The 113503-nt window shown below is 61.6% G+C and carries 102 protein-coding genes and 1 pseudogene (2 of these 103 only partly in view); 51 read left to right on the top strand and 52 right to left on the bottom strand.

Going from position 1 to position 113503, the window contains the following annotated elements:
* Positions 1-1100: the 3' portion of an MFS transporter gene (locus AA098_RS17045; RefSeq protein WP_064614804.1), read on the top strand. The gene continues 235 nt to the left of window position 1, outside the view; only the last 1100 of its 1335 coding nucleotides appear in the window; the start codon falls outside the window, past its left edge; the stop codon is at positions 1098-1100.
* A gap of 124 nt (positions 1101-1224) precedes the next feature.
* On the opposite strand, the gene AA098_RS17040 is transcribed toward AA098_RS17045, so the two are convergent.
* Positions 1225-2232: a GlxA family transcriptional regulator gene (locus AA098_RS17040; protein WP_019751089.1), complete on the bottom strand. Its 1008-nt coding sequence runs from the start codon at positions 2230-2232 to the stop codon at positions 1225-1227.
* A gap of 181 nt (positions 2233-2413) precedes the next feature.
* On the opposite strand from AA098_RS17040, the gene pssA reads away from it, so the two are divergent.
* Both pssA and AA098_RS17030 read left to right on the top strand, forming a co-directional pair.
* On the top strand, positions 2414-3742 hold the full coding sequence (pssA, locus tag AA098_RS17035; RefSeq protein ID WP_004577497.1) for a CDP-diacylglycerol--serine O-phosphatidyltransferase: 1329 nt from the start codon (positions 2414-2416) through the stop codon (positions 3740-3742).
* Positions 3743-3974: 232 nt separating this feature from the next.
* Positions 3975-5120, top strand: coding sequence for a GGDEF domain-containing protein (locus AA098_RS17030; RefSeq protein WP_049586495.1), 1146 nt, complete (start codon positions 3975-3977; stop codon positions 5118-5120).
* 121 nt (positions 5121-5241) lie between these two features.
* Here AA098_RS17030 and ppnN read toward each other — a convergent pair whose 3' ends face one another.
* Positions 5242-6615 carry a nucleotide 5'-monophosphate nucleosidase PpnN gene (gene ppnN, locus AA098_RS17025; RefSeq protein ID WP_003256095.1) on the bottom strand — a complete coding sequence of 458 codons (1374 nt, stop codon included), beginning with the start codon at positions 6613-6615 and terminating at the stop codon, positions 5242-5244.
* Between the two features lie 213 nt (positions 6616-6828).
* On the bottom strand, positions 6829-7887 hold the full coding sequence (locus AA098_RS17020; protein WP_064614803.1) for a YeiH family protein: 1059 nt from the start codon (positions 7885-7887) through the stop codon (positions 6829-6831).
* Between the two features lie 112 nt (positions 7888-7999).
* On the opposite strand from AA098_RS17020, the gene AA098_RS17015 reads away from it, so the two are divergent.
* Positions 8000-8887 carry a LysR family transcriptional regulator gene (locus AA098_RS17015; protein ID WP_003256092.1) on the top strand — a complete coding sequence of 296 codons (888 nt, stop codon included), beginning with the start codon at positions 8000-8002 and terminating at the stop codon, positions 8885-8887.
* Between the two features lie 217 nt (positions 8888-9104).
* Here the strand turns inward: AA098_RS17015 and AA098_RS17010 are convergent, their stop codons facing one another.
* Positions 9105-9560 carry a MaoC family dehydratase gene (locus AA098_RS17010; RefSeq protein ID WP_004577493.1) on the bottom strand — a complete coding sequence of 152 codons (456 nt, stop codon included), beginning with the start codon at positions 9558-9560 and terminating at the stop codon, positions 9105-9107.
* A 231-nt stretch (positions 9561-9791) separates the two neighbouring features.
* Here AA098_RS17010 and AA098_RS17005 point away from each other — a divergent pair, with 231 nt between their 5' ends.
* The 4 genes from AA098_RS17005 to AA098_RS16990 all read left to right on the top strand — a co-directional run bounded on the left by AA098_RS17005 (position 9792) and on the right by AA098_RS16990 (position 14617).
* Positions 9792-10817: an AraC family transcriptional regulator gene (locus AA098_RS17005; RefSeq protein WP_003256087.1), complete on the top strand. Its 1026-nt coding sequence runs from the start codon at positions 9792-9794 to the stop codon at positions 10815-10817.
* A 266-nt stretch (positions 10818-11083) separates the two neighbouring features.
* The gene (locus AA098_RS17000; RefSeq protein WP_064614802.1) at positions 11084-12436 is read left to right on the top strand and encodes an aromatic acid/H+ symport family MFS transporter; all 1353 of its coding nucleotides are present in this window, start codon (positions 11084-11086) and stop codon (positions 12434-12436) included.
* Positions 12437-12464: 28 nt separating this feature from the next.
* Entirely contained in the window at positions 12465-13193 is a 729-nt protein-coding gene (locus AA098_RS16995) for a nitroreductase (RefSeq protein ID WP_003256082.1), read from the top strand.
* Positions 13194-13297: 104 nt separating this feature from the next.
* Complete coding sequence (locus AA098_RS16990) at positions 13298-14617, top strand: OprD family porin (protein ID WP_003256081.1); 1320 nt, start codon at positions 13298-13300, stop codon at positions 14615-14617.
* A 150-nt stretch (positions 14618-14767) separates the two neighbouring features.
* Here the strand turns inward: AA098_RS16990 and AA098_RS16985 are convergent, their stop codons facing one another.
* Both AA098_RS16985 and AA098_RS16980 read right to left on the bottom strand, forming a co-directional pair.
* Positions 14768-16180, bottom strand: a complete 1413-nt coding sequence (locus tag AA098_RS16985) for a cytosine permease (RefSeq protein WP_003256080.1) — start codon at positions 16178-16180, stop codon at positions 14768-14770.
* Positions 16181-16558: 378 nt separating this feature from the next.
* Positions 16559-17011 (bottom strand): Lrp/AsnC family transcriptional regulator, encoded by a 453-nt coding sequence (locus tag AA098_RS16980; RefSeq protein WP_012052000.1) that lies wholly within the window; start codon positions 17009-17011, stop codon positions 16559-16561.
* 111 nt (positions 17012-17122) lie between these two features.
* On the opposite strand from AA098_RS16980, the gene AA098_RS16975 reads away from it, so the two are divergent.
* Positions 17123-17737 carry a LysE family translocator gene (locus AA098_RS16975; protein WP_003256078.1) on the top strand — a complete coding sequence of 205 codons (615 nt, stop codon included), beginning with the start codon at positions 17123-17125 and terminating at the stop codon, positions 17735-17737.
* 66 nt (positions 17738-17803) lie between these two features.
* Positions 17804-18436 (top strand): LysE family translocator, encoded by a 633-nt coding sequence (locus AA098_RS16970; protein WP_003256077.1) that lies wholly within the window; start codon positions 17804-17806, stop codon positions 18434-18436.
* Positions 18437-18458: 22 nt separating this feature from the next.
* Here AA098_RS16970 and AA098_RS16965 read toward each other — a convergent pair whose 3' ends face one another.
* The 10 genes from AA098_RS16965 to AA098_RS16920 all read right to left on the bottom strand — a co-directional run bounded on the left by AA098_RS16965 (position 18459) and on the right by AA098_RS16920 (position 28121).
* The gene (locus AA098_RS16965; RefSeq protein WP_003256076.1) at positions 18459-20642 is read right to left on the bottom strand and encodes an ATP-binding protein; all 2184 of its coding nucleotides are present in this window, start codon (positions 20640-20642) and stop codon (positions 18459-18461) included.
* A 150-nt stretch (positions 20643-20792) separates the two neighbouring features.
* Entirely contained in the window at positions 20793-21356 is a 564-nt protein-coding gene (locus tag AA098_RS16960; protein ID WP_003256075.1) for an NUDIX hydrolase, read from the bottom strand.
* A gap of 2 nt (positions 21357-21358) precedes the next feature.
* Complete coding sequence (locus tag AA098_RS16955; protein ID WP_003256074.1) at positions 21359-22111, bottom strand: GntR family transcriptional regulator; 753 nt, start codon at positions 22109-22111, stop codon at positions 21359-21361.
* 88 nt (positions 22112-22199) lie between these two features.
* Entirely contained in the window at positions 22200-22589 is a 390-nt protein-coding gene (locus AA098_RS16950; protein ID WP_003256073.1) for a carboxymuconolactone decarboxylase family protein, read from the bottom strand.
* 186 nt (positions 22590-22775) lie between these two features.
* Positions 22776-23261, bottom strand: coding sequence for a flavin reductase family protein (locus AA098_RS16945; RefSeq protein ID WP_003256072.1), 486 nt, complete (start codon positions 23259-23261; stop codon positions 22776-22778).
* Between the two features lie 12 nt (positions 23262-23273).
* On the bottom strand, positions 23274-24755 hold the full coding sequence (locus tag AA098_RS16940) for an aldehyde dehydrogenase (RefSeq protein ID WP_003256071.1): 1482 nt from the start codon (positions 24753-24755) through the stop codon (positions 23274-23276).
* Complete coding sequence (locus AA098_RS16935) at positions 24752-25585, bottom strand: alpha/beta fold hydrolase (protein WP_003256070.1); 834 nt, start codon at positions 25583-25585, stop codon at positions 24752-24754. The genes AA098_RS16940 and AA098_RS16935 overlap by 4 nt, the downstream gene beginning before the upstream one ends.
* Before the next feature lie 68 nt (positions 25586-25653).
* A complete protein-coding gene (locus tag AA098_RS16930; RefSeq protein WP_003256068.1) occupies positions 25654-26250 on the bottom strand; it encodes an amino acid synthesis family protein in 597 nt (198 codons plus the stop codon).
* Between the two features lie 264 nt (positions 26251-26514).
* Positions 26515-27555: an LLM class flavin-dependent oxidoreductase gene (locus AA098_RS16925; protein ID WP_003256063.1), complete on the bottom strand. Its 1041-nt coding sequence runs from the start codon at positions 27553-27555 to the stop codon at positions 26515-26517.
* An 80-nt stretch (positions 27556-27635) separates the two neighbouring features.
* Positions 27636-28121, bottom strand: a complete 486-nt coding sequence (locus AA098_RS16920) for a flavin reductase family protein (protein ID WP_003256061.1) — start codon at positions 28119-28121, stop codon at positions 27636-27638.
* 316 nt (positions 28122-28437) lie between these two features.
* On the opposite strand from AA098_RS16920, the gene AA098_RS16915 reads away from it, so the two are divergent.
* Entirely contained in the window at positions 28438-29844 is a 1407-nt protein-coding gene (locus tag AA098_RS16915; protein ID WP_003256059.1) for a cytosine permease, read from the top strand.
* A gap of 52 nt (positions 29845-29896) precedes the next feature.
* Here the strand turns inward: AA098_RS16915 and AA098_RS16910 are convergent, their stop codons facing one another.
* Together AA098_RS16910 and AA098_RS16905 are read right to left on the bottom strand one after the other, a co-directional pair.
* On the bottom strand, positions 29897-31522 hold the full coding sequence (locus tag AA098_RS16910; RefSeq protein ID WP_064614801.1) for a methyl-accepting chemotaxis protein: 1626 nt from the start codon (positions 31520-31522) through the stop codon (positions 29897-29899).
* A gap of 230 nt (positions 31523-31752) precedes the next feature.
* On the bottom strand, positions 31753-32955 hold the full coding sequence (locus tag AA098_RS16905; RefSeq protein ID WP_064614800.1) for an NAD(P)/FAD-dependent oxidoreductase: 1203 nt from the start codon (positions 32953-32955) through the stop codon (positions 31753-31755).
* Positions 32956-33148: 193 nt separating this feature from the next.
* Here AA098_RS16905 and AA098_RS16900 point away from each other — a divergent pair, with 193 nt between their 5' ends.
* Complete coding sequence (locus AA098_RS16900; RefSeq protein WP_011805352.1) at positions 33149-33688, top strand: Rrf2 family transcriptional regulator; 540 nt, start codon at positions 33149-33151, stop codon at positions 33686-33688.
* 46 nt (positions 33689-33734) lie between these two features.
* Here the strand turns inward: AA098_RS16900 and AA098_RS16895 are convergent, their stop codons facing one another.
* Positions 33735-34646 carry an AraC family transcriptional regulator gene (locus AA098_RS16895; RefSeq protein ID WP_064614799.1) on the bottom strand — a complete coding sequence of 304 codons (912 nt, stop codon included), beginning with the start codon at positions 34644-34646 and terminating at the stop codon, positions 33735-33737.
* A gap of 102 nt (positions 34647-34748) precedes the next feature.
* Here AA098_RS16895 and AA098_RS16890 point away from each other — a divergent pair, with 102 nt between their 5' ends.
* The 5 genes from AA098_RS16890 to AA098_RS16870 all read left to right on the top strand — a co-directional run bounded on the left by AA098_RS16890 (position 34749) and on the right by AA098_RS16870 (position 39241).
* Positions 34749-35309: a carboxymuconolactone decarboxylase family protein gene (locus AA098_RS16890; protein WP_003256052.1), complete on the top strand. Its 561-nt coding sequence runs from the start codon at positions 34749-34751 to the stop codon at positions 35307-35309.
* 99 nt (positions 35310-35408) lie between these two features.
* Entirely contained in the window at positions 35409-36473 is a 1065-nt protein-coding gene (locus AA098_RS16885) for an acyl-CoA dehydrogenase family protein (RefSeq protein WP_003256051.1), read from the top strand.
* Entirely contained in the window at positions 36470-37291 is an 822-nt protein-coding gene (locus AA098_RS16880) for an ABC transporter ATP-binding protein (protein WP_064614798.1), read from the top strand. The genes AA098_RS16885 and AA098_RS16880 overlap by 4 nt, the downstream gene beginning before the upstream one ends.
* Complete coding sequence (locus AA098_RS16875; RefSeq protein WP_064614797.1) at positions 37278-38486, top strand: ABC transporter substrate-binding protein; 1209 nt, start codon at positions 37278-37280, stop codon at positions 38484-38486. The genes AA098_RS16880 and AA098_RS16875 overlap by 14 nt, the downstream gene beginning before the upstream one ends.
* Positions 38486-39241: an ABC transporter permease gene (locus tag AA098_RS16870; RefSeq protein ID WP_003256045.1), complete on the top strand. Its 756-nt coding sequence runs from the start codon at positions 38486-38488 to the stop codon at positions 39239-39241. Before AA098_RS16875 ends, AA098_RS16870 begins: the two co-directional genes overlap by 1 nt.
* A gap of 111 nt (positions 39242-39352) precedes the next feature.
* Here AA098_RS16870 and AA098_RS16865 read toward each other — a convergent pair whose 3' ends face one another.
* Together AA098_RS16865 and argC are read right to left on the bottom strand one after the other, a co-directional pair.
* Positions 39353-40039 (bottom strand): GNAT family N-acetyltransferase, encoded by a 687-nt coding sequence (locus AA098_RS16865; RefSeq protein WP_003256043.1) that lies wholly within the window; start codon positions 40037-40039, stop codon positions 39353-39355.
* 75 nt (positions 40040-40114) lie between these two features.
* Positions 40115-41056 (bottom strand): N-acetyl-gamma-glutamyl-phosphate reductase, encoded by a 942-nt coding sequence (gene argC / locus AA098_RS16860; RefSeq protein ID WP_064614796.1) that lies wholly within the window; start codon positions 41054-41056, stop codon positions 40115-40117.
* A gap of 156 nt (positions 41057-41212) precedes the next feature.
* Here argC and AA098_RS16855 point away from each other — a divergent pair, with 156 nt between their 5' ends.
* The gene (locus tag AA098_RS16855) at positions 41213-42091 is read left to right on the top strand and encodes a LysR family transcriptional regulator (RefSeq protein ID WP_003256039.1); all 879 of its coding nucleotides are present in this window, start codon (positions 41213-41215) and stop codon (positions 42089-42091) included.
* A 66-nt stretch (positions 42092-42157) separates the two neighbouring features.
* On the opposite strand, the gene AA098_RS16850 is transcribed toward AA098_RS16855, so the two are convergent.
* Positions 42158-42808 carry a TIGR04211 family SH3 domain-containing protein gene (locus tag AA098_RS16850; RefSeq protein WP_003256037.1) on the bottom strand — a complete coding sequence of 217 codons (651 nt, stop codon included), beginning with the start codon at positions 42806-42808 and terminating at the stop codon, positions 42158-42160.
* A 271-nt stretch (positions 42809-43079) separates the two neighbouring features.
* Here AA098_RS16850 and AA098_RS16845 point away from each other — a divergent pair, with 271 nt between their 5' ends.
* Both AA098_RS16845 and AA098_RS16840 read left to right on the top strand, forming a co-directional pair.
* Positions 43080-44423, top strand: a complete 1344-nt coding sequence (locus AA098_RS16845; protein WP_064614795.1) for an OprD family porin — start codon at positions 43080-43082, stop codon at positions 44421-44423.
* 185 nt (positions 44424-44608) lie between these two features.
* On the top strand, positions 44609-45088 hold the full coding sequence (locus tag AA098_RS16840) for a VOC family protein (RefSeq protein ID WP_003256035.1): 480 nt from the start codon (positions 44609-44611) through the stop codon (positions 45086-45088).
* An 80-nt stretch (positions 45089-45168) separates the two neighbouring features.
* Here AA098_RS16840 and AA098_RS16835 read toward each other — a convergent pair whose 3' ends face one another.
* Positions 45169-46914 carry a BCCT family transporter gene (locus AA098_RS16835; RefSeq protein WP_003256034.1) on the bottom strand — a complete coding sequence of 582 codons (1746 nt, stop codon included), beginning with the start codon at positions 46912-46914 and terminating at the stop codon, positions 45169-45171.
* 315 nt (positions 46915-47229) lie between these two features.
* On the opposite strand from AA098_RS16835, the gene AA098_RS16830 reads away from it, so the two are divergent.
* The 4 genes from AA098_RS16830 to AA098_RS16815 all read left to right on the top strand — a co-directional run bounded on the left by AA098_RS16830 (position 47230) and on the right by AA098_RS16815 (position 49443).
* A complete protein-coding gene (locus tag AA098_RS16830; protein ID WP_003256033.1) occupies positions 47230-47547 on the top strand; it encodes a hypothetical protein in 318 nt (105 codons plus the stop codon).
* An 8-nt stretch (positions 47548-47555) separates the two neighbouring features.
* Positions 47556-47756 (top strand): DUF1289 domain-containing protein, encoded by a 201-nt coding sequence (locus AA098_RS16825; protein ID WP_003256032.1) that lies wholly within the window; start codon positions 47556-47558, stop codon positions 47754-47756.
* 49 nt (positions 47757-47805) lie between these two features.
* Positions 47806-48447 carry a LysE family translocator gene (locus AA098_RS16820; protein WP_003256031.1) on the top strand — a complete coding sequence of 214 codons (642 nt, stop codon included), beginning with the start codon at positions 47806-47808 and terminating at the stop codon, positions 48445-48447.
* A gap of 207 nt (positions 48448-48654) precedes the next feature.
* Positions 48655-49443, top strand: a complete 789-nt coding sequence (locus tag AA098_RS16815; protein WP_003256028.1) for an ABC transporter substrate-binding protein — start codon at positions 48655-48657, stop codon at positions 49441-49443.
* A gap of 69 nt (positions 49444-49512) precedes the next feature.
* On the opposite strand, the gene AA098_RS16810 is transcribed toward AA098_RS16815, so the two are convergent.
* From AA098_RS16810 to AA098_RS16800, 3 genes are read right to left on the bottom strand one after another with little or no spacing between them, the layout of a single operon-like run.
* The gene (locus AA098_RS16810) at positions 49513-50856 is read right to left on the bottom strand and encodes a cytochrome c (protein ID WP_060546357.1); all 1344 of its coding nucleotides are present in this window, start codon (positions 50854-50856) and stop codon (positions 49513-49515) included.
* Between the two features lie 18 nt (positions 50857-50874).
* Entirely contained in the window at positions 50875-53130 is a 2256-nt protein-coding gene (locus AA098_RS16805; RefSeq protein ID WP_060538063.1) for a molybdopterin cofactor-binding domain-containing protein, read from the bottom strand.
* The gene (locus AA098_RS16800) at positions 53130-53585 is read right to left on the bottom strand and encodes a (2Fe-2S)-binding protein (RefSeq protein ID WP_003256023.1); all 456 of its coding nucleotides are present in this window, start codon (positions 53583-53585) and stop codon (positions 53130-53132) included. The genes AA098_RS16805 and AA098_RS16800 overlap by 1 nt, the downstream gene beginning before the upstream one ends.
* Positions 53586-53854: 269 nt before the next feature.
* Here AA098_RS16800 and AA098_RS16795 point away from each other — a divergent pair, with 269 nt between their 5' ends.
* Positions 53855-56041: an OsmC domain/YcaO domain-containing protein gene (locus AA098_RS16795; protein WP_003256021.1), complete on the top strand. Its 2187-nt coding sequence runs from the start codon at positions 53855-53857 to the stop codon at positions 56039-56041.
* 175 nt (positions 56042-56216) lie between these two features.
* Here the strand turns inward: AA098_RS16795 and AA098_RS16790 are convergent, their stop codons facing one another.
* The 16 genes from AA098_RS16790 to tssB form a co-directional block, all read right to left on the bottom strand.
* The gene (locus tag AA098_RS16790) at positions 56217-57131 is read right to left on the bottom strand and encodes a DUF6708 domain-containing protein (RefSeq protein WP_064614794.1); all 915 of its coding nucleotides are present in this window, start codon (positions 57129-57131) and stop codon (positions 56217-56219) included.
* Between the two features lie 2 nt (positions 57132-57133).
* Entirely contained in the window at positions 57134-57265 is a 132-nt protein-coding gene (locus tag AA098_RS29850) for a hypothetical protein (RefSeq protein WP_256238740.1), read from the bottom strand.
* Positions 57262-58152 (bottom strand): DUF6708 domain-containing protein, encoded by an 891-nt coding sequence (locus AA098_RS16785; protein ID WP_064614793.1) that lies wholly within the window; start codon positions 58150-58152, stop codon positions 57262-57264. Before AA098_RS16785 ends, AA098_RS29850 begins: the two co-directional genes overlap by 4 nt.
* Positions 58153-58154: 2 nt before the next feature.
* Positions 58155-61145: a T6SS effector BTH_I2691 family protein gene (locus AA098_RS16780; protein ID WP_064614792.1), complete on the bottom strand. Its 2991-nt coding sequence runs from the start codon at positions 61143-61145 to the stop codon at positions 58155-58157.
* Positions 61138-62061, bottom strand: coding sequence for a DUF4123 domain-containing protein (locus AA098_RS16775; RefSeq protein WP_054889727.1), 924 nt, complete (start codon positions 62059-62061; stop codon positions 61138-61140). Before AA098_RS16775 ends, AA098_RS16780 begins: the two co-directional genes overlap by 8 nt.
* Positions 62058-64226: a type VI secretion system Vgr family protein gene (locus AA098_RS16770; protein WP_060546558.1), complete on the bottom strand. Its 2169-nt coding sequence runs from the start codon at positions 64224-64226 to the stop codon at positions 62058-62060. Before AA098_RS16770 ends, AA098_RS16775 begins: the two co-directional genes overlap by 4 nt.
* Positions 64227-64300: 74 nt before the next feature.
* Positions 64301-64816: an Hcp family type VI secretion system effector gene (locus tag AA098_RS16765; RefSeq protein WP_003251355.1), complete on the bottom strand. Its 516-nt coding sequence runs from the start codon at positions 64814-64816 to the stop codon at positions 64301-64303.
* Between the two features lie 132 nt (positions 64817-64948).
* Positions 64949-65812 (bottom strand): type IVB secretion system protein IcmH/DotU, encoded by an 864-nt coding sequence (gene icmH, locus AA098_RS16760; RefSeq protein WP_060538226.1) that lies wholly within the window; start codon positions 65810-65812, stop codon positions 64949-64951.
* 1 nt (position 65813) lies between these two features.
* Positions 65814-67151 carry a type VI secretion system baseplate subunit TssK gene (gene tssK, locus AA098_RS16755; RefSeq protein WP_064614791.1) on the bottom strand — a complete coding sequence of 446 codons (1338 nt, stop codon included), beginning with the start codon at positions 67149-67151 and terminating at the stop codon, positions 65814-65816.
* A 55-nt stretch (positions 67152-67206) separates the two neighbouring features.
* Complete coding sequence (gene tssJ, locus AA098_RS16750; protein ID WP_014753483.1) at positions 67207-68004, bottom strand: type VI secretion system lipoprotein TssJ; 798 nt, start codon at positions 68002-68004, stop codon at positions 67207-67209.
* Complete coding sequence (locus tag AA098_RS16745) at positions 68001-68570, bottom strand: FHA domain-containing protein (RefSeq protein ID WP_003254171.1); 570 nt, start codon at positions 68568-68570, stop codon at positions 68001-68003. The genes tssJ and AA098_RS16745 overlap by 4 nt, the downstream gene beginning before the upstream one ends.
* The gene (gene tssG, locus AA098_RS16740) at positions 68567-69583 is read right to left on the bottom strand and encodes a type VI secretion system baseplate subunit TssG (RefSeq protein WP_060538225.1); all 1017 of its coding nucleotides are present in this window, start codon (positions 69581-69583) and stop codon (positions 68567-68569) included. The genes AA098_RS16745 and tssG overlap by 4 nt, the downstream gene beginning before the upstream one ends.
* Positions 69547-71313 carry a type VI secretion system baseplate subunit TssF gene (tssF, locus tag AA098_RS16735; protein ID WP_060538224.1) on the bottom strand — a complete coding sequence of 589 codons (1767 nt, stop codon included), beginning with the start codon at positions 71311-71313 and terminating at the stop codon, positions 69547-69549. The genes tssG and tssF overlap by 37 nt, the downstream gene beginning before the upstream one ends.
* 3 nt (positions 71314-71316) lie before the next feature.
* Positions 71317-71727, bottom strand: a complete 411-nt coding sequence (gene tssE / locus AA098_RS16730) for a type VI secretion system baseplate subunit TssE (protein ID WP_060538223.1) — start codon at positions 71725-71727, stop codon at positions 71317-71319.
* Positions 71724-73214, bottom strand: a complete 1491-nt coding sequence (tssC, locus tag AA098_RS16725; protein WP_003254167.1) for a type VI secretion system contractile sheath large subunit — start codon at positions 73212-73214, stop codon at positions 71724-71726. Before tssC ends, tssE begins: the two co-directional genes overlap by 4 nt.
* Before the next feature lie 17 nt (positions 73215-73231).
* A complete protein-coding gene (gene tssB / locus AA098_RS16720; protein ID WP_033725935.1) occupies positions 73232-73735 on the bottom strand; it encodes a type VI secretion system contractile sheath small subunit in 504 nt (167 codons plus the stop codon).
* A gap of 369 nt (positions 73736-74104) precedes the next feature.
* Here tssB and AA098_RS16715 point away from each other — a divergent pair, with 369 nt between their 5' ends.
* From AA098_RS16715 to tssM, 4 genes are read left to right on the top strand one after another with little or no spacing between them, the layout of a single operon-like run.
* Positions 74105-75133, top strand: coding sequence for an IS30-like element ISPsp7 family transposase (locus AA098_RS16715; RefSeq protein WP_011911495.1), 1029 nt, complete (start codon positions 74105-74107; stop codon positions 75131-75133).
* Positions 75134-75177: 44 nt separating this feature from the next.
* Positions 75178-75828: a type VI secretion system-associated protein VasI gene (gene vasI, locus AA098_RS16710; RefSeq protein ID WP_177331243.1), complete on the top strand. Its 651-nt coding sequence runs from the start codon at positions 75178-75180 to the stop codon at positions 75826-75828.
* A complete protein-coding gene (tssA, locus tag AA098_RS16705) occupies positions 75816-77279 on the top strand; it encodes a type VI secretion system protein TssA (protein ID WP_014859253.1) in 1464 nt (487 codons plus the stop codon). The genes vasI and tssA overlap by 13 nt, the downstream gene beginning before the upstream one ends.
* On the top strand, positions 77276-80893 hold the full coding sequence (gene tssM / locus AA098_RS16700; protein WP_054889526.1) for a type VI secretion system membrane subunit TssM: 3618 nt from the start codon (positions 77276-77278) through the stop codon (positions 80891-80893). The genes tssA and tssM overlap by 4 nt, the downstream gene beginning before the upstream one ends.
* Before the next feature lie 77 nt (positions 80894-80970).
* Here the strand turns inward: tssM and AA098_RS16695 are convergent, their stop codons facing one another.
* Positions 80971-82824: an ABC transporter ATP-binding protein gene (locus AA098_RS16695; protein WP_004574230.1), complete on the bottom strand. Its 1854-nt coding sequence runs from the start codon at positions 82822-82824 to the stop codon at positions 80971-80973.
* On the opposite strand from AA098_RS16695, the gene AA098_RS29550 reads away from it, so the two are divergent.
* The 4 genes and pseudogenes from AA098_RS29550 to dapA all read left to right on the top strand — a co-directional run bounded on the left by AA098_RS29550 (position 82823) and on the right by dapA (position 86534).
* A complete protein-coding gene (locus AA098_RS29550) occupies positions 82823-82978 on the top strand; it encodes a hypothetical protein (RefSeq protein ID WP_177342683.1) in 156 nt (51 codons plus the stop codon). The two genes, AA098_RS16695 and AA098_RS29550, sit on opposite strands and share 2 nt — an antisense overlap.
* A gap of 148 nt (positions 82979-83126) precedes the next feature.
* The gene (locus tag AA098_RS16690) at positions 83127-84590 is read left to right on the top strand and encodes a BcsE family c-di-GMP-binding protein (RefSeq protein WP_064614790.1); all 1464 of its coding nucleotides are present in this window, start codon (positions 83127-83129) and stop codon (positions 84588-84590) included.
* Positions 84539-85330 (top strand): annotated as a pseudogene (locus AA098_RS16685) (cellulose synthase subunit BcsC-related outer membrane protein); the annotation flags it as partial. The gene AA098_RS16690 and the pseudogene AA098_RS16685, both read left to right, overlap by 52 nt.
* 337 nt (positions 85331-85667) lie before the next feature.
* A complete protein-coding gene (gene dapA / locus AA098_RS16680; protein ID WP_003254155.1) occupies positions 85668-86534 on the top strand; it encodes a 4-hydroxy-tetrahydrodipicolinate synthase in 867 nt (288 codons plus the stop codon).
* 153 nt (positions 86535-86687) lie between these two features.
* On the opposite strand, the gene AA098_RS16675 is transcribed toward dapA, so the two are convergent.
* The gene (locus AA098_RS16675; RefSeq protein ID WP_004574226.1) at positions 86688-87146 is read right to left on the bottom strand and encodes a GNAT family N-acetyltransferase; all 459 of its coding nucleotides are present in this window, start codon (positions 87144-87146) and stop codon (positions 86688-86690) included.
* A 72-nt stretch (positions 87147-87218) separates the two neighbouring features.
* The gene (locus AA098_RS16670; RefSeq protein ID WP_060538218.1) at positions 87219-88985 is read right to left on the bottom strand and encodes an NAD(P)H dependent flavin oxidoreductase family protein; all 1767 of its coding nucleotides are present in this window, start codon (positions 88983-88985) and stop codon (positions 87219-87221) included.
* Here AA098_RS16670 and AA098_RS16665 point away from each other — a divergent pair, their 5' ends adjacent.
* Together AA098_RS16665 and AA098_RS16660 are read left to right on the top strand one after the other, a co-directional pair.
* Positions 88986-90482 (top strand): PLP-dependent aminotransferase family protein, encoded by a 1497-nt coding sequence (locus tag AA098_RS16665; protein ID WP_047603015.1) that lies wholly within the window; start codon positions 88986-88988, stop codon positions 90480-90482.
* Positions 90483-90752: 270 nt separating this feature from the next.
* Positions 90753-92378 (top strand): methyl-accepting chemotaxis protein, encoded by a 1626-nt coding sequence (locus AA098_RS16660; protein ID WP_012052060.1) that lies wholly within the window; start codon positions 90753-90755, stop codon positions 92376-92378.
* 322 nt (positions 92379-92700) lie between these two features.
* Here AA098_RS16660 and AA098_RS29845 read toward each other — a convergent pair whose 3' ends face one another.
* Positions 92701-92823 carry a hypothetical protein gene (locus AA098_RS29845; RefSeq protein WP_256544800.1) on the bottom strand — a complete coding sequence of 41 codons (123 nt, stop codon included), beginning with the start codon at positions 92821-92823 and terminating at the stop codon, positions 92701-92703.
* A 296-nt stretch (positions 92824-93119) separates the two neighbouring features.
* Here AA098_RS29845 and mgtA point away from each other — a divergent pair, with 296 nt between their 5' ends.
* Both mgtA and AA098_RS16650 read left to right on the top strand, forming a co-directional pair.
* On the top strand, positions 93120-95834 hold the full coding sequence (gene mgtA / locus AA098_RS16655; protein WP_064614788.1) for a magnesium-translocating P-type ATPase: 2715 nt from the start codon (positions 93120-93122) through the stop codon (positions 95832-95834).
* A 21-nt stretch (positions 95835-95855) separates the two neighbouring features.
* Positions 95856-96233: a DUF2493 domain-containing protein gene (locus tag AA098_RS16650; protein WP_003254146.1), complete on the top strand. Its 378-nt coding sequence runs from the start codon at positions 95856-95858 to the stop codon at positions 96231-96233.
* 100 nt (positions 96234-96333) lie between these two features.
* Here the strand turns inward: AA098_RS16650 and AA098_RS16645 are convergent, their stop codons facing one another.
* The 4 genes from AA098_RS16645 to AA098_RS16630 all read right to left on the bottom strand — a co-directional run bounded on the left by AA098_RS16645 (position 96334) and on the right by AA098_RS16630 (position 99903).
* Positions 96334-97560, bottom strand: a complete 1227-nt coding sequence (locus AA098_RS16645) for an MFS transporter (RefSeq protein WP_064614787.1) — start codon at positions 97558-97560, stop codon at positions 96334-96336.
* Between the two features lie 292 nt (positions 97561-97852).
* A complete protein-coding gene (locus AA098_RS16640; protein ID WP_064615238.1) occupies positions 97853-98728 on the bottom strand; it encodes a universal stress protein in 876 nt (291 codons plus the stop codon).
* 159 nt (positions 98729-98887) lie between these two features.
* On the bottom strand, positions 98888-99190 hold the full coding sequence (locus tag AA098_RS16635; RefSeq protein WP_029380584.1) for an AzlD family protein: 303 nt from the start codon (positions 99188-99190) through the stop codon (positions 98888-98890).
* Positions 99187-99903: an AzlC family ABC transporter permease gene (locus AA098_RS16630; protein ID WP_064614786.1), complete on the bottom strand. Its 717-nt coding sequence runs from the start codon at positions 99901-99903 to the stop codon at positions 99187-99189. Before AA098_RS16630 ends, AA098_RS16635 begins: the two co-directional genes overlap by 4 nt.
* 119 nt (positions 99904-100022) lie before the next feature.
* On the opposite strand from AA098_RS16630, the gene AA098_RS16625 reads away from it, so the two are divergent.
* On the top strand, positions 100023-100487 hold the full coding sequence (locus AA098_RS16625; RefSeq protein ID WP_004574219.1) for an Lrp/AsnC family transcriptional regulator: 465 nt from the start codon (positions 100023-100025) through the stop codon (positions 100485-100487).
* Between the two features lie 93 nt (positions 100488-100580).
* Here AA098_RS16625 and AA098_RS16620 read toward each other — a convergent pair whose 3' ends face one another.
* Positions 100581-101522 carry a LysR family transcriptional regulator gene (locus tag AA098_RS16620; RefSeq protein ID WP_010953569.1) on the bottom strand — a complete coding sequence of 314 codons (942 nt, stop codon included), beginning with the start codon at positions 101520-101522 and terminating at the stop codon, positions 100581-100583.
* Between the two features lie 142 nt (positions 101523-101664).
* On the opposite strand from AA098_RS16620, the gene AA098_RS16615 reads away from it, so the two are divergent.
* From AA098_RS16615 to AA098_RS16605, 3 genes are all read left to right on the top strand, one after another.
* The gene (locus tag AA098_RS16615) at positions 101665-102807 is read left to right on the top strand and encodes an iron-containing alcohol dehydrogenase (RefSeq protein WP_064614785.1); all 1143 of its coding nucleotides are present in this window, start codon (positions 101665-101667) and stop codon (positions 102805-102807) included.
* 44 nt (positions 102808-102851) lie between these two features.
* Entirely contained in the window at positions 102852-104195 is a 1344-nt protein-coding gene (locus AA098_RS16610; protein ID WP_064614784.1) for an MFS transporter, read from the top strand.
* A gap of 138 nt (positions 104196-104333) precedes the next feature.
* Positions 104334-105119 carry a 2-keto-4-pentenoate hydratase gene (locus AA098_RS16605; protein WP_054889533.1) on the top strand — a complete coding sequence of 262 codons (786 nt, stop codon included), beginning with the start codon at positions 104334-104336 and terminating at the stop codon, positions 105117-105119.
* Here AA098_RS16605 and AA098_RS16600 read toward each other — a convergent pair.
* Positions 105109-105927: a helix-turn-helix domain-containing protein gene (locus AA098_RS16600; RefSeq protein WP_060546585.1), complete on the bottom strand. Its 819-nt coding sequence runs from the start codon at positions 105925-105927 to the stop codon at positions 105109-105111. The two genes, AA098_RS16605 and AA098_RS16600, sit on opposite strands and share 11 nt — an antisense overlap.
* A gap of 106 nt (positions 105928-106033) precedes the next feature.
* Here AA098_RS16600 and AA098_RS16595 point away from each other — a divergent pair, with 106 nt between their 5' ends.
* From AA098_RS16595 to AA098_RS16550, 10 genes are all read left to right on the top strand, one after another.
* Positions 106034-106348, top strand: a complete 315-nt coding sequence (locus tag AA098_RS16595) for a hypothetical protein (protein ID WP_064614783.1) — start codon at positions 106034-106036, stop codon at positions 106346-106348.
* A complete protein-coding gene (locus tag AA098_RS16590; RefSeq protein ID WP_064614782.1) occupies positions 106345-106770 on the top strand; it encodes an MAPEG family protein in 426 nt (141 codons plus the stop codon). Before AA098_RS16595 ends, AA098_RS16590 begins: the two co-directional genes overlap by 4 nt.
* A 71-nt stretch (positions 106771-106841) precedes the next feature.
* Positions 106842-107075 (top strand): hypothetical protein, encoded by a 234-nt coding sequence (locus AA098_RS16585; RefSeq protein ID WP_014753437.1) that lies wholly within the window; start codon positions 106842-106844, stop codon positions 107073-107075.
* Positions 107076-107391: 316 nt separating this feature from the next.
* Complete coding sequence (gene pstS / locus AA098_RS16580) at positions 107392-108423, top strand: phosphate ABC transporter substrate-binding protein PstS (protein ID WP_054889538.1); 1032 nt, start codon at positions 107392-107394, stop codon at positions 108421-108423.
* 70 nt (positions 108424-108493) lie between these two features.
* Entirely contained in the window at positions 108494-109462 is a 969-nt protein-coding gene (pstC, locus tag AA098_RS16575; protein ID WP_004574212.1) for a phosphate ABC transporter permease subunit PstC, read from the top strand.
* On the top strand, positions 109459-110352 hold the full coding sequence (gene pstA, locus AA098_RS16570) for a phosphate ABC transporter permease PstA (protein ID WP_003254119.1): 894 nt from the start codon (positions 109459-109461) through the stop codon (positions 110350-110352). Before pstC ends, pstA begins: the two co-directional genes overlap by 4 nt.
* Before the next feature lie 50 nt (positions 110353-110402).
* A complete protein-coding gene (pstB, locus tag AA098_RS16565; protein WP_003254117.1) occupies positions 110403-111188 on the top strand; it encodes a phosphate ABC transporter ATP-binding protein PstB in 786 nt (261 codons plus the stop codon).
* Positions 111189-111282: 94 nt separating this feature from the next.
* A complete protein-coding gene (locus AA098_RS16560; RefSeq protein ID WP_004574211.1) occupies positions 111283-111981 on the top strand; it encodes a hypothetical protein in 699 nt (232 codons plus the stop codon).
* Positions 111981-112580 (top strand): hypothetical protein, encoded by a 600-nt coding sequence (locus AA098_RS16555; protein ID WP_003254112.1) that lies wholly within the window; start codon positions 111981-111983, stop codon positions 112578-112580. The genes AA098_RS16560 and AA098_RS16555 overlap by 1 nt, the downstream gene beginning before the upstream one ends.
* 392 nt (positions 112581-112972) lie before the next feature.
* A protein-coding gene (locus tag AA098_RS16550) for a porin (RefSeq protein WP_010953581.1) crosses the window boundary here: on the top strand, positions 112973-113503 show its beginning. It continues 657 nt past the right edge of the window; the window shows 531 of its 1188 coding nt (coding positions 1-531); it begins with the start codon at positions 112973-112975; its stop codon lies beyond the right edge, outside the window.

Genomic DNA, 113503 nt, shown 5'->3' with positions numbered 1-113503 from the left:
GCCCGCTGGGCGGCATTGTCTGGGGCCATTTCGGCGACCGACACGGTCGGCGCAACGCATTGTCCTGGTCGATCCTGATCATGTCGGTATCCACCTTCTGCATCGGCTTGTTGCCAGGCTATGCGCAGATCGGGCTGTGGGCGCCGGCCCTGCTGTTGCTGATCCGCCTGGTACAGGGGTTTTCCGCCTCGGGTGAGTACGCCGGGGCCGCTGCGTTCCTGGCCGAGTACGCGCCGCCTGGGCGGCGTGGCTTGTACACCAGCATCGTGCCGGCCAGCACGGCGGCGGGGTTGTTGTTCGGTGCGGCGTTCGTTGCGGTGCTGCATGAGCTGCTCAGCAGTGAAGCCCTGCATGAATGGGGCTGGCGCCTGCCGTTCCTGCTGGCGGCGCCGTTCGGCCTGGTAGGGCGCTATATCCGCATGAGCTTGCAGGACACGCCCAAGTTCCTGGAGATGGAGCAGCGCCTGGAAACCAAGGCCGGCATGGCCACGACGCCGCTGCGCGAACTGCTGGGCCAGCACCGGCGCAGTCTGGCGATCGGCATAGGTGTCACCTGCCTGAATGCGGTTGCGTTCTACCTGTTGCTCAGTTACATGCCGACCTACCTGTCCAGTGAAATGGGCATGAGCGAGCGGGATTCGTTCATCGCCTCGACGGTGTCGCTGGCCACCTATATCGGCTTGATCTTCCTGATGGGGCGGCTGTCCGACCAGTTTGGTCGCAAGACCATGCTGGTGGTGGCCTCGCTGTTGTTCCTGGGGTTGACCGTGCCGTTGTTTCGCCTGCTGGACGGCCAGCCGCTGCTGGTGATTCTGGCCATCCAGATCCTTTTCGGTGCGATGCTGGCGATGAACGATGGGACCTTGCCGTGCCTGCTGGCCGAAATCTTTCCGACCCGGGTGCGCTTCAGCGGGTTTGCCCTGAGCTTCAATGTGGCCAATTCGCTGTTTGGCGGGACTGCGCCGTTCATTGCCACCTGGCTGATTCAGGTGACGGGCAGCAAGCTGGCCCCGGCAGGATACCTGCTGGCGGCAGCACTGGTGGCGCTGGTGGCCATGCTGATGTGTCGGGAGACGGCGCACGGGGCCCTTGAAGATTAGTTGACCTGCACTGGCCTCTTCGCGGGCAAGCCCGCTCCTACAACGGCCTGTGGCGGACCACCGATGTGCGTGTAGGCGCGGGCTTGCCCGCGAAGAGGCCAGCAATGCCAATACCTGACCCCATTCAGTGGAGAGAGGCCTGCCGCCGCTCGCCTAAAGGCGACAGCCCGAAGAACCGGCTATAACTCTTGGAAAAATGCGCAGGCGAACTGAAGCCGCAGGCCAGCGCTACCTCACGCACTTGCACGTCGCTGCGCAGCAGTAACTCCCGCGCCCGCGACAGCCGCAGCTCCAGGTAATACTGGCTGGGCGTGCGCTGCAGGTACTTGTGGAACAGCCGCTCCAATTGGCGCACGGTCACGTCGTTGAGGCTGGCCAGTTCCTCCAGCCCCAGCGGCTCCTCCAGATTGGCCTCCATGATCGCCACCACCTGGCTCAGTTTGGGCTGGGCGCTGCCGAGCAGGGTGCGCAGCGGCACACGCTGCCGCTCACGCTCACCGCGTACGCGGTCGCACAGCAACAGCTCGGCGGCCTTGGCCGCGATGTCCTGGCCGCCCGTGTCGCGGGCCACCAGTTGCAACATCATGTCCATGGCTGCCACGCCGCCTGAGCAGGTGTAACGGTCGCGGTCCAGTTCGAACAGCTGGCTGGAGATCACGATACCGGGGAAGTGTGCCTGCAACGTCGGCAGGTCTTCCCAGTGGATGGTGCAGCGGTAACCCTTGAGCAATTCGGCCTTGGCCAGCAGGTAGCTACCGGTGCAGATACCGCCTAGCGGCAAGCGCTGGCGGGCCAGTTGGCGCAACCAGTCGATCAATGGGCGGTTGCTACGGCTTCGGTCGATCGGGTTGGCGCCAACCACCAGCAAAGCATCCAGCGCGGGGGCGTTGGTGATGTTGTAGTCGGGCAGTACGCGCATGCCGTTGCTGGCCACCACCGGCGCGTCGTCTGCGGCGATCAGCACACTGCGATACAGTGGCTTGCGCGCGGCCAGGTTGGCCATGCGCAGGGTCTCTACCGCCGACGCAAGGCCGATGGTGGTGAAATTGGGCAAAATCAGGAAGCCAAAGGTCTTTGCCGAACAATTCTTTACACTAGACGGCGATAGGTTTGCAGAAGCGGGGTGGACCATTGCGCTGTTCCTGTGCAAGCTGAGGCCTGGTTGGTCAGGGGCAGTGAGAAAGCAGAGCCTCGCGTGGTTCTTGTTGTTATGGGTCGTTGCCGGGTCGATCATACACCCCGGATGCAGCGGCCAGGAATGGCCCCGCCGGCTGGCAGGGCCGACAGTGATTGCACAGAGAAGGTGAGCGTCAGTGAACCCCGAAACCATGCTGGCGGGCTTGCCAGGCTATGCCATGGCCCCCGAAGCGATCCAGGTGCTGCCCGATGCCAGGGCTTACCGCGCCTGCCTGTTCGAGCGCATCCGTACGGCGACTCGGCGCATCGTTATTGTCGCGTTGTACCTGCAGGAGGATGAGGCTGGCCAGGAAGTGCTGGATGCCTTGTACCAGGCCAAGGCCGAGCGGCCAGGCCTGGAGATCACCATCGTGGTCGACTGGTTCCGCGCCAGGCGCGGGCTGCTGGGGGCCGGGCGTCAGCCGGGCAATGCCGCCTGGTATCAGGCCCAGCGTCAGTTGCGCGGGCTGGACATCGCGATCCATGGCGTGCCAGTGCAGACCCGCGAACTGTTCGGGGTGTTGCACCTTAAAGGCAGCATCATCGACGATTGTGTGATCTACACCGGCGCCAGTCTGAACAACGTCTACCTGCATCGTTTCGACCGCTATCGCCTGGATCGCTACCACGTGTTCCAGTCACCGGCACTGGCTGATGCCATGGTCGGCCTGGTGCAGCGTTTGCTGCACCACACCGCCACACCGCGCCTCGACCTGCCGGCGCCACCTTCCACCCGCAGCCTGCGCGGCGACATTCGGCGTTTGCGCGCAAGGCTGCGACGCATGGCCTACGAGGTACCTGCCAGCATGACGGGGCAGGGCTTGCAGGTGATCCCGCTGCTGGGTGTGGGCCGTGGCAATCCACTGAATCGGGCGCTGTGCGCCTTGCTGGCAGTGGCGCGCACGCAGATCATCATCAGTACGCCGTATTTCAACCCGCCACAGGTCGTGATGCGCGAACTTGACCATGCCCTGGCACGGGGGGTTGGGGTGGAACTGATTGTCGGTGACCGCACCGCCAACGACTTCTACATCGCCCCTGGCGAACCGTTCAGTGCCAGTGGTGCATTGCCCTATCTGTATGAGGACAACCTGCGCACCTTCGCCCGCCGCCGCCACGCCGCGATTGCCAGCGGCCAGCTGCAAATACGCATCTGGAACGATCCGGGGCATACCTTCCATGCCAAGGGCGTGTGGATCGACCAGCGTTATTCGCTGCTGACCGGCAACAACCTGAACCCGCGCGGGTTCAACCTGGACCTTGAGAACGGCCTGCTGATCGACGACCCGCAGGGGCAATGGCTGGCGCCACGGGAAGCGGAGTTGAGCGAACTGCGGCGCTTTGCGCCGAGAATCGGTTCGGCAGAGGCGCTGGGGGAGAAGGCCGAACATCCCAAGCAAGTGCGCAAGTTTCTGCGTCGGTTGCGCTATAGCCGGTTGGAACCGTTGATCAAGCGGGTGCTCTGACATCGCCTGTACTGGCCCTGTCGCCGGCAAGCCAGCGACAGGGCCAGAGTGGTGCGCACCGCGCATTGATGTCATTATGATATTGTTGCCCACGGCCCTTTGTCAGGGGCTGGATTACAATGTGCAGGCAACCGTGCAAGGCCCCTCTGAACGTGATCACGATCGCATACAGTCGGGCCTTTTCCCGTTAACCAGACAGGCCAATGCGTATATGGCGTTAGATCCACCCACGATGCTGACTATTTCAGTCGCTTTGGCCGCTGCGGCCGCCTTGTACCTGGCGATTGAATGGCGCAGTGTGCGCGAAACCTCATTGCTTTACTGGAGTGCGGGTTTCGCCACGATTACGGTTGGTAGCACCCTGGCATTGTTGCGCGGGATCGGCTTGCTGTTCATCGGTATCTGGTTCGCCAATGGCTTGCTGGTGGTGGCCCACGTTTTTTTCCTGATCGGCGTGCTGCGCTTCACCCAGGAGCGCTTGTCACGTGCCTGGTTGATGATCGTGCTGGTCTGGTTCGCCTTGCTGCTGCTGCCCGTGGGCCCGCAGTGGTCGAAGGTGATGCTGATGGTCAACTCGTTGTTGGTGGCCTCGCTGACGCTCAAGGCCAGTTTCCTGCTGCGGCCACATGGCAAATCGCTGAGTGTCGGGGCCGTGCAGTTGCGCTATGTGTTGCTGATCCATGGGCTGTTCTATGTGGCCAAGGCGGCCATCGCGATCACGCCAGGCACGCTGATTGACCTGGCGACCTTTGGCGGGCTGATCATTCAGGTTTCGCTGGTGGAAGGCGCGATGGCGATCATGCTGATTGCCTTGTCGATGACCGGCACCGTACGTTACCGGCGTGAAGAGCGGATTGCCCGGCTGGCCGCCCGTGACCCGCTGACTGCGCTGTACAACCGGCGTGCACTGGAGGTACGGGCGGGGCATTTCTTCAAGGACGTGAGCCCGGCGCAACCTGGGGCATTGCTACTGATCGACATCGACAACTTCAAACTGGTCAACGACCTGCACGGGCATATCGCCGGCGACCGTTTGCTGATTGCCTTGAGCGAGATGATTCGGACAGCGCTGCCCGAGCGCTCGCTGGCGGCGCGATTGGGCGGGGATGAATTCGTCATCTTGCTCAGTGGCGCGAGCAGTGAACGGGTCATGGAACTGGGTAGTGGGCTGCGTGAGCAGTTCCAGCAGTACGCCGACAAGACCGTGCCTACGCCTCAGGCGGTTACCTTGAGCATTGGTGCCAACGTGTTCGATCAGCCGCCGGCGAGCCTGGCGGCGTTGATCGAGCAGGGGGATGTGGCGTTGTACCAGTCCAAACGTGGGGGGCGCGACAGCATTCGGTTTTTCGAGCGGGCGGTGGTTGAACTCCGGCAGTGAGCGAGTCACCTAGGTGGGGGCGCTTTCATGTAACCCATGTGGGTGATCCGTACAGACGCTCCCGTCACCCGGCCCCCGCGTTTGACGGGCATCCATGCCCGTCCTTAGTAAAGCAGCGTGGTCAGGTTGCCACCTGATAGCACGGTACATACGCCGCGCCGCCTGGCAGCTTCATCCGGTGCTGGTCGACGAATGCCTGCAGCAGCCGGCCCAGCGGGTCCAGTACGGCGCTGTCACCGTGGATCTGATACGGCCCATGTTCCTCGATCAGGCGGATGCCTTTGTCCTTGACGTTGCCTGCGACAATCCCGGAAAACGCCCGGCGCAGGTTGGCCGCCAGTTCATGGGGCGGCAGCTCGCGACGCAAGTCCAGGTCGGCCATGGCCTGGTGGGTCGGGTCGAACGGTCGCTGGAAGCTCTCCTCGATCTTCAGCAGCCAGTTGAAGTGGAAGGCATCGTTACGCTCGCGGCGGAACTGCTTGACCGCTTTGAGGCCTTCGACCATGTGCCGGGCGACTTCCGCCGGGTCATCAATGATGATTTCGTACAGGCGATGGGCCGCTTCACCCAGCGTGGCGCCGACGAAAGCGTGCAACTGTTGCAGATAAGGCTCGGCGCTGCGCGGGCCGGTGAGCACCACCGGGAACGGCAGGTCGTGGTTGTCCGGGTGCATGAGGATGCCCAGCAGGTACAGGAACTCCTCCGCCGTGCCGGCACCGCCTGGGAAGATGATGATGCCGTGGCCGACACGCACGAAGGCCTCCAGGCGCTTCTCGATGTCTGGCAGGATCACCAGTTCGTTGACGATCGGGTTGGGCGCCTCGGCGGCGATGATGCCGGGCTCGGTGAGGCCCAGGTAGCGGCTGCCGTGCATGCGTTGCTTGGCGTGGGCGATGGTGGCGCCCTTCATCGGGCCTTTCATCACGCCCGGGCCGCAGCCGGTGCAGACATCCAGCTTGCGCAGGCCCAGTTCGTGGCCGACCTTCTTGGTGTACTGGTATTCCTCGGTGCTGATCGAGTGGCCGCCCCAACACACCACCATCTTCGGCTCCACGCCCGGGCGCAAGGTACGCGCGTTGCGCAGCAGGTGGAACACGTAGTCGGTGATGCCCTGGGAGCTTTCCAGGTCGATGCGCTGGCTGGCCAGCTCGCTTTCGGTGTAGACGATGTCGCGCAAGGCGCTGAACAGCATTTCACGGGTGCTGGCGATCATTTCGCCATCGACGAAGGCGTCGGCCGGCGCGTTCAGCAGCTCCAGGCGCACGCCACGGTCCTGTTGGTGGATACGCACCTCGAAGTCTTTATAGGCCTCAAGGATAGTCTTGGCATTGTCGACATGGGCGCCAGTGTTGAGGATTGCCAGGGCGCACTGGCGGAACAGTGTGTAAAGGCTACCGGTACCGACTTCACTCAGTTGCTGCACTTCACGTTGTGACAGCGTCTCCAGGCTGCCTTTGGGGCTGACGGATGCATTGATGACATGGCGTTGAGGCATCTAAGTCTTTCCTGTGCGGGTAAAACATCCTTCTTTGACACCACCATACCGAGAAATGTGGACGGCAACGAGGGGGGCTGTGAAAAACCTTGAGACCGGGCGGCCTGCTTCGCGAGTAAACCCGCTCCTATACAGGTACAGCGCAAGCCTTGATGGCGGTGCGGACCTGTGTAGGAGCGGGTTTACCCGCGAAGCAGCCGACTCGGTCTCCCGTCAGCCCAACAGCTTCTGCACCCCCAGGGTAATCGCCAACCCCCCGCCAACCAGCCACAGGTTGAGGATCGCCCCGGTCGCCAGCGCCCGTGGCCCGGCCTGGCGAATCTGGCTGAAGCGGGTCTCCATACCCAACGCCGTCATGGCCATGGTCAAGGCAAAGGTGTCCAGGCTGTTCACGGCCTGGGTCACGCTGCCAGGCAGCACTTGCAGCGAATTCACCAGTACCAGTGCCAGGAAGCCAAAAGCGAACCAGGGCATGGCAATGCGCCCGTTGCCCTGCGCCTGGCCGGCCTTGCGCGAACGGCTGATCCACAGGCCCACCACCAGCAGTACCGGCACCAGCAGCATGACACGGGTCATCTTGACGATGGTGGCGATATGCGTGGCTTCGGGGCTGACATTACTGGCCGCGCCTACCACCTGCGCCACTTCGTGGACTGTGCCGCCCAGCAACAGCCCGGCGCCCATGGTATCCAGATGCAGCCAGCCGGCATTGATCGCCAGCGGGTAAAGGAACATCGACAAGGTACCGAACAGCACCACGCTTCCGACTGCCATGGCGCTTTTATGGGGGGCGCTGCGCAGCGCCGATTCAAATGCCAGCACGGCGGCAGCGCCGCAGATAGCGCTGCCGGCGGCGGTCAGCAAGGCGGTATCGCGGTCGAGCTTGAACACTTTCATGCCACACCACAGGCCGATCAGCAGGGTACTGGTGACTACCAGCACCGACACGATAAGCCCCGACCAGCCGACTTCGGCAATTTCCTGCAGGCTTACCCGCAGGCCAAAAAATGCCACCGCAATGCGTAACAGGCCGCGAGCGGAAAAATTGATGCCTGCCGCCCAGCTTGCCGGTACGCCGTCACGCAGCGCGTTGCCATACAAGGCACCTGCGACGATACCCACGATCAGCGGGCTGATGCCCAGGTTGGCGATAGCGGGCAGGGCCGCCAGTTGAGTGACTGCGACCGCGAAAAGCGCGACGAAAAGAATGCCATTGAGCCGCCCTCGGGTGGAGAGGGTAGGGGCAAAGGGGTTGGACGGAACCGTGGCCATGTGAGTCCTCCGGAAAAGGTGTTTCGACAAGGCCTACGTTAATCTGGTTATAAGCTTATAAAAAATCGTAATTTAGGATGGCAAATATCCGTAAAGCTGATATTTTTCAAAAATGACCCCAGAACAGCTGATAACGTTCGCCACGGTTGCCGAACACGGCAACATCAGCCATGCGGCTCAAGCCCTGCACCTGTCGCAGCCGGCGGTGTCCGGCCAGCTCAAGCTCTTGCAAGAGGCGTTTGGCGAACCCCTTTACCAACGTGCCGGCCGCGGCGTGCGGCTGACAGCGGCCGGTGAGCAGTTGCTGGCGCATGCCGAGCGCCTGCGCGAAACCTTCCGACAGGCGCAAGCACTGCGCGAGGCCATGCGCGGGCTGGAGCGCGGCACCTTGCGCATCGGCGCCAGTACCACGCCCGCCAGTTACCTGCTGCCTTACCTGATCGCCGATTTTCACGGGCGTCATCCGGATGTGCTGGTCAGCACCTCGCATGGCAACACGGCGGAGATCGTCGCCGCCCTGGACAGTGTTGATATTGCCCTGATCGAGGGGCCGCCCGGGCAGGAGTTGCCGTTGGGTACGCAAGTGACGCCGTGGCGCGAGGACGAGATCGTGGCGATTGTGCCCCGTGGGCATCCCCTGGCAAGCAGTGACCAGCAGACACTGGCGGCGCTCGGCACCTACCCCTTGGTACTGCGTGAAAGCGGCTCGGGTGTGCGGCAGATCGTCGAGCGGGCGTTTGCCCGTGATGGCGTGGCAATGCGAGTGGCGCTGGAGATCGCTGGCGTTGAAGGGGTAAAAGAGGCGGTCCGGGCCGGGATGGGGGTTGGCTTTGTGTCGGCGATGTCCATTCGTCATGAAGATGGGGCGCTGCACCGGCTGCAGGTTGCGCCGCAGGCGCTGGTGCGGCGTTTTTCCATTCTGTTGCCGCATGGGGCTACGCCTTCGCGGGCTGCCTCGCGGTTTCTTGAATTGTGTGTTGCCATGCAAGAGGTGGGTTGACTGTGCTGGCCTCTTCGCGGGCGTGCCCGGTCCCACAGGTTACAGCACAGATGTTGAAGACTGTGCTGTACCTGGACCGCCCGCCAAAATTTGAAAGCCTGCGCGCTGCGCTTGCTCAGCCGCTTCGCGCAATTGCGACCCTCTGACGGCGGTACTTGAGAGAGATGTTTGGGGGCTTCTGAGCAATGAGGATTGGTCAAATGGATCGGCGTCGGGGTCATTTTGCTCGTGCGATTAGCACGGTCAGGTCGTAAGTCAACACCGAACCGGTGCCGGCTACCTGCACAGCAATCGCGAGCGTGACCCAGCCGCAATCGTCTCGACGAGCGTGCTGTGAGACATTCATCACCTTTGCCGTCAGGCTGAGCCTATCTCTCGGCTTCACAGGTCGATGCATGATGAAGTTTTCAATGCGGTGCCCGGCCACGACATGCGTCACCGAAAACAGCGCATCACACAGCATTCGCTGAGCCAGTGCGAAGGTATGCACGCCGCTTGCACAATGTACGCCCAGGGGGCTGGAAAGCGCCTGAACAGGATCAGTGTGCATGTATAGCGGATCGTATTGCTTTGCGAAGGCGATGATTTCGTCTTGCGCCAACGCTTCATCTCGATGGTGTGTCCACGCCTGGCCGACAGAAAACTGCTCCCAGAACATCTCGCTGGCACTCATGGAAAGGGCCTTAAACAGGTGGGGTGACTATCCTGTATGCAGGGGCGAGAATGAAGCAATGCCCGCTTACCTCAGGTGTTGTGACCTCTCTGGGCGGTAATCCAAAACGTGTTGCAATAAAAAACAAGGGGCGTTGACACCTGGCACAGTGATATTGGTACGGTAGATCTTCTACGGGTGTGTCTGCTTTGCAAGGCAGCCTTTGGTATCGAGTTAGCAACGGAGCCCCAGATGGAGTTTTCTGCCCACAAAGGCACCACGTCGATCAGCCTCGTGCGGGACGCACTTCAAGGAGCAGAACTGCGTGGCCTGGATGTTGCTACTGTGCTCAGCCACGCGCATATTGATCCACGCCTGCTGGACCAGCGCTATGCCAGGGTACCTGCTGGTACGTTCTCCAGATTGTGGATTGCGTTAGCGGATTTGCTCGACGATGAGTTTTTTGCGGCAGACAGTCACCCCCTTCGCAGAGGTAGTTTCAAGCTGATGGCGCAGTTGGCCCTCGGCTGCGACACCATTGGACAGGCGCTCAAGCGGATTCTGGCGTTTCTCAGGGCTGCCCTTGATGACATCTATGGGTCGGTGGAGTGCGATGGAGAGTATGCTGTAATTGTCATCCATGATCATGGTGAGTCGCGAAGGGCGTTTTGTTATGGTGCCTGGCTGGTCCTCGTGCACGGTCTGCTTTGTTGGCTGTGCGACAGGCGCATCCCTGTTTTGAAGTTATCGATGCGTCCTCCTCAGCCAGAGGACGACAGCGACTATCGAATGCGTTTTTGTGAGGAAATCGAGTGGCGGGCCGAGAGAACCTCCGCTGTTTTCGAGAAGAATGTTTTGGAGTACAAGGTTTGCCAAACGCTCAGCACACTGCCTTTGTTTTTGAAGGGAACGCCAAGTAACTTCCTTGTGAAATACCGTAACGACGACAGCACGAGCATTACGATCCGGCGGCGACTAAAACTGCTCTCTCCACACACGTGGCCTGAACTCGATGAACTCGCACGCGACTTGAGCATGTCCAGTTCCACCCTACAGCGAAGGCTCTACGCTGAGGGTTTCACCTACCAACGGCTCAAAGATAATCTAAGGCGGGATATTTCCATCAGTCTGCTCTGCCGGGCAGGTATGACGGTGGATGGCGTTGCGTCAGAGGTTGGCTTCATTGAGACCAGTGCGTTCCACAGGGCATTCAAAAAATGGACGGGTATCACCCCTGGTGCTTACCGACGCTCGTTGCGTAGCCCTCGAGGGGACTAGTCCTCTGCGCTTGGGCTGATCACCCGCTGATTGAAGCCATCTGGTTTTCCAAAACTGCCCGTTCCGGTCAAGCAGAATGATGCCATTGGGCATGGTTGGGCCTTGCCATTAGGCCTACGATTTTTCTCGGGCGCCTTCTAGGGTCTCTCAACTCTCCCGACTTACACGCGGAACCATGCGTACCTGTGCGTGTGGTCGAGTTGTGCCAGATCGCTATACGTATGTGGACTTCAAAAACACAACAATAAGATTGAAGGAGACACGGTATGAGTTCTTTGAATATGTACACGTTGACCGAAGAGTCGAAGTTTAACCGCTTTCATGGGATTATTCTGTTCTGGTGCGTGTTAATTCTAATTATCGATGGCTACGACTTGGCAGTGGTGGGGGCTGCCTTACCGGCCATCATGGCCGATATGCAAATTGACGCAACCAGCGCCCGGGTAATGGCTGGCTCAGCATTGTTTGGGACAATGCTGGGCGCCATTTTTTTAGGCACATTGGCAGATCGAATTGGCCGGCCGAAAATGATCGCGATCTGTGTGGCGCTGTTCAGCGTTTTCACCGCTGCGGCAGGGTTCACTGACAGCCCGCTGACCTTCAGTATCATGCGCTTTATCGCCGGCTTGGGCATCGGCGGTGTGTTGCCCATCTGTACGGCGCAGATGGGTGAGTTCTCGCCCTTGAAAGTTCGCACCCGGCTGGTGACCATCGTTTTCGCAGGCTATTCGGTGGGCGGAATTCTGGTAGCCCTGACGGGTAAACAACTGATCGAAAGCTACGGTTGGCAATATGTGTTTTACGTGGCCGTCCTGCCAGTGGTTTTGATTCCTTTCATTCTCAAGTCAATGCCCGACTCTATCGGCTTTATGTTGAAGCAGGGTCGACAAGACGAGTTGAGAATCGTCGCGCGTCGCCTTCGTCCTGACCTTGTGATCACGGATGACACGCAGTTCGTCGGCAATCCTCAGATTATCTCTGCTCAAGATAAGCCAGTACGAAGCCTTTTCCTGGAAGGCCGTGGATACAGCACGGTCATGATCTGGATGGCATTCATGACCGGGCTGTTCATGGTGTATGCGCTCAATTCGTGGCTCACCAAGTTGATGGCCATGGCGGGTTTCAGCCTCGGTTCAGCCCTGAATTTCGTCATCGTGTTCAACCTCGGTTCGATCTTCGGTGCAATTCTGGGTGGATGGCTTAGCGACAAATTCAGCATCAAACACGTCTTGGTGGTGTTCTATGTAGTGGGCGCGGTCGCACTCACGTTGCTGGGATATACCCGCTCCACCGAACTGCTCTTTGTCGTCGTGTTCATCGTGGGGGCCTCGACCCTTGGCACCCAGCTTCTGGCCTATGCATACGCCGGCGATTTCTATCCCTCCACCATCCGCTCAACTGGCGTCGGTTTTGCCTCGGGCGTCGGTCGCGTCGGGGCGATTGTCGCACCTGTTTTGATTGGTGCCTTGGTGTCGATGGCGTTGCCGCTGGAGCAGAACTTCATGGCAATCGCGCTCGCCGGCCTGGTAGGGGCTGTTGCAGTGACCATGATCAACCAATCTCGCTCGGACTCGGCTGTAGTGAGGAAGAAGGCCACGGTTGCCCACGAGCTGACCTGACCATAATTCTGCGAGACAGGTGCCAAGTATGCTTATTGATCGCTTGCGCAAATCACCGGTAGGTTCGGACGAAACTGCCCGTTTGATCGACTGGGCAATCGTCTCACGTCGGAGCATCAGGTCGTTCCTCCCAACCCCAGTTCCGCGAGAGGAAATTGAAGCGGTTCTGAACGTTGCGCGCTATAGCGCAACAGGCGTCAATCTGCAGCCCTGGAACGTGCATGTTGTTACCGGCGATATGAAGGCACGGTTGTCCGCAGCAATTACTGAGGTTGATGACCATCCGGCTGATGACCAACGCTTTTCTGATCCCTACGCGTATTACCCCAGGGAGTGGACATCTCCCTACATCGAACGGCGCAGGGAGGTAGGGTGGGGGCTCTATAGCTTGTTGGGCATCAGTCGAAGCGATAAACAAAGGATGCACGAGCAACACGGCCGGAATTATCGCTTCTTCGGGGCGCCTGTTGGCCTGTTCTTCACGATTGACCGCGTGCTTCAGGAAGGGAGCCTGCTGGACTATGGCATGTTCCTGCAAAGCCTCATGATTGCCGCACGGGGAAGAGGCTTGCACACCTGCCCGCAGGCAGCATTCCTTAAATATCACAGCATCATCACTGAAATGCTGGCAATACCGAAGAGCCAAATGCTCGTCTGTGGGATGAGCTTGGGTTATGCCGATGATGGCAGCATTGAGAACACGTTGGTTACTGGCCGTGAACCCGTGCGTGCATTCACGACCTTTCACTCAGAATAAAAAACCTGGCGTGCGCCCTGTCCAAGTTTAGCGCCGGGCAGGGTGATACTGTTTCGATCATTCCGCTAAAGCGGGCCTTCACCCATTTGTAGGATTGGCATTGCATGGGGCGCTTCGCTGCGCTCCATGTTCAAGCACACAACAAGAACAAGGTGCCTGTGATGTCTATTGCTTTAAAAAAATCGTTGGCTTGTTCAGCAGCATTGCTGGTCGCGCCTTATGCTTCTGCCGCGTTCGTGGAAGACTTCAAAGGCAGTCTCGAACTCCGTAACTTCTACTATAATCGCGATTTTCGCAATGATGGCGCCACTCAGTCCAAGCGCGATGAGTGGGCGCAAGGCTTTATTTTGAACTTGCAATCGGGTTTTACAGAAGGGCCCGTGGGCTTCGGTATTGATGCGATGGGCTTGCTGGGGGTGAAGCTTGATTCCAGCCCGGACAGAACGGGATCAGGGCTGCTGGCCTACGATTCCGACAGGCAGGTTGAGGATGAATACGGTAAGTTCGTAGCCACCGCCAAAGCAAGGATGGGTAAGACGGAGTTGAGGATAGGGGGGGTGAACCCTCTGATGCCTTTACTCTGGAGTAATAACAGCCGCCTGCTGCCTCAGGTCTTTCGCGGTGGTTCGCTGACCGTCAACGACATCGATAAATTGACGGTAACGGCTATAAGGGTCAACGCCGTGAAGCAGCGTAACTCCACCGATTTCGAATCACTCACAGCCACGGGCTATGCCCCGGTTGAGGCGGATCACTACAACTACCTGGCATTTGACTTCAAGCCCACGAAGGACATGACCTTCAGCTTGCACGCCGCCGAGCTTGAAGACCTCTACACCTCCTACTTCGCCGGCATTAAAGTCATCAAACCGTTGGGGGAAGGCAATGTGATCGCGGATGTTCGCGTGTTCGATGCCAGCGAGACAGGCTCCAAAAAACTGGGTGAGGTGGACAACAGAACGCTGAGTAGCTACTTCGCCTACAGCATCAAGGGACACACCCTCGGTGGCGGTTACCAGAAGGCTTGGGGCGACACCTCGTTTGCGTTTGTAAACGGCACGGATACCTACCTGTTCGGCGAATCGCTGGTCAGTACATTCACTGCCCCTGAGGAGCGGGTGTGGTTCGCAAGGTACGACTTTGATTTCGCTGCGTTGGGTGTACCAGGCTTGCTGTTCACCACCCGGTACATGAAAGGTGATGATGTTGATCCTGATCTGCTGAAGAGCCGCCAAGCCGCTTCACTCCGCCTTAACGGGGAGGAGGGCAAAGAATGGGAGCGGGTCACTGATATCTCTTATGTCATTCAGAGTGGGCCGGCGAAGGGTGTTTCGTTCCAATGGCGAAACTCCACGAACCGCTCGACCTACGCTGACAGCGCTAATGAAAATCGCTTGATCATGCGTTACACCTTCAACTTCTGAATAGCGAAATGGGCCGGCCTTCTGGCGCCGGCCCCTTTTTTGCCATTCATTCCCAATCGACGGGTTCGCTGTTTCCCGCCTGAATTGCACCAGGCGTTCGGACGCCTGCACCCCGCCGTTTCATCTTTTGCTGCGAAAGGCCAGTACCGATCAAGCCACTGCTGCCAGCTTGGCGCTGGTCTGCCGACGACGGTAGGCACTGTCACGGCTCGCCAGCCACCAGTACAGCGGCGAGGTGATCGCCAACCCTACCAGCCACGACAGGTCAGCCCCGTTGATATGCTCGGAAATCGGCCCGACGTACAGCGGGGTGTTCATGAACGGTATCTGCACCACGATACCCACAGCGTAGGCGATCAGGGCCTGCGGGTTGTAGCGCCCATAGATCCCACCATCGACCTGGAAGATCGACTGGATGTCGTAATCACCTTTGTGAATGGCGTAGAAGTCGATCAGGTTGATCGCCGTCCACGGCACCAGCACCACCAGCAGTACCAGCACCATGTCAACGAAGTGGCCGATGAAGTCTGCCGAAGCGAACACCGCTACCACGCAGCAGGCCGACAGCACGATCAGCGACAGCACTGCACGGCTTTTGGCGGTGGGGATCCAGCGGTAGGCGAACGTTTGCACCAGGGTGATGATCGACAGCACCGCGCCATACAGGTTGAGGGCGTTATGGCTGATCACACTGAGCAGGAACAGCACCAGCATGATCGGGCCGAGCGTGCCGGTGGCCAGCTTGACCGCGTCCATGGTGTCCATGCCGGCCGGGATCGCCAGCACGGCCACGGCGCCGAAGATGAACGACAGGCTTGAACCCAGGGCCGAGCCCAGGTAGGTGGTCCAGAAGGTCGAGCTGACTTTGACATCTGCCGGCAGGTAGCGCGAGTAGTCCGACACATAGGGCGCAAAGGCGATTTGCCACAACGCCGCCAGCGACACGGTGGCCAGCCAGCCGGCCAGGTTGAAGCCGCCGCGGGTGAGGAAATCGTCGCTCTGCACATGGGTGAAGATGTAGGCGAAGCCAACCACGATACCGATACCCAGTACCCAGGTGCCAATGCGATTGAGCACGTGGATGAAGCGGTAGCCGATGATGCCGATGATGCCTGAACCCAACGCACCGACGACGATGCCCACCGGTACCGGAACGGCGTCGACCACGCCATGCAGTGACTTGCCGGCAAGGACGATGTTGGAAGCGAAGAAACCGATGTACATGACGCCGGCGATCACCACCACCAGCAGCGCGCCGAGGGTGCCGAACTGGGCGCGGCTCTGGATCATTTGCGGAATGCCCATTTGCGGGCCCTGGGCCGAGTGCAGGGCCATCAGCACCCCGCCGACCAGGTGACCGACGAGGATGGCGACGATGCCCCATACCAGGTTCAGGTGGAACAGCTGCACACCCAGCGCGCCGGTGACGATGGGCAACGGCGCGATGTTGCCGCCGAACCAGAGTGTGAACAGATCCCTTACCTTTCCATGGCGGTCTTGCGGGGGCACGTAGCCGATCGTGTGTTTTTCTATCAGGGGTGCCGAATTGGCTGCACTGGTCATGACTGACTCCAAGGCAAGGTAGGGCATTGGGAACTGCCCGGGGGCGTGCCGGCGGTGGGCGACGCGTTCTTGTTGGAGCGATGATGAGGGGCGCGGGGGTAACGAGAAATTAGTAAATATGTGCCCATAAGCGTTAAAAAAACTAAGGCTGACAAAAGCTTAAGCGGGTGACGGTAGCAAGGAGAGTGCCAGCTGGCTGAAGGCCGTGGGGTAGAGGGGCGGCGGGTTGGCAACCCGGATCACGGTGGGCTGGGTTGGTGCGATGTGCGCGTTTTCAGGGCAGATGAAAGGTTGCCTGGGCCGGCCTTTTTGCGGGTAAACCCGCTCCTACAGCAGGCGCGGGTTTACCCGCGAAGGGGCCGGCACAAGAGGAAACAGCTACATGGGGAGCAACCGATCCTGAATCACTTCCTTCATCACCAAGGTCGAGCTCAAGCGTTTCACATTGGGAATACTGGTCAGATGCTCGTCATACAGCTTCTGAAACGCCGGCAGGTCCTTGGCGACCACATGCAGCAGGTAATCCGGGTCGCCAAACAGCCGCTGCGCTTCGACAATCTGCGGGATCTGCGCCAGTGCCGTTTCAAAGTCCGCCACCGGCTGGCGGGTCACCTCGCGTAGCGTCACGAACACCAACGCGGCAAAGTTCAGCCCAAGGGCGCTCGGTGCCAGCCGTGCGTGATAGCCCAGAATGGCGCCGGACTCTTCCAGTGCCTTCAAGCGCCGATGACAGGGTGACAGGCTGAGCCCCACGCGGTCGGCCAGCTCGGTTACCGACAGCCGCCCGTCTTTTTGCAGCTCGGCAAGGATTTTTCGATCGGCTCTATCCATTGGGAAGAATCTTCCAATTCATGAATGCAAAGGGGAAATATACGAAAGAATATCCCCGAGCGAAATCCGTAATCTTTCGACATCCCAATGCAGTAGATAAGGAAGATTCAAGTGGCTATCAGTGTGCTGACGGCGTTCTGGGCTGTGTCGATGCTGTTCGTGATTACCCCCGGTGCAGACTGGGCCTATGCCATCTCGGCCGGCATGCGTGGGCGCTGGGTGATGCCAGCGGTGGCGGGGATGTTGTCGGGGCATTTCCTGGCCACGCTGGTGGTGGCGGCCGGGGTCGGCAGTTTGCTGGCAGGTCACCCGTTGGCGCTGACCTTGCTGACCCTGGCGGGGTGCAGTTACTTGCTGTGGCTGGGCGGCAACCTGTTGCTCAGCCCGGCATTGCCGGCGGCCGGGCAGGGCGGCGCGGGGGAGTCGGGCTCACGCTGGGCGTTGAAGGGTTTTTGCGTCAGCGGCCTGAACCCCAAGGTATTCCTGCTGTTCCTGGCCCTGCTGCCGCAGTTCACCGACCCGCAGTCGAGCTGGCCTGTGCCCTTGCAGATCTTGTTGCTGGGGCTGGTCCACCTGTGCAGTTCGCTGGTGATCTACACGCTGGTCGGCTATGGCGCCAAAGCTGTGCTGAGCACTCGGCCGGGTGCGGCAAAGCTGGTCGGGCGGGTGTCGGGGATGGCGATGATTACCGTGGCCCTGGGCTTGATAGCCGGGCAAATGACCTGAATTTACCGGTTCAGCATGACTTCAGATAAACTCGCTGCAACCTAATGCACAACCAGGATGTGCCCCGTGCCCGAAACCACGCAACTGCTCACGTTCGCCTTGATTTGCCTCGGCATGGTCCTGACCCCAGGGCCGAACATGATCTACCTGATTTCCCGCTCGATCTGCCAGGGCCGCCAAGCCGGCTTGATTTCGCTTGGCGGTGTGGCTCTGGGCTTCGTCATCTACATGTTCTGCGCGGCAATGGGCATCACGGCGCTGGTGATGGCGGTACCCTTTGCCTACGACGCGCTGCGCATCGGTGGCGCGCTGTACCTGTTGTACCTGGCCTGGCAGGCGCTGCGGCCGGGTGGCCAATCGCCGTTCCAGCTCCGTGAACTGCCCGCCGACAGCCCGCGGCGGCTATTCACGATGGGGTTTGCCACCAGCCTGCTCAACCCCAAGATTGCCGTCATGTACCTGTCGCTCATGCCGCAATTCATCGAGCCGGGCCACGGCAGCGTGCTGTTGCAGTCGCTGGTGCTGGGTTCGACGCAGATTGCCATCAGCGTTACGGTCAACGCGCTGATTGCGATCATGGCCGGTTCTATCGCCGTGTTCCTGGCTGGCAGGCCGCTGTGGCAACAGGTTCAGCGTTGGTTGATGGGAACGGTGCTGGCGGGGCTGGCGGTGCGCATGCTGGCAGAAGGGCGCCGTTGATCGCCTATTGCGATGCAAGGTATCAGTGGCCGAATACTTTGCCGAGTATCTGGCACACCTGTTCTGCCGAGTAGGGTTTGGCCAGGAAGGTGAACCCTTGGTGCCCGCCTTCGGCAATCGCCTCGCTATAGCCCGAAGTCAGGATCACCGGCAACTGCGGGCGCTGGCGGCGAAGTTCGCGGGCCAGTGCCAAGCCACCCATGCCGGGCATGACCACATCGGAAAACACCGCATCAAAATCACCTGCCGGGCCAGTCAACTGCGCCAGCGCTTCTTCTGCCGACCGTGCATAGCTGATTTGGTAGCCGTGGTCCTCGAGGAGCTGAGCTGTGAAACTGCCCAGGTCGGGATTGTCTTCTACCACCAGTATTCGTCGCCGCTCGCCCTGTACCTGTGGCTGGCTGCCGGCCGAGGCGTCTTCGGGCGAGGCCGCAGTTGGTGCCTCCTGCGGCAGATACAGGGTAAAGGTGGTGCCCTGGCCGGGGATGCTGTTCACCTGTACATCGCCCCCGGATTGCTTGGCGAAACCAAACACCTGCGACAACCCGAGCCCGGTACCTTCACCTGGGGCCTTGGTGGTGAAGAACGGGTCGAAGATGCGCTCCAGCAACTCGGTGGCAATACCGACTCCGTTGTCGCTCACCGATATCGCCGCGAACGGGCCTGGCTGTGAAGGCTGACCGCGCAAGGCCGGCAGGCACTGGTCGGCCTGCAGGCGCAGCTGCAAGGCACCTTCGCCAGCCATGGCATCGCGGCCGTTGAGCATCAGGTTGATTACCGCGGTTTCCAACTGGCTGAGGTCGGCGCGGATGTGGCAGGGCGCTTGGGGTAGCTGCAGCTCGACCCGGATGCGCGCGCCAGTGACGGTGTCGAGCATGTCGGCCATGGCTTCCAGCCGTGGCCCGGCTTCGAACACCTGTGGGCTGAGGGCCTGGCGTCGGGCGAAGGCCAGTAGCTGGCCGGTCAGTTTGGCACCACGGTCGACTGTGTCGGACATGGTCTTGAGGTAGCGCTCTCGGCGCTCCTCGGCCAGGTTGGGGCGCTGCAGGAAGTGCAGCGACGAGCGGATGATGGTCAGCAGGTTATTGAAGTCGTGGGCTACCCCGCCGGTCAGCTGGCCAATGGCTTCCAGCTTTTGGGCTTGGCGCAGCACGGCCTCGGTGTGCAGCAACTGAGTGGTGCGTTCTTCGACGCGATGTTCCAAGGTGGTGTTGAGCGCTTCCAGGGCCGCCATCGCTTCGCGCACTTCGGCATGGGCCTGCGCCCGCTGTATGTGCGCCCAGCATCGCTCGGTCACTTCGCTGATCAGTGCTTGCTCGTAGTCGGTCCATACCCGGGGTACGCGGTCGTGAATCGCCATCAGCGCGGTCAGCCTGCCACCCTTGATCAGTGGCATGCAGATGGTGGCCGTAATGCCGATGGCCTGAAAAGTCGCCGCCTCGTCAGTGGCCAGTTCGCGCAGGTTGTCGTTGATCACCAAGGCCAGGCCGCTGCGCAGGCGGCTGACCGCCAGGCGGCCGAAGTCATGCAGGTGATAGTGGCCCACCAGGCGTGGTGAGCCGGGTGTCACCGCATCGCCGCAAATGGTGAAACCGTCCTCGTCGGGGTCCATCATTGCATAGGCGCAGCTGGACAAGCCAAGGTGCTCGACCAGCATGCGGGTGGTGATGGCCATGATCTGGTCCGGGTCGGTCGCCTCGGTCACGGCTCGCCCGAGGGTATCGAGAAAGTTCAGGCGCTGGTTGGTGACCACGCTGGCGGTGGTTTCGGTGACCGTGTCGAGCATGCCCAGTATCTCGCCATCATGGCCGCGAATCGGGCTGTAGCAGAAGGTAAAATAGGCCCGCTCCAGGCCGCCGTTGCGGTCGATCATCAGCGGGAAGTCTTCGATGTAAACCGCTTCGCCGGCCAACGCGCGGGCCGCCATGCTGCTGATTTCATCCCAGGCTTCGTGCCACACGTCGCGGAAGGGGATGCCCAAGGCCAGGGGCTTGCGACCGAGAATCGGGGTGAAGGCATCGTTGTACAGGGTGATCAAGTCCGGGCCCCAGAGCACGGCTTGCGGAAAGCGCGAGGCCAGGCACAGAGCCATCGTGGTTTTCAGGGCATCGGGCCAATGTTCCAGCGGGCCCAGGGGGGTGGTGGCCCAGTCGTGGTTGCGGATGCGTTCGGCCATTAGCCCGCCGCCATCTAGCCATCTAGCCATGTGCTTTGCCGGTCCTCTTTCTCAAGGCCCTTAGGGTGCACCGAGAATAGACCGTTGGCGAGGGTTTTGTGAGGGCTGTGCCACTGCACGAGCCTCTGTAACTGCGCGATCCGGGTGAGTGCAGGTTCACCCGCGAAGAGGCCGTACCGGCTAGCGCATGAAGTGCACCTTGCCGGTGTCATCATTGCCCATGTAAATGCCATACACCCCGGCCTGCCGCTCGAGGATGTAGCGCTCGAGAATTTGCCGGATGGCCGGGTAGTAGATCTCATCCCAGGGGATTTCATCCGGTTCGAAGAACTTGTACGCCAGCGTCTCAGGCCCGTACTGCCCGGTTTCTTCGGTGACGATGGCACGGAAGATGATGTACACCTCGCTGATCTTTGGCACGCTGAAGATCGAATACGGCGAGACGATGTCCGCACGTACGCCGCTTTCTTCCCATACCTCGCGCAGCGCCGCCTGCTCGGTGGTTTCGCCAGCCTCCATGAACCCCGCAGGCAAGGTCCAGGTGCCGGGGCGAGGGGGAATGGCGCGCTGGCACAGCAGGTACTTTCCATCGCGCTCGATGATGCAGCCGGCGATGATCTTGGGGTTGATGTAGTGGATGTAGCCGCAGCCGGCGCAATGCAGGCGTTCGTGGGTATCGCCTGTGGGAACGCCCCGGGCCAGTTCCGTGGTGCAGTGCGGGCAGTAGCGCGGGGCATTGGGCATGATCAGCGACCTATGCGGGGTTCCTTCAGGGCCAAGGGTTCGACAATGTCGCGCACCTTGGCGTTGTCATCCTGCTTCTGGCGCAGGTAGTCCAGTGCCACCTTGGCGGCGGCGCGGACGTGGTCGACCGAGGCCTGGTGGGCTACCAGCGGGTCACCGCCCTTGATGGCCTCGACGATCTTTTCCATTTCGCGGTTGCTGGCGCCGCGGCGGTTTTCCTGCGATACCGAGGTGGCGCGCAGGTAGCTGATGCGTGCTTGCAACTGGCGCAACTGCTGGGCCGCCACCTGGTTGCCGGAGCCTTCCAGCAGCACATCGTAGAAACCTTGTACCGAATCCAGCACCTGTTGCAGCTCACCTTCTTCCAGTGCCTCGCGGTTCACTTCCAGCGCGCGTTCCAGCGCACGGATGTCCTTGGCCTTGGCGTTGAGGGTGAACAGTTGCACGATCAGGCCTTCGAGCACACAGCGCAGCTCATAGATGTCACGTGCGTCTTCCAGGGTGATGATGGCCACCCGTGGGCCTTTGGCGTCGGCGAACTCCACCAGGCCTTCGGACTCCAGGTGACGCAGCGCTTCACGTACCGAAGTGCGGCTGACGCCGAGGCGGTCGCACAGGTCGCGTTCGACCAGGCGGTCGCCGGGCAGCAGGTGAAAGTTCATGATAGCGGCGCGCAGCTTGTCGAGCACGATTTCGCGCAGAGTAACGGGATTGCGGTTGACCTTGAAGCTGTCGTCGAGTGGCTGGCGTTTCATCAGGTGCGCTCTTTATGAGGCTGTTGCGCCAACATCGCGGAATGCCTCGAACCGAGGCTTTCCATGCAGTGGTTCGAACAGCCCGTTGTTAACGGGTTGGCTCCGCATCGGCTTCGGCAAAGGCTTCACGGGCCAGGCGGAAACTGTCCACCGCCGCGGGTACGCCGCAATAAATGCCGACCTGGAGCAGGATTTCGCGAATCTGTTCACGGCTCAGGCCATTGCGCAGGGCACCGCGAATGTGCAATTTGAGCTCGTGGGGCCTGTTGAGCGCGGAAATCATGGCCAAGTTTATCATGCTGCGCTCTTTCAGCGACAAGCCTTCACGGCCCCAGACGTGACCCCAGCAATACTCGGTGACCAACTCCTGCAACGGTTTGGTGAACTCATCTGCGTTCTGGATCGAGCGGTTGACGTAGTCCTCGCCCAGCACCTGGGTGCGGATTTTCAGACCCTTTTCGTACTTTTCATTGCTCATGTGCAGTACTCCGGCATAAAACAGGGGCCGCAACCGAGGGTGAGACGATTAGCGCGACCCCTGAAAACAGGGTCATCGGTGTTGGCTTTTTCGCGGGATTGCCCGCTCCCACGGGTTCCAGGATCTGTGCGATACCTGTGGGAGCGGGCGAGCCCGCGAAGCGGCCAACACCGACTTCAAGATGTATCAGCCAAGCGGCGGCAGGGCGCCGAGCTTGCCTTTGTGGTAGACCATCGGGGTCACCGGCTCGGCCGGCAACACCAGGTTCTTCACCGCGCCGACAATGATCGCGTGGTCACCGCCGTCGTACTCGCGCCACAACTCGCACTCGATGATCGCCGTAGCCTTGGCCAGCAGGGGGTTGCCCAGCTCGCTCAGGTGCCACTCCACGCCCTTGGCCTTGTCCTTGCCCTTGCCTGCGAAGGCATAGGCTTCGGCGGTCTGGTCGGCGGACAGCAGGTGGATGGCGAACTGCTTGCTGTCGCGCAGAATCGGGTAGGTGTCGGAGGCGTAGTTGGGGCAGAACAGCACCAGCGCCGGGTCGATCGACAGCGCGCTGAATGCACTGGCGGTGATGCCGACGATGCCGCCGTCGGCGTCCAGCGTGGTCACTACCGTGACGCCGGATGGGAAGGAGCCCATCACGTCTTTGTAGATGCCGGGTTCGATCATCTCGTGTTCCTCTTAGCGCATCACGAACGGGTCGGGCATCGGCGCGGTGGACAAGTTGATCCACACGGTCTTCAGCTCGGTATAGGCCAGCACCGAATCGATGCCGCTCTCACGGCCGTAGCCGCTGTTCTTGAAACCACCTATCGGTGCCATGGCCGACACGGCACGGTAGGTGTTGACCCAGATGATCCCCGAACGCACGTCGCGGGCCAGGCGGTGGGCACGGCCCAGATCGCGCGTCCAGATGCCGGCAGCCAGGCCGAATTGCGAGTCGTTGGCTATGGCCAGTGCTTCTTCTTCGGTCTTGAAGCGGATCACCGCGGCGACCGGGCCGAACACTTCTTCCTGCATGATGGTCATCGCGTTGCTGTCGCACTCGAACAGGGTCGGCTCGTAGAACCAGCCGTCACCTTCAACGTCGGCACGCTTTCCGCCCATGTGCAGTTTTGCGCCTTCGGCCTTGGCTGCTGCCACCAGGCCTTCGACGACTGCCAGCTGTTGCGCGGTGGCCATCGGGCCCATTTCGCTGGCGTCGTCCTGCGGGTTGCCGATGCGGATGCGCTTGGCGCGGGCAATCAGGCGCTCGACGAACACGTCGAAGATTTCATCCTGCACCAGCAGGCGCGAACCGGCCACGCAGCTTTGCCCGGACGCGGCGTAGATGCCGGCCACGGCGCCATTGATGGCGCTGTCCAGGTCGGCGTCGGCGAAGATGATGTTCGGCGACTTGCCACCCAGTTCCAGCGACAGCTTGGCGAAGTTTTCGGCACTGCTGCGCACCACGTGGCGGGCGGTGGCGGCACCGCCGGTGAAGGCGATCTTGCGCACCAGCGGGTGGCGGGTCAGCGCCGCGCCGGTGCTGGGGCCGTAGCCGGTGACCACGTTGACCACACCGGCCGGGAAGCCGGCCTCAAGGGCCAGTCGGGCCAGCTCGAGGATGGTCGCCGAGGCGTGCTCGGACGGTTTGAGCACGATGGTGTTGCCGGCAGCCAAGGCCGGCGCCAGCTTGATCGCGGTGAGGTACAGCGGGCTGTTCCACGGGATGATCCCGGCAACCACGCCGATTGGCTCGTGCACGGTGTAGGCGAACAGGTCGGGTTTGTCCAGCGGCAGGGTGCCGCCTTCGAGCTTGTCGGCCAGGCCCGCAGTGTAGTGGAAGAACTCCGGCAGATAGCCGACCTGACCGCGGGTTTCGCGGATCAGCTTGCCGTTGTCACGGCTTTCCAGCTGGGCCAGGTGCTCCTTGTTCTCGGCAATCAGGTCACCCAGACGACGCAACAGCTTGCCGCGCGCGGTGGCGGTAATGCTGCGCCACGCCTTGCTGTCGAAGGCACGCTGGGCGGCCTGAACGGCCAGCTCCACATCGGCTTCATCGGCGTCGGGCAGTTGCGCCCAGGCCTGGGCGGTGGCCGGGTTGAGGCTGTCGAAGGTCTTGCCGCTCTGGGCATCGCGCCATTGGCCGTCGATGCACATCTGGAAACGAACGAGGGTCATGCAACAATCCCCTTGGCGGATTCGGTGAGGGTGCGGGCTTGGGTGAGGAAGTCCAGCAGCATCTTGTTGACTTCACGCGGTGCTTCCACTGGCATCATATGCCGTTGCTCGGCGAGGACCACACTGCGTGCGCCAGGAATGCTGGCGGCGAGCTGGCGGGTCATGGCCGGGGTGGAGCCCGAGTCGAGTTCGCCGGTGGCGATCAGCGTCGGCACCTGGATACTGCCCAGGTCGTCGGCGCGGTACATGTCCTGAGTGGCGAACAGCGAATAAGTGGTGTGGTAGCCCTGCGGGTCGTTGCTCGCCAGCACCTGGCGAATGGCGGCGACCTGGGCGGGGTTGGCAGCCTTGTATTCACGGCTGAACCAGCGGTCCAGGGCAGCATCGACGTTGGCGTCTGGGCCCAGCTCCGCCGCTTGTGCAGCGCGGGCGATCACCCCGGCACTTTGCTCGGGGGTGCGGTTGAACACGCTGTTGAGCACGACCAGTGCAGCCAGGCGCTGCGGGTAATTGAGGGCGAACGCACGGGCAACCAGGCCGCCCATGGAGAAGCCGATCACGGTGGCTTGTGCAATTTGCAGGTGGTCAAGCAGTTCGGCGAGCTGGTCGGCATAGCCTTCCAGCGGTGTGTCGGCGGCCGGTACGCGGCTTTGACCGTGGCCGAGCATGTCGTAGGCGATGACGCGGTAGTCGTTGGCCAGGCCAACGAACTGACCGCCCCACATTTCCTTGTTCAGGCCCACGCCGTGGATCAGCACCACGGGTTGGCCCTGGCCGACATCCAGATAGCTGGTGCCGGCAGGTGTGCGTTCAGCGACAGGCTGAATCATGGAGGGCGCTCCTTGAAGGTCGGGCGCGGCGGGTAAGCACGCCACGCCCCGGCCCGTCTTGGTTGTTGTTATTGAGCGTTGGCTTTTTCGGCAGCCAGTTCTTCCAGGTCGATGTAACGGTTGCCGATGCGCGGGTGCAGGCGGCCGCCATCGGCTGCGCCCAGGACCACGACGATTTCATCGGCACGCGGGGCATCTTCGATCTGCATTTCCAGGGTGATGTAGTGCGAACGCAGGCCTTCGTCGTCCTTCTGCATCATCGGGATCTGGATCGAAGTGCCTGGGCCGCCGCGCTTGTTGGTGAAGCTCAGGTAGCTCTTGGCCTGTACCGCCTCGCGGTAGTGGTTGCCGAAGCGCAGGGTATGGATGACGGCCGAGGCGTGCTCGATTTCGCCATCGGCGCCGACGACGGCGGCCTTACCGTAGGCCTCGATCTTGTCGGCGCCGCCAATGGCAGCAGTCAGGCGCTCGACCATCAGGGCTCCCAGCTCCGAGCAGTTGGCGCGAATTTCCGGCTTCAGATCTTCAACGAAACCGCGACCGGCCCATGGGTTCTTGATCACGACGGCCAGGCCGACCATGGTCACCGGCTTGTCGGTGGCTTTGCCGCCTTCGATGCGGGTCTCTTCGGAGTAGGTGACGATCTTGCGGATTTCGAAACTCATGGATGGCTCCTGGTGAGGGTTATCAGCTCTTGTTGTCTGATGGTATACCATAATATTTGTTGTGCAAGAGGTGTCAGGAAATTTCTCTTGTCGGGGGACGAAAGGTGGCCTGATGCCTTGATTTCTCTGTTGTCTGTACTGGCCTCTTCGCGGGCTTGCCCGCTCCCACAAGGACTGCACAGGTTTCAAAAAAAAGCCCGCTCACGCAGGCCGAAGGGGCCCACGGGAGCGGGCGCGTCCCGCAATGATTCAGGCAATGGGAATTCAGGCGAACGCCGGCACCACTTCCTTGATGAACAGCTCGAGCGACTTCTTCTTCTCGGCGTGGGGCAAGCTGTTGTCGCACCAGAAGCTGAACTCGTCGACGCCCAGTTCCTGGTAGTACTTGATGCGTGCGATGATCTCTTCCGGCGTGCCGATCATGGTGTTCTTGCGGATGTTCTCCAGCTGGAACGCCGGCACTTCGGCGAATTTCGACTCCGGGCTCGGCTCCAGAAAGCCATTCACCGGGGTGGTCTTGTTGCCGAACCAGGCATCGAAGGTGCGGTAGAAGCGCGAGATCGCCTGGGCGCCGACCTTCCAGCCTTCCGGATCAGCCGGGCTGTGCACATGGGTGTGGCGCAGTACCATCAGTTGCGGGCGCGGCACGTCTGGGTTGTTGTCCAGGGCGGCCTGGAACTTGTTCTTCAGGTCCAGCACTTCTTCGTCCCCCTTCATCAGCGGGGTGACCATGACATTGCAACCATTGGCAACGGCGAAGTTGTGCGAGTCCGGATCGCGGGCGGCGATCCACATAGGCGGCGTGGCGTTGAACGGCTTCGGTACGCTGGTGGAGGTCGGGAACTTGTAGATTTCACCGTCGTGAGCGTAGTCGCCTTCCCACAGCTTACGCACCACCGGTACCATCTCGCGCAGCGCCTTGCCGCCGTCGGTGGCCGGCATGCCACCTGCCATGCGGTCGAACTCGAACTGGTAGGCGCCGCGGGCCAGGCCCACTTCCATGCGGCCGTTGCTGATCACGTCGAGCAGGGCGCATTCGCCAGCGACGCGGATCGGGTTCCAGAACGGCGCGATGATGGTGCCAGCGCCCAGGCGGATCTTCTCGGTGCGCGCGGCCAGGTAGGCCAGCAGCGGCATCGGGCTTGGCGAAATGGTGTATTCCATGGCGTGGTGTTCGCCGATCCACACGGTGCTGAAACCGCCGTCTTCGGCCATCAGGGTCAGTTCGGTCAGGTCTTCGAACAGCTGGCGGTGGCTGACCTGTTCATCCCAACGTTCCATGTGTACGAACAACGAAAATTTCATGGGTTTTTCCTCAACGCTTGTTATTGCCCGTCAGTCAATCGGGCTTCAGTGTGGGAGCAGGCTGCGTCCAACTGCAGGCTTCAGGCAAAGGCCGGCAGGCTGGCCATCTTGCCGCGGCAGTACACCATCGGCCGTGGCGCTTCGGCAGGGACGATCAGGTTGTGTACCTTGCCCACCATGATGGCGTGGTCGCCACCTTCATATTCACGCCACAGTTCGCATTCGATGACGGCGGTGGCACCGGCCAGGATCGGGTTGCCCAGTTCGCTCAGGGTCCACTCGATGCCGCTGGCCTTGTCCTTGCCCTTCTTGGCGAACGCGTAGGCTTCAGCCTGCTGTTCACCGGACAGCAGGTGAATGGCAAAGCGCTTCTGCTTGATCAGTACCGGGTAGGAGTCGGAGGTGTAGTTGGGGCAGAACAGCACCAGCGGCGGGTCCATCGACAGGGAGGAGAAGGCGCTGGCGGTCAGGCCGACGACCGAGCCGTCGTCGTCCTGGGTGGTGATGACGGTAACGCCGGACGGGAAGGAGCCCAGAACGTTCTTGTAGACAGTTGCGTCGATCATCGGGAGTACCTCTGAAGGGCTGCGGTGGTCCGCGGTTTTTATCGTTGATGTGTCTGATGGTATACCGTAATACCTATTTTGCAAGCGGAATTTTCAACCCTGCGTTTTCGCGATGAACGGCCCAAAGCCACGAAAACCGTGGCCTTGAGCGGTGAGGCGGTTTGTCGCAGGGGTTTTGCAAGCGGATCAGTGGCCGTTTTTTCATGCGGATCAGTGTTGTCAAAAGTTTGGAATACCATAATATGGTCCGCAGCTGAGAGGCCGCCTTGATGCGGTTTCCTTACAAAGATAAAAACGACCTTTCGAGCTGAAAACCATGTCCCAACCGTCGTCGCAACACCAGTTTGTCGAGAATCACACGGTCGATTACGTTCCACCTGCCGAGCGCCATGGGAAGGCGCGCGACCTGTTCACCCTCTGGTTCAGTACCAACATTGCGCCATTGCCTATCGTGACCGGCGCCATGGTGGTCCAGGTGTTCCACCTGAACCTGTTGTGGGGCCTGATCGCCATCGTGCTGGGCCATCTGGTCGGGGGCGTGGTCATCGCCCTGGCCTCTGCACAGGGGCCGCAGCTGGGCATTCCGCAAATGGTGCAGAGCCGTGGCCAGTTTGGCCGCTACGGTGCCTTGCTGATCGTGTTCTTCACCGCGCTGATCTATGTCGGCTTCTTCATTTCCAATATCGTCCTGGCGGGCAAGACCATTCACGGCATCGCGCCGAGCGTGCCGATGCCCGGCGCGATCGTGATCGGTGCCCTGAGTGCGACTGCCATTGGCGTGATCGGCTACCGCTTCATCCATATCCTCAACCGCATCGGTACCTGGGTGATGGGCTCGGCGTTGCTGGCCGGTTTCATCATGATGTTCGTCCAGGATCTGCCGGCTGACTTTTTCAGCCGTGGCGCGTTCAACCTGTCGGGCTTCATTGCCACCGTGTCGCTGGGTGTGATCTGGCAGATCAGCTTCTCGCCGTACACCTCTGACTACTCGCGCTACCTGCCCCGTGAAGTGGGCATTGCCAAGCCGTTCTGGGCCACTTACTTCGGCGCCACCCTGGGCACCATCCTGTGCTTCAGCTTTGGTACGGTGGCGGTGCTGTGCGTGCCGGAAGGCACCGACGCAATGGATGCGGTGAAGCAGGCCACCGGCTGGCTGGGCCCGATCCTGATGGTGCTGTTCCTGCTTAACATCATCAGCCACAACGCCCTCAACCTATACGGCGCCGTGCTGTCGATCGTGACCGCGATCCAGACCTTCATGGCCGAGTGGACGCCGAGCATCAGGGTACGGGTGATCCTGGCCTCGATCATTCTGGTGGGCTGCGGGATGGTGGCACTGAATGCCTCGGCGGACTTCATCGGCCAGTTCATCGGCCTGATCCTGGCGCTGCTGCTGGTGCTGGTGCCGTGGGCTTCGATCAACCTGATCGATTTCTACCTGATCAAGAAGGGCCAGTACGACATCGCCTCGATCTTCAGTGCCGACGGCGGCATCTATGGCCGCTTCAACCACCACGCGATCATTGCCTATGCCTGCGGCATCCTGGTGCAGCTGCCGTTTGCCAATACTTCGCTGTATGTGGGGCCGTACTCGAACATTGTCGAAGGGGCTGACCTGTCGTGGCTGTTCGGCTTGCTGGTGACCGTGCCGCTTTACTACTGCCTGGCGACGCGCGGCAAGGCTGTCGAGAAGGCGGGGCGGGTGGTAAGCGTCAACGACTGATAGACCGCTGTTGCTGTAGCCGGGGCCGCAATGCGGCCCCGGCTGTTTTGGATCAAACCTTGAACTGCGCCACCATCCCGTTCAGGTCCACCGCCAACCGCGACAGATCCTGCGCCGCCGCACTGGTCTGGTTCGCGCCCGCCGACGTTTGCATCGCCAGGTCACGAATATTCACCAGGTTCCGGTCCACCTCGCGTGCGACCTGCGCCTGCTCTTCCGAGGCACTGGCAATCACCAGGTTGCGCTGGTTGATCGAAGCAATGGCCTCGGCAATCACTTCCAACGCCTGCCCTGCGCTTTGTGCCACTTCCAGCGTACCCGTGGCGCGACCCTGGCTGCTGTGCATTGCTGTTACCGCCCGCTCGGTGCCGTTCTGGATACCGGCAATCATCTGCTCGATCTCTGCCGTCGATTGCTGGGTACGGTGGGCGAGGGCGCGTACCTCGTCAGCCACCACGGCAAACCCACGTCCTGCCTCTCCGGCCCGTGCCGCCTCGATGGCGGCGTTCAGTGCCAGCAGGTTGGTCTGCCCGGCAATTGCACCAATCACGTCCAGCACCCGGCTGATCTCGTTGGCGTTGCTGGCCAGCTGCTCGATCTCAACCGATGTGCCGGTCACATCCGCTACCAGATGCTGAATGGATGCCAGCGCCTGGTTGACCTGGTCGCGGCCATCGCGGGTGGTCTGGTCAGCGCCTTTGGAAGCATCAGCAGTGCTGACCGCGTTGTTCGCCACTTCCTCCACTGCCGCAGTCATCTGGTTCACCGCCGTGGCGGCCTGGTCGATTTCTGCACTCTGCTGATGCAGGCCGCGGCTGGTGTCTTCAGTGACGGTGTGCAGTTCTTCCGAGGCCGAGGCCAGTTGGTCGGAAGACGCGGCGATCTGGCGAATGGTATCGCGCAGGCTGCCCTGCATCCGGCTCAGGGCGCGCAATAGCATGGCCGGCTCATCGCGGCCGGTTACCCGTATTTCCCGGGTCAGGTCGCCGGTCGCCACGCGCTCGGCCACAGCCAGCGCATCGGCCAGCGGCACAACGATACTGCGGGTGAGCACGGTGGCGATGGCGGCAAGGGCCAGCATGATTACCACCAGTGAGGCAACCAGCGCGGTGAACGCTTCGTCCGCTACGTCGCTGCTGCGCTGCGAGGCTTGTTCGGCACCTGTGCCGTTATAGGCGATCAACGCTGCCATGGCCTGCATCATGCTGTCGGCGCGCTGAGTCAGCGGGCCGCTGATCTGCTGCTTGGCATCGTCCATGTGCCCAGCTTGAATGCCTTGCAGCACACGGGTCTGTAATTCGAAATAGTGCTGATAAGCAGCGCTGAAGGCATTGAACAGGGCGCGGTCATCGGCAGCGATGATCGTGTCGGCATAATCCTTCAGCGCATTATTCAGCTCGGTATTGATGCCGTTGAGCATCTGCAGGTTGCGCTCGCGGTCACTGGGGTTGTCGTCCAGCGCGGCACGCAAGGTGACGGCGCGGGCACGCCCGAGGTTGGTGCTGATGTCACCGAGGGCTATTACGGCCGGCATCCAGGTCACCCGGATTTCATCCGTGGCCTTGTCCATCTGCCGGGTTTCGTAAAGTGCGATCAAGCCCATGAACAGGACCAGGATGCCCAACAGGGCGAACACGCTTGCAGCGCGAATGCCGATCTTCAAATTCCGTAACTGCATGGAATGCTCCTTGACGGTGGCGTGCAGGCCTCAGGAGCTTGGGTGGATGGCCGGGTCACCGGTATGGCGCCAGGCTCTTGATGCGCTGCGGAGTTGTTTGTGTGTCTCACCCTCGTGACTTTTTTGATTTCAATGATGCCATATGGCCATCATTATTGAACAGCCATTCAATGTAACGGCCAAAACTGACAAAACCGCCAATTGTTGACGGTTTTGTCAGGAAAACGCCGTTAAACGATGGCGATCATTGGGTCCGCCGCAGCCAGCGCCAAGGCGCGGTCAGCCGCTGGCGGGTAAATCCATACCGAGTTGATCTGGCGCTTGAGGGCCTTGCCTTCCTGGCCGTGCAGCTTCAATTCGCGCTCCCAGCCTTCGCTGAAGGCGGCGCCCCAGTCGCCCAGGTCCAGGCAGGTGACGTATTTGGGCTGACGATACAGCACCGGCTGCAGGCCGAGCAGGTCGGCGGCGGCGTTGTTACCGGCGTGGCGGCCCATGGGGATGGCGTGCTGGCACGTCATCAGGGCATGGTTGCCCAGGTCATCCACCGCAGCCCAGGCGGTGTCGCCGGTGGCGTAAACGTGCTCCTGGCCCAGCACTTTCAAATGGCCATCCACTTTCAGCCTGCCGAAGGTATCGCGCTCGCCGGCAACGTGCGCCGTCAACGGACTGGCCTTGACGCCAACGGTCCAGATTACCGTGTTGCTGGCGATGTGCTCGCCGTTGTCCAGGGTGACTCCCGCAGCATCGACAGCCACCACCGAAGCGCCGGCCAGCCATTCGACCCCGGCCTGTTCACACGCGGCAACAATCGACGGTGTGATCCCTTCACCCAATGCCGCCCCCACTTGCGCACCACGGTCGACCACCACTACCCGCAATGCCGCGTCGGCCCCGAAGATCGAGCGCAGGCGAGTAGGCATTTCGGTTGCGGTCTCGATGCCGGTGAAGCCGCCGCCGCACACCACCACGGTATTGCGAGTTGGCGAAGCGGGCAGGGCGGCCAGATCGACCAGATGCTGCTCCAGGCGCATGGCCGATTCCATCTGGTCGACATCGAACGCATGCTCCGCCAGGCCTGGTACTGCCGGGCGGGCAACCTGGCTGCCTGCGGCCAGGATCAGGCGGTCGTAGGCGATGCGCTGTGGCTGGCCGTGGGTATCGGTATAGCTGACGCTGCGACCTTCGGTGTCGATGCTGTCGGCGTTGCCCCGGAAGAAGTGAATGCCCACAGCCTCGAACAGATCACCCAGAGGCGCCTTCATGCCATGCACGTCGGCCTCGTAAAAGCGCGGACGAATGCGCAGTTCCGGCTGTGGCGCCAGCACGCTGATGCTGAGGTCGGCACGTTGCGCCTGGTCGAGTAGGCGGGCAGCGCTCAGGGCGCTCCAGACACCGGCAAAGCCGGCACCGATGATCAGGATGTTGGATTTCATGAAGGTGCTCCGCAAGGTTCGAAGAGGGCATCGAGGGCCAGCTGTATGGCCTTTGAGTAACTACGACTATATAAGTCGTAGTTATCTTCGGCAAGGGCTTTTCCCTTTGCGGTGGAGCTACCTTTTGACACCTTGTTTTGTCAGTGCCGGGGCATCGGCGTAACATGTACGACAAAATCGGTCGGAGATTTGAATGTCGCTTTACAGTGCTGGCGTGGAATACGGTATCCATTGCCTGTTGTTTTTAGTCGACGAGCGCGGTGAAACTCGTGATTCCAGCGTGCGCGACCTGGCCGAGTTGCAAGGCGTGCCGCAGGAATACCTGGCCAAGGTCTTCACCAAGCTGGCCCGTGCCGGGCTGGTGGCGGCCACCGAAGGCGTGCGCGGCGGCTTCCGCCTGGCGCGGCCGGCGGCGCAGATCAGCGTGCTGGATATCGTCCATGCCATTGATGGACCAAAGAAGATCTTCGATTGCCGCGAGGTGCGCGAGCGTTGCACCTTGTTCGACGGCTCGCCGCCGCGTTGGGCGACCGAGGGTACCTGTGCGATCCACGCAGTGATGCTGGGGGCGCAGAAGCGCATGGAAGAGTCATTGGCACAGCAGACTGTGCTGGACCTGGCCATGCGCTTTGGGCGCAAGGCCCCGGCTGAATTTGGCCAGCAGGTCGATGCCTGGATGGGTGAGCGGCGGGAGGCCAAGGGGGCTGGGGATATTCCGGTAGACCAGGTGTAAAGGGCTTGCCCGAACCGGCCTTTGCGCGAGTAGGGAAGTACGCCGATCAGCGCCCTTCATGCTGGCGCCGATAGGCCCCAGGCTGCACCCCCATGGCCTTGGCAAACGCCCGGGTAAACGCCGCCACCGACTGATACCCCACCTGCGCACCCACGTGCTCCACGGTATTACCCGCCCGCAGCAACTGGCTGGCATGGCGCATGCGCAGTGCCAGCAGCACCTGCCCTGGCGATTGCCCCGCCAGTTCGTTGAAGCGCTTGAAAAACGCAGACCGCGATAAGCCGGTGCAGGCGGCCATGCTCTCCAGCGTCCAGGCTTGCCCCGGTTGTTCGATCAACTGCTCCAGCAGCCCGGTAAACGCTGGCTGGCGAGCGAGGGCGACAAGCCCGCCCAGTGACTGCCCGGCAATGACCTGCTGGCGCAGCACGTACAGGAACAACAGGTGCGTCAGGCGCTCCAGCAACGCCTGCGACGGGCCGGCGGCCCGCCGGCATTCTTCCAGAATGAGCTCGAACAGCGCCCGCGCCGCACTGCCGGCGGGGTCTTCGGCGCGCAGCAGGATCCAGTCGGCCAGGCCTTCGACAATCAGTGAAGACAGGCCGGACTGGAAATGGAAGAAGCCGCAAACCAGCCCGACGCCGTCGCTGGCTTCGCTATCCAGCGACTGCATGGCCTGGCGCGGTTGGGCACAGGCGTCGACCGGGTCCTGATCGCTGGACAAGCGATAGGCAAGGTCGCGCAACAGGAATACGGCATCTCCCTTCTCCAGGCGCACCGGTTGCGGCTGGCCGTCAATGTGCAGCCAGCAATGCCCTTGCACCACCAGGTGAAAGCTGGCGCGGCCCATGCCCTGGGTGCTGGCATGCCAGCCACCGCAATAGCGCCCGACATGAAACAGGCTGGCATCGAGCTCCAGGCCCTCTAATAACCAATCGACAAGGTGGCTGGACGAAATCATCTAATACAAAGACTCAGGAACAAGGAAAGGCGACTGATGAATATGGAGGGTAGTTCTTATAACCAACAGACTGTAGTGACACTCATCAAAGGAGATCACTGCATGTCCTCGCGCATTACTTTACACACGCTGCAGAGCGCCCCGGAAGCGGCACGGCCGTTTCTTGAGAATGCCCAGAAGAATTCCGGCTTCATCCCCAACCTGCTCGGCGTGCTGGCCAACGCCCCGGCGGCGCTTGAAACCTACGTGACCGTTTCGGCACTCAATGGCAAGTCTGAGCTTGGCCTGGCCGAGCGTGAAGTGGTGCAACTGATCGCGGCCACCCAGCATGGCTGCGACTTTTGCGTGGCCGGCCATACGGCCGTCGCGCTGAACAAGGCCAAGCTGCCGCAGGAGGTGGTCGATGCTCTGCGTGCCCGTGGCGAACTCCCCAACGCCCGCTACGAAACCCTGGCCGCCTTTGCCCGCGAAGTGATCGCCACCCGTGGCAATGTCAGCGAAGCCACCTACCAGGCCTTCCGTGAGGCCGGCTTCAGTGAAGGCAACGCCTTGGAGGTGATTCTGGGCGTAAGTCTCGCAACCCTGTGCAACTTTGCTAATGTTTTCGCCCAGACGCCACTCAACGAAGAGCTTGGCAAATACCGCTGGCAGCCTTCTGCGTAGCCCACCTGTGATAATGGCCCTTACCAGGCCGTTGTAGGAGCGGCCTTGTGCCGCGAACGGGCCGCAGAGCGGCCCCGGCGTTATCAAAGGAGCAAGACCATGCAAGATTGTGCATTTCGACACTGGCTGGATGCCAATGCCGAGGCCATCGACCGGGGCCTGTGCGAACCGCAGCAGGTGCTGGCGCAGATCGCAGAATCGCAGCTGTTGCGCACAGGGGTCGACCCAGCGCTGGGCGGTACGGGCGGGCAGGTGACCGATGCGGTCGAGGCCATCGCCGCCATTGCCAGCCGCTCATTGGCTGCGGCTTTCGTCTGCTGGGGCCAGCGTGCCTTCATCGAATACCTGCTGCACAGCCCCAACCAGCCCCTGCGTGAGCGCCTGCTGCCGCGCCTGTTGACCGGTGAATTGGCCGGTGCCACCGGGCTGTCCAACGCCATGAAGTTCCTGTCCGGTATCGAAGCGCTGCAGGTGCGTGGCCGCCCGGCAGCCGATGGCTGGCACCTGGAAGGGCGACTGCATTGGGTGACCAACTTGCGTAAAAGCGGCTTCGTGGTGGCGGCGGCCATCGAGGATGAAGCCGGCGGCGCGCCGTTTGTGCTGGCCATTCCTTCCGACGCTCAAGGCCTGGAGCGTTCTGATGATCTACAACTGATGGGCCTGCAGTCGAGCAACACGGCAGCACTGGCTTTTCACCAGGTATCGCTGGCACGCGACTGGCTGCTGCATGAAAATGCACGCGAATTCCTGCCACGGGTACGCCCGGCATTCCTGGCGCTGCAATGTGGCATGGCCATCGGCCTGGCGCGACGGGCGCTGGAAGAGGTTCACGCGCACCTGCATGGCCGAGCGTCGTTCCTCGACGAAGCCTGTGAGGTGCTTAGCGAACGCCTGGAAAACACCGTCAGCGAACTCAAGCAGGGCTTGCTCGACGGTCGCTTCCAGCAGCAGCCGGCGGCCTTGTTCAAGCTGCGCATCATCCTGGCTGAAAGTGCTGCCGACGCAGTACAACTGGAATTGCAGGCCAGTGGCGGCAAGGCTTACCTCAGCGAATACGGCGAAGGGTTTGCCCGCCGCTGGCGGGAGTCGGCCTTCGTGCCGATCGTCACGCCCAGCCTGGTGCAATTGCGCGCCGAACTGCAGCGCCAGGCGGGCGTTGCATGAGCGCAGTGTTGCTGGAGGCCTGTGACATCCGCCTGGGCTACCCGCGTGAGGGGGGTTGGCAGCAGGTGCTGGCGCAGTTCGACCTGCAGCTGGCGCCAGGTGAAGTCGTGAGCATTCTTGGCCCCAGTGGTGTGGTCAAGTCAAGCCTGCTGCGGGTGCTGGCAGGCCTGCAGCAGCCTGGCGGCGGTAGCGTGAGCTTGCACGGCCAGCCGCTGCAGGGGCCGCACCCGCGTCTGGCGGTGGCCTTTCAGGACCCCAGCCTGCTGCCATGGCTGAGCCTGGAGAAAAACGTCGCCTTCGGCCTGGACTTCGCCCGTCAGCCCAAGCTGGCGGATGCCGAACGCCGTGCACGCATCGACCATGCGATTGCGGCTGTGGGCCTGGCCCACGCGCGTGGCCAGTACCCGGCGCAGTTGTCTGGCGGCATGGCCCAGCGCACCGCGCTGGCCCGCTGCCTGGCACGCCAGCCCGAAGTCTTGCTGCTGGATGAACCCTTCGGTGCGTTGGATGAGGTGACCCGCGCCGACATGCAGCAGCTGCTGCTGCAACTGATCGCCACGCACAAGACCGCGGCCGTGCTGATCACTCACGATATCGACGAAGCCCTGCTGCTGTCAGACCGGGTTCTGCTACTGGGCAACCACCCAGCGCACATCCTTGGTCAGTGGCACATCGACCTGCCGCAACCGCGCACGCAGAGGGTCGAAGAGCTGGGGGCCTTGCGCATAGACATCCTCAAAACCCTTCGGCGGGCAAGCCGCACAGTCGAACCTACCCCAACCCCTTTGCCCTCGGAGGCTGTCCATGTGCATGGATGACTGCTGTTCTTCTTCTTCTTCGCGTCGTGACTTCCTAAAGCTCGGCGCCATGCTCACTGCTGCCGGTGCATTGCCGTTGCTGTCGAGCTTGCAGGCGCGTGCCGCTGCCGAGCCGGACGCGCCGGTGCGTATCGGCTACCTGCCGATCACCGATGCCACGCCGCTGCTGGTGGCACATAACAACGGCTTGTTCGAGGCCGAAGGCATCCAGGCCGAGCGCCCGGTGCTGCTGCGCAGCTGGGCGCAGGTGATCGAGGCATTCATTTCCGGCCAGGTCAATGTCATCCACCTGCTTTCGCCGATGACGGTGTGGGCGCGCTATGGCAGCAAGGTGCCAGCCAAGGTGGTGGCCTGGAACCACGTGGGCGGTTCGGGCCTGACTGTAGCGCCGGATATATCCGACGTGAAACAGCTTGGTGGCAAGACAGTGGCCATTCCGTTCTGGTACTCGATCCACAATGTGGTACTGCAACAGTTGCTCAACGACAATGGCCTGACGCCCGTGTCGAAGCCGGCCAATGCGCAACTGGCCGCCAACGAGGTCAACCTGCTGGTGCTGCCACCGTCCGACATGCCACCCGCACTGGCCAGCAAGCGCATTGCCGGCTACATCGTTGCCGAGCCGTTCAACGCACTGGCCGAGAACCTCAAGGTGGGCCGCGTGCAGCGCTTTACCGGCGATGTATGGCGCAACCATGCGTGCTGCGTGGTGTTCATGCACGAGCATGACCTGAATAACCGCCCGGAATGGTCGCAGAAAGTGGTCAACGCCATCGTCAAGGCCCAGCAATGGACCCGTGACCATCGCACCGAAGCCGCCGCACTGCTGTCCCGGGCGGGCCCCAACAAGTACACCCCGCACGAGCCTGCGGTGCTGACCAAGGTCCTGGCGCCCGCCGCCGAAGACCGTGCTGGCTACATTGCCAGTGGTGCCATTCGCCATCAGCAGTGGGACGAAAAGCGCATCGACTTCCAGCCATACCCGTTCCCGAGTTACACCGAAGAGCTGGTCAAGCGCCTGAAAACCACCCTGATCGAAGGCGACAATGCCTTCCTTGCCGGGCTGGATTCGGCGTATGCCGCCCGCGACCTGGTCGACGATCGCTTCGTGCGTAATGCCATCGCGACAGTGGGTGGCCCGTCGGTGTTCGGCATTGCCGACAACTTCGAGCGTAGCGAGGAGTTTGCGGTCTGATGCGCACCCATGTCGTACATGCCGGCCTTGGGCTGGTCGGGTTGCTGGCCTTGTTGCTGTTATGGTGGGCCGGTGTAGCACTGTTCGGCCAGGCCGACGGCCTGTCGGCGCGCTTTTCGCCGGCGGCAACCCTGGCCAGCCTGGTCGAGCTGCTGGGGCAGGGCGAGGTCTATGGGCATATCTGGGTCAGCCTCAAGCGCATCCTGATTGGGCTGCTGCTGGCGCTGCTGATGGGTGTGCCGCTGGGCTTGCTGGTAGGCAGCTACCGGCACCTGGAGGCGGCGACCACGCCAGCATTCCAGTTTCTGCGCATGATATCGCCATTGTCGTGGATGCCTGTGGTGGTGATGCTGATGGGCGTGGGTGACCAGCCGATCTACTTCCTGCTGGCGTTTGCCGCGTTGTGGCCGATCTTGCTGAATACGGCGGCAGGGGTGCGTCAACTGGACCCGCGCTGGCTGCAACTTAGCCGCAGCTTGAGTGCAACGCGCTGGGAAACCTTGTGCAAGGTGATTGTGCCGGGGGTGATCGGTCACGTGCTGACGGGCGTGCGCCTGGCCATCGGTATTCTGTGGATTGTGCTGGTGCCGTGCGAAATGCTTGGGGTGAGTGCGGGGCTTGGGTATTTCATTCTTGATACCCGCGACCGGCTGGCGTATTCCGAACTGATGGCGATGGTGCTGTTGATTGGCGTGCTGGGGTTTGTGCTGGATGCCCTGGCGCGTGGGCTGCATCGGCGCTGGGTGCATGGCTGAAAGGCCAATGGGGCTTCTTCGCGGGCTCGCCCGCTCCCACAGGTACATCACCGGCCTTGGGCCTTACGGTATTCCTGTGGGCGCGGGCAAGCCCGCGAACAGGCCATCGGATCAATGCACGGTCTTGCGCTGGCGCACACATTCCTGGGCCTGAGCGGTCAGCTCATCCAGCCGCTCATCGCGCATCTGCTCCGCTTCGATCATTGCATCCTCACCCTGCTGGTTAAGCAGATAGGTGTGAATCTGCAGCACTTCAGCCGTCTGATAAATCGGCGCAATGTCCAGGCGCCCGATCAGCGCACCACTGGGCTGGCCGGTACTGCTCATCAGCACCTGCGGTCCATTGGCGGCCACCACTTGCATGCCCATCGCCTCGAACCACGGCACCTGGTTGGCAAAGGCGTTCAGCTCCACGCAGGCATGGCGCGACCGCAGGTCGCCCAGCAGAGCACGGGCGATGCCCTGGCGGCGATGGCTGGCGCACACGGCCAGAAAGGCCAATGCACAGGCCCGCCCATCGTCCTGGGCTGGCAGCGACAGCGCAAAGCCCAGCAACTGGTCCGGTGCTTCGGCATCCAGCGCCAAGGTAAGTGCCACCGCCAGACCGCGGGCGCCGTCCAGCGCTTGCAGGTACTGGTGGACTTCCATGCCGACGCCGTACTGGTACAGCGGGTACAGCGGGTTGTCGACAGCGATGGCGACACTGCTCAATTCGCCGACATTGTGAATGACCAGCTCGCGGATCTGGTTCTGGAAAGATTCGGGTGGCACGCTGTCGAGGCGGCTCAGGATGAACATCTGGGGGCTCCGGCGGATGAGAATACGACCCGCGCTGTGTTGGCGCGGGTGTACAGTCTAACCGGTTTTGCCGCATCAGCCGTGTGCCTGTAAGGCACCGAGCATCAGGTCGAGGTTTTGCACGGCAGCACCAGAGGCACCTTTGCCCAGGTTGTCGAACACTGCGGTGAGCAGTACCTGGCCATGCTCGGGGTTGGCGTACAGCGCCAGGCGCAGGTCATTGCTGCCGTTCAATGCCTCGGGGTCGAGGTTTGCCGCAGCGCCGCCCTGATGCAGAGGCATCACCTGAACATGGCGGGCACCCTGGTAATGCTGTTCCAGGCAGCCTTGCAGCTGCGCGGCGCTGACCTGTCCAGGCAGCAGGCGAAGCTGCAGCGGAATGCTCAGCACGATGCCTTGGCGGTAGGCGCCATAGCCGGGCATGAACATCGGCCGCGCCGACAACCCCGCGTGCTGCTGGATCTCCGGTACGTGCTTGTGCGCCAGCTCCAGGCCATACAGCTGTAGCGCCGGCGCTTTGGCGGCGCCGGGCTGTTCGTGCCGCTCGACCGCCGCGCGACCACCGCCGGAGTAGCCAGACACGGCGTGGATGTTCAGGGGGTAGTCCGCAGGCAGCAAGCCAGCCTTGACCAGTGGGTGCAGCAGCGCGATGGCGCCGGTGGGATAGCAGCCGGGATTGCTGACACGCGTGCTTTGCGCGATGCGCTCGGCTTGCTGTTCGTCAAGCTCCGGCAGGCCATACACCCAGCCTGGTGCGGTGCGGTGCGCCGAGCTGGCGTCGATCACCCGCACCTGTGGGTTGTGGATTGCGGCCACGGCCTCGCGGGCGGCGTCGTCGGGCAGGCACAGCAGGGCGATGTCGGCGCTGTTGATCGCTTCGCGGCGGCGTTGCGGGTCCTTGCGCTCGGCCTCGGGGAGGGTCAGCAGGCGAAGATCGCTACGGCCCTGCAGGCGGGCATGGATCTGCAGGCCTGTGGTGCCTTGGTCGCCGTCGATGAAAACAACAGGGGTGTGCATGCTCGGGGTCCGGTTGGGGAAAGATAGCCTATGCTCGCCCGTAGCGTTGGTAGTGAAAATTTGAATATGATGATCGATACATTCAGGTTTTCTGAATGAGTTTTGAAACGCGTGGTGAACCTGTGGGTTTACCCGCAAAAGGGCCGGCTCTGAACAATGCGCGAAATCAGCCTCGACCGCCTCCGCACATTGGTGGTCATCACCGACCTGGGCTCCTTTGCCGAGGCCGCCCGCCAGCTTAACCTGGCGCCGCCCACCATCAGCTTGCACGTGGCCGAGTTGGAGGCGCGTATCGGCGCCCCGTTGCTCACCCGCACCCGCGGCCAGGTGCGGCCTACCGTCATCGGTGAAACACTGCTGGGGCGTGCCCGACGCCTGCTGGCGGACGCTGACTTGGCGCTGGACGAAGTACGCCGGCAGGTCGAAGGGTTGACCGGGCGTGTGCGGCTGGGCGCCTCCACCGGTGCCATCGCCCATTTGCTGCCGCAGGCGCTGGCGCGCCTGCGTGTGGAGCACCCGGGGATCGATGTGCAGGTTCAGGTGCTGACCTCCCAGGCGTCGCTCGCGCGCTTGCGTGAGGGCACGCTGGATATCGGCCTTGTGGCCTTGCCGCAGGTGGCCGGCAAAGGGCTGACGGTTACCCCCTGGCGGCGCGACCCGATCCTGGCGTATGTGCCGGCCGACTGGCAGCCACCGGCCAGGATCACCCCGGCCTGGCTGGCGCAACGGGCGTTGATTCTCAACGACAGCACCACCCAGCTGTCGCGGGTTACCGGCGAGTGGTTTGCAGCGGCGGGGTTGTACCCCGAACCGCGGATCGAGCTGAACTACAACGATGCGATCAAAAGCCTGGTCGGCGCCGGGTATGGAGCGACCTTGTTGCCGCAGGAGGGGGAAGCGACCGAACTGGACCGGCGCATTGCCCGCCGACCGCTGCGGCCGGGGTTGTGGCGGCAGCTGGGTATTGCTTGTCGGGAAGGGCAGGTGGAGCGGGCCACGGGGTATGTGCTGGAGGCGCTGGAGCGGTTGCTGTAGGGGCGATTGCGCTGCGGCAAGACCTGTGGCAGGTACGCACGTTCCAGCCCCGACGCCTTGCCAAACTCAGAACCAGCGATCGTTCTTCTTGCGCCCACGGGTCAGTGCCGGCAGGATCAGCCCCGCCAGCAAGCCTGCACCGGCAATGCTGCCGCCATACACCATGTAGCGCATCATCACCTGCTTGTTCTCATCCCCCAGGCGGGCCTGGGTATCGCGCAGGTCCGACTGGCTCTGATCGAGCTGCTCGTTCAGTGCCTTGTTGCGTGCCTCCAACTCGTCAATCAGCTGCTTGCGCGAATCAAGCGTTTCCTGCATGCCCTGTACGCGGTTCTTCCAGCTTTCATCGATGGTCTTCAACTGCCCGGTCAGTTCGGTGACCTGGGCATCGAGCAACGGCAGGCGCTCGTTCTGCCCGGGCACTGCCTGCAGGTCGTTGCTGAGGATCCACACCACATCGCCGTTCTGCCCGCGCACCTGGCTGTAATTGCCCTGGCTGCCGAGCAGGGTCAGCTTCTGCCCGGACTTGAGCGTGCCGACAATGCGGTGCCCGTCGGTCGGGCCGCTGCGCACGTAGGTGCTCAGGCTGTCACTGACCCAGCGTGCGTCGCTGGCAGGCTCTTCGGCGTGCACGGGGGCGGCCAGGCCCACCAGGGCGGCAATCAGGCCGATGCGCAGGGCAGGGAGGGCGGAAGCATTTGGGCGGGAATCGGGCATGTTGGGTCTTCGCTGAAACAGGACAAAAAGTAGGCCCGGTGACTGGGCCGATGAACCGGTCGGTGAGTTGACCGTCAGCGAAAGACCGTTTTTTTGTCAGCAGGTTCACTGCCTAGTGTCGGAAATGTCTGCAGAATGTTGCTGTGCCCGCCCCAGAGCGCTGCGTTGCCGATGACGCAATTGTAATGCGCCGATCACCTTGGCGTTATCTGCCGGCCGTCAATCTTGGCCCGCCGACATAACAACAAATGCGACGTTCAAGGAGCATCGGATGACGTGCAGATCACCCCTGACACTGGCTGCTTGCCTGGCGCTGGCCGGCGTTGGCAGCCAGGTTGTTGCTGCAGAAAAAAGTGCGGACGGCTTCATGGAGGGCAGCACCCTCAGCGTGCTTAACCGCAACTTCTACTTCAACCGCGATAATCGCGATTCTGTGGCCCCCACACACAACCCGCGCAAACAACCTGACAACGGCTACTCCGAGGCCTGGGGGCATGCCGTGATTAGCCGATTCGAGTCGGGCTTCACCCAGGGCACCGTAGGTGTTGGCCTGGATGCGTTTGCCATGCTTGGCCTCAAGCTCGACACTGGCGGCGGCCGCAACGGCGGGCGCAGTTCTTTCGACGTATTGCCGGTTGACCGCAACGGCCAGGCACGTGACGAATACACCAAGGTGGGGGGCGCGGCCAAGCTACGACTGTTCGACACGGTACTGAAGGTGGGGGATGTGTTCCCGGCCAACCCGGTGGTGGCGGCTGGCGACTCGCGGCTGCTGCCGGAAAGCTTCCGTGGGGTGACCCTGGAGAACACCAGCATCAAGGACCTTACCCTGCAAGCCGGGCGTCTGCATGCCATGAGCCAGCCGATGTCCAGCGACCTGCGGGAGAACTTCGTGACCTTCTATGGCGGCCCGGTCGATTCGCCCTGGATCGCCTATGGTGGGGGGGATTACAGGCTCAATGAGCATGTCAGCGTCAGCCTGTTCAGTAGCCGGCTCAAGGACGCGTGGAACCAGTACTACGCCGGCACCAGCCTGAGCTGGCCACTGAGCGAGGCGCTGGCGCTGATTGGCGGTTTCAACTATTACAAGGCTGTGGATGAAGGGCAGCAGCGCCTGGGCGCCTTTGACAACGACATCTGGAGCGCCAAGCTGGGTGTGCGCTTTGGTGCTCACACCCTGGCCCTGACGCACCAGCGCAACAACGGCGACGACGACTTCGACTACCTGCGTCAGTCCGACTCGATCTTCCTCGACAACTCCATCCAGTACAGCGACTTCAACGCGCCCAAGGAGCGTTCGTGGATGCTGCGTTATGACCTGAACATGGCTGCCTACGGCGTACCCGGGTTGTCGTTCATGACACGCTACGGCAAGGGTACCGATGCTGACTACTCCAATGCCAACGCCACCTACATGCGCCGTGACGTTGCGGGCAACCCGCTGACCGACCAGAAACGCTGGGAGCGTGACATCGAGGTGAAGTATGTGGTGCAGACGGGCGCGGCCAAGGACCTGTCGTTGCGGGTTCGCCAGGCCACCACCCGGGCCACGGCGTTCGAGTCGGACCTGGACGAAGTGCGGCTGATCGTGGAGTACCCGTTGTCGATTCTGTGATTCCACCTTGGCAACCTTGTTGCTCCTTTGGTTTAGGTGGATTTTCTGGCGCTCCGCTTGGGGCGCTTTTTTTATCGGCTTGATCGCCTATCAATCCTGCATTTGCATCAGGTGGTCAGGTGCTACCGGTACGCCGGGGCTATGGGGCTAGACTCAAGGCTCACCTTCGATCGTGGAGCAAGACCATGACTGCCAAGAACACCGTCTGCCTGTGGTATGACCACGCTGCCGAAGAGGCGGCGAACTTCTATGCCCGAACTTTCCCCGATAGCCGGGTGGTCGCTGTGCACCAGGCACCCGCCGATTACCCTTCAGGCAAGCAGGGCGATGTGATCACCGTGGAATTCACGGTAATGGGTATCCCGTGCGTGGGGCTCAATGGTGGATCGGCCTTCAAGCACTGTGAGGCATTTTCGTTCCAGGTCAGTACCGTGGACCAGGCAGAGACCGACCGCTTGTGGGAGGCCATTGTCGGCAACGACGGCGAGGCCAGCGTTTGCGGCTGGTGCAAGGACAAATGGGGGATTTCGTGGCAGATCACTCCACGCATCCTCATCGAAGCCATCGGCCACCCCGACCGTGCGGCGGCCAAGCGTGCGTTCGAGGCCATGATGCAGATGGGCAAGATTGATGTGGCGAAGATAGCGGCGGCGCTAAAAGGTTGAAGCGGGTCTGTGTTTCAGCAGGCGCGGCCTCGAATCGCGAACGGGCTGCGTGGCAGCCCGTGGTTTTCGGGTTGGCGCCGTCAGTTGCTGGTTACTTCGGCCTCTGCCGCTGTCTTGGCCGATGCCTTCTTCTCCTGCACCACAATGTAGAACTCCTCCCCATGCTTCACCGCACCATACAGTACGGCCTTCTCGATCAGCTCGTTGCCGCGCAGGTGGCGCAGCATCATCGGGTCCTTGCGCAGGTCGCGGTACAACGCCAGGCATAGCAGCACCATCACCACCACGAATGGCAAGGCCACGACGATGGTCAGGTTCTGCAGCCCGGTCAGCGCCTCGCCAGGGTTACCTGGGTCGCCGATCGCCAGCATGATCGCCGCCACCGTACCGGTCAGCGTCCCCCAGAAAATCACTGTGCGTCGCGATGGCGCGGTGGTGCCGTGTTCCGACAGCGTGCCCATCACCAGCGAAGCGGCGTCGGCGCCCGAAACAAAAAAGATGCCCACCAGGATCATCACCAGCACCGAGGTTGCCGAGGCCAGCGGGTAGCTGTCCAGCAACTGGTACAGCGCGTGATTACTGTTGACCGCCCCGTTGGCCAGCTGGAAGGCGCCCTCGCGCACGGCCTCGATGGCGGCGCCACCGAAGATGGTGAACCACACCAGGCTGACCAGGCTTGGCACCAGCAGCACCCCGGTAACGAACTGGCGAATGGTGCGCCCGCGGCTGATGCGGGCGATGAACATGCCCACGAAAGGCGTCCAGGAGATCCACCAGGCCCAGTAAAACACGGTCCAGCCGGCCAGCCAGCTGTTCATCTGCTCGCCGCCGCTGGCGTTGGTGCGGGCCATCATTTCCGGCAGCATCTTGATGTAGATGCCGAGCGAGGTCGGCAGCAGGTTGAGCATCAGCAGCGTCGGCCCGACCATGAACACGAACACCGCCAGCACCAGTGCCAGCACCATGTTGGTGTTGGACAGCCACTGGATACCCTTGCCGATGCCCGACACCGCCGAGGTTACGAAGGCAATGGTCAGCAGGGTGATGATCGAGATGTAGAACAGTTTACCGGGGCTTTCGATCCAGCCGTTGTATTCCAGGCCGCCGGCAATCTGCAGCGCCCCAAGGCCCAGCGAGGCGGCCGAGCCGAACAGCGTGGCGAAGATTGCCATCATGTCGATCAGGCGGCCGAGAGGGCCGTTTGCGTGCTTGCCGATCAGTGGTCGGAAGGCGGCGGAAATCAGCTGCGAGCGGCCACGGCGGAAGGTGCCGTAGGCGATTACCAGGCCGACGATGGCGTACATGGCCCAAGGGTGCAGGGTCCAGTGGAACAAGGTGGTGGCCATTGCCACCTGCATCGCTTCGCTGGTCTGCCCGCTGGCCGAGCCGGGCGGCGGCGATATGTAGTGCGACAGCGGCTCGGCCACGCCGAAGAACATCAGGCCGATGCCCATACCGGCGCTGAACATCATTGCTACCCAGGATACCGTGCGAAATTCTGGCTGTTCGCCATCACGGCCCAGCGGCACTCGCCCGTAACGGCTGGCGGCCAGCCACAGCACGAACACCACGAACAGGGAGGAGGTGAGCACGAAGAACCAGCCGAAATTGAGAATGACCCAGGATTGCGCGCTGGAGGCGCTGCTGGCCAGGCTGACCTGGTTGAGGAAGCCCCAGAGCACGAAGGCGATGGCCAGAAGGCTGGTGAAACCAAAGACAATCCAGTCAAGCTTGCCCTCGAAATGCCGGTCCTGGCGGGCTTCTGCGGTTTTCGAGGGGTCTGTGACGCCAAGATCGAGTGTTTCGGGGATGTGTTCCTTTGCCATGTATGATGAGGCCCCATTGTGTCTGCCTGAGCGCGCAGGCTTGTTGTTGTGTGGGCTGCCGAGCGCGATGACGGCCTCGGCGGGGTGGATTGCTGGCGGGATTATCCTGCGCAGCAAATGGCGGCTCATGTCCCCATAACGTCCTGGGGCGTCCATTACGCGACTTGGCAAATACTTTTAGTTCTGGGGGCAGTGGCCCTTTCTGCCTCGGCTTCTGGTACCCTGATGGGCATAACCCGGGCCCGCACATACGAGCATCGTAGAAGCGCTGCTGCTTGTGGGCCTGGCCGCACCAGGAAACGGAGATTCGTCATAATGGCCACTGACCGTGTGAGCCTGATTCATTTCGATAAATTGAGCATGAGCCCTGCCGCTGCCGATCGGTTCCAGAAAGCCCTCGACGCGCTGGAAGCGCTCAAGCTGCAGGACCGTTACGTGTATCTCATTGCTCCCTATCTGGGTGATATCGCTGACGCCTCCGACGCCGAGCAACTGGCCACAGCCCTCGAGCAGGGCTTGCGCGTAGTCGAAGAGTTGCTGGCAGCCAGGTCGGTAACCAAGGTCAAGGCCGAGGAAGTGCGCCAGGTGTTCCACAGCGCAGGCGAACGTGCGCGTGCAGAGCTGCCTGGCTGAGCAGTTGCATGGCCAAAGACATCGACAACCCCTGCGTCTCGTTATGCCAGCTCAACAGCGAACTGTGCGTGAGCTGCGGCCGTACCCGTGACGAAATCCGCAAGTGGCGGGGCATGAAGCGGCCCGAGAAAATGGCCACTGTGCAGCGGGCGGCGACGCGAATGAAGGCTATCGCCAAGAAGGCGGCCAAGCGGCAGAATGCCAGCTGAACCTGCGTGCAATTCACGCAGCCTTTCCTGATTGTCTGCCGAGCCTGAAATGGATTCTCACTCGCTGTTCGCGTTCACCCTGGTCGCCGCCATCGCGATCGCCAGCCCCGGCCCTGCCACTTTGATGGCTATCAACAACAGCCTTGCCCATGGCCAGCGCAGCGCGATCTGGTCGTCGCTGGGCAATGGCACGGGCCTGTTCTGCTTGTCGGCTGCGGCCATGCTGGGGCTAGGCGCACTGCTGGCCAGTTCTGAAGTACTGTTCAATGCCGTGAAGATCCTGGGGGCGGGCTACCTGTTCTACCTGGGCGTGCGACAACTGCTGAAGAAGAGCCCGATGCTGGAGCAGGGGGCCGCAGAGCGTGCGGCCAAGGTGCGACCCGCGCCGCTGAAACTGTTCAAATCGGCCTTCCTCACTGCAGTCACCAACCCCAAGGCGACCATGTTCTTTACTGCGCTGTTCCCGCAGTTCATCGACCAGGGGGCTGCGTTGTTGCCGCAGTTCCTGACCTTGACCGGGATTTTCGTGGCCTTGTCGCTCACTTCGCTGAGCGCGTATGCCGCCTTGGCTGCGCGGGCCAAAGGGGTGCTGACCCGGCCGTCGCTGTCGCGCTGGGTGAACCGGGTGGTGGGCACCACCTTTATCGGTTTCGGCGCGGCGATCCTGGCGATGCGACGGCAGGGTGCCTGAAAAGCCCACGTTGTCGCCTGCTGTGCAGGCCCTTACTGTCTGCCCTCCGGCAGATTTTTCAACTGAACGATGAAACGCTCGTCTGCGGGTTGCTGATGGTCCAGACTGTCCACAGCGCGCAGACGATAGCTGCAGGCGGCCACAGTGGGTGGCAGCCTTTGGCTATCACGCCGGGTCGCCGGGTGTTTCATGTGCCGAGGGTCGTAGATGATCGAGCGTTGCTTTCGCCACGTCTTGCTCCTGGTGTGCCTGTCACTGCTGCCCCTGGCTGCGGTGGCGGATGATGCATGCTTACGGCTGACCGCCACAGGTAACCCGGAATACCCCCCCTACCTGTGGCGCGACCCGCTAAACCCTCAACGATTGATCGGTGCCAATGCCGACCTGCTCAAATACGTGGGCAAGCAGTTGGGGCTGGACATAGAGGTGGTTTACGCCGGGCCGTGGTCGCGAGCCCAGGAAGCCGTGCGCACTGGGCGGATCGACTTGATGGCCGGGTATTTCCTGACCGAGGCGCGCCGGCAGCATGTGGACTTCATCGCCCCGCCATTTTTGCGCACCCCCAGCGTCATCTGGGTGCGCCAGGACAATGCTTTTGCCTACCAGCAATGGGCCGACCTCAAAGGCCGCAAGGGTGGCACTCTGGTCAACAACAGCCACGGCCAGCAGTTCGATGAATACGCCCAGGCCAATCTCACCCTCGAAGCGGTGCCCAGTGCCAGGCAGGCGTTCGAGAAGCTGATGCACAAGCGCAGCGATTATGTGGTGTACGAGCAGTATCCTGGCATGGCGCTGGCACGCACATTGGGCATCGCAGCCACTGTGCAGGTGTTGCAGCCACCGGTGTCCAGCGAAGGGTTGTACCTGGCAATCTCACGTGAGTCGCCCTGCAACCGGCCACCGCTGCGTGAGGCGCTGGCGCGGGAGATGGCGAAGATCGTTGGCGGGGCCTTGCCCGAACAGTGGTTGAAACAGAATCTGGAGCGGTGGCAGTGACAGAGTGGCTCATGTGCTGCGCGGTCTTTGTTGGGGGCAGCCTCGCGTCGGTACATGTGCCACTCCAATTCAACGCATATGCAAGATGATAGGGCTGCTGCTGGCCGGGTCGGTATGCCCACGCAGCTTGCCTACCGCCTGCGCATCCACCGCACCACCCTGGTTGCCCCAGGCCGTACGCACAAAGCTGAGCACGTCGGCAATCTCCTGATCACTCAGCTGTTCGCGCAAAGCCGGCATGCGATAGGCGTCCGGCACCCCTGCAGCCACCACCCGCTGCGAACCATTGAGCGTGATATTGATTGCCGAGGCGCTCTCCTTGGCCAGTGCCGAGGTTGCCCCGGCCAAGGGCGGCATCCATTCGGCCTGGCCCTTGCCGTCCAGGCCGTGGCATGACGCACAGCGTGTCACGTAGGTGCGCGCTCCTGGGCTGTCCAACCGCGTCGCTAGCGATTCGGCCTGGTATTGCCAGGGTGCGCCGTCACGTTGAGGGTCGCCGGGCAACGACTTCAGGTAGTGGGCGATGGCGGCCAGGTCGTCGTCACGCATGAATTGCGTGGAGTTGTTGAACGCCTCGGTCATCGAACCATATACCACTGCATGCCGGTTGCGCCCGGTCTTCAGGAACTGCGCGATCTCGGCCTCGCTCCAGCGCCCCAGCCCGGTGTTGTGGTCGGCACGCAGGCTGGGTGCATACCAGCCGTCGAGCAGTGCGCCGGACAGGAACGGCTTGCCGCTGTCATCCAGCGCCTTTTCATTGAAGGCCAGGCCGCGTGGCGTATGGCAACTGCCGCAGTGCCCGGGGCCCTGGACGATATAGGCGCCACGGTTCCACTGTGCATCCTGCCCGGCCTTGGCGGTGTAAGGCGTGGTGGCGGCGAACAGGCCGTTCCACAAGGCGATGGGCCAGCGCAGGTTCAGCGGCCAGGGGATGTCGCTGGCCAGGTTGGCCTGCCGCGCCGGTTGCACGCCGTGCATGAAGAATGCATACAGCGCCTTGACATCATCATCGCTGAGCTTGGCGTAGGACGGGTAAGGCATAGCCGGGTACAGGCGTCGGCCACCCGGCGCGACACCCTGGCGCAAGGCGCGGTCGAAGTCAGCCAGGGTATAGTTACCGATACCGCTGTCGCGGTCGGGGGTGATGTTGGTGGCGTGGATTGCCCCCAGCGGGGTGGCCATTTCCAGCCCGCCGGCGAACGGTTTGCCATCCGGCAGGCTATGGCAGGCCACGCAATCACTGAGCCGGGCTACGTATTCGCCGCGGCTGACCAGCGCTGGGTCGGCAGCAGTGGCCTGTGCATCGGCAAACGGCGATGCGGGTTCACGGGTGACATACCAGGCCAGCAGGCCCGCCGCGACCAGGCACGGCAGCGCCAGCCAGCCAGCGGTTCTTGCGAAACGATGGGTCATGAGGCGTCCCTTGTGCGATCAGCTGAAGGTGTGGCGGCTCAATGGCAAACTGCGCACGCGCTGGCCAGTGAGCTGCGCGACCGCATTGGCCACGGCAGGGGCCACGGCGGGCAGCGGTGGTTCGCCGATGCCGCCCATCTTCGCCCCGCTTTCGATGATGCGCACATGCACCCGGGCCATGCGCGAAGGCGGCAGGATCGGGTACAGGTCATAATTGCGCGCGCGCGGCTTGCCATCCACGTACACCGCTTCTTCCACCAGCGTCTGCGACAGGCCCAGGGCGACAGCGCCGTTGACCTGATGCTCGATGATCGCCGGGTTGACGATGCTGCCTGGGTCGATGGCTTGCCAGATGTCGTGCACCCTGACCTGGCCGTTGTCGATGGAAACCTCGGCAATGACCGCAGCCTCCGAGCCGAACGGTGAGGCCATGGCCACGCCGCGTGCGCGCTTGCTGCCATCCTCGGCGGTGAACGGTCCGCGCTTCCAGCCGCCGGACAAGTCGGCCACTGCGTTCAGCAGGTTGGTCAGTCTCGGGTTGTCGCGCAGCAGGTGCAGGCGCAGTTCAAACGGGTCCTTGCCACCTTTGTCAGCCAGTTCGTCCAGGAATGATTCGTAGAAGAAGTCGTTCAGCGAGTTACCGACCGAGCGCCAGTAACCGAGCATGGCCGGGCCTTTGACATAGATCTGGGCAATGCGCTTGTTGGCGATGGCGTAGGACTTGCCTGACAGCCCCTCAAGCGCGGTCGGGTCGATCTTCTCCCCTTGTTTTCCAGCAAGGGCCTCGGTTGGGCCCTCGGTGGCGCTGACCGCTTCGAGCGCCACTGGCATACCGTCTGCGTCCAGCCCGGCGCGGAACTTCACCACTGCGACGGGGCGCAGTACATCGCGCAAAAACTCCTCCTCGCGGCTCCAGATAAGCTTCACCGGCCGGCCAACCGCTTTGGCCAGGGCAATGGCCTGCGGGTAGGGGTTGGCAGAGTCGTACAGGAAGTGGCGGCCAAAGAAGCCGCCCAGCAGCGGCGAGTGCAGGTTGATTTGTGCAGGCTCCAGGCCGGTGCGTCTGGCAATGTCGTCACGGAACATGTCCGGGGCCTGGTTGGGCAGCCAGACGTCGAGGCTGCCGTCCGGGTTGAAGCGGGCGAGGGCGGACGGTGGCTCCAGCTGGGCATGGTTCAGGTACTGGTTGTGGTAGCTGGCCTCGACCTGGGTCTTGGCGTTGGCCAAGGCGCCGGCAATATCCCCTTCGTTCTCTTCATCACGGGATGGCCCTTGCACCGTCGCGAGGTGTTCGCGCCAGGCGTCGCTGGAAAAATCGGCCGGCATCGGTCGCACTTTGCTGTCGGCGGCCGGTTCTTTCCAGTCCACCTGAATCGCTTCCACTGCACGCTTGGCGTGCCACCAGCGCTCGGCGACCACAGCCACGGCGCCTGGCAGCTTATGCACAGAATGTACGCCTTTCATGGCCTTGACCTGGTCTTCGTTGCGCAGGCTGCCAACCGTCATGCCCAGGCGCGGCGCATGTTGCACGGCAGCGTGGAGCATGCCGTCGACTTTGATGTCGATGCAGTACTGGGCCTTGCCGGTGGACTTGTCGTAGGCATCCAGGCGGCGTACGGGCTTTCCAATCCAGCGAAACTGGCTGGGGTCGCGCAGCTTGACGCTGGCCGGGTCGGGCACCGGCAGGTCCATGGCGCGACCGGCCAGCTCACCGTAGGGTACGGAACGTCCGGTCGTGGTATGTACTACGTTACCCGGTGTGGTAGAAAGCTCATCGACCGGTACACCCAGGTGTTCGGCGCCCGCCTGCAGCAGCATGCCCCGGGCGAGCGCGCCCAGACGGCGCATGGTGGGGTAGCTCATGCGCACCGACATGCTGCCACCGGTGATGCGCATGCCGTTCTCCATCACCACGTAGGCTTCGCCCGGTGGTGCGCTATCGACCACGAAATGGGCCGGGTCGACATCCAGCTCTTCACCCACGATCTGCGCCATGGCGGTGAAAGGGCCTTGCCCGCCCTCCATGAAGGGGCTCAGCAGGCGCACCGTGCCGTCCGGGCGAATCTCCAGAAATGCAGGCACCTGGGTGCCGCGTTCCGCAGTTGCCGCAGCGGCGGCTGCTGCCTGCACGCGGGCCGAGCCCATGGGCAGGCCGAAACCTAGCACCAGGGCACCGACTGCGGTGCCGGCAAGAAAGCGCCGACGTGACAGGTTGACCGTTTCGCCCCGCTGCAGCCTGAGCAGTTCGACGGGTGTATCGACTGGCGTGTTCATCAGGCTTGCTCCCCCTGGGCCAGGTCATGCACGGCGGCATGGATGGCGTTGTAGGTGCCGCAACGGCACAGGTTGACCATGGCTGCATCGATCTGCGCATCGCTGGGTTTGGGCGTGTGCTTGAGCAGCGCCGTGGCTGCCATGACCTGGCCAGACTGGCAATAGCCGCATTGAGCCACCTGGTGCTCGACCCAGGCGGCGACCACCCGTTTGCCGACGGGGTCGGCTTCGATCGCCTCGATGGTGGTGACCTCACGCCCCACCACACCGGCCACCGGGGTAACGCAGGCGCGCACCACATTGCCGTCCACCAGCACCGAACAGGCGCCGCACTGGGCCAAGCCGCAGCCATACTTGGTGCCGGTCAGCCCCAGGTCATCGCGGATTACCCACAGCAGGGGCGTGTCGGCGTCCGCCTCGACCTGATAGGTCTTCTGGTTGATGCGTAGTTCCATGGTTTCACCTGCCCGTCACGGTTGTTGTCGCTGTGTTTTATCTGCATGGGGAATACGTTGTCCCCCGGTGCAGAAACGCTAGCACAGCAGGATGACCGCTGGTCTGGTGGCGGGGTGGCTTCAGAGGATCAGGCAAGTAATCCGGCGGAATACGCAAGCCAGCTTCGAAAAATCAAGCCTGCAGTCGGCGTTGAACAGGACTTGCGCAACGAAAACCCGGATAATGCCGGCCAATTTCGTTTTGCACGCTTAAATCACGGTAATCCCGCATGGAAATCAAGGTCAATTTTCTCGACAATCTCCGTCTCGAAGCCAAATTCGATGACTTCACGGTGATCGCCGACCAACCTATCCGCTACAAAGGCGATGGTTCGGCCCCCGGCCCGTTCGACTATTTCCTGGCGTCTTCGGCCTTGTGCGCGGCTTACTTCGTCAAGCTGTACTGCCAGACCCGCGATATCCCCACCGAAAACATCCGCCTGTCGCAGAACAACATCGTCGACCCGGAAAACCGCTACAACCAGATCTTCAAGATCCAGGTCGAACTGCCCGAAGACATCTCCGACAAGGACCGTCAAGGCATCCTGCGCTCCATCGACCGCTGCACGGTAAAAAAGGTGGTGCAGACCGGCCCTGAGTTCGTGATCGAAGTGGTCGACAACCTCGATGCCGATGCCCAGGGGTTGCTGATGCCGGTGTCGGACACCAGCACCTATATCCCCGGCAAGGACCTGCCGCTGGAGCAGACCATTGCCAACATGTCGGGCATCCTCGCCGGGTTGGGGATGAAGATCGAGATCGCCTCGTGGCGCAACATTGTGCCCAACGTCTGGTCGCTGCACGTACGCGATGCGCAGTCACCCATGTGCTTTACCAACGGTAAAGGCGCCACCAAGGAGGCTGCGCTGGCCTCGGCGCTGGGCGAGTTCATCGAGCGCCTCAACTGCAACTTCTTCTACAACGACCAGTTCTGGGGCGAAGACCTGGCCAACGCCCCGTTCGTGCACTACCCGAACGAGCAGTGGTTCAAGCCGGGCCCGCGCGACGCGTTGCCGGCCGAGATCCTCGATGAGCACTGCCTGGCGATCTACAACCCTGACGGGGAGCTGCGTGGTTCGCACCTGTATGACACCAACTCGGGTAACACGGCGCGGGGCATCTGTTCGCTGCCGTTCGTGCGCCAGTCCGACCAGCAGGTGGTGTACTTCCCGTCCAACCTGATCGAAAACCTGTTCCTCAGCAATGGCATGAGCGCGGGCAACACCTTGGCCGAGGCGCAGGTGCAGTGCCTGTCGGAAATCTTCGAGCGCGCGGTGAAGCGCGAAATCCTCGAGGGCGAGTTGTGCCTGCCGGACGTGCCGCAAGAGGTGCTGGCCAAATACCCGGCGATCCTCGCTGGCATCCAGGGCCTGGAAGAGCAAGGCTTCCCGGTGCTGGTCAAGGATGCGTCGCTGGGGGGCGAGTTCCCGGTCATGTGCGTGACCTTGATGAACCCGCGCACGGGTGGCGTGTTTGCCTCGTTCGGTGCCCACCCGAGCCTGGAAGTGGCGCTGGAGCGCAGCCTCACCGAACTGCTGCAGGGCCGCAGCTTCGAAGGCCTGAACGACCTGCCGCAACCCACCTTCGAAAGCCATGCGCTGACCGAGCCGAACAACTTCGTCGAGCATTTCATCGACTCCAGCGGCGTGGTGTCGTGGCGCTTCTTCAGCGCCAAGGCCGACTTCGAATTCGTCGAGTGGGACTTCTCCGGGCACGGCGAGGACTCCAACCAGCAGGAGGCCGCGACCCTGTTCGGCATCCTCGAAGACCTGGGCAAGGAAGTGTACATGGCGGTGTACGACAACCTTGGCGCCACCGCGTGCCGCATACTGGTGCCGGGCTATTCGGAAATCTACCCGGTCGAGGACCTGATCTGGGACAACACCAACCGCGCCTTGTCGTTCCGTGCAGACATCCTCAACCTGCACAGCCTCGACAGCCGCTCGCTCAAGCTGCTGCTCAAGCGCCTGGACAATTGCGATGTGGATGACTACACCACCATCACCACGCTGATCGGCGTGGAGTTCGATGAAAACACAGTGTGGGGCCAACTGACCATTCTGGAGCTGAAGCTGCTGATTTGCCTGGCGGTACAGCGTTTTGAGGACGCCAAGGAACTGGTTGAGGCATTCTTGCAGTTCAACGACAACACCGTAGACCGCGGCCTGTTCTACCAGGCGCTGAACGTGGTGCTGGAAGTGCAGTTGGATGACGAACTGGAGATGGATGACTACGAAGCCAACTTCCGCCGTATGTTCGGCAATGCGCGCATGGACGCGGTATTGGGTTCGGTGGACGGCAGTGTGCGCTTCCATGGCCTGACCCCGACCAGCATGAAGCTCGAAGGCCTTGATCGCCACCTGCGCCTGATCGACAGCTACAAGAAACTGCACGCGGCCCGGGCCAAGTTCGCCTGACAGGCGCTGCGCCCAATCATCGCCGGCAAGCCAACGCCACAGGTATTGCACCGCTCTTGAGATTTGTGCCGAACCTGTGGACGCTGGGTTGCCTGCGATAAGTCAGGCGCCGTCCTACGGCCCTTTGATCTGGGCGCCATCCCCATTCTGTCTTGCCGCGTTGCTATCCAGGCGCTTAGCGTTCTCTTCCTATCCACTTCAGGTGGTGACTATTCGGGCTTAGCAGCCCCCCCCCTTCGAAAGCATCCGCCGGTGGTGGCGCTGCACGGACATTGAAAAGCTTGCAGACACAGTACCAACAGAGGGCGACGGTCAGGTTGTAGGGAAACAGCACGGCCCAGAACGGCAATTGCCAGTTCTTTTTGCCCTGCATTTCACCGGGCTCGCCGGTTCGCCAGGGGGCATAGTGGCGCCAGGCTTCTGCCGGGGTCAGGCAGATGGCGTGGAGTGGCTTGTGCCACCAGTTGGGTTCACCGGGCGGGGGGAGTTTGTCCGGGCCGTGATCCATGAAGTGGCGCAGGTATTCCCACACTTCGGCGACATGTTTGACGCCGGGTTCGGTGGGTTCGTTGCTGTCGACCCAGAGGCAGTCTTTTTGATGCAGGCTGCCGTCTTCGCGGCGGGGGGCGAAGGCGAGGGCATAGCTGGTGCTGAAGGATGAACCGCCGTATTCGGTGCGTTTGAAGATGCCACCTCCGGTGTTACTCCATTCAAACACAAATACCTTGCTCAAACGTTGGTAGTAGATTTTTTGGGTTGATCGATTGAAGCAGAAAATTGATAAGCGTTTTATGAAATATATTCGATAGGCTAAGAATGGGAGGAAGATTAAAGGTGCAATTAGTGTAAGGAGGATAAAGGTATAACTAAAGGTGTATGGGTTCCAGGCTTCACTGGTTAGTAAGTAAGGGTAGGTGAAGATGACGAGCGCAATGGTCATTGCACAGTACAGCTTTCCCATAAAAACTGAGTCTGTTACCCAGGGGTTTCTCAGGCATAAGGTGGTTTTTGACAAGCTTGATAGTTGCCCGCCAATAGCGGGCTTATGCCCTGAACTTGAGCTTGAGTTGAATATCCAGATGGTTGCCATGATCAGCGCTCCAGACGAAAAATTGACAGGGTCTCATTGTCTTCGTCCAGGCCTTGATTGGCGTTGTAGGGATGGATACGCGTTAGCTGCAGGCAGGGTCCGGAGGTAGCGCTGCTGACAGAGGTGTCGCTCATGTGCGTTTCCTTTGGGTTGAATGCGCTGGGGCCTCCTCAAATGCTTCGGGAGGCGGTGGCGCTGCTCGGACGTTGAACAGGCGGCAGATGCCATACCAGCAGAGGGCGACGGAGAGGTTGTAGGGAAACAGCACGGCCCAGAACGGCAATTGCCAGTTCTTTTTGCCCTGCATTTCACCGGGCTCGCCGGTTCGCCAGGGGGCATAGTGGCGCCAGGCTTCTGCCGGGGTCAGGCAGATGGCGTGGAGTGGCTTGTGCCACCAGTTGGGTTCACCGGGCGGGGGGAGTTTGTCCGGGCCGTGGTCCATGAAGTGGCGCAGGTATTCCCACACTTCGGCGACATGTTTGACGCCGGGTTCGGTGGGTTCGTTGCTGTCGACCCAGAGGCAGTCTTTTTGATGCAGGCTGCCGTCTTCGCGGCGGGGGGCGAAGGCGAGGGCATAGCTGGTGCTGAAGGATGAACCGCCGTATTCGGTGCGTTTGAAGATGCCACCTCCGGTGTTACTCCATTCAAACACAAATACCTTGCTCAAACGTTGGTAGTAGATTTTTTGGGTTGATCGGTTGAGGCAAATGGTTGATAGGCCCTTTATAAAGAGAATTCGATAAGCTAGGAAGGGAGTGAGCACGAAGGGGGTTATTAGAAATAAAAACATCAATAAAATGTCTTCGTTGTAGAGTCTCGAGATGCTGGGGTATAGATAAGGGTAAGTGCTTATCAGTAGTGTGATCGTCATTGCGCAGTACAGTTTTCCCATAAGCACGGAATCTGTTACCCATGGGTTTCTCAGGCACAAGGTATTCTCGGATAGTTTTGCTAATTGTCCTCCAATTGCAGGTGCGTGCCCGGAGTATGACGTTGAATTGAATATCCAGATGGTTGCCATAATTAGTGATCCAGACGGAAAAGTGACAGCGTCTCAGTGTCTTCGTCCAACCCTTGATTGGCGCGGTAAGTTAGATGCAGTGAGACAGGATTTTGGTTGGCGAGCGTGTTCTCGAAATGCAGAACCAGGCCAGCACCTACGATGTGGCCGGTCGGGGCAATTGGGAATACGTTTATTCCTTTGTCGTCCCGGAGGGTGCTCAAGCTTCCTGACCATTCGCTTACCCCAAGCACAAAGCCAGGCAGCAGTACTGTGAACTCAGCGGTTGGTTGGGATGTGATTACTTTGTTATGTGTGATCGCTGTCCAATCTGGCGGCGACCAGTGGTTATTCTGATGCCATCGGGTGTCGACGTTAGTTATGCCGAGTGATAAGGCCTGCTCGGCGGATAGTAGCTTGGGTCCATAATGTTCATTGTGCCAAGCCTTAATTTCTGTTTGCAGTGAGGTGAAAGCAGGCAGTTTTTTGTCAAAGTCCAAGTTGATGTCGGCGTGCGACTCTCCATCATTGATGCGATTGCCGAATGTGCTACGTGCTGCCCACAGTTCTATTGGGCTGTGAAGGCGTTCATGTGCCTTGGCGTGTAGGTAGAGGCCTCCTGCTATGATGGCTACGCCTACGAGGACAAGGGCAGCGGCGGCCCATCCGGCAAAGGGTACCAGCGTTGTAGCGCCCGCAATGGCAAGTCCTGCTTCAAGAGTGACAGCAGAGCCAATGGCCATGGTTAATCCACCAGCAATTGTGTATCTGCCAGCCGTAGAGTTACCGTTATCGAATTGGCGCAATCCCTTTGACCAATCTGAGCTCAGAGCAAATGCTATTGCCGGGTATCCGGCTAATCGGGCAAACAGATTGCTACCCAAGAATTTGATGATCCCATTGCCAAATGCCATGCCTGGCGCAGTTGAGCTTAATCTCAGCATGACGGCCTTTTGCGTTGCCCGTACGCTGACCAACGTCGCCGCCGCTGCACCAATCACCCCGAAAACAGATGAAGCGAACCCCATGGTGTATTCCGGTGCGTCGCTCTTTTGCAGGCTGTTGTAAGCCGTCTTGAGCGATAAGATGTTGAACCACAGCATCCCCGCGTTTAAACCACCCCCACCGCCGGAAGTGAGCAACCCAAGGAAGTTGGGTTTCACCCGCGCAGTGGTGGTCAGCTCGATAGACACCGTGCGGCTACCCGAAATGCGCAACGCTTTCATCTCTTCAACCTGCGCCATGCCGCTCTTCAAATACCGCTGCACCTCCTGGCTAAAGGGATTTTCCGTAACGGCCTGCTCGGTGATGCGATAGCGCGCCGCCAACAACCCCAGCGCTTTCTCGGCATTGGCCTCGCGCGCTGCCAGCAACACTTGCCGCCGCAGGCCATGGCTGGCATCCCAACGGGTTTGGCCACGCAGGCGCTTGAGCACCACGGCATTGACCGACTGGGCGGTGAGGTCGGTGATGTCCGCCATGGCCGGGAAGCGACCAGCCAGCCCTTCGATCACGTTGTCGCTGGCGCCGAACAAAGAGCCGATCGAATCGGCTTTGTCCTTGAACGGGTTGAACGGCGCCAAGGCGGTGTAAAGCGGGCTGTCGTGCTGGTCCAGCCATTGCTCCAGGCGTTTGAAGCGTCGGTCATGATCTTCGGTGCCGGGTGTCGGCTGGCCCATCGGGTGAATCAGCAAGGCCAGTGAGATTTCCAGACCGCGGGCGGAGGTGCGTTCGTCGCGGTCGTAACAGGCCAGTGCCGCAGCCAGGCTGTAGGGGTTATCAATGTGTTGGGGTTCGGCCGTCGCCAGCCAGGCGTCATGATCGTTGCTGGCTTGCAAGGCCAGGTTGCGCAGGGCGGCAATCCGTCGTTCCAGTGCGTCGCGTTCGGCGAGGAAGCGCCGGTATTTGTCGACATCGAGGCGCTGTGCCAGGCGCGCGCCATTGGGGGAGTAATCTTCATGGGTGAGGGCCTGGAAATGGGACTCGGCCGGCGACAGGGCAGGCCCCCGGCGTGACGTGCCCAGCCTGAACGCGGCCAGTTCCGGTGAAGGTGCATCCGCCGGGTACAGGCTTTCCAGCGTCTTGTTCAGCAGCATGGCGACCAGGTTGCGATGGTGAAAGTCGCGGCTCTGCGGGCTGAGCTGTTCGGCATCCAGCCGGTAGCATGCCGGCACGCGCTCCTGCTCGGGAGGTTGGGCGGGTTTTGTGTGCTCCAGTTGCTCGGCCGGCATCAGGTCACGCAGTTGATGCTGGTAGGCCGAGACCGACAGGCTCAGGTCCAGGGCCATGCCTTCGGCGTCGGCGAGCGCCACCACCACTGGCACTTTCGGCTGGGTCCAGGGGTAGTGGCGGGCGATGGCATTGAGGTTGCCGATGGGCAAGGTTTCGGTGACCGGGTCGCTGCTCCAGGTCAGCGGCATGCGCCGCTCGGTTGGCTTGAAGTCTTCGACCCAGGTTTGCAGGGCACTGACCGGCAACACATGGGGCTGGGTGGACGGCGCCGGGTTGCCGCTGACCAGCTCGGCCATGTCCAGCTGGCGCATGTGCCGTTTGCGCAGGGCTGCCGAACCGGTGATACGGGCGGTGATGGCGTTGGTCCACAGGTGCGGGCTGTAGCCGATCCACACTTCCTTGGCCGTGTCCTGGCAGGTGTCGGCCCACACCCAGCCCGTGCTCTGGCCGGACAGGTAGCGCTCACGGCGGTGGTAGTCCTCCAGCCCTTGGTAGCGCATCTCCTTGTAGAGGCCCGCGCCGACGTGCTCATGAATGACCAGCTTTTCGCCCAGAGGGCCTTTCATGAACACGTAGACATAGCCTGGGCGCACAGCGCGGAGGGTGTAGGCCGAGTGCTGCAGCGGGGCGAAGCCTTGTTCCAGGTTGAAGCCTGCATCGGCATAGCGGCAGGCGGGGGCGTCGCCGGTGCGGGGTACGATGGCGTAGCGCACTGGCAGGATGGGCACGCGTGCGCTGCAGGCAGGGCCGGAGGTGGCGCTGCTGACGGAGGCGTTAGTCATGGGCAGGCGCCTTGCTTTCGACCAGTGCCTGGAGCTCGCGAAGGCGGGCCTGGGGCGACTCTTCGAGGTTGGTGTAGATTTTTCCCGCCTTGTCATTGCTCATCAGCCACATGTGCCCGGCTATCAGCCGAATGAATTGGCCCGCAACTTCCTCGCTCCGGAAATTGAGGGCTGTCAGTTGCGGCAGGAGTGTTTCTATCCATAGGCGTATGTCCGCCAAGGTATGGTTGGCATGGGGCGGCATGGCCAAGACCTCATGCGCCAATGAGAGGACAAAGTGCTCGTGCATGCCTGCTTGCAGCCGATCAAGTTCAAGCGGGTGGAGGGTCAAAGGCAGCTCTGATCTTGAGCGAGCAGCAATCGGCTTGTTTTCGTGTGTTTTCCACTCATGAGCCGGCCCCCAGTTGACTCGCCATGCCAACCGAGACACCGGGCCAAGCCAGGCCTTGCGATGGTCGTCGTCCAGCGCATTCAGCCAGGCTGCAAGATGGTCCGGTGTGACATGGTGAGTGGCAACGCTCTGATCAGGGAGCACGACCTGCACCAGGCTGGTGAAGTGGTCTGCCAGCGCTGCCAGGCCAACCTCGGCATCCAGCGCGATGGCTCCACCGATAGGCATCCAGGTCGTGATTGCATGGGCAAGCAGCTCGTGAGCGTCTGCAACGTCCACCAGCAAAGGCCCAAACTCATGACGGTCATCCAGGGCGCTGTTCTTCCATAACCATGCCTTTTGAGTATTCCGGCTGACAGCGTTGATAAGCTCGAGTACCGATGGGGCATAAGCAGGAACCAGTTCACCTTCCTGCGGGATGGGCCGATAGGCCCAGTACTCGATTGCCCTGGTCATGAGCAGCAGAAAGCGGCAGTTGTGAGCAAAGTCTTCGCTGCGCGGAGCAGGTGATGGCGTTGTAGTCATTGGCCTGGCCCTCGGATACAGCGGCAATCGGGCAGGGGGCAGGTACCATCAGGGCGGCGCCCACACAAGCGCTCCAGAGGCTTGCCGGTGTTCGGTGCACTGCTGATGGAAAAGGGGCTTGTCGTCCCATTTGCCGACTTGAGCATCTGGCCGGTGATGCGAATCGTCGGGCTGTCCAGGGTGATGCCCGTTTCGTCGATTCGAATGGAGCCACCAGGGCCTTGGATGACCACGGCTTCAGAGGCTCGAAGTTCATAACGGCGAGTACGTCTGCGGATATCCCCACGGGCTTCCAGCTCGGCATGCCCTTCGACCCGTTGTTCGAAGTTGCCACCGATAAGGGTGTGGTGATTGGCGGCGATCTGGTCGTGACGGTGATTGCCGATGTTTTCGACACGGTCCTTGGCGATCCTGATCGTGTGGTTTCTGCCGATGTCGAGCGCGGCGTCCTGCCCGATGGTGATGTGCTCGTCATTGCCAACCGTTTCCGTACGGTCGTGGCCGATCAGGATCGATTCGTCGTGATCGACCTGCTCTTTGCGGTCATTGCCGACCTGCGTAGTCTCATCGTGCTTGACCACATTGTTCTGGTCCCTCTGGGCATGAATGAACACTTCCTCCTGGCCCAGTTCGTCCTCGAAGCGCAGCTCGTTGAAGCCATCGCCCTTGTGGGTCTGGCTCTTGATGGTCATGCGGGTCTTGTGACGGGGAAGGTCGTACGGTGGCAGCTGGTTACCGCAGTAAGTACGGCCGGTGATCATCGGCTGGTCGGGGTCGCCGTTGACGTAGTGGATGATCACGTCCTGGCCAATCCGTGGGATGGCCATCGAGCCCCAGCTGCCGCCGGCCCAGCCTTGGGAGACGCGTACCCAGCAGGAACTGAACGCGTTGTCCTGGCTTTCTCTGTCCCAGGGGAAGCTGACCTTGACCCGGCCCCATTCGTCGCAGTAGATCTCTTCACCGGGCGGCCCCACCACGGTGGCCATGTGCGGGCCGTCAACGCGTGGTTTGGGCAACGGGGCTGGGCGCCACTCGGTTCTGCCTGGCACCAGTACCGCCTTTTGCTCGTAACGTGTGCCCTGGTCGGCCCCGGCAGCTTCTTCCTGCAGGCTGGTGAACTGGCTGCCTTCGTGGCGAACCGTGCTGACCCGCCAATGCACATTCAGGTCTTCGCGCGGGTGGCCTGTCAGGGTGAAGCTCAGGCCTGGTTGCAAGCGCACATCGTCGCCTTGCACTTGGGCAATACGCACGTCATGGCGCAAGCCGGTGATGCGGTTTTCGGTGAACGGCTTGCCAACGGCATCGCGTTTGTAACGGCCGGGGTAGTCGAAGCACTCATAGTCCGTGGACTGGTGCTCAAGATACGGGCCCGAGGCCCTGTGTTCCTGACGATAGGCCGGGTGGGTGAAGGTGTAGTCGCGTTGAACCTGCCGTGCAGTACGCACCTGTTCGCTGTAGCGCAAGCGCCGTAGGCACGGTTGAGGCTGGTCGCCGCCGTGGCTGGAATGGTACAGCACGGTGGCTGTGGCTGACGGTTCACGCTCACGGTAGAAGCCTTCGGCGTCGTCCTCGTGTTTGATGACACCGTGACTTATCAGACCGAGTGACTGCAGTCTGTCGGTGATGATCAGCTTATGGCGTTTTTCATTGTGCTCGAAGCGGTAGACAAAGCCTTCTTCGGCCGCCAGGCGGGCGATGAAGTCGAGGTCGGTTTCGCCGGCCTGAACGCAGAATTCGCGCACCTGGTGGTCCAGGCTGGCGCGTAGTGCGTACTGGTCGATGCCCTGGCGCTTGAGCATCAGTTCAAGAATTTGCGGCACGGTCTTCTGCTGGAAGATGCGCCAGTTCGAACGCAGGCTGGCACGGGCCAGCTGTGGCTCGATCAGCGCGTCATAGTAGGTGCGGTAGAAGCCACTTTCCGCTTGGCTGAAACGACTGACCAGACCGTGCACGTAGCGTACTGGGCGTCCGCCTTCCCAGATGGTGAAGAGCACCGGTTTGTCGAGCAGGTGGCCGAAGTCGATATCGTTCTCGAAGCTGATCAATTTCAGCTCCAGTTCGAAGGGTGTGCTGATCCCTTCTCGTAGTTCGAACGACACCACTTCGAACTCAGCGTTGCCAACGAGTGCCTCAAAGCTGTAGCGCAAATCAGATTGGCTAGGCATAAAAGATCCTTGTCCGCCGTCTGAATCAACACAAAGCCCGGGCGGGCATGGCCTGCCCGGGGCATTTGCACAGGTCAGGCGGCGGGTGCGCGCCAGTCGTCAGAGCCTTCGGTATTGGCTACATCGTGAGCCCACGTGATCTTTCGATACGCCAGCGATACTTCAACCAGCTGGGTGTAGTTTTCATTGTCTTTGTCGAGTGCGTGGGGAAGCACGGTATTGATGCTGACGATGGTGGCGTCTTCGAGCGTGGTGGTGAAAAAATGCTCTTGTTTGCCTTCCGACGAGGTGCGATACCAGCTGACCTCGACCGTTGGCAGCATTTCGCCGGTGGCAAGTGCCTGATACATCAGGGGGGTAGCTTTGTTCAGTGAACTGGTGAATATGAAAGGCTTATGCACGCGCTGGCCACTCGGTTGACCGCTCTGGGGGTCAGTGGGCGTAGTCACCTCATGCTTGATTTCCTGAACCAGAATCTGATCTTCATGGCCTTGTTGGAACACGTTGCCGACGGAGTCAGCGGTGAAGGCGCCCGCGGTGATGTTGCCTTGGGTCTGGCCTATGATCTTGATGTAAGCGGGTGTTGGCATGGCAGTTACTCCTGCGTCCATGTGGGTAAAGCACGCGCACCACGGTGGCGTGGCCATCGGAAACGATGGGCTTGTCAGCGAGGCGAAAGCCTCGCGTATTCGTTGCATTCAGTGGTGCTGTGTCACGGTTGGCTATTGCTGCAAAATGCCGTTGAGCGACTCCAGTACCTCGGTTGTGATCAGGTGCAGGCGATAGCTATAGATGCTGTAAGCCACCGCCATGGCGATGGCGGAAATCACCAAGGGGCTCCACCAGGGCCATTGCCGGCTCATGCGGAAGTTGCGTGGGGCCACATTGGTGTAGGGGTCGCAGACTTCTTCGGGGGTGGGGCCGCGCAGTTCGCGGATGATCCCGTGCAGTTGGTGAATCAGTGCGTTGAGTGTTTCTTCGCCTTTCGGCGCGAGCGCGTACTTGCCCTTCAGCCCAAGGCACAGGGCGTAGTACATGAACTCCAGTACGTCCTGGTAACGCTTGGGCTCCTGCATCAGGCGGGTAATCACCGTGAAGATTTTTTCTCCACCCCAGGTCTCGTCGTGGAAGATGCTGAGCAGCGGCTCCTGGCTCCAGCAGCTGCTCTTGCCCCAGGGGCGCTCCATAACGGCCTCGTCTATGAACAGGCACAGACCGTAGGAGTACGCCAGCAACTGAGCCGGCTCGTAACCGTGCTGGCGCATTTCTTCCTGGATGTTGTCGATCTGGCCGCGCACTTGCTGGTGCACGTCCTGGATGTTTGGCAGCTCGTCCAGCGTACGCAGGCGTATAACCAAGCCGAACAACGGCGATGCGGCATCCAGCATCAGGTTGGCGAAGCCGCCCCGCAGCTGAAATTCCGGGTCAGCGGGGTAGCCTTCGGAAAAGGGCTCAGGTTTGTCCGTGGATACTTGCGCATTGGTTGCCGCAGCCCGGGGGGCGGGTACTGGCTTTTCAAGGGTTGAATCAAGCGCGTTGACTGCAGCGTTGTTTTCATCGGTGGGCGTATTGTTGTCTTTTCCCATGTCACTCACTCCTGATCGCCCAGAACTGCAGTTCAAGCCCTGGGAAGTCGCCCGCAATGTGGATGCCGAAGCCATTCGCCTTGCTCATGCACGCCCAGGCCGGGTCACGTCGGTCCAGCTCGAAGTAGCTGAAGCCCGCATGGAAGGGCAGGTCGCGGGGCGCCACGGGTAATGGCAACAAAGGGATGCCCGGCAATTGCAGCGGCACCAGGTCATTCAGTGACTCAAGCGAGGTGATCTTGGCTTTCTGGATGAACATCTGGCGCAACGCCTGTGGTGGCATGCTGGCGCGCACGGCGAGGATGAAGTCGGCTTCGTCGATCAGCCGGCGGTCTTCCAGCGTGGTCGTCATCACGCCGAATTGTTCGCTCTCCAGCGGTAGTGAAACAGCGCGTGGCCGCAAGACGGTGCTCAGAGACCGACGCAAGGTGTCTTCCAGTGGTTTGAAAGAGGTGCGCAGCGCGGTGTGGTGATAGGCGGGGTACTCCTGCGGCAGCCTGTTCTGGTCGGTGAAGGTGACGAATTCGCTGCAGGCCTGGCTCATGCACAGGTACAGCTGCTCGGGGTGCGTTTGCGCTTGCCTGGCCAGATGCTGGAAGCATGGCCACCAACGGTTCATGGCCTGCAGCAGGTTGAAGTCGCGAATGTCGGCGATCCCGGACTGGCCCGAGGCACCAATCCGCGTGGCGAGGCCGCGCGCCCGCTCGCGCAAGGTATGGGTGATTTCTTCAAGAAACCGCTGCAGCGCTGGCACCGCCCGCACCGAAACGCTGGTGGGGTAGAACGCTTCGTCCAGTTGCAGGCTGCCGTCGGGGCGCCGTTCCAGAATACGTGCCAGGGCCAGGCGGGTGTAGGCGCTGCTGTCTTCGGTCTTGCGTTTGAGCTGCAGGTTGGGCACCGCAAGGTCTACCTGCACCAGGTCACCGTCAGCGGTGTGGGTATCCTTGATTTCCTGTGCCTGGGCGGTATAGCGGAAATTGGCTGCATTGTCGGGCCAGCTCACTTCGCGGCCGCCATCGGTACGCAGCGGCAGGCACAGATACACCTCACTGTCTTTGCACGCATCGTCGCCGATTTCCAGCGGCGGCGGTGGCGGCAGGTCGGCGGGAATGTCGAACACCGTGCCGTCCGGCATCACACCTCGCGCCCGGGTGATGGCGACTTTGCCCAGGCTCAGGTATTCGTCGCTCAACTGAAGTTCGCTGAAGCCGTAGAAGGCTGCGTTGAGGCTGGCGAGGCGCTGGTGCAGGGCTGCTTCGCTGGCCCTGGTCGCCTGCTGGAAATGCTGTGGTTTGACGAACAGGCCTTCGGGCCAGAGAACGGGATTGCGTGAACTCATGGGCGCTCCGTGTCAGCGTGAGTAAGCAGGAAGGGCAAAGGGTGTTGAGGCGCCATCAGTCTTCTTCCTTGAGCACGATGTGCGTGTCGTTGACCAGCACCGACAGCATGATCTGGCGGCCACGCGGCGGAATGCGCAGAACTTGCCGCCAACTGGCGTTTTCATGCCCTCGGTAATCGGCAATCACCGCGACGAAGCGGGTTTCGGCGTGGATAGGCTCGAACGGGATGTACTTGAACTGGCCAGGGCGCAGCAGGTAATCGTCACTGCGGATGTAGGTACTGCGCAGCGCTTTGGCTGGGTCCTGCTCCAGTAGCTGGTACACGGTGTTGCGCAGCAGTGAGTCGTCGCGCAGTTGCAGGATCGTGATGGCAATGGGCGTAGCGACCAGCGCTGAGGCAACGCTTGTGGTGCGCGGCAAGGTCAACGCCACTTGAGGGTCGTCGTAGCTGCCGGGGCCGCTTTCTTCCAGGGGCGAGCGCGCCGGGTCGCTTTCGTCTCCTTCGTCCAGCTCGACGGGGGACATGGCCGGGAATTGCGCTTGCAGGTATTCGAACAGAACCCCGATTTTTTCGGTCAACGCATAGGGGTCGCCAGCACTCAGGGTTACAGCGTAGGGGCTGGGCTCCAGGGCGCTATCCTGTTCGGCTGCGACGTCAAGGCTGTTCGGATTGCCGTTGAGGGTAGGGCTGGCATTGATGCTGAATGCGACCTCGGTCGGGTGATCCTTGGGCGGCCCGATGGGCAACGAGTGGTCCATGGCCACCTGGCTCATTCTGCTCAAAGAGGTACAGCCGGTGGGCACGACCAGCGCAAGCAGCAGGGTGGCGAGCAGAAGTGGATGAGGCTTCATGGGTATGCTCCGGCAATCAGGCGCTGCAGCGGGCTTTCTCGGAGTGCCCCTTCACCGTCTGCTGCGTCCAGCGCTGCCAGAGGGTCATTCCCCATGGCTGCTTTGAAGACCGAGGAGATCTCGACGGCTGGTTGGGGGGCAGAAGGCTGTGCCGGCCAAGCGGGTGCAGGCGCTTCCGCTATCAGGCGGTCGAGCACCCTCGGGTCCGGGTTGAACAGGTCCTCCAGCGAGCGCGTGCAGGCCTGATCCTGGGTGTACTGAACCTGTAGCCGATAGGTACCAATGAGAAGCTGGTCACCCTCAACCAGGCGTCTGGGTGGAAGCGGCCCCAGGCTGTTGGCACTGCCATTGAGGTAGGTGCGGTGGCAGTGGTCGATCACGCAGAAGCTGCCTTCGATCCAGCGGATTTCGCAGTGGATGGGCGCAACGGTCTGATCGCGGTCATTGATCTGCCAGTTTGCTCGCCCGCTGCCGATGGTGCCGCCCTTGCAATCGAACAGGTGCCGAGCAGTAACGCCGTGCTGCAGTTGGTCGAGGTTGGTGATGCTCAAGGTGACTGTGTTCATGAGCGCCCCCGGATGCGTACAACCGGGCGGATCTGGCCATGCCGGTCGTCGACGAAGCTGGTCCAGCCCAGGTATGCGCCCTGGCTGCGGTGCAAGCAGAAGGGGGACAACGCGCTCTGCTTAAGGCGCAGTTCCAGGTCGTAGGCCAGCCCGTCACGCAGCAGAAAGTCGATCAGTGCACGCAAACGGCCGAAGTTGATGCCGCTGGGCAGCAAGTCCCGCAGCTGTGTCTGGTCGAGTTCGCTGATCACGATGGTGAACTTGCTGCTGCGAGTGCGCGTGCGGCTGCCGATCATGAACGTGCTGCCCAGCTGGCCGTTGGTCCGCCCCAGCCTTGCAAGCTGCCTGGACGGCGTGACGACTGATTGCGTCTCGAACTCGCGGATGTGCACCTGCTTGAGGTCGAAGCAGTGCGCAATGATGCCGGCCACAGTGCCCGGCGCACGGCTGCGGCTGGCGATCACACCGGCAAAACTGAGCAGGCGGCTCCAGGGCAGCGCCGTGTCCCCTCGCAACTGCTTGTCGTTAAGCCCAAGCAGGGCAAACACGTACTGCGAGAACCCGTCACTGGCACCTGGCTGGAAGCGGATGTAATAGCGGTACTTGCGCCAGATACGGTGCAACAGGCTGAGCAGGTAATGGTTGAAAAAGTCGAAGAAGGCCGGCCGTACACCGATGCCATGCGCATGTTCATACGCCACCTGTTCCAAGTAATAGGTGGGCAATGGCGAATCGGTGCCGTGCAACCCCAGGAATGTGGCAATGATGCGGTAGCGCGCTTCCTCAGCGGGCATCCGCTGGGCTTTGTACACGTCCGAAGCAGGGAAGGTCAGCCGTGGGTCGCAGGCCAGGCGCACGCGCCGCCGGGTGGCCTTGTCCGGCCAACGGGGTTCCAGGTCATCGCCATGCAGCCCGTGCAACCGCTCCAGCAACTGGAAGAAGTTGTACTGGTGCGCTTCGCAAAGCAGCTTGTCGGCTAGATCAGCGGTTGCTTGCCGGTCTGTATTGGCCATGTGTAGTGCTCGTTATTGGTGGTGTTGATCACTTCCAGCTGGTGGAAGGAATTGATGCTGGCGTACAGGGCGAAGAAATGAGCGAGCACACAGCTGAACAGGTACAAGTCGCCTTCGCAGAGGAAGGCGGTCTGGTCCAGTTTCAGCCGGGTATGCAGGCCGCGAATGGGTTGCCCCTTGATCAGCCAATCCATGGGCTGCGTATGAATGTCGCGCATACCCTCCAGGCGTTTACGGGTGGTGCGGGCCTGCTGGATGTCGTGCAGGGCCATGAAGTCGTAGGCGCGGATCACCGCTTTCAGCGGCTCTACCGAGAGCAAGGACAGGTAGTTGAGCGACATGTTGGAGATCAATGCCCACTGCAACTGGCCGTCCAGCACCGGGCGACAGGGGCGGGTGGGTGTACAGAGATTGGTGTAGGTGGCCAGAGGCGGCGTAAGTTCGGTCAGAACGTTGATGTCATCGATGCCCAGCGCCAGCGGGAGGTCCCGATTAGTGCAAGTGAGGTCGATGGACGCGGTTTCCAGCTCGCCTATGTAGCTGTTGGCGTCGGCGCGGACGAAGGCGATTCGATGCATGACGCCATTGCCGTGCAGGCACTCTTCCAGCTGGCAGCGGTAATACAGCGCCGTGCGCCCCTGGACGTGCTCGATTTCATGGGCGAATGACTCGAAGGGACGGAAGGTCCGAAGGTGTTCACCGGTGTTCCCGTCAGTCGTCGTTCGGGTGCTGATCACCTGGTCGACACTGAAGATTTCGTAGCCGTGCGGCGCTGTGCCCTTGGGCTTCAGTGGAACCATGGCGTCCTTGCCGGACAGGTCGATGGGCTCGGCGCTGTGCTGGAACAGGTTGACCGCAGGTGCGCAGAACAGGTTGAAATCTGCTTTGCCGACACGCAGCGAGTCGGGTAGCTGGCGCGTGAAGTGAAATTCGAGGTTTACCTGCTGGCTGTCATGAGCTGGCCAGATCTTTTCAAGCCCAGTAACGTTGAAAAAGTGGAAGCGTTGGGGGAATGCGAAGTATTCCTGCAGGATCCGGTAGCCATCAAAGACGTTCTGTGGGTAAGGCAGCAAGGCGTCGTTGGGGCTGAACCCTGGGAATGCGATGCTGTTTGCCGGCAGCCGACGAACCACGTCATTGATGGTCACGCTGACATGCTTGAGGTATTGGGAAACCCACAGGTAAAGCGTGCGGGCGGTACGAGTATCGCCGCTGAGGTAAAAGTCGAGGCTGGTACAGCCCAGGCTGTTCAACGGCCGCTCGGCCAGTGATTGAAGGCCGATGCAGATCACAGAACTGTCGGATGTCTGGGTGGCTGCCACCGTGTCGATCTCGAACGGATGAATGTTGACCGCTGTACAGGTGCGGAACTCGCAGGCCACGCCGTCTACCGGTTTCGAGAACAGCCGCGACCCCTTTGGGATGCGCTGTGACTGGCTGAGGGATTGCCTCACCGGGCTGAACTTGATGATCGTCGCGCTGGGCAGCGGCCGCAGGTAGTTCGGCCAGAGCAACTGCAGCATGGGATGGGTCAGCTCTGGCAAGTCGTCTTCCAGCTTCAGCCGTAGCTTGGCGGTCAGGAACGCAAAGGCTTCCATCAGGCGTTCGACATCGGGGTCGCTGGCACCTTTGCCAAGCAACCGCGCGAGTTGTGGGTTGTCCTTGGCAAAGTCGTTCCCCAGTTCGTGCAGGTAACGCAGTTCTTCGCTGAAACGGTCTCTCAGTGACATGGGTCACCTCACGCGCGTGTAGCGGTTGTGCCCATCGACCAGCAGCTCGAGTTGCAGCTGCTCTGCGTGGTTGTTGACCTGTACCAGGCAATCCAGCGTGAAATGCAGCTCCAGCGGGGCATGGGTATCGGGCACTGCGTTGAGCGTGCGTACCTGTATGCGCGGCTCGAAGCGCTGGAGTGTGCGGCGGATATCCGCGCTCACCTGCACAAGCAAGTCGCCGTTGCTCACGTCATGCCCGTTGAAGTCGCGCAGGCCCAACTCAGGGCTGCTCTGGGAGCACCCCTGGCGGGCATTCAGTAGCGTTTCGAGGTGGCGCTTGATGGCGGCGAACTTGTGGGAAGCGCTCTCGCGTCGGGAGGCCTCTCGGCGGGTGCACTGGTCCACCATCAGGCGATCAAAAAGACCACTCATTGCGTATCGAGCCGCCCGACCAGGGAAATCTCGAAGTTCGCGCCCATGTACTTGAAGTGCGGACGTACGGCGAGCGAAACCTGGTACCAGCCCGGGTCACCCGCAACATCCGAGACCTCAATACGGGCGGCACGCAGCGGCCGGCGGCTGCGAACGTCGGCAGACGGGTTCTCCTGGTCGGCGACGTACTGCTTGATCCATTTGTTCAGCTCGGACTCAAGGTCACGGCGCTCTTTCCAACTGCCGATCTGCTCGCGCTGCAGCACCTTGATGTAGTGGGCGAGCCGGTTGACGATGAACAGGTAGGGCAACTGGGTACCCAGCTTGTAGTTGGTCTGTGCCTGAAGCCCCTCAGGGGTTTTCGGGAAGTGCTTGGGCTTTTGTACCGAGTTGGCGGAGAAGAACGCGGCGTTGTCGCTGTCTTTGCGCATGGTCAGGGCGATGAAGCCCTCTTCGGCCAGTTCGAATTCCTTGCGGTCGGATATCAGCACCTCGGTAGGAATCTTGGCCTGCAACTGGCCCAGGGATTCGTACAGGTGGACCGGCAAGTCTTCGACAGCACCGCCGGATTGGGGGCCGATGATATTCGGGCACCAGCGGTAGCGGGCGAAGCTGTCGTTGATGCAACTGGCTAACAGAAAAGCAGAATTGCCCCACAGGTAGTTGTCGTGCTGCCCGGCGATGCCTTCGTTGTAGTTGAAGCTCTCGATCGGTTGTTCCTGCGGGTGGTAAGCGGAGCGAAGCATGAAGCGCGGCCCGGTCAGGGCGACGTGGCGGGCGTCTTCGCTTTCACGAAAAGCGCGCCACTTGGCATGCCGAGGGCCGGCGAAGAGGTCTTTTATTTCCTTGAGGTTAGGCAGCTCCTCGAAGCTGTTCAAATTGAAAAATTCGGGGGCAGGTGCAGCAAGAAAAGGGGCATGGGACATGGCGCCAACGGAGGCCATGTAACTTAGCAACTTGATGTCAGGGGAAGAGGGGCCGAAGTTGTAGTTGCCTACCATGGCCGCAACCGGCTCTCCCCCGAATTGGCCATAACCCGCGGTGTAAACATGCTTGTAGATACCGCTGCAGGTAATGTCAGCTGCATTTTCGAAGTCGTCGAGCAGGTCCTCTTTCGTGACATGCAAGACTTCAAGCTTGATGTTCTCCCTGAAGTCCGTGCGGTCGACCAGAAGTTTAAGGCTGCGCCATGATGATTCAAGCTGCTGGAACTCAGGCTGATGCAGAATGGCATCCATCTGATTGCCGAGCATTCGGTCGATCTCGGCAATCATCTGGTCGGCTCGGTGCTTGTTGATCAGTTGATCTGGGTCATTGCTTTTGAGTATTTCGGTGATGAAGGCAGATACGCCCTGCCTGGCAATCTGGTAGCCCTCCTGGGCAGGTACCAGTTTGGTTTCTGCCATGATCTGGTCGAGCAGGGTGGCATTGCTCAATGTGTCGGCCGTTGCGTCTGTGGTGATGGCGGTGCTGCTTGGCTTGGGCATGGGGACGCTCCGTTGTCTCAATCTTGTTCTGGCGCCTCGAGCACCAGGTCCAGTTCTTGGGCGAGCTGCTTACGCGCCTGCTCGTTGTTAAGCAGGTGCTGCAATTGCTTGCGGAAGGCCGGGACGTTACCCAGCGGGCCTTTCAGGGCGACCAGTGCTTCGCGCAGCGCCAGCAGCTTGTTCAGCTCGGGCACCTGGCGCGCGATCCGGTCCGGCCCGAAATCGTTGATGGACCTGAACTGCAGGTGGACGGCCAGCTCGGTATCCGGGGCGGTGCCAAGCCTGGACGGTACCGTTACGTCCAGGCTCACGTTGGCGTCGTTCAACACGCTGTTGAATGTATGTTTATCGATGCGCATGACCTGACGGTCCTCAAGCGCACGGTTGTCATCCAGGCCGAAGTCGCCCAGCACCAGCATCTTGTGCGGCAGCTCCACCTCAGCCTGCTCATCGCTGGTAGCGGGGACATACTTGATATTGACGCGTTCTTTCGGCGCAACGGATCCCGTATTTTTAGACATCGGTACGCAACTCCCTGTTGGGCTGTAGGATGTTCAGGTGCTAGTTGTGTTTATTGTTGTCTCGGTCTTGTAGGAAGATTCCCACATATGATTAATGGGTTGGGTTGTTTGTCCGTTCCCTATGAAAACGATGCACGGAAGCGTGCTCTTTGGTCGAGCTTTAAGATGTAAAGAAATATTTGTTTGTGTGCATTCGGTACTGTGTAATAGGCTTCTGCTGGATTTGTTTTAATTGGTCGCGCGGGTGCATGGGCATTGCTATCTATTTGTAGGAAAGTTCTTTGCGTCATATAGGCCATTTGTACTATTCAGAGGGCGGCGGCAAAAACTGAGTGCAACACCTGACCTTTCCGGTACGGTGCTGCCCCTATGTCTTATACCGAACTCAGCGTTGAAGAGCGCGCCACCATTCAAATCGGTCGTACCCAAGGCTTCAGCCTGCGCAGGATTGCCTGCTTGATCAACCGATCCCCTTCGACCATCAGCCGTGAGCTGCGCCGTAACCGAGGTGCTTGCGGTGGCTACTCGGCCCGTCTGGCTCAGCAGCAAATGCAGGCCCGCCGCCAGGTTTGTCGACCGATGCGAAAACTGTTGCCGGGTAGCGAGCGCTTCGAACTGGTGACCCATATGCTGCGTGAGCGTTTGTCTCCCGAGCAGATTGCCGGCAAGCTGCGCAGCATGAACATACCCAACCTGCGAGATGCCTACGTCTGTCGCGAGACGATCTACAACGCGATCTATGCCCTGCCAGTGGGTGAGCTGCGTAAGGAGCTGATCATCTGTCTGCGCCAAGGCAAGACGACGCGCCGGCCGCGCTCTGGTGGCGTGGATCGGCGCGGCCAGATCCCCGAGATGGTCAGTATTCATGTGCGCCCGCCGGAGATTGAAGACAGGCTGATGCCGGGGCATTGGGAAGGCGACCTCATCAAGGGTAAGGCCAACGCCTCGTCCGTCGGTACGCTGGTGGAACGCACCAGTGGCTACCTGATGTTGGTGAAGATGAACGACGCAACGGCGACTTCGGCGCTGGAAGGCTTCAGCGCCGCGCTCAATAGCATGCCGCTGGAGATGCGCAAGAGCATGACTTACGACCAGGGCCGGGAGATGGCGCGACACGCCGAGATCACCCAAAGAACCGGCGTGGCGATCTACTTCTGCGACCCGCACAGCCCCTGGCAGCGCGGCAGCAACGAAAACATCAACGGCCTGATTCGCCAGTACTTGCCCAAGGGCACAGACCTGTCGGTACATAGCCAGGAGGAGCTGGACGCCATTGCGCTGCAACTGAACATGCGACCGCGCAAGCGCTTCGACTTCAAATGCCCCATCGAGGTGATGGGAGAGGTCATGCAAAATGCCATGGCAATGCGGCATGATGCTCCGGTTTCAATTCAATAACCGTGTTGCACTCAGCTCCTGCAACCGCCGAGAGTAAATTCAGGATGATTAACCGCTGTGCATATGGCGCTGGTCTCTCGTTGCTGTTTTGTCTGCAGCCGGTGCTGGCAGGCTCCACGCGGGACTGTCCCCGGATCGTGTCCAACGTCGAGCGACTGGCCTGTTTCGATCAGGCTGCTGGCACCCCGGCGTACACGCCAAAACGGCAGTGGTCTGCACCGGAGCAGCAGGCCCCCACGGTGTTGCGTGTGATGGCAAATGAAGCTGAACGGGCACCGGATGACCTGACGTTTCGCATCGGGAGCCAGCCTCAGGACGGGGCAGGCGCACCAGCGCTTGTGATTTCGGCGCCCGCCATCGCATCGGGTGATGAACGTGCCTACATGGCAATCAGTTGCATACAGGCCATCTCCCGGCTGCAACTGATTGCCAGGCGTCCGATCGAAGCAAGCTGGGTCAAGGTACGCCTGAGCGGGGAGGGCTGGTCTACCCGTGAGACGCCCTGGCAAGTGATGGAGAACGGCCAAGTGCTCGATGCCGGGCGGGGCCTGCCCGCCATCGAGCAGATCAGGAAGCTGATCGGTGCCCAGCGTATCGAGGTTGTGAGTGATCACGGCGAGGTCGACGGGCTGACCTTCGATGCGCAAGGCCTGGACCCCTTGATCAGCCGGGCGCGAAGCACATGTCGGTGGTAGCGCAGGTATCCAGGGAAGAGGTCACTCGGTTGCTCGCGCCGATTGATCCGGCAGTTCCGGCTGGCCTGTTCGATGTCGAGGACGAAACCTATCAGGCCATTGATCAGGAGATGGTCAAGCTGGGTGGGCTGCAGGAAGCCTCGATCGACTGGGTCTACATCGAAGACGCGTCCCGTCAGTACCTGAGCCAGCAATGCAAGCACTTGCGGATCGTTGCGCACCTGAGTGCCGCATGGTTGCGTAGCGGCTGCTGGGAGCAGTGGGGATGCACCTTGGCGTTGCTGGCCGGCATGCTCGAGTGCTATTGGGAAGCCGCTCATCCCAAGCCAGGACCGAAAGGCTTCCTGGGCAAACGCAAGCTGGTTGCCCTGGTGATCGATCGCTTGGCCGAGGCGCTACCGCGTCTTGATCGTTTTACCTACACCCCGACCCACGCAGCGGCAGCGCAGGCTGCCTTGAAACGCCTGCAACAACAGGAAACGGTGCAGCTGGACACGGCAGCACTGGGCGAACTTGAGCGCCTGCTAGGCAAGTACTCGGAACTTGCCAACGGTGTTGGCGAGGCTGCTGTGCCCAAAGCGCCGGCTGCAACCGAGAAGCCTGCGCCGTTGGCCGATGTCATCGCCACACCCGTGTCACGCATGTCGATGGGCAATGAGCGTGAGACACGGCGGGCCGTGCTGTCCATGGCCGAGCTCATCAACCAGCAGGACCCTTACGACGCTACCGGCTATCAGTTACGGCGTTTCGGTTTGTGGGCGCACATTCAGATTGCTCCCCAGGTCAGGCAGGGCAACCGTACGGAATTGATGGCGGTGCCGCTGGACATCACGCGGGTCTATGAAGAGGCCATTGCCAGTAAGGCGGTTGATCCCGCCTTGCTGCAGCGTATTGAAAAGAGCCTGACGGCTTGCCCCTTCTGGATTCGTGGCAGCTTTCTGGCTGCGACCGTCGCCACACAGCTGGCGATGTGCGAGGTGGCCGAAGCCATCCGTTGTGCCACCGCCCGGTTTGTACAGCGCATGCCGTCGCTGCAGCAGTTGTGCTTCAGCGACGGGCTGGTATTTGTCGACGACCAGTGCCTGGCCTGGCTCAAGGGCACGCAAGGGCCGTCTGGCCAAGGTGCAACCCCCCAGGAGTTCAGCGGCTTGCGCGAGGAGTTGGTCAGCCAGCTGGAAACCGGTGGCGTAGAACCGCTGCTCCTTCGGCTGCAAGGGCTGCAAGCGGGCTTTCGTGCTCCCCGTGAGCGCTGCCACACCACCGTGATTGCAGCTGATCTGCTGGCCGCGCGGGGTGTGTCCTGGCTGGCCCAGGACCTGTGCGCCAACGTTGCCCGAACCATGCAGCAAACCACCGCCAGTGCGTGGGAGCCCGAGGTGTTTCAGCGGCTTCAGCAGTATGCGGCATCCCCAGTGCTGGCAGTTCAAGACAAGGATCAGGAGCCTCGATGAATCAAATATGGACGCAACTCAAACGTTGGGGCTGGCCGTGGGTAACGCGCATTGGCCTGGCGCTGCCGCTGCTGCTAGGGCTTGGCGCCTTGCTGATGCTGGTCGCTATCTGGTGGCTTGGCCCGCAATGGACGTGGCGGGAGCAGCAGCCGCTGGCAAGTGTGGCTCATCGCAGCGTGGCAAGCCTGGTGCTCGTGCTGGTGCCGCTTCTGTGCTGGCTTGGGGTGCTGCGCACGCGCTTTCGCCGCCTGCAAGCGGAGCGCCGGCAGGCACTGGCCGCCGAACAGGATGTCGCGCTACCGTTCGTGCAGGCGCAAGAGCGGGCCTTGAGCCAGGGGCTTGAGCGGTATCTCGACAATGCCGGTGGGCGACGCGCGTTGTACCGGCTGCCTTGGTACCTGGTGTTGGGCGACGAACAGTCCGGTAAAAGCAGCTTCATCGACCGCACCGATCAGCGCTTTACCCTGACGCGTATCGACCAGGCCCAGGCACGGGGCCGACAGGCTGAAGCACTGGCCTATCCGGTAGGCTGGTGGGTCAGCGACGATGCCGTGATCATCGACCCGCCCGGCGTTTTCATCAGTCAAAAACCACCGGTGGGCTCGGCGGCCAACGACCCCACCAATGCCTCCGCGCCGCCCGGCATCCAGGCCCGGTTATGGGAGCACCTGTTGGGCTGGCTGCAGCGTAAGCGAAGCCAGCGGGCGCTCAATGGTGTGTTGCTGGTGGTCGACCTGCCGGCGCTGCTGCATGGCAAGCCCGAGCAGCGGGTCGCGCTGGCCCATGGGTTGCGCACACGCCTGTACGAAGTGAGCAGTCAATTGGGCGCGCGCCTGCCGCTGTACGTGGTACTGACCAAATTCGATCTGCTGGACGGCTTCGACCAGTTCTACAGCCAGCTTCCGGCCGCCAAGCGTGAAAGCCTGTTGGGGTTCACCTTCAAGCTGGATGCGGTTGACGCGTTCGACGCCTGGCTGGATGAGTATGACGAGCACTACGGGCGGCTTCTCACCCAATTGCATGAGCAGGTCATCGATCGGCTGGATGTACTGGGCAAGACAGCACCGTGCGGACGCCTGTTCTCACTGCATGCACAGCTGATTGGGTTGCGCCCCATACTGCAGGCATTCTTGCGCGAAACCCTGGCGAGTGACCGGTTCACCACGCCACCCTTGGTGCGTGGTGTGTACTGGTCGTCAGTGGTACAGCAAGGCGACATGCGCAATGCCTTTGTCCGTGAAGCGGCTCAGCCCTACACGACGAAGCTACCCCTGCGTGAAGGTAAAGCACAGGGGAAGGCGTTGGTCTATTTCATCCAGCAAGCATTCAGGCGGGTTATTTACCAGGAAGCCGGGCTGGCGGGCGACAATGTTCGGGTAGCGCGCAGCAAGCGCCACTTGTTGTGGGTGGGCTCTGGTGTGGGCATCCTGGCGTTCAGTATCGCCATTGCCAGCTGGCAGCGTTACGCCGAGATCAATGGCGCCAAGGCTGCCAGTGTGCTCGCCAAAAGCCAGGAGTACGGCGGTCACGAAGTCGATATGCGTCTTGATCCGACCGGGCGCAACCTGCTGGCGCCACTGGACCAGATTCGCGATGCGGTGGCGGTGTTTGGCGACTATCGTGCGGCCTGGCCGGTGGTTGCCGATTTTGGCTTGTATCAAGGGCGCAACATTGGTCCCTTGGTTGATGAGGCGTACCTCAGCTTGTTGTCGAAACGTTTCTTGCCGGCCTTGGCCAGTGGTGTGATCGATGCCATGAACGCTGCACCCCCTGGCAGTGAGCAACAAATGGCCGCGCTCAGGGTTTACCGGATGATCGAGGACCGCAATAGCCGCCGGCCAGAATGGGTCGAGGACTGGATGGCCCGTCAGTGGCAACGGGCCTTTCCTGGCCAGGGTCAGTTGCAGCGTGACCTCATGCAGCATCTGAAGTACGCCTTGGCCTATGCCGATACCGATTTGCCGCAGTACCGCCAGCGGGTCAGCGAAGTGCAGCAGGCGTTGCGCAAATTGCCGTTGCCACAGCGGGTCTACGCTGGGCTGAAACAACAATCGTACGAGCAGGTGCACGCCGGGCTGGACCTGCGCCACCAGGTAGGGCCTGCGTTCGATGTGGTGTACCAGCCGTCTTCCGGGTCAAGGCAAGGGGGGGAGGATGTAAGGCTGGCCGGCATGCTCACCGCCAAGGGCTTCAGGGATTACTTCGAGCCGCACAGCCAACGCTTCGCTGAAATGGCGATGGTTGATCAATGGGCATTGGGGGAGCGCAGTCAACTCGACTATTCGGACGTCGACCGCGATGCATTGACCGAGCGGCTGTATAACCTCTACAGCGCCGATTACATTGACAGCTGGCGGCGCGCCCTGAACGCGTTTACGGTGGCTGACTTCCGTGATCTGGACCATGGTGTCGCGATCCTGGAGCAGTTGACCGGCCCCGCAGCACCGTTGCAACGGCTGCTGGATACGGTCAGGGATAACACCTCGCTTGCGTCTCCAGCAGTTGTTGAATCACCGGGTGAGCTGAGTACGCTGCGGGTAGCAACCGGAAAACCCGAGCAACAAGCGTTGGCTATCCAGCGGGCGTTTGCAGGCCTGGGCGCCATGCTGCAGGCGACAGGAGAAAAGCCGAGCTACTACGATGAAACCCTCGGCGCTGTTGCGGCCGTGCTGGACTACGCCAAGGCCGTACAGGAAAGCCCGGACCGCGGCAAGGCCGCGTTGCAAGCCGTGCATCAGCGCTTTGCGATGACAGGGCAGGACCCGATCGGCACCCTGCAACGTGTTGCCACAGGTTTACCGGAGCCTATCAGCCACCAGATCAGAAAGCTCGCCGACCAGACTGCCCAGGTGCTGAACGTCGAAGCACTGCGCGAACTGGAGCGACGTTGGGATGCTGACGTGTACAGTTTTTTCCAGCAACGCCTGGCAGGCCGCTACCCCTTTGTGGTGAAGGCACCCGATGCTTCTTTGGATGACTTCGAGGCGTTCTTCGGGCCGAAAGGGCGCCTGCAGCAGTTTAATGATCGGTATCTCAAGGTTTTCCTGAAGGACAACCTTGAGGCTTTGCAGTCCGCTCAGCACGGGCAATCCCTGATTCGTGCCGACGTGATCGAGCAGCTCGAGCTGGCGGAGCGCATCCGCGAAACCTTCTTCGATCAGCGTGGCCAGCTGAGTGTGCAGTTCAGCATCGAGCCCTTGGGGCTCAGTGCGAACCAGCGTACCAGCCTGCTGGACCTGGATGGCCAGTTGATTGCCTACACCCATGGCCCAAGCCATATCACGGGTATTGTCTGGCCCAATACCCTGGGGCAGCAGGTCCGTAGCAATCTCACCTTGCTAAGGCAAAATGGCAACAGCAGCAGCCTGGAGTACCGTGGCCCGTGGTCGATGTTCCGCTTGCTCAGCCGCGGCGCGCTCAATGGCCGGACGGCGACCAGCGTGGACCTGAGCTTCCGGACCGGAGATGGCGTGATGCGCTATCGGCTTAACGCTGAAAAAGCCTTCAATCCTATTACCCAGCAACCGTTCAAAGGCTTCCGCTTGCCCCGAGGCTTATTGCAACAGCCAGCCAATGGGGTGCAGGCGGCGCTATCGGATGAGCAGCGACTATGAACATCGTCAGGGGCGCAATGCATTGACTGGGCAGGCTTTCGAAGCCTGGGTATGCGCTGGCTGCCCCCGGCCTCTGCTTACTCCACAGCCTCGGCCACGCCCCGATCCTCACCCAGGAACCCGCCACTCTGGTGCTGCCACAACCGTGCATAGGTACCCTGTTTTGCCAACAGTTCGGCATGGGTGCCTTGCTCGATGATGCGCCCTTCATCCATCACGATCAGCCGGTCCATGGCGGCGATCGTCGACAACCGGTGGGCGATGGCGATAACGGTCTTGCCCTGCATCATCTCATCCAGGCTCTCCTGAATGGCCACTTCCACCTCCGAGTCCAGCGCGCTGGTGGCTTCGTCAAGCAGCAGGATCGGTGCGTTCTTCAGCATCACCCGGGCAATTGCAATGCGCTGGCGTTGGCCGCCAGACAGCTTGATACCGCGTTCACCCACCAGGGTGTCATAACCGCTGTTGCCCTGGCGGTCACTGAGCTGGCTGATGAAACCGTCGGCCTGGGCATTGGCCGCAGCAGCACGGATCTGTGCTTCGGTAGCATCGGGGCGGCCATAGGCAATGTTGTCGCGAATCGAACGGTGCAACAGCGAGGTGTCCTGAGTGACCATGCCGATGGCGCTGCGCAGGCTGTCTTGCGTGACCTTGGCGACGTTCTGCCCGTCGATGCGTATTTCCCCCTTATCCACGTCGTAGAAGCGCAGCAGCAGGTTGATCAAGGTGGATTTACCGGCGCCGGAGCGGCCGACCAAGCCGACTTTTTCGCCTGGACGAATGTGCAGCGTCAGCTCATTGAGCACCTGGCGCTCGCCGTTGTAGTTGAAGCTGACCTTGTCGAAACTCACCGCGCCACCCGTGGTGACCAGCTCTGCAGCACCCGGCGCATCCTGTACCTTGGGGCCGCGGGTGAGGGTGGCCATACCGTCCTGCACGGTGCCGATGTTTTCGAACAGCGAGGTAATTTCCCACATGATCCAGTGCGACATGCCGTTGACGCGCAAGGCCATGGCGGTGATTGCCGCCACGGCCCCGGTGCCGACCTGGCCCTGGTGCCACAGCCACAGTGCATAGCCACCGGCACCAAAGATCAAGCCCACCACCAGCGCCTGGTTGACGATTTCGAACTGGCTCACCAGGCGCATCTGGCGAAAACCGGTCTGCTTGAAGTCTTCCATGGCTGCGCGCGCAAAGTGCGCTTCGCGGTTGGAGTGCGAAAACAGTTTCACCGTGGTGATGTTGGTGTAAGCGTCAGAAACCCGGCCGGTCATCGACGATCGGGCATTGGCCTGCTCCTGCCCGACTTTGCCCAGCCGGGGTACGAAGTACAGCATGGCCAAGCCGAACAGCACGACCCAGGCAATGAAGGGCAGCATCAGTTTCAGGGCAAAGCCGCCGGCCAGGGCAATGATCGCGATGAAATACACGCCAATCCCCGGCAGGATTTCGATAAGGGTGAACAGCACATCGCGCACTGCCAGTGCCGTCTGCATCACCTTGGTTGTGACCCGGCCAGAAAACTCGTCAGAAAAGAACGACAAGCTTTGGCGCAACATCAGGCGGTGAAAGTCCCAACGCAGCCGCAGCGGCAGGTTGATCGCCAGCACCTGGTGCTGAACCATGGTGCGCAGCGCCACCAGCCCGATGCTGACCAGCAGGACGATGCCGATACCCCACAGCACACGGCTTTCCTCGGGGCCAACAGTACCGCCTGCCTGCCAGGACGCGAGCAGGTCGACCACCTGGCCGAGGAACGCGAACAGCCAGGCTTCGTATATCGACACCCCGGCACTGAGCAGTGCCAGCGCCAGAATGTAGCCACGGGCGCCGCGGGTACAAGCCCACATGAAGCGCAACAGGCCAACGGGCGGCGGTGGTACTTCGTCGGGTGGGAAGGGGTCGAGCCGACGTTCAAAGATACGCAGCATGCTTGTCTCCGGAAAACGGTTTTTGCCTGGCCAATGCCCTGCCGGCTTGCCTTTGCCGACTTTTGTTTTTAACCCGGAAAAGGTCGGCCTTGGGGTGTTTGTTAACAAACCTTTGCAACTCATTACATTTCAGATTGATTTCATGCTGCCCTGATGCTGTATAATTGACGCGACTTTGTGCTCGGTATCCTTTTCGTCGTTTTTTTGACATGAGTCATAAGGCGTCAGCAGAGGATGTGACACATTCCGCCTTCAAACCGTTTCAATTTACCTTTTGTAGAGCCAGTGTTTTGACTAATGGAATGCAGTTGTTGGCGATTTCCGGCCTGAGCGTCGAGAGCAGCCAGCTTCATCAACAAGGACTGTACTGGTTAGCCTGTGACGCCGCCGAAGACGCCTCCTTGCTATGCCGCCAGGTGGTCGAAGGCATGCCCGATAATGCCAGGGCAGCCCTGATCGCCGATGCGCAAGCCATGGATGACGTGCTGGGTGCGCTCGACGCAACGCGCGGCCCGGCCGAGCTCGCGTTGTATGAGGCCAACTCGCAAGCCACCCGTTATCTGGTTGAAGACCTGCCTCGTCTTGATGCCCGTGGGCGTGTGCTGGTGCTGCTGGCACCGGCACACGCCTGGGCGGATACCGAAGTCGAGCACTGGTGCAATGCGCTGCGCCCGGCGTTGTTGGCTGAAGCGGCGTTGCTGCTGGTCGTCAGTGGGGGACAGAGCACCGCCTTGGTCGAGCGCCTGCGCGTTTTCAACCAGTGCCTCGACGGCCTGGGGCAGGTGTACCGCGGCAAAGGTGGGGTGCGCTACCTGCAGCATTTCTGGAGCAACCCGCTTGGCAAAGCAGCCACCCGGGACATGGAGCTGACTCGGCTGAGCGCGGGGTTTGCCGTTGCTGCCACGCCTCAGGCACCCAGCGACACCGGTGGCGACGAGTTGCTGTGCCTGGCCCAGCGCCCAGTACTGGAAGGCGCGCCAGCCTTCTCTGAACACTGGCAGGTCTGCGAAAGCTTTGAGGAACTGGGGGGCAAAGCCAGCCGGGCGGTGTCTGCCACGGTGATCTTTGCCATGGACGGTGGGCAGCGTCTGGATAGCCTGGCGCGCCAACTGCACCACCTGCGGCAGTCGCGTGGCAACGCCTTGAAGCTGGTGGTGCGCGAAATGGCGCCGACCCTGCGTTATCAAGACGAACAGTTGCTGCTGGCTTGTGGTGCCAGCCAGATCGTGCCGTTCGGTGCCAGCTTGTCACGCTTCCTGACCATGGTCGAGAGCATCCAGGGTTACGTCTGGCGTCGACACCTGCCAACCGACTTCGATGCCTTGCTGGCACGCCTGCGGCCGCTGGCCATCTGTGGGTTGGTAGCGCCACGGGCGTTCGCCGAGGCTGTGCAAAGCATGTGGCACGGGGTGCGCAACGGCGAAATCGTCCACCAGTTGCTGGTGTTGCGTCCGGCGCCCGGCCTGACCCCGCTGCAGGCTTGCTCGCGTACGGTATTCCGCCGTGATGGCGACATTGCCTGCGTGGTTGGCGAGGTGCTGTTCCTGTTCCTGTTCGCTTGCCGCTCGGAAGGGGTCGAGCAGGCGCTTGACCACATCTTCCAGCTGTCATGGAAAGAGCTGTTCATCAGCCAGGAGGTGCTTGCCGGTGTCGACAGCCTGGCCACTCCGGCTTTCCTCGACCGCAACCTACCGCAGCCACCCCGCAGCGACACGGCGGCGCAACTGCCTGCACAGGTGACCTCGGGCAGGTTGGCTGGTCGCTGACCGCCTCGCGCCGGCCGATGAGCAATTCATTGCTGTCGTTCGCCGGCGCACGCGACCGCCCGACGGGCGTGCGCTGGGGCGGGGTCACTGCCAATGGCGCCACGCTCGGCCTGAGCTGGGACCAAGGTGGCGACAACGGGGTGTGGGCCAGCCTGGGGCACCATTGGCTGTACGGCGAAAACGTGGCCGACAACCAGCGGACCCGGGCCATGGCCGGCTTTTACCACCGCGTGGTGGAAAAGGCCGACGAGCGTGTCCGTGTTGGCGTGACGCTGATGCACTGGCGCCATGACAAGGACTACAGCCTGGGGCAGGGCGGTTACTGCAGCCCGCAGCGCTACAGTTCGGTGGGCGTGCCGGTCAGTTATGCCTGGCGCAACTACGACTGGTCGCTGCTGCTGGAAGGTTCCGTCAGTTGGTCTCAGGCTCATAGTGGCAGTAGCCGCTTGTACCCGGACGCGCACATCAACCGCAAGGTACTGGCGAATTATGGCGTCGATTCCAACATCGATGCGATGACCGAAGCCAGCGACAGCAGCGGGTTGGGCTACCGCCTGCGCGGTCTGTTCGAACGGCGCCTGAGTGACCAGTGGGTACTGGGCGGCGGCTTCGACTGGCAGCACAGCGATGACTATGCGCCTAGCCATGGCATGCTCTACCTGCGCTACCTGTTCGAACCGTGGCGAGGCAACCTGGCCCTGCCGGTGACACCGCTGGAGCCTTACAGCGAGTGGCGGTGACGGCAATCGCTGCGTTGCAAGGGGCGCGCCTGCACGGGGCGATGCGGGCCAAGGGTTGACACCAGGCACGCCGCCCCACCATTATCCAGCCATACCTACGCAACGGGCTTGCCAGCATGTCCACATCCAACCACGCCATTTCCGCTTCGGGCTTCATCGCTCAGGCAGACGCGTGCGTTGCCGTTGCCAAGAAATCCAAGAAACAGCCGCTCATCTGACCGAGGCGCGCTGTCTCGTCAGGTGGGCTGACGAGACAGAAGGCGCCAGGTATCCCTGCCACCACTTCCACTCTTCGCCCTGCTGACGCTGACTTTCGGTCAACATCAGGAGTTTTTGCATGTCGAATTTCCGTGGTATCTGGATCGCCCTCGTCACGCCAATGCGCGCCAATGAAATCGACTTCCCAGGCCTGGAAAAGCTGGTGAAGAAGCTGCTCGAAGACGGTGTGGCCGGTTTTGTGGTGTGCGGTACCACGGGTGAGGCAGCGGCGTTGTCCAAGGCCGAGCAACTGGCAGTGCTGGATGCCGTGCTGGCCTGGGTGGAGCCTGGCAGGGTGGTGATGGGCCTGTCAGGTTACAATCTGGGTGAGTTGCTGGCCTTCCAGGCTGAAATCCAGCAACGTGACATTGGCGGACTGCTGGTTCCCGCACCTTGCTATATCCGCCCTTCGCAGGCTGGCATCGAAGCCTTCTTCGCCACCGTGGCGGATGCCGCCAGCGTGCCAGTGATCGTCTACGACATTCCCTACCGCACTGGCGTACGCATCGAACGTGAAACCCTGCGCCGTATCGTGCGCCATCCACGCATTGCAGCGGTGAAAGACTGTGGTGGTGACAGCGAGACGACCATGGCCCTGATCGAGGACGGCCACGCCCAGGTGCTGGCCGGTGAAGACCTGCAGATCTTCAATAACCTGTGCCTGGGTGGGGCAGGGGCCATTTCAGCCTCCGCACATGTGCGCGCCGACCTTTACGTACGCATGGTGCAGCAGGTTGACAGCGGTGATTGGGCCGCCGCGCGTGGTACGTTCTACCAGTTGCTGCCCTGGATCAAAGTGGCCTTTGCCGAGCCCAACCCGGCCGTGGTCAAGGCGGCGTTGCAGCTGCAAAGCCTGATTGCAGACGAGCTGCGCGAGCCCATGCAGGCGTGCACGAATACCACCCGAGACAAGCTGCAAAGCGTGCTGTGTTCGCTCGGCGCCTGAAGCGGCAACGGTTGATGGCGGGTTGACAAGCCGCCACACCCTTGGTCGGTTCGGGGTCGGCGGGTGCCTCGCGAGCGGATTTCTGCCAGCTACGCGCTGAGACAGAGTATTGCCAGGGCCGCTTTGCGGCCCTGTCGCGACTCCAGGTTGCTCCTACGCTGGCTGGGTCGGCAGGCGCTTTTCCATCGGCTGATACACCAGCCCGGCAAACTCACCCACGTCGCCTGCCAGGGTGAAGCCGTAGCGTTGGTAGGCGGGTACAGAAGACAGTGATGCCTTTACCGTCACCACCTCAGCGCTGGCATGCTCCAGTGCTGCGTTCATCAGGCGCTTGCCTATACCCTGACGTTGCAGGCCTGGTGCAATGAACAGCATCGCAACGTGGCGGCCTTCCTTGAGCTCGATCAGCCCCGCGATAGCACCTTCGACAAAACACGCCAGCATAAGGTTGCCACCTTGCATACGCTCGGCAAACGCCTGGGGTGCTGACACCTGGGTAAAGGTCTCGATACCTTGCGCCGACAGCGTGGGCGCAACTGCCTGCATGAAGGTATCCATGCACAAGGCGCAGGCCTGGGGGAGGTCGTCAGGGGTGAGCGTGCGTACTTGCATGGTAATCGTCCTTGTCGGGTGTCCTTCTGCTGCCCACTTTAACCTGTTACGGGTTCAAGGGCTGATGCGGTATCAAGCTGCCCTGGCAGCGCCCGGCTTGCGTTCGCCAATCAGGATGTCTTCGAAGAATGCCCCGACAGGTTCGGTAGGGTGGCACAGTTGTATCTCCAGCACCCACACCACCTCGCTCGGGACAATCTCCACCTCGGCCAGCTTGTCCTGGCTATACAACACATGCGGGAAGTCGGCGATGCGATGCCCGGCCAAGTTGCGCTCCAGCTGCCAACCTTTGGCCTGGGCACTGCGCTCGGCGAAGTCATACAGTTCACGTCCGGTCAACCCGCGGCCCCAGGCCTGACGGGTCTCGTCGAACACTTCATGCAGTGCCTTTACGCAGGCGTGGTGCAGGGCGTGCTGGCCAAACACGAAGGTATCGCCATAGTCACCTTCATAGCCATCCCAAACCGGGCCAACGTCGACAACGACGATGTCCGTGGTACGTAACACGCGTTGAAGGTCAATGCCTTGCCGTGGCGTACGCACGGTATCGTCACCAAAACGGATGTAGGTGGGGTGCCAGGTGTGTGAGGCGCCCATCGCCTGCAGGGTATGCGCGGCCATCTCCAGTGCCTGGGCGGTGGTCATGCCGACTTGCAGTTGGCTGGCAATGGCGGCCACGGCCCGCACCGACTGCTCGCGGGCAGCGAGCATGCCGTCCAGCGAATAACGTGGGCCGACCTTTTCCAGCTCAGGGTGCAGCGGGTTGGCTGAGGAAGCCTGCGTTGTCAGTGCGCCGCTGGCGACAAAGGCCTCGGCGACAAAGCGATGGGGCTTTACCCCTGCTGCAAGGCATTGTTCGCGGGCCTGGGTGATCATCGTGGCATTGCCACAGGCATAGACTTGGGCTTCGTGCCAGCGATGTGTCTGGCTGAGCGCCACCTGCTGTATACGTGCCTGGGCCGAGAGCACCGGTTGCCAGCGAAAGTGCGGGTGCGCACGGCTGGACACGTCGAGAAATTCGCGATCATAGAAATCCGCCGGCGAAGAGCCGCCCCAATACAGCGTGACGTCGGCATCGCCGGCCAAGGCTGTCAGCAACAGCGGCTTGATGCCGGCGTAACCTGTGCCGGTGGCGAAAAGGATCAGCGGGCGTTGGTCATCGTGCTGCCAGGTACAGGCGCCCAGCGGGCCTTCGAGCTTTACCGTTGCACCTGCTTGCAGGGTGGGCAGCAAACCTTCAGTGAACAGGCCGCCGCTGACCTTGCGGATGTGAAACACCAGTTGCCCTTGTGCCTGGGCAGGCAGGTTGGCAATGGAGAAACAGCGGCTGTCGCCGTTGTCCAACTGAAACCGCATGTACTGGCCCGCCCGCACCTCCAGCGGCTGAGCAGGTTGCAACACCAGCTCGACGATATCTGCGCTCAGCGCGCGCTTGCCAACCACCTGTGCCTGGGTTTCCAGTGCGGGTGCGTCCAGTGACCAGCCGGGTATTTCCAGGCGCATGTCGCTGCAGGCGTGGCTCTGGCACAGCAACATCTCGTCGGCGGCCAAGGGGTAGGAAGGCGGCGGCGTGTCCGCATCCCGCTGCTTGTCCTGATGCTGCCCCGACACCACCTTGACCTTGCACGAGCCGCAGGCGCCGCGGCGGCAGGAGAAGGGTACCGGCAGGCCGCTGGCGAGCATGGCGTCGAGCAGCAGCTCCTGGCTGGCTTCGAAGGTTTTGCCCGAGGGCGAAATTTCAATGACGTGGCGGCTTTGCATGAGCACCTCGGGGCAAATGGAGGTTCGATTGTTGCTATAGTCCAGGACCAGCAGAACCTCCAGTTTTGGATATTTCATATGGTCCAGCTTCGTAAATGGCAGCCACTGCTCAAACTCGATGGGGCACAAGCTTCGTACCGGCAGATCGTCGAAGGGTTGGTGGCCGCAATCAGCGAGGGTCGCCTGCGCCCTGGTACGCCGTTGCCGGGCACGCGGGAGATGGCGCAACTGCTGAACGTCAATCGCAAGACCGTGATCCTTGCTTATGAGGAAGCCGAAACCAAAGGCTGGCTGCAAAGCGTGCAACGCCGGGGCACCTTTGTCAGCCAGCAGCTGGCGCCTGGCACAGCGGCCGTTTGCGGTGCCGTGCGGCCTTTTGCCCTGGCGCTGCCAGAGGAACCTGCCGTTGCCTACTTCAAGGCGAACGAACAGGCTGTAGCCCAGCAAGGGCGGCCAGGGGCCTTGTTCTTCGACAACGGCGCCTGTGACCACCGCCTGCTACCGCAGGCTGTACTGCACCGCTATTACCGCAATGCCTTGCGCAGCAGCTTCAGCAGCAATAGCGTGCGCCACGGCAGCGAGTGCAGCAGCCGCAATCTGCGCAGCGCCTTGGCCGACATGCTGCGGCACAATCGCAGCCTGAACGTTGGCGCCGAGCATATCTGCCTGACCCAGGGGGTGCAGATGTCGCTGTCCCTGGTGGCCAGTGTGTTGCTCAAGCCGGGTGACGTTGTGCTGGTCGAGCGCCTGAGTTACCCCCCCGCCTGGGAGATCTTCCGTCAGCTGGGTGCCCGCCTGGTGACTGTGGAGCTGGACCATGAGGGGTGCCGGGTCGATCAGCTAGATGCCCTGTGCCGGCAGCACAAGGTGCGGATGATGTACATAACACCCCATCACCAGTTCCCGACCACGGTCAGCCTGCCAGCCGGGCGCAGGCAACAGCTGCTGGAGCTGGCGCGCCAGCATGCCTTTTGCGTGGTCGAAGAAGATTACGACTACGAATACCACTTTGCCGGGCGGCCTTATCTGCCGTTGGCCAGCGACCGCCAGCAGCGGCACGTGATTTACATTGGCTCACTGTCCAAGCCTTTGGGCAGCACGTTCCGTTGCAGCTATATCGTGGCACCGGTGGAAGTGACAACCGTGCTGGAACGCAGGGCGATGTTGACCCTGGGGCAGGGCGATGCAGTCATGCAGCAGATGTTGGCGGACCTGATCAATGATGGCGAACTGAAGAAGCACCTGCGCCGGGTCAACCGCGAGTACCGGCGCCGGCGCGAGACTTTGTTGGGGTGTTTGCGCGATGCGTTCGGCGAACAGATCAGCGTGCAGGCGCCAGAAGGTGGCCTGGCGCTGTGGGTGAGGTTTGCCGATGAGATCAACGTGGATCAGTTGGTCGACAAAGCGCTGGAACGGGACCTGGTGGTGCGCAGTGGGCGACAGTTTTCACCGTTTGGCCATGCCGAGAATGCCTTGCGCCTGGGGTTTGCTTCGCTGGATGCGGATGAGATCCGGCAGGCGACCCAACGCCTGGCAGACGCCGCGAAAGCGATTGGCAAGGCGCGGTGGCTGTAGGCACGGCCTTCTGTCGCGACAGGGGATGGCACGGGCTTCGTCCGTGCTCGTGGGCAAGCCCGCTCACACAGTGATCGCGCTGGCCTCAGGATTTGTGCAAGAGGGTTACGCCCCCAAGGGTCGCGAAGCCTCTGGGTCTCAACGCATTCCGTTCGGTTACCGCACATAACCGCATCACGGCGCCTCAAGCCTGCGCCAGCACCTCCGATAGCAGCACACCCACCCTCGAATCTTCGATCAGAAGTGGTGCCAACAAGGAGTACTGCCCGCATGCTTGCCAACCTGAAAATTCGCACCGGAATGTTCTGGGTGTTGTCGCTGTTCAGCCTGACCCTGCTGTTCTCGACGGCCAGTGCCTGGTGGGCTGCCGTGGGTAGCGACCAGCAGATCACTGAACTGGACCAGACTGCGCACCAGTCGGACCGGTTGAACAATGCGTTGCTGATGGCGATTCGCTCCAGCGCCAACGTGTCTTCGGGCTTTATCGAGCAGTTGGGTGGCCATGACGAGAGTGCAGGCAAGCGCATGGCGCTGTCGGTGGAGCTGAACAACAAGAGCCAGACGCTGGTCGACGAATTTGTCGAAAACGCCCGTGAACCCGCCCTTCGCGTGCTGGCAACCGAGCTGCAGGCTACCTTTGCCGAATACGCCAAGGCGGTGGCGGGGCAGCGTGAAGCGACCCGCCAGCGTTCCCTGGAGCAGTATTTCAAGGTCAACAGCGATGCCGGTAATGCCATGGGGCGGTTGCAAACCCTGCGCCAGCAGCTGGTGACCACACTGAGCGAACGTGGCCAGCAAATCATGCTCGAGTCCGACCGGCGTCTGGCCCGGGCGCAATTGCTGAGCCTGTGCCTGCTGGGCATGACCGTGGTGCTGGCGGTGCTGTGCTGGGCGTTCATTGCCCAGCGTGTGTTGCACCCCCTGCGTGAAGCCGGTGGGCATTTCCGGCGCATTGCCAGTGGCGACCTGAGCGTGCCGGTGCAAGGGCAGGGCAACAACGAAATCGGCCAACTGTTCCATGAGCTGCAGCGCATGCAGCAGAGCCAGCGCGACACTCTGGGGCAGATCAACAACTGTGCCCGGCAGTTGGACGCCGCCGCCTCGGCGTTGAACGCGGTCACCGAGGAAAGCGCCAACAACCTGCGTCAGCAGGGGCAGGAGCTGGAGCAGGCCGCGACTGCCGTGACCGAAATGACCACGGCAGTGGAGGAGGTGGCGCGCAACGCGATCACCACCTCGCAAACCACCAGTGAATCCAACCAGCTGGCCGCGCAAAGCCGCCGGCAAGTCAGCGAAAACATCGACGGCACCGAAGCGATGACCCGCGAGATCCAGACCAGCAGTGCGCACCTGCAGCAGTTGGTGGGGCAGGTGCGGGACATCGGCAAGGTGCTGGAAGTGATCCGCTCGGTGTCCGAGCAGACCAACCTGCTGGCGCTCAATGCTGCCATCGAGGCGGCCCGTGCCGGTGAGGCCGGGCGCGGCTTTGCGGTGGTGGCGGATGAGGTGCGCACACTGGCCTATCGCACGCAACAATCGACCCAGGAAATCGAGCAGATGATCGGCAGCGTGCAGGCGGGGACCGAGGCTGCGGTGGCTTCCATGCAGGCCAGCACCAACCGCGCCCAGTCGACACTGGACGTGACCCTGGCCTCGGGGCAAGTGCTGGAGGGCATCTACAGTGCGATCGGCGAAATCAACGAGCGCAATCTGGTCATTGCCAGTGCGGCCGAAGAGCAGGCTCAGGTGGCGCGGGAAGTAGACCGCAACTTGCTGAACATCCGCGAACTGTCGAACCATTCCGCGGCGGGTGCGCAGCAGACCAGCGAGGCGAGCAAGGCGTTGTCGGGGCTGGTGGGGGAGATGACGGCGTTGGTGGGGCGGTTCAAGGTTTGAGGCGCTGCGCCTGCGTGGAACATTAAGATAAGGTTAAACTTATTTAAAGTTCCCCTTGCGGGTTGACTTCGATACTACGCTTGAATAAAGTTCGACCGCCCCGAGCACGGGGCCTTTTTTCCCTTCACTGAAGAATTCAATGGACACAGTATCTCGTCGCTGCCTGACCTCTGCCGAATGGCCGGGTCAGGCACTTGAACCGGAACACCGGTCCCGACACCCTGGTCGGGCAAGCCGCGCCAGAGCCTGATGCTCCGCCGTGACTTGCCGCCGCCGGTGTTGGCCGGTTGGAGGCAAGCTCATGAACCTCACGTCATTCGTTTCACATCGCCAGCCTGCGTGCCTTGCGCCGCAGCAGGCCGGCGCCTGGCCGCGGCGTCTGCACGGCTACCTTGACCACCACCAGCCCCCCCCAAGTAGTTGCGGGGTGCTGGTGCGTGTTCATGCACGCTTGAGCCCCCGCACTTCTCACTGAATAAAAGATATTGAACGGTATCTTTGTGCTCGAACTTTTCACGTTAAAAGTTCGCGGGATAACTATTGCCCTGTGTTTATGAAAAGGAATCAAACCATGGATTGCGCGAGTAGAAAGTTCGCTGCCGACACAACTTCCGACTCTCGGCAGCGGACAGACAACTGTCGGAAAGAACCAGCATTATTCAGCGACCCGACATGCCTTCGTTCACCGCCTGAGTGAAACGTCTGTGTGTCGTGCCGCCGCAGCGGCAGGAGCACAGCAACATGACTGTCAAACACCGTAACACCTCATCGGCCAAGGCCGAACGCGAAACCCGCCTGTCCACCCGCGCCGCCCGTGAAGCGCGCAATGGCCTGGCGGTCACCCTCGCCAACCTCGATGCCAGCGAACAGGGCCTGACCGAGCACGAAGCCGCCAAGCGCCTGGCGCGCGATGGGGCCAACCAGGTTGCCCACGACCCGCAACCCCACGCCCTGGTGCAGCTGCTCAAGGCCCTGAACAACCCGTTCATCTATGTACTGCTGACCCTGGCCGGGATCAGCTTCGTCACCGACTACTGGCTGCCGGTCAGTGCAGGCGAAGCAGACGACGCCGACCTGACCAAGGTCATCATCATCATGACCATGGTCAGCCTCAGCAGCCTGCTGCGCTTCTGGCAGGAGTACCGCTCGAACAAGGCTGCCGACGCGCTCAAGGCAATGGTGCGCAGTACTGCCACGGTGTTGCGCCGCGAGCAGATCGGGCAAGCCCCGCGCCTGCGCGAAGTGCCCATGGACGAACTGGTGGCCGGCGACATCGTGCAGCTTTCTGCAGGTGACATGATTCCCGCCGATATCCGCCTGCTCGAAGCGCGTGACCTGTTTATCAGCCAGGCCGTGCTCACCGGCGAGGCGTTGCCGGTCGAAAAGTACGACACCTTGGGTAATGTCGCGCAGAAGTCCGCCGCCGAGCATGGCGTACATCAGGACAACCTGCTCGAGTTGCCGAACATCTGCTTCATGGGTACCAATGTGGTCAGTGGCCGCGCCCGCGCCGTGGTGGTCGCCACCGGCCGACGCACCTATTTTGGCTCGCTGGCCAAGGCCATTGCCGGCTCGCGCAGCCAGACCGCTTTTGACCGCGGCGTGAACAGCATCAGCAGCCTGCTGATCCGCTTCATGCTGGTGATGGTGCCGGTGGTGTTCATGATCAACGGTGTGGTGAAAGGCGACTGGGGTGATGCCTTCCTCTTCGCGCTTGCCGTGGCAGTGGGGCTGACCCCGGAAATGCTGCCGATGATCGTCAGCGCCAACCTGGCCAAGGGCGCCGTGGCCATGGCCCGGCGCAAGGTGGTGGTCAAACGCCTGAACGCCATCCAGAACCTGGGCTCCATGGACGTGCTGTGCACCGACAAGACCGGCACGCTCACCCAGGATCGGATCATCCTCGAGCGCCATGTGCGCTTCGACGGCCAAACCGACAAGCACATCCTTGAGCTGGCCTGGCTCAACAGCCATCACCAAAGCGGCATCCGCAACCTGATGGACCAGGCCGTGCTGCATTTCGCCGGCCAGGACCGCCAGTTCCAGGCGCCTTACGCCTACGCAAAGGTCGACGAACTGCCGTTCGACTTCATCCGCCGCCGCCTGTCAGTGGTGGTGAAGAATGCCTTGGGCGATCACCTGCTGGTAAGCAAAGGGGCGGTCGAGGAAATGCTCGCCATCGCCACCCATGTGCAGGAAGGCGACAAGGTGGTTGCCCTCGATCCGTGCCGCCGCCAGCAGCTTCTGGCCAGTGTCGATGCCTTCAACCAGGACGGCTTCCGCGTGCTGGTGGTTGCCACCCGGGAGATCCCGGCGGCCGAAGGCAAGGCGCAGTATCACACCGAAGATGAGCGCGATCTGGTCATCCAGGGCTTGCTGACCTTCCTCGACCCGCCCAAGGAAACGGCCGGCCCGGCCATCGCCGCCTTGCGCGACATGGGCGTGCAGGTAAAGGTACTGACCGGCGACAACCCGGTGGTCACGTCCAAGGTCTGCCGTGAAGTGGGCCTGGCGCCAGGCCAGCCGTTGCTCGGCCAGGACATCGAGGGCATGGACGACACCACCCTGAAGCTTCAGGTGGAGGAGCGCACCGTCTTCGCCAAGCTCACCCCGTTGCAGAAATCACGGGTGCTCAAGGCCCTGCAGGCCAATGGTCACACCGTGGGCTTCCTTGGCGACGGCATCAACGATGCCGCCGCCCTGCGCGATGCTGACGTCGGTATCTCGGTGGACAGCGGCACCGACATCGCCAAGGAATCGGCCGACATCATTTTGCTGGAAAAGAGCCTGATGGTGCTCGAGGAGGGCGTGCTCAAAGGCCGCGAAACCTTCGGCAACATCATGAAGTACCTGTGCATGACCGCCAGTTCCAATTTCGGCAACGTGTTCTCGGTCCTGGTGGCCAGTGCGTTCATTCCGTTCCTGCCGATGCTGGCGATCCACTTGTTGCTGCAAAACCTGATGTATGACTTTTCCCAGCTGTCGCTGCCCTGGGACCGCATGGACAAGGCGTTCCTCAGCAAGCCACGCAAATGGGATGCCCGCAACATCGGCCGCTTCATGTTGTGGATAGGTCCTACGTCGTCGATCTTCGACATCACCACGTTCGCCCTGATGTGGTACGTGTTCGCCGCCAACAGCGTCGAAATGCAGGCGTTGTTCCAGTCTGGCTGGTTCATCGAGGGCTTGCTGTCACAGACGCTGGTAGTGCACATGCTGCGCACTCGCAAGGTACCGTTCTTCCAGAGCACCGCTGCATTGCCGGTGGTATTGGCAACGGGGCTGGTCATGGCATTGGGTATCTACATCCCGTTCTCCCCGGTGGGCGCGATGGTTGGCCTGGTGCCGCTGCCGTGGGAGTACTTCCCTTGGCTGGCCGCCACCCTGCTGAGCTACTGCGTGGTCGCCCAGGCCATGAAGACCCTCTATATCCGCCGTTTCGGCCAGTGGTTCTGAGCGATGCAAGGAGAGCAGACCATGCGAGTACTGATTTGTGCAGGACGCAACTACGCCGACACCCGACGCTGCCGCCAGGCCCTGGACGACGTCCAGCGCCAGCGGCCGATCCGGGTGTTGATCCACGGTGGCAGCCAGTTTCTTGGAGGGGAAATCGAAAGCTGGGCGCGCGAGCATGGCGCCGATCTGGTGCGTTACCCGCCAAACTGGCAGCTGCACGGCAAGCAGGCCGAACGCTTGCGCAACCTGTTCATGCTCAATGACAGCCGCCCTGACCTGTTGCTTGCCTTGCCCGGTGGCGATGACACCGAGGAGCTGCTGGCCAGGGCCCGTGGCGCCGAGGTTCAGGTGATGTGCGCCAGGCAACCACGCCAGCCCGAGCGGGGCGATTGCAGCTAATGCAAGCGCCTGGGGCCGTACGGTACCTGCGGGCTTGTCCGCGAAGCAGGCGCCTCGGTTTCACGGCCTCAAGCTTTGCGCAGCCGCCCTGGGCGGCTGCTTAGCCTGGCTGCGCCGCCAGATCGTTACTGACGTTGCGCCCCAGCACCAGCACGGTCACAAAGCCACAGCCCACCAGCGCCGTGGCCAGGCTCAGCAGTACCGCAGTGCCCATATGGTCTACGACTTGCCCGCCTAAGAACGAGCCCACGGCAATGATCACCTGGAACAGGGCCACGAACAGCGGCATGCCACGTTCGACATCCTTGGGCGCCACGACAAACATCCAGATATTGGCACAGGCCGGGAACGCACCGAAGGCAAAGCCCCACAGCGCGATCAGCATGGCGGCGCCCGTCATGCCGGTGGCGAAGTGCGGGAACAGGGCGGTGCTGACTGCGATCATGAGCGCGACCAGCATCAGGGTATGCCGCACGCTGCGGTTGGCCGCAAAGCCGGCGAAGATGTTGCCCATGAAGCCGGCCACGCCATACAGCAGCAACAATGAACCGATCGTAGGCCCGTCAAAGCCGGCATTCTGTTTGAAGAACGGTGCGACGTAGGTATACGCCGCAAAGTGCGCCAGGCCGATCAGCAACACGGCGATCAAACCGACCCGTGCTTGCGGGTTGATGAACAACGCCGGCAGGTCGCGGATGCGGATGGCCTTTTCCGGCATCAGCCGCGGCAGCAGGAACACCTGTGCCAGCAGCACCGGTACGCCTACCAGTGCAGTGACCAGGAACGTCATGCGCCAGCCCATCAGGCCACTCAGCCAGGTGCCGACAGGCACGCCCACGACCGTCGCCAGGGTTACGCCCGCCATGATGATGGAGTTGGCTTTGGCTACGCCCATCCCGTCAGGTGCCAGGCGGCCGCTGAGGGCGATGGCTGTCGCCCAGAAGCCGCCGATACTGATACCCAGTAGCACACGGCCGACCAACAGCAGGTTGAAGTCGCCGGCGTAGGCCACGATGGCGTTGGCGATGATCATGATCAGCGTCAGGCCGATCAGCAGGTAGCGCCGGTCCAGCGCGCCGACGCCTACGGAAATCAACGGGGCGGCTAACGCAGCCATGATCCCTGGCAGGGTCACCATCAGGCCGGCAAGGCCTGCACTGATGCCCAGGTCGCTGGCCACATCGTTCAGCACCCCCACCGGGAGGAACTCACTGGTGACCAGGGCGAAAGCACCCACGGCTACCGAGAGGATTGCCAGCCATTGCTGGGTCACGCTTTGTTGGCTATGTTCGGGAAGGCCGCGAGGGGCCTGGCTGTTGCTTGGCATGGGTTAGGTTCCATGAGGGATCTCGCCTGTAGCAGGCGCAGGAGCGGGGGGATTTGCAGGGGATTGTAGAGGCGGCCTTGCCTGGCCGACAGGCAGGCCGCTCGATAGTAATCATCAGTGCAATCGATGAAACGTCTTGCGTAGAGCCGCTGCTCTCAGCAATGACGCCCCACTCGCGAATGCTGTGGGCGGGAGGAGCTCTTCCCAAGCCCGCACGTCAGCAGGCAAGGCCAGCCATGGTGGTTTGACCCAGATAGGCGCAACAGGCGGCAGTGCAGAACATTCATGCAGCCTAGGGTGTTACCAGCACATCACACTGCGATTCGTTCAATACATGCTTGGTGACGCTGCCCACCAGCAGTTCCTCCAGCGCGCTTGCCCCCTGCTTGCCGACCACGATCAGGTCGCACTCCAGCTCCTGTTCCTGCTCGGCAATGCGCCAGCCAGGGTCGCCGTGCACGAGGATCTGCCGTGCATCGGCCAGGCCGGCAGCCTCACTCAGCGCCGCGAGCTGTACTTGTGCATCCTTGCGGATGACATTGCGGTAGTGGGTGAGGGTGTCGTGGTCGAGATGGGCGAAGCGCACGCTGGCTTCGAACGGGGCTTCGTACACATGCAGCAGAATGATCTCTGCTTGCGGGGCAATGGCCTTGGCCAATTCGAGGGTGCGCAGTGAAACGGACGAAAAGTCGACTGGCACCAGCACGGTGCGGTAGGCATCACGAGGGGCCGGCTTGACCACTAGCAAAGGGCAGGGCATGCGGTTGAGCAGTTTCTGCACGGTCGAACCCAGCAGCAGGCGCCGCGCCACGCTCTGGCCCCTGGCCCCACACACCAGCAGGTCGCTGTGCTTGTCCTGCACCACCCGGTTGATCTCCGTGATCACCGAGCCGCTGGCGACCTGCACGCCAGCGGAGATACCGTAACGCTGGAACAGCAGTGCTGCCAGTGCGTGGGTTTTCTCGCCTGCGCAATCCAGTACGCGTTTCAACAGATCGTCATCAGGCGTCATCAACTGTTTGAGGCGCTCGAAGGGTGCCGGGTTGGCAACGTAGAGCAGGTCCAGCGAGGCCTGTTGCGCATCGCTCAGGTAGGCCGCCCGCTCAGCGGCGTTGCGGGCATGTGGGGAAAGGTCGGTGGCAACCAGTATGTGTTTCAGCGGGTTCATGTGGGGCTCCTTGGTCAAGGCGCGCACAGCGATCAAGCGGTAAACCTTGCGCACTGTGCACCTGTCGGTACTTGAGTCATTCCTTGCGTGCAGCCATCGTCGCGCGAACCCGGCGCGAGGGCTTGATTTGGGTCAATGGCGTGCAGGTGTAGCGGCAGGTCATGCCGGCAACAGCACGCGCAGCAACCCCGTCACGACAATGGCAAATACCACCACCGGCAACAGGGAAAACCGCGCAGCGGCGTACACGGTAAGCCCCAGAGCAATCAGGTCGGCCGGGTGCCCGGAAACGAACTTGGGCGCGATCACGGCAATCAGCACGCAGCCGGGCGCGGCGTTCAGCACCTGGGTCAGTTGCGGGCCCAGGGTGCGGTTGCGCAGCAGTAAAAAACCCAGTGCACGGGTCAGGTAGGTGACCACGGCCATGCCCACGATGGTGACCAGCGTAGCAACGTCAATCATGGCTTGGCCCACAAATAGGCGGTCACCAGGCCGGCTACAGTGCCCGCGAGCACGTACCAGCCACCGGGGATCAGCAGGTAGAACAGCGCTGCGGTGAACAGGCTGAATAACCATGGCAGGGCAGCGTGTACACCTTTCCACAGGCCTTTGAGCAGTACCAGAAAGACCGCGGCGAAGGCCATGTCGAAGCCATAGCTGCGCAGGTCCCCGAGCAATGGCCCGATCTGCGTGCCAAGGCTGGTGAAGGTGACCCAGGTGATCCAAAGGGATAGCGACACGCCCATGAAATAGCACAGGCTGAAGCCACCACGCTGGCGTGCATCGGCCAGGCCCATGGCCCAACTCTCGTCACACATGAAGAACAGCGCTCCTAATGCCTTGGGCAACGGCAGGTGGCTCAAGCAAGGCGCCAGCGTCGCGCCCATCAGCAGGTGGCGGCTGTTGATCAGCAGGGTCATGGCAACAATCACAAGGATTGCTGGCGGTGAGGTCCACAGCTCGATTGCGGCCAACTCCCCGCCACCGAAGTTGAGGCCAGTCATCAGTGCCACTGCGCCGGCTGTCAATTGCTGCTGGGAAGCTTGCGCACCGAGTACCAGGGCAAAGGGGATGAACCCAAGCAATACCGGCAGGGCGGCAACGGCGCCACGGCGCAGTTCGGTGTGCGGCGTGGTGGCGGGTGGGTCGTTCAGTACAGGTTCAAGGGCATTCATGGTCACCTCCAATGGAGGCAAATTATTCCAACTAACGACTGAAATTGGCTTGCGCAGTTGCGCTGATGGGCAGAGAATTTGGCATTTGCTACCGACAATATCGAAAAATAGGTTTTTCAATGCCAATCAAGCTAGATGCCATCGACCGCCGTATCCTCCGGGCGCTGCAGCGCGACGGCAGGTTGCAGAACCAGGAGCTGGCCAAACAGGTTGGCTTGTCTGCCTCGCCGTGCCTGCGCCGGGTACGCCTGTTGGAGGAGGCTGGGGTGATCGAGCGTTATGTGGCGCTGCTGGACCCGGCCAAGGTCTCGCTAGGCCTGACCCTGTTTGTGAGGGTATGGCTCAAGCGTCAGGACCAGGAAACCACGGACGCATTTGTCGAGGCTGTGCGCCAGTTGCCCGAAGTGGTGGAGTGCCATGTGATGGCGGGCGATTGTGATTTGATGCTACGGGTGGTGGCAGCAGACCTGGAGGCCTATCGACGCTTCCAGGTGGCGCACCTGACCAGCCTGAGCGTGGTCCAGAACGTGAAGACCGAAGTCCCGATGGAAAAAATCAAGCTGACCACCGAACTGCCGGTGTAGCTGCAAGGCTGATGACTCAGGGCTGCCTCATCACCGTCTTGACCCTTAGCCTTTCGGCCTGGACTTCCCAGTGGCTTCTGCCAGGAAACCGCATTAACTGTCGCAGCGCTGTCGGCCCTGCAACAGCAGCAGTTCGGTGAGCGTGTCCATGGCCGGTGTTGCCTGGCTGCCTTTACGGGTCACCAACTCGTAGGGGTCGCTGACCGAGCCCATGCTCAAGGGCAGTATGCTGACCTGTTGATTCATTGCACATTGCCGGGCCACGTCGATCGACACCAGCGCAACGAAGTCAGGACGGTTTTGCAACAGCGACAAGGTCGCCAGGATCGAAGTGGTTTCAACCAGGTGCAGCGGGAAGCGCAGCCCGGCATCGTGAAATTCGCGCTCCAGTTGCACGCGCATGGGCATGTTGGCCCGGTAGACGATCCAGCGGCTCTCGGCCAGGTCGGCAAGGCTCAGGCTTGGCGCATGCTTGAGCGGGTGGTCGATGTTGGCGATGACCGCCAGTGTCTCATCCTGGACAAAGGTGCTGGCGAACAGCTGCGGCGTATTGCTGACACTGGTGCGGCACAGGGCGATGTCCAGGCGGCCGCTCTCGATCTGCGTCAGCAGCGACTGGCTGGTGTCTTCGATGATTTCGAATGACATTTGTGGCTGGATGCTGGCCAGCTGTGACACCGCCTTCATCAGCAACGGCACCGCGCCCATGATCGCCCCCACAGCCAGCCGGCCGCCGACCCCACGCAGGATCGCATCCAGATCGTGCCGCAGGTTGGCGATATCGGTCTGCAACAGGCGTGCGTAGCGGATGGCGCAGTGTCCGGCGGCCGTGGGCTCCAGGCCTCGGTTGGTGCGGTTGAACAGCACAGTGCCGAAGGTGGTTTCGATTTCCTGCAAGGCCTTGCTGGCACCAGGCTGGGTAAGCCCGACGCTGCTTGCTGCACCGAGCAGCGAGCGGTGCTCGTCCAACTCGATCAACAAGCGCAGGTGGCGGGCGTGCAGGCGGGACATGATCGAATTGAGCGATGGGGTCATCTGGTATTCGTCCTGGTTATACCGATATGGATTGTTCTCAATACCATGGCCAGCCGCGCATTCCTATACTGGCGCTGCACAGTGTCGCATCCAGTGCGGCTGAAACGCCCAGAACAATAAAGCCAGGAGCCTGCCAAGCCTTATGTCCCTGATCAACTACATCACCCAGATCCAATTCGATATCGGTGCCATTGCCTGCCTGCCCGCCGAATGTGAGCGCATTGGTATAACCAGGCCTTTGATCGTGACCGACCGTGGCGTGCGTGCCGCCGGTATCGTCGATACGGCGTTGAACACCTTCGGCAGCACCACCGCACAACTGCCGATCTACGACGGTACGCCACCCAATCCCAACGAGCATGCCGTGCGTGAGGCTGTGGCCATGTTCAAGGCATATGGCTGTGATGGCATCATCGCCATTGGCGGTGGCTCGGCAATTGACCTGGCCAAGGGGGTGGCTGTGTGTGCCCGGCACGACGGCCCGTTGAAGGGCTTTGCGGTGATCGAGGGCGGCCTGGCCCGGATCACCCCGGCAACCGCGCCGGTGATTGCGGTGCCGACCACGGCCGGCACGGGGAGCGAGGTCGGGCGCGGTGCCATCCTTATACTCGATGACGGGCGCAAGGTTGGGGTGATCTCGCCCCATGTGGTGCCCAAGGCCGCCATCTGTGACCCGGCATTGACCCTCGGGCTGCCGGCACAACTCACGGCTGCCACCGGCATGGACGCGATTGCCCACTGCCTGGAAACCTTCATGGCACCTGCGTTCAACCCGCCTGCCGACGGCATTGCCCTGGACGGCCTGTGGCGGGCCTGGCGCTTCATCGAACGAGCCACCCGCGCGCCGGGCAACCTGGACGGGCGCATCAACATGATGAGCGCATCGCTGCAAGGTGCGCTGGCCTTCCAGAAAGGCCTGGGCTGCGTGCACAGCCTTAGCCACGCGCTGGGCGGGATCAACCCGCGCCTGCACCACGGCACCCTCAATGCGATCTTCCTGCCTGCCGTCATCCGCTTCAACCGCACGGCCGAAACGGTGGTGAGTGAACACAAGATGCAACGCATCGCCCAGGCGATGGGGCTGGCCGATGACAGCCAGATCGAAGATGCCATTCGCGACATGACCCGTACGCTGGGCCTGCCGACCGGCCTTGGCGAACTGGATGTCAACCCGGACCTGTTCCCGCGCATCGTCCAGGGTGCGTTGGCCGATCACAGCCACCGCACCAACCCACGTGAGGCATCTGCCGAGGACTACCAGTGGCTGCTTGAAGCGTCCATGTAAGCCGTTACCTGCTGTTCAACCAATAACAACAAAAGTGAACGCCCATGAATACCAAATATGCGCAACCCGGGCTTGCCCGCGAACCTGAAGCGGTCGCCAGCTCGAACCCGTTCAGAAAGTACCAGGTCATCACCGTCAGCCTGTTGCTGGTGATCGGCATCATCAACTACGTCGACCGCAGTGCGCTGTCGATTGCCAATACGTCCATCCAGCGCGACATGGGCATCACGCCGTCACAGATGGGCATTCTGCTGTCGGCGTTTTCCCTGGCGTATGCCTTTTCGCAACTGCCCTTGGGCATGATCATCGACCGCCTGGGCAGCAAGATTTCGCTGGGGGCGGCCCTGCTGGGCTGGTCGGTGGCACAGACGGCTTCTGGCCTGATCAACAGTTTTTCTGCATTCATCGGGCTCAGGGTGGTGCTGGGGATCGGCGAGGCGCCGATGTTCCCGTCGGCGGCCAAGGCGCTGGCGGAGTGGTTCGAGGCCGAGAAGCGGGGGACGCCGACCGGCATCGTGCTGTCATCGACCTGCATCGGGCCGTGTCTGGCGCCGCCGTTGCTGACGCTGCTGATGGTCACCTGGGGCTGGCGCGGCATGTTCATCGTCACCGGAGTGTTCGGCATTCTGGTTGCCGCCTGCTGGTTCGCCTTCTACAAAAGCAAGGCGCGGTACCTGGCCGAACTGCCTGCCGAGGCGCGTGAGCAACTGCTGGCGGCCCAGGCGCATAAACAGGCGGTGCCAAGCGCCAGGCCCAGTGTGCAGGCACAACTGGCGGCGTGGGCCGAACTGTTCCGCCACAAGAGCACCTGGGGCGCAGTATTGGGCTTCATGGGGGTGATCTACATGCTGTGGCTGCACCTGACCTGGCTGCCAGGCTACTTCGAGCGCGAGCATGGCTTGAGCCTGTACCAGACCGCCTGGGTGGTTTCACTGGCCTATGTGTTCGGCGCGTTGGGCACCATTGTTGCGGGCCGCATCTGCGACCGCCTGGTGAAGCACGGTGCCAGTGTGCTGGGTAGCCGCAAGCGGGTTGTCGTGACTGCGTTGTTCGCGGCGGCCGCATTCACCGTTCCCCTGTCGTTCGGTAGCGGCTTTCTGCTCAGCGTGGCGCTGCTGTGTTGCGCGCTGTTCAGCGTGAACATGGCCAGCTCTACCGCATGGATGATCGCCAACACCGTGGTCGATAGCCAGCGCGTGGCCTCGTTTGGCTCGATCCAGAACTTCGGCGGCTACCTGGCAGGCTCTGTGGCGCCCATCGTGACCGGGTTCAGCATTCAGCAGACCGGGTCCTTCGCTTCGGCATTCATGATCAGTGCCGCCGTGGCCGCGGTTGCTGCGATGGCTTATGTGTTGTTGTTGAAGCAGCCGGTTTCCACTGATTGCTGAGCATGCACCTGCAGGCGGATTTCATAAGGTAGTTCAATAACAATTTGTGATGATTGGCATCATGACAATATATTTATCATTATCAATTTCAGGTCATAGCATCTGTTGCCTGCCATCGCCTATCTCAATGAGGTCTTGATGAACCGTTCGCTTTTCGTACACCAACGCACTGCAGCCTTGCTACTGCAACACTGGCGCAGCGGTGACCTGCTGACGGAACTGCCCGCCAGCCTCAAGCCCGAGACATTGAAACAAGGCTATGACAGCCAGGACCAGTTGTTTGCTGCTGCCGCAGGCCAGCGCGCCGGGTGGAAGCTGGGCGTCGGCAGCCCGGCTGGCATGCGTGCAGGCAAGTTGTCGCGGCCCTTGATTGGCCAACTGGAAGCGGGGCGTTGCCATGCCGATGGCGCACATATCCCGCTGCCAGCGGTTACGCCGGTGACCATCGAATGCGAAATTGCCTTCGTGCTGGACCGGGATATTCCTCCGCAAGCCGGGCGCGTACCGGTGAGTGAGGATATTCGCGCCACGTGCGTCACCTTTGAAGTGGTGCGTTCGCGCTTTGTCGACCGCAAGGCTGTCGGCTGGCCAAGTTTTGTGGCTGACAACGTGGGGTTTGAAGCATTGGTGGTCGGCAATAGCCTGGGCGCCGGTATCAATGTGCCGTTGCTCGCCGACCTGGCCGAAACCACCGAGGTGCATGTGGATGGTCAACGGCGCGCCGGCGGCTTGTCTGGCGATGCGGCGACCGACCCGCTGGTGTCGCTGGCTCACCTGTACGCGCACGCTGCCGAGCGTGGCCAGACCTTGAAGGCCGGGGATATCGTGACCACCGGGGCCATGTGCCAGCCGTTCGACCTGCATGAAACAGGCCACCAGGTCAGCGCCAGGTTCCTTGGCCAGACCCTGACGTTCACGCTGTAACGGCCGACCATTGCTCGAACGCTGCCAGCATTCTTTGCCGGGTCTGTGGGTCGGCGGGGATCAGGTGTTCGATGCGCAGTGACTGCACGGTGACATCCTGCGGCATGCCAAAGGTGGTGAACGTGGACAGGAACCGCAACTCGCCATACGGGGTGTTCACGCGGGTCAGCAGCAGAGGGGGGGCTGTCGTCATCTGGCACGGGCTTGCCGGTGCCGGCAAGTCGCGCAAGCGCGCTGCCAGTGCCGGATTGCCTGCGGCCTCCCTGGAGGCACGTTGCCAGGCTGCAGCGCGGATTTCCGGCGCGTTGGCCAGGTGATCACCCAGACCACCGGGGCACAGCAATGTCTGCAGCAGGTTGAGGCCGGTTGCCGGCTGTGCGCTGACACCGGCCATCGCCAGCAGCAGCCCGGTACTGGCGTTGGCGGCGATGACGTCCCAGTGGCTGTCGATGACGATCGCCGGAGCGGGGTTGTTCACCTGCAGAATATGCTCGATGGCAGTATTCACCAAGGCCAGTTCAGGCGCATCGAGTGGCGTGGCGGCGTAGCGGGGCGCGTATCCTGCAGCAACGAACACTTCGTTGCACCGCTGCAGCGGCGCATCCAGGGCCGAGAGGAGGGCATGCAACGTGCCTGGGCTGGCTTTGGCGCGTCCTGTTTCCACACAGCTCAGATGACGCTGCGACAGCCCCGTCAGCAGCGCCAGCTCCAGCTGGCTGAGGTTGGCCTGACGGCGCAGTTCGCGAAGATGCTGGCCCGCTGAGATGTGCGGGGCAGGGGTGCTGCGATGGAACAGATGCTGATTCATACGTTGCCCTGATCGTCCTTGAGTGCAATGTCCATGACCTCACGGGTCATTGAGTGCAAGCAACCCTATCACTACTGTGCCGGCAAACCCTATCAAGGAGAGCTATATGGGCTTGCGTATCTGCGCGCTGGCAATACTGCTGCTGTTTTCGCTGTATACCGGCTGGACCATGCTGATTGCCGAGCAATCGCTGCTGGCGTTCGGGCTGGCACTGCTGGCGCGGCCGGACACGGCCCAGGTGGTCATCGACCTGTACCTGATGGCCGGGCTGGCCGGTTGCTGGATGGTGAGAGACAACCGCATGCGCGGCAGCGCCGGGATCGCGGTGCTGCCTTACCTGCTGCTGACCGTCGTGTTCGTTTCGCTGGGGCCGTTGCTGTACCTGGTGATCAGAGGCGTTGCCGAGGGGCGCCAGCCATGAGCAGTGCCTTGCAGGTTTATGCGCTGTGTGTGGTGGTGCTGTTCCTCAAGATGTTCCTGGTTTCCTGCTATCAGGGCTATCACCGCTTGCGCTTCGTCGCGTTCACCAACCCGGAGGACGCTGCCGTGTTCAGGCGCATCGCCCAGGCCGCAGAACGCCCGCAGGTGATACGGGCTGCCAAGGTTTGGGCCAACGACCTGGAGAACATTCCCCTGTTCTTTGCCCTCGGCGGGCTGGCTGTTGCGCTGGAAGCCGCCACGCTACCGGTGCTGTGGCTGAGTGTGGTGTTCACGGTTGCCAGGGTCCTGCACACGCTGGCCTACCTGCGGGGTTTGCAGCCTTGGAGAACGTTGTTCTATGGCATCGGGGTCATTTGCCTGCTGGGATTCTGCTTACTCATCACCGCGAGAATAGGCGGCTGAACCAAAATATTGCATGAGTCATCTTGATGCTTTCACATAGCAGTACTAATACTTAAGCACTGCCGAAGGGGATGATCATGCAGACACGCTTCGTTGTGGTTCCCGCAGTGCCACTCAAGAAAGAGGCTTATCCTCGGCGGCTTGGCTTTCCCGCCGCACTGGGGGAGGGTTACGACCTCTACGACACCCAGGACAAGATGCGTCTGAGCCTGAACTTTTCCACCCGTGCCCAAGCCGAGTTCGAATGTGCATGCCGCAACCGCTGTGCGGATGCCGGTGATGCAGGTCTTGCCGGCATCGGTTGATCGCCTGCAGTGGCCAGGTTCTTGTTCCTGGTGCTGCGTTACAGGGTCTTCGCGCTTGCCGGTTTGCCTGAACGGTTGAAACCCTGCGCGTCTAAAAAGTGCCGGCTAATGGGCGAGCGGTGCTTTGGCCTCGTACGGCCGTCATCCAATCGGCACATTCAAGCGTTAGCGTTGAGGCCGGAGCCGTTTCAGGGTTCCAGCTCGGCGCCTGATGGCACAGTCAATAAGCTCTACCGCGCGGCCTGCCATTCAATAGTCACAAAGTTGTAACACAGCTGATGCAAAGTGTGCCGGCCATCACATGGAGCACATTTTGATGAAACGCCTGATGAAGTCTGCTGCACTCGCCGTTGCCGTTTCCCTTTGCGCCACCTCGGCAGCCTTTGCTGCAGAAAACGTTCGGTTGACCGGTTCGGGCGCCAGCTTCCCTGCACCGATCTACCTGACCTGGTTCAAGGACTTCAGCAAGAACACGGCTGGCGTCACCGTCGATTACCAGTCCAAGGGCAGCGGCGCGGGCGTTCAGGACTTCCTGAACAAGACCGTCGACTTCGCCGCCAGCGACTCGGCCATGAGCGAAGCAGACATTGCCAAGGTTGGCGAAGGCGTGCAGTTGCTGCCAATGACCGCCGGTGAAATCGTCCTGGCTTACAACCTGCCGGGTAACCCTAAAGGGCTGAAGCTGCCGCGCGACGTCTACTCCAATATCTTCCTCGGCAAGATCACCCAGTGGAACGACCCGCAAATCGTGGCGGCCAACCCTGACCTGAAGCTGCCTGCCACCCCGATCACCGTGGTCGTGCGTGCCGACTCCAGCGGCACCACTGCCGTCTTCACCAAGCACCTGTCGGCCATCAACGCTGACTTCAAGCAAGGGCTGGGCGAAGGCAACACCGTCAACTGGCCGGCCACCGACAAGTTCATCAAGTCGCCGAAGAACGACGGCGTAACCGCCACCGTCCGCCAGACCCCGGGCGCCATCGGCTACATCGAGTACGGCTTCGCCAAGCTGGCCAAGGTCGACTTCGCCATGTTGCAGAACAAGGCTGGCCAATACGTCGTGCCGAATGCCGAGAGCGGTGCCGAAGCACTGGCTGCGGTGAACATGCCGGAAAACCTGGTGGCCTGGCTGCCTGACCCGGACGGTGCCAAGTCCTACCCGATCACTTCCTATACCTGGATGATTTTCCGCAAGGACAACGGCAACCCGGAAAAAGCCAAGGCCATGCGTGAAATGGTCGAGTACAGCCTGACCAAAGGCCAGACCATCGCCGACTCGATGGGGTACATCCCGCTGCCGCCGTCGGTAGTCGACCAGGTGCGTAAAGCGTCCGCCAACATCCAGTAATACCCAGGCGCTCCCGGTATCGGCATGAAGCCATGCCGGGGGTGTTTGTCCCTTGTCCCGGAACTCGCCAATGAACACTCCTTTTGCCATACCGGATAACCCCGACTCCGCGTGCCAGCCACCGTCTGCGAAAGACTTTCTGGTCGATCGCACCTTCCGTGCGCTTGCGCGCATTGGCGTGGTGCTGGTGCTGGCGCTGGTCTTCGCGCTGGTCTACGAAGTGGGCCGCAAGGCACTGCCCGGCATTGAAAAGCACGGTTTTGACGTGTTGTTCGGCAGCGTCTGGGACGTTAACCAAGGCAAGTACGGTATTCTGCCAGCGATCTGGGGGACGCTGTACAGCGCCTTGATCGCCCTGTTGATCGCCGGTTTCTTCGGCGTCAGCATGGCCATTTTCCTGACCCAGGATTTCCTTCCGGCCAAGCTTGCCGCGGTGTTTCGCACCATCGTCGAGTTGCTCGCCGCCATCCCCAGCGTGGTGTACGGCCTGTGGGGCATCTATGTGGTCATCCCGGCGATTCGCCCGCTGACCGCCTGGCTGAACAGCGAGCTGGGCTGGATCCCGTTTTTCGGCACTTCCCTGAGTGGCCCAGGCCTGCTGCCTGCGGCGTTGGTACTGGCGATCATGATCCTGCCGACCATCGCGGCGGTTTCCCAGGATGCGCTGACCAGCGTACCGATGAAAACCAAGCAGGCTGCCTACGGCATGGGTACCACCCACTGGGAAGCCATCCTCAAGGTGATGGTGCCCTCGGCGGCTACCGGCATCTTCGGCTCGTTGGTGCTCGGCCTGGGCCGTGCACTCGGCGAAACCATGGCGCTGGCCATGCTGGTCGGCAACGCCAACACCATTTCCCTGTCCTTGTTCGCACCGGCCAACACCCTGGCGGCGCTGCTGGCGCTGAACTTCCCGGAAGCCGGCCCGAACGAGGTCGAAGTGCTGATGTACGCGGCACTGGTACTGATGTTCATCACCCTGCTGGTGAACGTCCTCGGCTCGATGATCATGCTCTACGCCCAGCGGGGTAACAAACAATGACTGACCTGACGACCCCTGTTGCCGCGCTGCCCAGCCTGCAGCGCAAGCTGGAAGGCCGCGCCCTGCGCAGCCTGGTATTGACCACCCTGGCATGGTTCGCGGCACTGGTGGCCAGCGTGCCGCTGATTTCCGTGCTGTACATGCTGATCACTCGCGGCGGGGCACGCCTTAACCTGGAAGTGTTCACCGAGCTGCCGCCGACCGGCTTCGAGATGGGCGGTGGTTTCGGTAACGCCATGGCCGGTACCTTCGTCATGGTCGGCATTGCCGCCGCCATCGCTGTGCCGGTCGGTATCCTGGCAGCGGTGTTCCTGGCCGAGCTCGGCCCGGACAGCAAGCTGGCCAATGCCGCGCGCTTTGCCGCCAAGATGCTCACTGGCCTGCCCTCGATCCTGGCAGGGGTGTTTGCCTACGCCCTGGTGGTGATGACCACCGGTACCTACTCGGCACCGGCAGGCGGCGTGGCGCTGGCGGTATTGATGCTGCCGATCGTGGTGCTCACCGCTGAAGAGTCGATGAAGATGGTGCCCAAGATCATGAAGGATGCTGCCTACGGCATGGGCTGCACCCGTGCCCAGGTCATCTGGAAGATCGTGCTGCCTACCGGCCTGCCGGCCATCCTCACCGGCGTCATGCTGGCCGTGGCCCGCGCCGCTGGCGAAACCGCGCCACTGCTGTTCACCGCGTTGTTCAGCAACTACTGGATCTACCACGACGGCGACCTGGCGGTGATGAACCCCACAGCCTCGCTTGCGGTACTGATCTACAACTTCTCCGGCATGCCGTTCGACAACCAGCTGGAGCTCGCCTGGGCGGCCTCGCTGGTGCTGGTAATGATCGTGCTGGTCATCAACATTTTGAGCCGAGTCTTCGGCAAGCCCAAGTATTGAGAAAGGGAGCATCCAACTTGAACGTATCCACTGCGCAAAGAGCCGCTCCCATGGTCAGCGAAGCCCCCATCGTCATGGACTGCAAGCTCGACAAGATTTTTTACGGTAACTTCATGGCCGTGCGTGACAGCCATGTGCCGATCAGGAAAAACGAGATCACCGGTTTCATCGGCCCTTCGGGCTGCGGCAAGAGTACCGTGCTGCGTAGCTTGAACCGTATGAATGACCTGGTGAAGGGCTTCCGTTTCGAAGGCCATGTGCACTTTCTTGGGCAGGATGTCTACGGCAAGGGCGTCGACCCTGTTGTAGTGCGCCGCTATATCGGCATGGTGTTCCAGCAGCCCAACCCGTTCTCGATGAGCATCTTCGACAATGTGGCCTTCGGCCTGCGCCTGAACCGCTACAAAGGCGACTTGGGCGATCGCGTGAAGCACGCCTTGCAAGGCGCCGCGCTGTGGGACGAAGTGAAGGACAAGCTCAAGGTCAGCGGGCTGTCACTGTCCGGTGGCCAGCAGCAGCGCCTGTGCATCGCCCGTGCCATCGCCACCGAGCCGGAAGTGCTGTTGCTGGACGAGCCCTGCTCGGCACTCGACCCGATTGCCACCCGCCGCGTGGAGGAACTGATGGTCGAGCTGAAAAAGGACTACACCATCGCCCTGGTGACCCATAACATGCAGCAGGCGATTCGTGTGGCCGACACCACCGCGTTCTTCTCGGTGGATATTTCCCAGGGCACCCGCACCGGCTACCTGGTCGAGATGGGCCCGACCGCGCAGATTTTCCAGAACCCGCGTGAGCAGCTGACCAGCGACTACATCAGCGGCAAGTTCAGCTAAGCCATACAAGCTCAAGGTGGGCGGGTGTTGCAGCCAGGAAGGTTGCAACACCCGGCCGCGTTACCTTCCGTTAAAGTGTTACCCGGGATTACCAATGCGAGCGACGCGTCGTCTTGATCTGTCAGCGGTAGAGCGCGCACTGCGCGAGGTGCAGGGCCGTTTTGCCGAACTCAGCCAGCATTTCACCGAACCGCGGGACCCGTTTACCGACGAGGTGCTGCTGAATGTGGTTGAAGGCTATGCGCTGATTGACGACTATGTCGCTCGCGGTATCGACCTGTTCGACCTGCAACAGCTGAACCTGATGCTGGAAATCAATGCCACCGTGCTATGCGGCAGCGATCCGGCCCGTCGCCTGGAATTCGCCCCGCACCTTGCGGCAACCGAAGCGCACTTTTTCAACAACGTGGAAGGTGGCATCAAGGATTTGTACAACTGGTACTGCGCGTACCGCAGCGATTCCATCTGGAAGCGGGCAGCGGGTGTGTATGTACGGATCCTCAGCAAGCCGCAGCTGTTCATCGAAGGCAACAACCGCACGGGTTCGCTTATTGTCAGCTATCTGCTGATGCGTGCCGGGCTGCCGCCATTCGTGCTGTCGCTGGACAACGCCGAGGGTTACTTCAACCCGTCCTCGGTCATACGCAACTCCGCCAAACACGGTGTCAAGGCTTTGTACGAACTCCCCAAGATCAAGAAAAAGTACGCCGCGTTCCTGGAAGCGAAGGCGCCTGAGCCCGGCAAGTTCTTCCTGAACGGCACGCCCGTGCCTGCCTGTGAGGGGAGCCGCTGATGCAAGGTTCATCCCTGTTCGCACGAGGGCGGCAAGCCATCGAACGCAAGCTCAAGCGTGGCCAGGTACGCATTTCGTTCGATATCGACGACACGCTGGCCTGCCTGCCCGAACACGCCGCCGCCGAGGACAGCAAGCTGCCGGGTTTCGTCCATCGCTGGCTGGGTGAGCCCCTGCGCAGCGGCACCCGCGAACTGATCCGCGACCTGCGCCGCCAGGGCTGCAGCATCTGGATCTACACCTCCTCGGGGCGTACCCCGGCTTACATCCGCCGCTGGCTGATGCTTTACGGCATTCATGTCGATGGCGTGGTCAACAGCGATCGGCACCAGCACATCCTGGCCCAGAACGGGCTGGAAAACTCACCCTCCAAGCTGCCTTCGGCTTTTGATATCGATCTGCACGTAGATGATTCCGAAGGTGTGCGCCTGGAAGGTGTCGACCACGGTTTCCGCGTGGTGGTGGTGTGCCCGAAGGATGAGCACTGGGCGCAGAAGGTGAAGGACGCGGTGGTGGATGTGCAGGCACGGCTGGCCTGGCAGCAACCGCACCGTTATGAAATGCCCGCTTGCCAGCGTTCGCAGGCACTGGCTTCCTGAACGGACGCAATGCCAGCGACCGCGTAGCATCCTTCGCGGGTAAACCCGCTCCCACAGGACGCTCGCAACCTTAGGGTCTTGCACGGCATCTGTAGGAGCGGCTTTAGCCGCGAACACCGGCAATGCCGGTGCCATCCCCCGCGCATCTTCAACACAGCCACGCCTGCAATTGACCGTACTAACCCGCTCATGCAGTGGTACTGATACCTGCCTGCCACTCATGTCTAAGTCCTAAGTCTCGAACCCAGACCCAAGCAGGTACCGGGACCAAATCACCGGGCCACACCCTCCCGCCCCAAAGCACTCGCCACCCCACGCCAAAGCAGCGTTTCTGGCAATTTGCCCACTTCTGATAATCGCCTCCGACATCCCGTCCCCGTTTGGAGCGCGCCATGCACAACAACAATAAGCACCTGCCGCCTCGTTTTCTCGCAGCCGCCATCGCCAGCTTTTCCGCGCTTGGCCTGAGCAGCGTCGCCGAAGCCGAGATCATGCTGTACGACAAGGACCAGACGACGTTCTCTACCGATGGTTATATCAATGCCTTCTACGTCAACAGCGAGGTCGACCGTGAGGGCGAGCAGTTTGACCGCCGCCAGTCGCGGGTGAAGATGGGCTTCTTGCCCAACTACCTTGGCTTCAACATGGGCAAGCAGGTGGATGACCTGAAGCTCGGCGCGCGTGCCTCGTTCTGGGTAACCATCAACGACAGTGAAACCAACGGCACCGACACCGCCATCGACGTGCGCCAGTTTTACGGCACGGTGGCCAACCCCGAGTGGGGCGAGGTGCTGATCGGCAAGGACTTCGGGCTGTTCGCCCGCTCCAACATCCTGCTCGACGAACTGCTGGCCGGCTATGGCCAGGTCAGCGACACCCTGGGGCTGGTGGACGGCGGCGGAGTGTCGTTCGGCAACATTGGC

The organism is Pseudomonas sp. JY-Q (assembly GCF_001655295.1).
In the GTDB taxonomy this organism is placed as follows: Bacteria; Pseudomonadota; Gammaproteobacteria; order Pseudomonadales; family Pseudomonadaceae; genus Aquipseudomonas; species Aquipseudomonas alloputida.
This window is presented reverse-complemented; position numbering and strand designations above follow the sequence as displayed.

What these genes read in the sequence shown, in the direction of transcription:
- AA098_RS17040 (WP_019751089.1), bottom strand. Translation starts at nt 2,232, where the DNA reads ATGGTCCACCCCGCTTCTGCAAACCTATCGCCGTCTAGTGTAAAGAAT.
- AA098_RS17030 (WP_049586495.1), top strand. Translation starts at nt 3,975, where the DNA reads ATGCTGACTATTTCAGTCGCTTTGGCCGCTGCGGCCGCCTTGTACCTG.
- ppnN (WP_003256095.1), bottom strand. Translation starts at nt 6,615, where the DNA reads ATGCCTCAACGCCATGTCATCAATGCATCCGTCAGCCCCAAAGGCAGC.
- AA098_RS17020 (WP_064614803.1), bottom strand. Translation starts at nt 7,887, where the DNA reads ATGGCCACGGTTCCGTCCAACCCCTTTGCCCCTACCCTCTCCACCCGA.
- AA098_RS17015 (WP_003256092.1), top strand. Translation starts at nt 8,000, where the DNA reads ATGACCCCAGAACAGCTGATAACGTTCGCCACGGTTGCCGAACACGGC.
- AA098_RS17010 (WP_004577493.1), bottom strand. Translation starts at nt 9,560, where the DNA reads ATGAGTGCCAGCGAGATGTTCTGGGAGCAGTTTTCTGTCGGCCAGGCG.
- AA098_RS17005 (WP_003256087.1), top strand. Translation starts at nt 9,792, where the DNA reads ATGGAGTTTTCTGCCCACAAAGGCACCACGTCGATCAGCCTCGTGCGG.
- AA098_RS17000 (WP_064614802.1), top strand. Translation starts at nt 11,084, where the DNA reads ATGAGTTCTTTGAATATGTACACGTTGACCGAAGAGTCGAAGTTTAAC.
- AA098_RS16995 (WP_003256082.1), top strand. Translation starts at nt 12,465, where the DNA reads ATGCTTATTGATCGCTTGCGCAAATCACCGGTAGGTTCGGACGAAACT.
- AA098_RS16990 (WP_003256081.1), top strand. Translation starts at nt 13,298, where the DNA reads ATGGGGCGCTTCGCTGCGCTCCATGTTCAAGCACACAACAAGAACAAG.
- AA098_RS16985 (WP_003256080.1), bottom strand. Translation starts at nt 16,180, where the DNA reads ATGACCAGTGCAGCCAATTCGGCACCCCTGATAGAAAAACACACGATC.
- AA098_RS16980 (WP_012052000.1), bottom strand. Translation starts at nt 17,011, where the DNA reads ATGGATAGAGCCGATCGAAAAATCCTTGCCGAGCTGCAAAAAGACGGG.
- AA098_RS16965 (WP_003256076.1), bottom strand. Translation starts at nt 20,642, where the DNA reads ATGGCTAGATGGCTAGATGGCGGCGGGCTAATGGCCGAACGCATCCGC.
- AA098_RS16960 (WP_003256075.1), bottom strand. Translation starts at nt 21,356, where the DNA reads ATGCCCAATGCCCCGCGCTACTGCCCGCACTGCACCACGGAACTGGCC.
- AA098_RS16955 (WP_003256074.1), bottom strand. Translation starts at nt 22,111, where the DNA reads ATGAAACGCCAGCCACTCGACGACAGCTTCAAGGTCAACCGCAATCCC.
- AA098_RS16950 (WP_003256073.1), bottom strand. Translation starts at nt 22,589, where the DNA reads ATGAGCAATGAAAAGTACGAAAAGGGTCTGAAAATCCGCACCCAGGTG.
- AA098_RS16945 (WP_003256072.1), bottom strand. Translation starts at nt 23,261, where the DNA reads ATGATCGAACCCGGCATCTACAAAGACGTGATGGGCTCCTTCCCATCC.
- AA098_RS16940 (WP_003256071.1), bottom strand. Translation starts at nt 24,755, where the DNA reads ATGACCCTCGTTCGTTTCCAGATGTGCATCGACGGCCAATGGCGCGAT.
- AA098_RS16935 (WP_003256070.1), bottom strand. Translation starts at nt 25,585, where the DNA reads ATGATTCAGCCTGTCGCTGAACGCACACCTGCCGGCACCAGCTATCTG.
- AA098_RS16930 (WP_003256068.1), bottom strand. Translation starts at nt 26,250, where the DNA reads ATGAGTTTCGAAATCCGCAAGATCGTCACCTACTCCGAAGAGACCCGC.
- AA098_RS16925 (WP_003256063.1), bottom strand. Translation starts at nt 27,555, where the DNA reads ATGAAATTTTCGTTGTTCGTACACATGGAACGTTGGGATGAACAGGTC.
- AA098_RS16920 (WP_003256061.1), bottom strand. Translation starts at nt 28,121, where the DNA reads ATGATCGACGCAACTGTCTACAAGAACGTTCTGGGCTCCTTCCCGTCC.
- AA098_RS16915 (WP_003256059.1), top strand. Translation starts at nt 28,438, where the DNA reads ATGTCCCAACCGTCGTCGCAACACCAGTTTGTCGAGAATCACACGGTC.
- AA098_RS16910 (WP_064614801.1), bottom strand. Translation starts at nt 31,522, where the DNA reads ATGCAGTTACGGAATTTGAAGATCGGCATTCGCGCTGCAAGCGTGTTC.
- AA098_RS16905 (WP_064614800.1), bottom strand. Translation starts at nt 32,955, where the DNA reads ATGAAATCCAACATCCTGATCATCGGTGCCGGCTTTGCCGGTGTCTGG.
- AA098_RS16900 (WP_011805352.1), top strand. Translation starts at nt 33,149, where the DNA reads ATGTCGCTTTACAGTGCTGGCGTGGAATACGGTATCCATTGCCTGTTG.
- AA098_RS16895 (WP_064614799.1), bottom strand. Translation starts at nt 34,646, where the DNA reads ATGATTTCGTCCAGCCACCTTGTCGATTGGTTATTAGAGGGCCTGGAG.
- AA098_RS16890 (WP_003256052.1), top strand. Translation starts at nt 34,749, where the DNA reads ATGTCCTCGCGCATTACTTTACACACGCTGCAGAGCGCCCCGGAAGCG.
- AA098_RS16885 (WP_003256051.1), top strand. Translation starts at nt 35,409, where the DNA reads ATGCAAGATTGTGCATTTCGACACTGGCTGGATGCCAATGCCGAGGCC.
- AA098_RS16880 (WP_064614798.1), top strand. Translation starts at nt 36,470, where the DNA reads ATGAGCGCAGTGTTGCTGGAGGCCTGTGACATCCGCCTGGGCTACCCG.
- AA098_RS16875 (WP_064614797.1), top strand. Translation starts at nt 37,278, where the DNA reads ATGTGCATGGATGACTGCTGTTCTTCTTCTTCTTCGCGTCGTGACTTC.
- AA098_RS16870 (WP_003256045.1), top strand. Translation starts at nt 38,486, where the DNA reads ATGCGCACCCATGTCGTACATGCCGGCCTTGGGCTGGTCGGGTTGCTG.
- AA098_RS16865 (WP_003256043.1), bottom strand. Translation starts at nt 40,039, where the DNA reads ATGTTCATCCTGAGCCGCCTCGACAGCGTGCCACCCGAATCTTTCCAG.
- argC (WP_064614796.1), bottom strand. Translation starts at nt 41,056, where the DNA reads ATGCACACCCCTGTTGTTTTCATCGACGGCGACCAAGGCACCACAGGC.
- AA098_RS16855 (WP_003256039.1), top strand. Translation starts at nt 41,213, where the DNA reads ATGCGCGAAATCAGCCTCGACCGCCTCCGCACATTGGTGGTCATCACC.
- AA098_RS16850 (WP_003256037.1), bottom strand. Translation starts at nt 42,808, where the DNA reads ATGCCCGATTCCCGCCCAAATGCTTCCGCCCTCCCTGCCCTGCGCATC.
- AA098_RS16845 (WP_064614795.1), top strand. Translation starts at nt 43,080, where the DNA reads ATGACGTGCAGATCACCCCTGACACTGGCTGCTTGCCTGGCGCTGGCC.
- AA098_RS16840 (WP_003256035.1), top strand. Translation starts at nt 44,609, where the DNA reads ATGACTGCCAAGAACACCGTCTGCCTGTGGTATGACCACGCTGCCGAA.
- AA098_RS16835 (WP_003256034.1), bottom strand. Translation starts at nt 46,914, where the DNA reads ATGGCAAAGGAACACATCCCCGAAACACTCGATCTTGGCGTCACAGAC.
- AA098_RS16830 (WP_003256033.1), top strand. Translation starts at nt 47,230, where the DNA reads ATGGCCACTGACCGTGTGAGCCTGATTCATTTCGATAAATTGAGCATG.
- AA098_RS16825 (WP_003256032.1), top strand. Translation starts at nt 47,556, where the DNA reads ATGGCCAAAGACATCGACAACCCCTGCGTCTCGTTATGCCAGCTCAAC.
- AA098_RS16820 (WP_003256031.1), top strand. Translation starts at nt 47,806, where the DNA reads ATGGATTCTCACTCGCTGTTCGCGTTCACCCTGGTCGCCGCCATCGCG.
- AA098_RS16815 (WP_003256028.1), top strand. Translation starts at nt 48,655, where the DNA reads ATGATCGAGCGTTGCTTTCGCCACGTCTTGCTCCTGGTGTGCCTGTCA.
- AA098_RS16810 (WP_060546357.1), bottom strand. Translation starts at nt 50,856, where the DNA reads ATGACCCATCGTTTCGCAAGAACCGCTGGCTGGCTGGCGCTGCCGTGC.
- AA098_RS16805 (WP_060538063.1), bottom strand. Translation starts at nt 53,130, where the DNA reads ATGAACACGCCAGTCGATACACCCGTCGAACTGCTCAGGCTGCAGCGG.
- AA098_RS16800 (WP_003256023.1), bottom strand. Translation starts at nt 53,585, where the DNA reads ATGGAACTACGCATCAACCAGAAGACCTATCAGGTCGAGGCGGACGCC.
- AA098_RS16795 (WP_003256021.1), top strand. Translation starts at nt 53,855, where the DNA reads ATGGAAATCAAGGTCAATTTTCTCGACAATCTCCGTCTCGAAGCCAAA.
- AA098_RS16790 (WP_064614794.1), bottom strand. Translation starts at nt 57,131, where the DNA reads ATGGCAACCATCTGGATATTCAACTCAAGCTCAAGTTCAGGGCATAAG.
- AA098_RS29850 (WP_256238740.1), bottom strand. Translation starts at nt 57,265, where the DNA reads ATGAGCGACACCTCTGTCAGCAGCGCTACCTCCGGACCCTGCCTGCAG.
- AA098_RS16785 (WP_064614793.1), bottom strand. Translation starts at nt 58,152, where the DNA reads ATGGCAACCATCTGGATATTCAATTCAACGTCATACTCCGGGCACGCA.
- AA098_RS16780 (WP_064614792.1), bottom strand. Translation starts at nt 61,145, where the DNA reads ATGACTAACGCCTCCGTCAGCAGCGCCACCTCCGGCCCTGCCTGCAGC.
- AA098_RS16775 (WP_054889727.1), bottom strand. Translation starts at nt 62,061, where the DNA reads ATGACTACAACGCCATCACCTGCTCCGCGCAGCGAAGACTTTGCTCAC.
- AA098_RS16770 (WP_060546558.1), bottom strand. Translation starts at nt 64,226, where the DNA reads ATGCCTAGCCAATCTGATTTGCGCTACAGCTTTGAGGCACTCGTTGGC.
- AA098_RS16765 (WP_003251355.1), bottom strand. Translation starts at nt 64,816, where the DNA reads ATGCCAACACCCGCTTACATCAAGATCATAGGCCAGACCCAAGGCAAC.
- icmH (WP_060538226.1), bottom strand. Translation starts at nt 65,812, where the DNA reads ATGGGAAAAGACAACAATACGCCCACCGATGAAAACAACGCTGCAGTC.
- tssK (WP_064614791.1), bottom strand. Translation starts at nt 67,151, where the DNA reads ATGAGTTCACGCAATCCCGTTCTCTGGCCCGAAGGCCTGTTCGTCAAA.
- tssJ (WP_014753483.1), bottom strand. Translation starts at nt 68,004, where the DNA reads ATGAAGCCTCATCCACTTCTGCTCGCCACCCTGCTGCTTGCGCTGGTC.
- AA098_RS16745 (WP_003254171.1), bottom strand. Translation starts at nt 68,570, where the DNA reads ATGAACACAGTCACCTTGAGCATCACCAACCTCGACCAACTGCAGCAC.
- tssG (WP_060538225.1), bottom strand. Translation starts at nt 69,583, where the DNA reads ATGGCCAATACAGACCGGCAAGCAACCGCTGATCTAGCCGACAAGCTG.
- tssF (WP_060538224.1), bottom strand. Translation starts at nt 71,313, where the DNA reads ATGTCACTGAGAGACCGTTTCAGCGAAGAACTGCGTTACCTGCACGAA.
- tssE (WP_060538223.1), bottom strand. Translation starts at nt 71,727, where the DNA reads ATGAGTGGTCTTTTTGATCGCCTGATGGTGGACCAGTGCACCCGCCGA.
- tssC (WP_003254167.1), bottom strand. Translation starts at nt 73,214, where the DNA reads ATGCCCAAGCCAAGCAGCACCGCCATCACCACAGACGCAACGGCCGAC.
- tssB (WP_033725935.1), bottom strand. Translation starts at nt 73,735, where the DNA reads ATGTCTAAAAATACGGGATCCGTTGCGCCGAAAGAACGCGTCAATATC.
- AA098_RS16715 (WP_011911495.1), top strand. Translation starts at nt 74,105, where the DNA reads ATGTCTTATACCGAACTCAGCGTTGAAGAGCGCGCCACCATTCAAATC.
- vasI (WP_177331243.1), top strand. Translation starts at nt 75,178, where the DNA reads ATGATTAACCGCTGTGCATATGGCGCTGGTCTCTCGTTGCTGTTTTGT.
- tssA (WP_014859253.1), top strand. Translation starts at nt 75,816, where the DNA reads ATGTCGGTGGTAGCGCAGGTATCCAGGGAAGAGGTCACTCGGTTGCTC.
- tssM (WP_054889526.1), top strand. Translation starts at nt 77,276, where the DNA reads ATGAATCAAATATGGACGCAACTCAAACGTTGGGGCTGGCCGTGGGTA.
- AA098_RS29550 (WP_177342683.1), top strand. Translation starts at nt 82,823, where the DNA reads ATGCTTGTCTCCGGAAAACGGTTTTTGCCTGGCCAATGCCCTGCCGGC.
- AA098_RS16695 (WP_004574230.1), bottom strand. Translation starts at nt 82,824, where the DNA reads ATGCTGCGTATCTTTGAACGTCGGCTCGACCCCTTCCCACCCGACGAA.
- AA098_RS16690 (WP_064614790.1), top strand. Translation starts at nt 83,127, where the DNA reads ATGCAGTTGTTGGCGATTTCCGGCCTGAGCGTCGAGAGCAGCCAGCTT.
- dapA (WP_003254155.1), top strand. Translation starts at nt 85,668, where the DNA reads ATGTCGAATTTCCGTGGTATCTGGATCGCCCTCGTCACGCCAATGCGC.
- AA098_RS16675 (WP_004574226.1), bottom strand. Translation starts at nt 87,146, where the DNA reads ATGCAAGTACGCACGCTCACCCCTGACGACCTCCCCCAGGCCTGCGCC.
- AA098_RS16670 (WP_060538218.1), bottom strand. Translation starts at nt 88,985, where the DNA reads ATGAAATATCCAAAACTGGAGGTTCTGCTGGTCCTGGACTATAGCAAC.
- AA098_RS16665 (WP_047603015.1), top strand. Translation starts at nt 88,986, where the DNA reads ATGGTCCAGCTTCGTAAATGGCAGCCACTGCTCAAACTCGATGGGGCA.
- AA098_RS16660 (WP_012052060.1), top strand. Translation starts at nt 90,753, where the DNA reads ATGCTTGCCAACCTGAAAATTCGCACCGGAATGTTCTGGGTGTTGTCG.
- AA098_RS29845 (WP_256544800.1), bottom strand. Translation starts at nt 92,823, where the DNA reads ATGAACACGCACCAGCACCCCGCAACTACTTGGGGGGGGCTGGTGGTG.
- mgtA (WP_064614788.1), top strand. Translation starts at nt 93,120, where the DNA reads ATGACTGTCAAACACCGTAACACCTCATCGGCCAAGGCCGAACGCGAA.
- AA098_RS16650 (WP_003254146.1), top strand. Translation starts at nt 95,856, where the DNA reads ATGCGAGTACTGATTTGTGCAGGACGCAACTACGCCGACACCCGACGC.
- AA098_RS16645 (WP_064614787.1), bottom strand. Translation starts at nt 97,560, where the DNA reads ATGCCAAGCAACAGCCAGGCCCCTCGCGGCCTTCCCGAACATAGCCAA.
- AA098_RS16640 (WP_064615238.1), bottom strand. Translation starts at nt 98,728, where the DNA reads ATGAACCCGCTGAAACACATACTGGTTGCCACCGACCTTTCCCCACAT.
- AA098_RS16635 (WP_029380584.1), bottom strand. Translation starts at nt 99,190, where the DNA reads ATGATTGACGTTGCTACGCTGGTCACCATCGTGGGCATGGCCGTGGTC.
- AA098_RS16630 (WP_064614786.1), bottom strand. Translation starts at nt 99,903, where the DNA reads ATGAATGCCCTTGAACCTGTACTGAACGACCCACCCGCCACCACGCCG.
- AA098_RS16625 (WP_004574219.1), top strand. Translation starts at nt 100,023, where the DNA reads ATGCCAATCAAGCTAGATGCCATCGACCGCCGTATCCTCCGGGCGCTG.
- AA098_RS16620 (WP_010953569.1), bottom strand. Translation starts at nt 101,522, where the DNA reads ATGACCCCATCGCTCAATTCGATCATGTCCCGCCTGCACGCCCGCCAC.
- AA098_RS16615 (WP_064614785.1), top strand. Translation starts at nt 101,665, where the DNA reads ATGTCCCTGATCAACTACATCACCCAGATCCAATTCGATATCGGTGCC.
- AA098_RS16610 (WP_064614784.1), top strand. Translation starts at nt 102,852, where the DNA reads ATGAATACCAAATATGCGCAACCCGGGCTTGCCCGCGAACCTGAAGCG.
- AA098_RS16605 (WP_054889533.1), top strand. Translation starts at nt 104,334, where the DNA reads ATGAACCGTTCGCTTTTCGTACACCAACGCACTGCAGCCTTGCTACTG.
- AA098_RS16600 (WP_060546585.1), bottom strand. Translation starts at nt 105,927, where the DNA reads ATGAATCAGCATCTGTTCCATCGCAGCACCCCTGCCCCGCACATCTCA.
- AA098_RS16595 (WP_064614783.1), top strand. Translation starts at nt 106,034, where the DNA reads ATGGGCTTGCGTATCTGCGCGCTGGCAATACTGCTGCTGTTTTCGCTG.
- AA098_RS16590 (WP_064614782.1), top strand. Translation starts at nt 106,345, where the DNA reads ATGAGCAGTGCCTTGCAGGTTTATGCGCTGTGTGTGGTGGTGCTGTTC.
- AA098_RS16585 (WP_014753437.1), top strand. Translation starts at nt 106,842, where the DNA reads ATGATCATGCAGACACGCTTCGTTGTGGTTCCCGCAGTGCCACTCAAG.
- pstS (WP_054889538.1), top strand. Translation starts at nt 107,392, where the DNA reads ATGAAACGCCTGATGAAGTCTGCTGCACTCGCCGTTGCCGTTTCCCTT.
- pstC (WP_004574212.1), top strand. Translation starts at nt 108,494, where the DNA reads ATGAACACTCCTTTTGCCATACCGGATAACCCCGACTCCGCGTGCCAG.
- pstA (WP_003254119.1), top strand. Translation starts at nt 109,459, where the DNA reads ATGACTGACCTGACGACCCCTGTTGCCGCGCTGCCCAGCCTGCAGCGC.
- pstB (WP_003254117.1), top strand. Translation starts at nt 110,403, where the DNA reads ATGGTCAGCGAAGCCCCCATCGTCATGGACTGCAAGCTCGACAAGATT.
- AA098_RS16560 (WP_004574211.1), top strand. Translation starts at nt 111,283, where the DNA reads ATGCGAGCGACGCGTCGTCTTGATCTGTCAGCGGTAGAGCGCGCACTG.
- AA098_RS16555 (WP_003254112.1), top strand. Translation starts at nt 111,981, where the DNA reads ATGCAAGGTTCATCCCTGTTCGCACGAGGGCGGCAAGCCATCGAACGC.